Annotated in this window: 112 protein-coding genes and 1 other RNA gene (2 of these 113 only partly in view); 62 read left to right on the top strand and 51 right to left on the bottom strand. The window is 68.6% G+C overall.

Going from position 1 to position 111,971, the window contains the following annotated elements:
* Positions 1-243, top strand: partial view of a GNAT family N-acetyltransferase gene (locus tag EV647_RS05970; RefSeq protein ID WP_133999570.1) — the 3' portion only. It extends 243 nt beyond the left edge of the window; the window shows 243 of its 486 coding nt (coding positions 244-486); its start codon lies beyond the left edge, outside the window; it ends in the stop codon at positions 241-243.
* Here the strand turns inward: EV647_RS05970 and EV647_RS05965 are convergent.
* Positions 240-1,301, bottom strand: coding sequence for an alpha/beta hydrolase (locus EV647_RS05965; protein ID WP_166680227.1), 1,062 nt, complete (start codon positions 1,299-1,301; stop codon positions 240-242). The two genes, EV647_RS05970 and EV647_RS05965, sit on opposite strands and share 4 nt — an antisense overlap.
* Positions 1,302-1,472: 171 nt before the next feature.
* Between EV647_RS05965 and EV647_RS05960 the strand changes: the two genes are divergently transcribed.
* Positions 1,473-2,204 carry a DUF899 domain-containing protein gene (locus tag EV647_RS05960; protein WP_133999564.1) on the top strand — a complete coding sequence of 244 codons (732 nt, stop codon included), beginning with the start codon at positions 1,473-1,475 and terminating at the stop codon, positions 2,202-2,204.
* Here EV647_RS05960 and EV647_RS05955 read toward each other — a convergent pair.
* From EV647_RS05955 to EV647_RS05945, 3 genes are all read right to left on the bottom strand, one after another.
* Entirely contained in the window at positions 2,201-5,380 is a 3,180-nt protein-coding gene (locus EV647_RS05955) for a S8 family serine peptidase (protein ID WP_133999561.1), read from the bottom strand. The genes EV647_RS05960 and EV647_RS05955 overlap by 4 nt on opposite strands.
* Before the next feature lie 143 nt (positions 5,381-5,523).
* Positions 5,524-5,922: RNase P RNA component class A (gene rnpB / locus EV647_RS05950), an RNA gene on the bottom strand.
* A 10-nt stretch (positions 5,923-5,932) separates the two neighbouring features.
* Positions 5,933-6,301, bottom strand: coding sequence for a DUF952 domain-containing protein (locus tag EV647_RS05945; protein ID WP_133999558.1), 369 nt, complete (start codon positions 6,299-6,301; stop codon positions 5,933-5,935).
* A gap of 44 nt (positions 6,302-6,345) precedes the next feature.
* On the opposite strand from EV647_RS05945, the gene EV647_RS05940 reads away from it, so the two are divergent.
* Positions 6,346-7,821 carry a S10 family peptidase gene (locus EV647_RS05940; RefSeq protein WP_133999555.1) on the top strand — a complete coding sequence of 492 codons (1,476 nt, stop codon included), beginning with the start codon at positions 6,346-6,348 and terminating at the stop codon, positions 7,819-7,821.
* Positions 7,818-8,273, top strand: coding sequence for a GNAT family N-acetyltransferase (locus tag EV647_RS05935; protein WP_133999552.1), 456 nt, complete (start codon positions 7,818-7,820; stop codon positions 8,271-8,273). Before EV647_RS05940 ends, EV647_RS05935 begins: the two co-directional genes overlap by 4 nt.
* Here EV647_RS05935 and EV647_RS05930 read toward each other — a convergent pair.
* Both EV647_RS05930 and map read right to left on the bottom strand, forming a co-directional pair.
* Complete coding sequence (locus EV647_RS05930) at positions 8,261-8,644, bottom strand: GNAT family N-acetyltransferase (RefSeq protein WP_133999549.1); 384 nt, start codon at positions 8,642-8,644, stop codon at positions 8,261-8,263. The genes EV647_RS05935 and EV647_RS05930 overlap by 13 nt on opposite strands.
* Positions 8,641-9,489, bottom strand: a complete 849-nt coding sequence (gene map, locus EV647_RS05925; protein WP_133999546.1) for a type I methionyl aminopeptidase — start codon at positions 9,487-9,489, stop codon at positions 8,641-8,643. The genes EV647_RS05930 and map overlap by 4 nt, the downstream gene beginning before the upstream one ends.
* Positions 9,490-9,542: 53 nt before the next feature.
* On the opposite strand from map, the gene EV647_RS05920 reads away from it, so the two are divergent.
* Entirely contained in the window at positions 9,543-9,731 is a 189-nt protein-coding gene (locus EV647_RS05920) for a hypothetical protein (protein WP_133999543.1), read from the top strand.
* Positions 9,732-9,806: 75 nt separating this feature from the next.
* Here EV647_RS05920 and EV647_RS05915 read toward each other — a convergent pair whose 3' ends face one another.
* Positions 9,807-10,382 (bottom strand): histone H1-like repetitive region-containing protein, encoded by a 576-nt coding sequence (locus tag EV647_RS05915; protein ID WP_133999540.1) that lies wholly within the window; start codon positions 10,380-10,382, stop codon positions 9,807-9,809.
* A 295-nt stretch (positions 10,383-10,677) separates the two neighbouring features.
* Between EV647_RS05915 and EV647_RS05910 the strand changes: the two genes are divergently transcribed.
* Both EV647_RS05910 and EV647_RS41885 read left to right on the top strand, forming a co-directional pair.
* Positions 10,678-11,424, top strand: a complete 747-nt coding sequence (locus EV647_RS05910) for a helical backbone metal receptor (RefSeq protein ID WP_133999537.1) — start codon at positions 10,678-10,680, stop codon at positions 11,422-11,424.
* A 63-nt stretch (positions 11,425-11,487) separates the two neighbouring features.
* On the top strand, positions 11,488-11,664 hold the full coding sequence (locus EV647_RS41885; RefSeq protein ID WP_166658443.1) for a hypothetical protein: 177 nt from the start codon (positions 11,488-11,490) through the stop codon (positions 11,662-11,664).
* 1 nt (position 11,665) lies between these two features.
* Here EV647_RS41885 and EV647_RS05905 read toward each other — a convergent pair whose 3' ends face one another.
* Positions 11,666-12,175, bottom strand: a complete 510-nt coding sequence (locus EV647_RS05905) for an NUDIX hydrolase (RefSeq protein ID WP_133999534.1) — start codon at positions 12,173-12,175, stop codon at positions 11,666-11,668.
* 89 nt (positions 12,176-12,264) lie between these two features.
* On the opposite strand from EV647_RS05905, the gene EV647_RS05900 reads away from it, so the two are divergent.
* Positions 12,265-13,164, top strand: a complete 900-nt coding sequence (locus tag EV647_RS05900) for an aldo/keto reductase (RefSeq protein WP_133999531.1) — start codon at positions 12,265-12,267, stop codon at positions 13,162-13,164.
* Here the strand turns inward: EV647_RS05900 and EV647_RS05895 are convergent.
* The 4 genes from EV647_RS05895 to EV647_RS05880 all read right to left on the bottom strand — a co-directional run bounded on the left by EV647_RS05895 (position 13,144) and on the right by EV647_RS05880 (position 19,728).
* On the bottom strand, positions 13,144-14,742 hold the full coding sequence (locus EV647_RS05895; RefSeq protein ID WP_202876049.1) for an alpha/beta hydrolase: 1,599 nt from the start codon (positions 14,740-14,742) through the stop codon (positions 13,144-13,146). The two genes, EV647_RS05900 and EV647_RS05895, sit on opposite strands and share 21 nt — an antisense overlap.
* Positions 14,743-14,847: 105 nt before the next feature.
* On the bottom strand, positions 14,848-17,211 hold the full coding sequence (gene panB, locus EV647_RS43635) for a 3-methyl-2-oxobutanoate hydroxymethyltransferase (RefSeq protein WP_370342411.1): 2,364 nt from the start codon (positions 17,209-17,211) through the stop codon (positions 14,848-14,850).
* A gap of 170 nt (positions 17,212-17,381) precedes the next feature.
* On the bottom strand, positions 17,382-19,112 hold the full coding sequence (locus tag EV647_RS05885; protein WP_238177048.1) for an NAD+ synthase: 1,731 nt from the start codon (positions 19,110-19,112) through the stop codon (positions 17,382-17,384).
* A gap of 94 nt (positions 19,113-19,206) precedes the next feature.
* Positions 19,207-19,728, bottom strand: a complete 522-nt coding sequence (locus EV647_RS05880; protein WP_166680226.1) for an AAA family ATPase — start codon at positions 19,726-19,728, stop codon at positions 19,207-19,209.
* A 103-nt stretch (positions 19,729-19,831) separates the two neighbouring features.
* Between EV647_RS05880 and EV647_RS05875 the strand changes: the two genes are divergently transcribed.
* A complete protein-coding gene (locus EV647_RS05875; RefSeq protein ID WP_133999522.1) occupies positions 19,832-21,016 on the top strand; it encodes a DUF418 domain-containing protein in 1,185 nt (394 codons plus the stop codon).
* On the opposite strand, the gene EV647_RS05870 is transcribed toward EV647_RS05875, so the two are convergent.
* Positions 20,962-21,594, bottom strand: a complete 633-nt coding sequence (locus tag EV647_RS05870) for a peptidoglycan recognition family protein (RefSeq protein ID WP_202870840.1) — start codon at positions 21,592-21,594, stop codon at positions 20,962-20,964. The genes EV647_RS05875 and EV647_RS05870 overlap by 55 nt on opposite strands.
* Before the next feature lie 89 nt (positions 21,595-21,683).
* On the opposite strand from EV647_RS05870, the gene EV647_RS05865 reads away from it, so the two are divergent.
* Together EV647_RS05865 and EV647_RS05860 are read left to right on the top strand one after the other, a co-directional pair.
* Positions 21,684-22,154, top strand: a complete 471-nt coding sequence (locus EV647_RS05865; RefSeq protein ID WP_133999516.1) for a hypothetical protein — start codon at positions 21,684-21,686, stop codon at positions 22,152-22,154.
* A 76-nt stretch (positions 22,155-22,230) separates the two neighbouring features.
* Positions 22,231-23,139: an HTTM domain-containing protein gene (locus EV647_RS05860; protein ID WP_133999512.1), complete on the top strand. Its 909-nt coding sequence runs from the start codon at positions 22,231-22,233 to the stop codon at positions 23,137-23,139.
* Here the strand turns inward: EV647_RS05860 and EV647_RS05855 are convergent.
* Positions 23,065-23,472: a hypothetical protein gene (locus EV647_RS05855; RefSeq protein ID WP_133999509.1), complete on the bottom strand. Its 408-nt coding sequence runs from the start codon at positions 23,470-23,472 to the stop codon at positions 23,065-23,067. The genes EV647_RS05860 and EV647_RS05855 overlap by 75 nt on opposite strands.
* A 155-nt stretch (positions 23,473-23,627) precedes the next feature.
* Between EV647_RS05855 and glnA (EV647_RS05850) the strand changes: the two genes are divergently transcribed.
* Complete coding sequence (gene glnA / locus EV647_RS05850) at positions 23,628-24,968, top strand: type I glutamate--ammonia ligase (protein ID WP_131342556.1); 1,341 nt, start codon at positions 23,628-23,630, stop codon at positions 24,966-24,968.
* 9 nt (positions 24,969-24,977) lie between these two features.
* Here glnA (EV647_RS05850) and EV647_RS05845 read toward each other — a convergent pair whose 3' ends face one another.
* The 3 genes from EV647_RS05845 to EV647_RS05835 form a co-directional block, all read right to left on the bottom strand.
* The gene (locus tag EV647_RS05845) at positions 24,978-25,526 is read right to left on the bottom strand and encodes a hypothetical protein (RefSeq protein WP_133999506.1); all 549 of its coding nucleotides are present in this window, start codon (positions 25,524-25,526) and stop codon (positions 24,978-24,980) included.
* Complete coding sequence (locus EV647_RS05840) at positions 25,523-26,020, bottom strand: SigE family RNA polymerase sigma factor (RefSeq protein WP_133999503.1); 498 nt, start codon at positions 26,018-26,020, stop codon at positions 25,523-25,525. Before EV647_RS05840 ends, EV647_RS05845 begins: the two co-directional genes overlap by 4 nt.
* Positions 26,021-26,105: 85 nt before the next feature.
* Positions 26,106-26,600: a hypothetical protein gene (locus tag EV647_RS05835; protein ID WP_133999500.1), complete on the bottom strand. Its 495-nt coding sequence runs from the start codon at positions 26,598-26,600 to the stop codon at positions 26,106-26,108.
* A 250-nt stretch (positions 26,601-26,850) separates the two neighbouring features.
* On the opposite strand from EV647_RS05835, the gene EV647_RS05830 reads away from it, so the two are divergent.
* From EV647_RS05830 to trmB, 4 genes are read left to right on the top strand one after another with little or no spacing between them, the layout of a single operon-like run.
* Entirely contained in the window at positions 26,851-29,757 is a 2,907-nt protein-coding gene (locus EV647_RS05830) for a bifunctional [glutamine synthetase] adenylyltransferase/[glutamine synthetase]-adenylyl-L-tyrosine phosphorylase (protein ID WP_238175330.1), read from the top strand.
* Positions 29,758-29,796: 39 nt separating this feature from the next.
* Positions 29,797-30,111 (top strand): helix-turn-helix transcriptional regulator, encoded by a 315-nt coding sequence (locus tag EV647_RS42835; protein WP_133781651.1) that lies wholly within the window; start codon positions 29,797-29,799, stop codon positions 30,109-30,111.
* Positions 30,108-30,554, top strand: coding sequence for an SRPBCC family protein (locus EV647_RS42830; RefSeq protein WP_133999494.1), 447 nt, complete (start codon positions 30,108-30,110; stop codon positions 30,552-30,554). The genes EV647_RS42835 and EV647_RS42830 overlap by 4 nt, the downstream gene beginning before the upstream one ends.
* Positions 30,555-30,564: 10 nt before the next feature.
* The gene (trmB, locus tag EV647_RS05815; protein WP_202876048.1) at positions 30,565-31,260 is read left to right on the top strand and encodes a tRNA (guanosine(46)-N7)-methyltransferase TrmB; all 696 of its coding nucleotides are present in this window, start codon (positions 30,565-30,567) and stop codon (positions 31,258-31,260) included.
* Here the strand turns inward: trmB and EV647_RS05810 are convergent.
* A complete protein-coding gene (locus EV647_RS05810) occupies positions 31,245-33,845 on the bottom strand; it encodes a family 78 glycoside hydrolase catalytic domain (RefSeq protein ID WP_238177047.1) in 2,601 nt (866 codons plus the stop codon). The genes trmB and EV647_RS05810 overlap by 16 nt on opposite strands.
* A 154-nt stretch (positions 33,846-33,999) precedes the next feature.
* On the opposite strand from EV647_RS05810, the gene EV647_RS43630 reads away from it, so the two are divergent.
* Genes EV647_RS43630 through EV647_RS05785 form a run of 6 tightly spaced genes read left to right on the top strand, consistent with a single transcriptional unit; the run spans position 34,000 to position 38,251 of the window.
* Complete coding sequence (locus tag EV647_RS43630; protein ID WP_370342797.1) at positions 34,000-34,086, top strand: putative leader peptide; 87 nt, start codon at positions 34,000-34,002, stop codon at positions 34,084-34,086.
* Positions 34,087-34,140: 54 nt separating this feature from the next.
* Complete coding sequence (locus EV647_RS05805) at positions 34,141-35,049, top strand: sulfite exporter TauE/SafE family protein (protein WP_133999484.1); 909 nt, start codon at positions 34,141-34,143, stop codon at positions 35,047-35,049.
* A gap of 30 nt (positions 35,050-35,079) precedes the next feature.
* Positions 35,080-36,153, top strand: coding sequence for an ABC transporter substrate-binding protein (locus EV647_RS05800; RefSeq protein WP_133999481.1), 1,074 nt, complete (start codon positions 35,080-35,082; stop codon positions 36,151-36,153).
* 16 nt (positions 36,154-36,169) lie between these two features.
* Positions 36,170-36,949, top strand: coding sequence for an ABC transporter ATP-binding protein (locus EV647_RS05795; RefSeq protein ID WP_133999478.1), 780 nt, complete (start codon positions 36,170-36,172; stop codon positions 36,947-36,949).
* Entirely contained in the window at positions 36,939-37,811 is an 873-nt protein-coding gene (locus EV647_RS05790) for an ABC transporter permease (protein ID WP_133999475.1), read from the top strand. Before EV647_RS05795 ends, EV647_RS05790 begins: the two co-directional genes overlap by 11 nt.
* 26 nt (positions 37,812-37,837) lie before the next feature.
* Positions 37,838-38,251 (top strand): PLD nuclease N-terminal domain-containing protein, encoded by a 414-nt coding sequence (locus tag EV647_RS05785; protein ID WP_133999472.1) that lies wholly within the window; start codon positions 37,838-37,840, stop codon positions 38,249-38,251.
* A 51-nt stretch (positions 38,252-38,302) separates the two neighbouring features.
* On the opposite strand, the gene EV647_RS05780 is transcribed toward EV647_RS05785, so the two are convergent.
* The 4 genes from EV647_RS05780 to EV647_RS05765 form a co-directional block, all read right to left on the bottom strand.
* Positions 38,303-38,596: a WhiB family transcriptional regulator gene (locus tag EV647_RS05780; protein WP_130380423.1), complete on the bottom strand. Its 294-nt coding sequence runs from the start codon at positions 38,594-38,596 to the stop codon at positions 38,303-38,305.
* 228 nt (positions 38,597-38,824) lie between these two features.
* Positions 38,825-39,379, bottom strand: a complete 555-nt coding sequence (locus EV647_RS05775; protein WP_238175166.1) for a histidine phosphatase family protein — start codon at positions 39,377-39,379, stop codon at positions 38,825-38,827.
* A 38-nt stretch (positions 39,380-39,417) separates the two neighbouring features.
* Positions 39,418-39,774: a hypothetical protein gene (locus tag EV647_RS05770; RefSeq protein WP_311136371.1), complete on the bottom strand. Its 357-nt coding sequence runs from the start codon at positions 39,772-39,774 to the stop codon at positions 39,418-39,420.
* Positions 39,775-39,838: 64 nt separating this feature from the next.
* Positions 39,839-40,354, bottom strand: a complete 516-nt coding sequence (locus EV647_RS05765; protein ID WP_133999469.1) for a GNAT family N-acetyltransferase — start codon at positions 40,352-40,354, stop codon at positions 39,839-39,841.
* A gap of 205 nt (positions 40,355-40,559) precedes the next feature.
* On the opposite strand from EV647_RS05765, the gene EV647_RS05760 reads away from it, so the two are divergent.
* Both EV647_RS05760 and EV647_RS05755 read left to right on the top strand, forming a co-directional pair.
* Entirely contained in the window at positions 40,560-41,642 is a 1,083-nt protein-coding gene (locus tag EV647_RS05760; protein ID WP_133999466.1) for a 3-deoxy-7-phosphoheptulonate synthase, read from the top strand.
* Between the two features lie 172 nt (positions 41,643-41,814).
* Positions 41,815-43,920, top strand: a complete 2,106-nt coding sequence (locus EV647_RS05755) for a phosphocholine-specific phospholipase C (RefSeq protein ID WP_133999463.1) — start codon at positions 41,815-41,817, stop codon at positions 43,918-43,920.
* On the opposite strand, the gene EV647_RS05750 is transcribed toward EV647_RS05755, so the two are convergent.
* Together EV647_RS05750 and EV647_RS05745 are read right to left on the bottom strand one after the other, a co-directional pair.
* A complete protein-coding gene (locus tag EV647_RS05750; RefSeq protein WP_238177046.1) occupies positions 43,917-44,579 on the bottom strand; it encodes a nucleoside/nucleotide kinase family protein in 663 nt (220 codons plus the stop codon). The two genes, EV647_RS05755 and EV647_RS05750, sit on opposite strands and share 4 nt — an antisense overlap.
* The gene (locus EV647_RS05745; protein ID WP_133999459.1) at positions 44,576-45,622 is read right to left on the bottom strand and encodes a LacI family DNA-binding transcriptional regulator; all 1,047 of its coding nucleotides are present in this window, start codon (positions 45,620-45,622) and stop codon (positions 44,576-44,578) included. Before EV647_RS05745 ends, EV647_RS05750 begins: the two co-directional genes overlap by 4 nt.
* Before the next feature lie 141 nt (positions 45,623-45,763).
* Here EV647_RS05745 and EV647_RS05740 point away from each other — a divergent pair, with 141 nt between their 5' ends.
* Genes EV647_RS05740 through EV647_RS05730 form a run of 3 tightly spaced genes read left to right on the top strand, consistent with a single transcriptional unit; the run spans position 45,764 to position 48,602 of the window.
* On the top strand, positions 45,764-46,795 hold the full coding sequence (locus tag EV647_RS05740) for a substrate-binding domain-containing protein (protein ID WP_133999456.1): 1,032 nt from the start codon (positions 45,764-45,766) through the stop codon (positions 46,793-46,795).
* 5 nt (positions 46,796-46,800) lie between these two features.
* Positions 46,801-47,811 carry an ABC transporter permease gene (locus EV647_RS05735; RefSeq protein WP_133999453.1) on the top strand — a complete coding sequence of 337 codons (1,011 nt, stop codon included), beginning with the start codon at positions 46,801-46,803 and terminating at the stop codon, positions 47,809-47,811.
* A complete protein-coding gene (locus EV647_RS05730) occupies positions 47,808-48,602 on the top strand; it encodes an ATP-binding cassette domain-containing protein (RefSeq protein WP_133999450.1) in 795 nt (264 codons plus the stop codon). Before EV647_RS05735 ends, EV647_RS05730 begins: the two co-directional genes overlap by 4 nt.
* On the opposite strand, the gene ybaK is transcribed toward EV647_RS05730, so the two are convergent.
* Positions 48,603-49,088 (bottom strand): Cys-tRNA(Pro) deacylase, encoded by a 486-nt coding sequence (gene ybaK, locus EV647_RS05725; protein ID WP_133999447.1) that lies wholly within the window; start codon positions 49,086-49,088, stop codon positions 48,603-48,605.
* Between the two features lie 9 nt (positions 49,089-49,097).
* Positions 49,098-49,775 (bottom strand): metalloregulator ArsR/SmtB family transcription factor, encoded by a 678-nt coding sequence (locus EV647_RS05720; protein WP_133999444.1) that lies wholly within the window; start codon positions 49,773-49,775, stop codon positions 49,098-49,100.
* A 75-nt stretch (positions 49,776-49,850) separates the two neighbouring features.
* On the opposite strand from EV647_RS05720, the gene folE reads away from it, so the two are divergent.
* The gene (gene folE / locus EV647_RS05715) at positions 49,851-50,462 is read left to right on the top strand and encodes a GTP cyclohydrolase I FolE (protein ID WP_133999441.1); all 612 of its coding nucleotides are present in this window, start codon (positions 49,851-49,853) and stop codon (positions 50,460-50,462) included.
* 36 nt (positions 50,463-50,498) lie between these two features.
* Here the strand turns inward: folE and EV647_RS05710 are convergent, their stop codons facing one another.
* On the bottom strand, positions 50,499-50,822 hold the full coding sequence (locus tag EV647_RS05710; protein WP_130380407.1) for a hypothetical protein: 324 nt from the start codon (positions 50,820-50,822) through the stop codon (positions 50,499-50,501).
* A 217-nt stretch (positions 50,823-51,039) separates the two neighbouring features.
* On the opposite strand from EV647_RS05710, the gene EV647_RS05705 reads away from it, so the two are divergent.
* A complete protein-coding gene (locus EV647_RS05705) occupies positions 51,040-52,452 on the top strand; it encodes a 3' terminal RNA ribose 2'-O-methyltransferase Hen1 (protein WP_133999438.1) in 1,413 nt (470 codons plus the stop codon).
* Positions 52,449-54,971 (top strand): polynucleotide kinase-phosphatase, encoded by a 2,523-nt coding sequence (locus EV647_RS05700; protein ID WP_133999435.1) that lies wholly within the window; start codon positions 52,449-52,451, stop codon positions 54,969-54,971. The genes EV647_RS05705 and EV647_RS05700 overlap by 4 nt, the downstream gene beginning before the upstream one ends.
* 15 nt (positions 54,972-54,986) lie before the next feature.
* Here the strand turns inward: EV647_RS05700 and EV647_RS05695 are convergent, their stop codons facing one another.
* The 3 genes from EV647_RS05695 to EV647_RS05685 are packed head-to-tail and all read right to left on the bottom strand — an operon-like array spanning position 54,987 to position 56,335.
* Positions 54,987-55,652 (bottom strand): hypothetical protein, encoded by a 666-nt coding sequence (locus tag EV647_RS05695; protein ID WP_133999432.1) that lies wholly within the window; start codon positions 55,650-55,652, stop codon positions 54,987-54,989.
* A 48-nt stretch (positions 55,653-55,700) separates the two neighbouring features.
* On the bottom strand, positions 55,701-55,964 hold the full coding sequence (locus EV647_RS05690; RefSeq protein WP_133999429.1) for a hypothetical protein: 264 nt from the start codon (positions 55,962-55,964) through the stop codon (positions 55,701-55,703).
* Entirely contained in the window at positions 55,961-56,335 is a 375-nt protein-coding gene (locus tag EV647_RS05685) for a hypothetical protein (RefSeq protein WP_133999426.1), read from the bottom strand. Before EV647_RS05685 ends, EV647_RS05690 begins: the two co-directional genes overlap by 4 nt.
* Positions 56,336-56,453: 118 nt before the next feature.
* Here EV647_RS05685 and EV647_RS05680 point away from each other — a divergent pair, with 118 nt between their 5' ends.
* From EV647_RS05680 to EV647_RS05635, 10 genes are all read left to right on the top strand, one after another.
* Entirely contained in the window at positions 56,454-58,394 is a 1,941-nt protein-coding gene (locus tag EV647_RS05680; protein WP_133999422.1) for a glycoside hydrolase family 127 protein, read from the top strand.
* Positions 58,391-60,085 (top strand): ABC transporter substrate-binding protein, encoded by a 1,695-nt coding sequence (locus EV647_RS05675; protein WP_238175164.1) that lies wholly within the window; start codon positions 58,391-58,393, stop codon positions 60,083-60,085. Before EV647_RS05680 ends, EV647_RS05675 begins: the two co-directional genes overlap by 4 nt.
* Positions 60,082-61,029, top strand: coding sequence for an ABC transporter permease (locus EV647_RS05670; RefSeq protein ID WP_133999419.1), 948 nt, complete (start codon positions 60,082-60,084; stop codon positions 61,027-61,029). Before EV647_RS05675 ends, EV647_RS05670 begins: the two co-directional genes overlap by 4 nt.
* Entirely contained in the window at positions 61,026-62,009 is a 984-nt protein-coding gene (locus EV647_RS05665; RefSeq protein ID WP_133999416.1) for an ABC transporter permease, read from the top strand. Before EV647_RS05670 ends, EV647_RS05665 begins: the two co-directional genes overlap by 4 nt.
* Complete coding sequence (locus EV647_RS05660) at positions 62,006-62,809, top strand: ABC transporter ATP-binding protein (protein WP_133999413.1); 804 nt, start codon at positions 62,006-62,008, stop codon at positions 62,807-62,809. The genes EV647_RS05665 and EV647_RS05660 overlap by 4 nt, the downstream gene beginning before the upstream one ends.
* Positions 62,806-63,630, top strand: coding sequence for an ATP-binding cassette domain-containing protein (locus EV647_RS05655; protein WP_133999410.1), 825 nt, complete (start codon positions 62,806-62,808; stop codon positions 63,628-63,630). The genes EV647_RS05660 and EV647_RS05655 overlap by 4 nt, the downstream gene beginning before the upstream one ends.
* Before the next feature lie 20 nt (positions 63,631-63,650).
* Complete coding sequence (locus EV647_RS05650) at positions 63,651-64,907, top strand: alpha/beta fold hydrolase (RefSeq protein ID WP_238177045.1); 1,257 nt, start codon at positions 63,651-63,653, stop codon at positions 64,905-64,907.
* A gap of 39 nt (positions 64,908-64,946) precedes the next feature.
* Positions 64,947-65,636 carry a GntR family transcriptional regulator gene (locus EV647_RS05645; RefSeq protein WP_133999404.1) on the top strand — a complete coding sequence of 230 codons (690 nt, stop codon included), beginning with the start codon at positions 64,947-64,949 and terminating at the stop codon, positions 65,634-65,636.
* A 151-nt stretch (positions 65,637-65,787) separates the two neighbouring features.
* Complete coding sequence (locus tag EV647_RS43490) at positions 65,788-68,124, top strand: HNH endonuclease signature motif containing protein (RefSeq protein WP_133999401.1); 2,337 nt, start codon at positions 65,788-65,790, stop codon at positions 68,122-68,124.
* A 200-nt stretch (positions 68,125-68,324) separates the two neighbouring features.
* Complete coding sequence (locus EV647_RS05635) at positions 68,325-69,425, top strand: CapA family protein (protein WP_133999398.1); 1,101 nt, start codon at positions 68,325-68,327, stop codon at positions 69,423-69,425.
* Positions 69,426-69,503: 78 nt separating this feature from the next.
* On the opposite strand, the gene EV647_RS05630 is transcribed toward EV647_RS05635, so the two are convergent.
* Positions 69,504-70,097: a TetR/AcrR family transcriptional regulator gene (locus EV647_RS05630; RefSeq protein ID WP_133999395.1), complete on the bottom strand. Its 594-nt coding sequence runs from the start codon at positions 70,095-70,097 to the stop codon at positions 69,504-69,506.
* Positions 70,098-70,173: 76 nt separating this feature from the next.
* Between EV647_RS05630 and EV647_RS05625 the strand changes: the two genes are divergently transcribed.
* Positions 70,174-70,593 carry an ester cyclase gene (locus EV647_RS05625; RefSeq protein ID WP_133999392.1) on the top strand — a complete coding sequence of 140 codons (420 nt, stop codon included), beginning with the start codon at positions 70,174-70,176 and terminating at the stop codon, positions 70,591-70,593.
* 53 nt (positions 70,594-70,646) lie between these two features.
* Entirely contained in the window at positions 70,647-71,120 is a 474-nt protein-coding gene (locus tag EV647_RS42480) for a hypothetical protein (protein WP_202876047.1), read from the top strand.
* On the opposite strand, the gene EV647_RS05615 is transcribed toward EV647_RS42480, so the two are convergent.
* Positions 71,117-72,100, bottom strand: coding sequence for a carbohydrate kinase family protein (locus tag EV647_RS05615; RefSeq protein WP_133999389.1), 984 nt, complete (start codon positions 72,098-72,100; stop codon positions 71,117-71,119). The two genes, EV647_RS42480 and EV647_RS05615, sit on opposite strands and share 4 nt — an antisense overlap.
* A 94-nt stretch (positions 72,101-72,194) precedes the next feature.
* Here EV647_RS05615 and EV647_RS05610 point away from each other — a divergent pair, with 94 nt between their 5' ends.
* The 5 genes from EV647_RS05610 to EV647_RS05590 all read left to right on the top strand — a co-directional run bounded on the left by EV647_RS05610 (position 72,195) and on the right by EV647_RS05590 (position 76,055).
* Entirely contained in the window at positions 72,195-72,830 is a 636-nt protein-coding gene (locus EV647_RS05610; RefSeq protein ID WP_133999386.1) for an O-methyltransferase, read from the top strand.
* Positions 72,827-73,471 (top strand): ABC transporter ATP-binding protein, encoded by a 645-nt coding sequence (locus EV647_RS05605; RefSeq protein ID WP_133999382.1) that lies wholly within the window; start codon positions 72,827-72,829, stop codon positions 73,469-73,471. Before EV647_RS05610 ends, EV647_RS05605 begins: the two co-directional genes overlap by 4 nt.
* A complete protein-coding gene (locus EV647_RS05600; RefSeq protein WP_133999379.1) occupies positions 73,468-75,075 on the top strand; it encodes a DUF6297 family protein in 1,608 nt (535 codons plus the stop codon). Before EV647_RS05605 ends, EV647_RS05600 begins: the two co-directional genes overlap by 4 nt.
* Positions 75,076-75,144: 69 nt before the next feature.
* Positions 75,145-75,486 (top strand): PadR family transcriptional regulator, encoded by a 342-nt coding sequence (locus EV647_RS05595; protein WP_133781728.1) that lies wholly within the window; start codon positions 75,145-75,147, stop codon positions 75,484-75,486.
* Entirely contained in the window at positions 75,483-76,055 is a 573-nt protein-coding gene (locus tag EV647_RS05590) for a hypothetical protein (RefSeq protein WP_133999376.1), read from the top strand. Before EV647_RS05595 ends, EV647_RS05590 begins: the two co-directional genes overlap by 4 nt.
* Here the strand turns inward: EV647_RS05590 and EV647_RS05585 are convergent.
* From EV647_RS05585 to EV647_RS05565, 5 genes are all read right to left on the bottom strand, one after another.
* Positions 76,043-76,348: a pyrophosphatase gene (locus tag EV647_RS05585; RefSeq protein ID WP_133999373.1), complete on the bottom strand. Its 306-nt coding sequence runs from the start codon at positions 76,346-76,348 to the stop codon at positions 76,043-76,045. The two genes, EV647_RS05590 and EV647_RS05585, sit on opposite strands and share 13 nt — an antisense overlap.
* A gap of 58 nt (positions 76,349-76,406) precedes the next feature.
* Positions 76,407-77,279: a peptidoglycan recognition family protein gene (locus EV647_RS05580; RefSeq protein WP_133999370.1), complete on the bottom strand. Its 873-nt coding sequence runs from the start codon at positions 77,277-77,279 to the stop codon at positions 76,407-76,409.
* 103 nt (positions 77,280-77,382) lie between these two features.
* Entirely contained in the window at positions 77,383-77,805 is a 423-nt protein-coding gene (locus EV647_RS05575; RefSeq protein WP_133999367.1) for a MarR family winged helix-turn-helix transcriptional regulator, read from the bottom strand.
* On the bottom strand, positions 77,802-78,176 hold the full coding sequence (locus EV647_RS05570; protein WP_133999364.1) for a hypothetical protein: 375 nt from the start codon (positions 78,174-78,176) through the stop codon (positions 77,802-77,804). The genes EV647_RS05575 and EV647_RS05570 overlap by 4 nt, the downstream gene beginning before the upstream one ends.
* Positions 78,177-78,206: 30 nt before the next feature.
* The gene (locus EV647_RS05565; RefSeq protein ID WP_133999361.1) at positions 78,207-79,268 is read right to left on the bottom strand and encodes an LLM class flavin-dependent oxidoreductase; all 1,062 of its coding nucleotides are present in this window, start codon (positions 79,266-79,268) and stop codon (positions 78,207-78,209) included.
* 175 nt (positions 79,269-79,443) lie between these two features.
* Between EV647_RS05565 and EV647_RS05560 the strand changes: the two genes are divergently transcribed.
* A complete protein-coding gene (locus tag EV647_RS05560; RefSeq protein ID WP_133999358.1) occupies positions 79,444-81,324 on the top strand; it encodes a glycoside hydrolase family 76 protein in 1,881 nt (626 codons plus the stop codon).
* Here EV647_RS05560 and EV647_RS05555 read toward each other — a convergent pair.
* Entirely contained in the window at positions 81,321-82,334 is a 1,014-nt protein-coding gene (locus EV647_RS05555; protein WP_133999355.1) for an aldo/keto reductase, read from the bottom strand. The two genes, EV647_RS05560 and EV647_RS05555, sit on opposite strands and share 4 nt — an antisense overlap.
* Positions 82,335-82,455: 121 nt before the next feature.
* On the opposite strand from EV647_RS05555, the gene EV647_RS05550 reads away from it, so the two are divergent.
* Positions 82,456-83,304, top strand: a complete 849-nt coding sequence (locus tag EV647_RS05550; protein WP_133999351.1) for a helix-turn-helix transcriptional regulator — start codon at positions 82,456-82,458, stop codon at positions 83,302-83,304.
* 10 nt (positions 83,305-83,314) lie between these two features.
* Here EV647_RS05550 and EV647_RS05545 read toward each other — a convergent pair whose 3' ends face one another.
* The gene (locus EV647_RS05545) at positions 83,315-84,133 is read right to left on the bottom strand and encodes an oxidoreductase (protein WP_133999347.1); all 819 of its coding nucleotides are present in this window, start codon (positions 84,131-84,133) and stop codon (positions 83,315-83,317) included.
* Between the two features lie 100 nt (positions 84,134-84,233).
* Between EV647_RS05545 and EV647_RS05540 the strand changes: the two genes are divergently transcribed.
* Positions 84,234-85,061, top strand: coding sequence for a helix-turn-helix transcriptional regulator (locus EV647_RS05540; protein ID WP_133999344.1), 828 nt, complete (start codon positions 84,234-84,236; stop codon positions 85,059-85,061).
* 18 nt (positions 85,062-85,079) lie between these two features.
* On the opposite strand, the gene EV647_RS05535 is transcribed toward EV647_RS05540, so the two are convergent.
* Positions 85,080-85,649 carry a TetR/AcrR family transcriptional regulator gene (locus EV647_RS05535; protein ID WP_133999340.1) on the bottom strand — a complete coding sequence of 190 codons (570 nt, stop codon included), beginning with the start codon at positions 85,647-85,649 and terminating at the stop codon, positions 85,080-85,082.
* An 85-nt stretch (positions 85,650-85,734) separates the two neighbouring features.
* Between EV647_RS05535 and EV647_RS05530 the strand changes: the two genes are divergently transcribed.
* A complete protein-coding gene (locus EV647_RS05530) occupies positions 85,735-86,616 on the top strand; it encodes an aldo/keto reductase (protein WP_133999337.1) in 882 nt (293 codons plus the stop codon).
* A 52-nt stretch (positions 86,617-86,668) separates the two neighbouring features.
* Here the strand turns inward: EV647_RS05530 and glnA (EV647_RS05525) are convergent, their stop codons facing one another.
* On the bottom strand, positions 86,669-88,093 hold the full coding sequence (glnA, locus tag EV647_RS05525; RefSeq protein WP_131342456.1) for a type I glutamate--ammonia ligase: 1,425 nt from the start codon (positions 88,091-88,093) through the stop codon (positions 86,669-86,671).
* 190 nt (positions 88,094-88,283) lie between these two features.
* Between glnA (EV647_RS05525) and EV647_RS05520 the strand changes: the two genes are divergently transcribed.
* Entirely contained in the window at positions 88,284-88,745 is a 462-nt protein-coding gene (locus tag EV647_RS05520; protein WP_133999334.1) for an RDD family protein, read from the top strand.
* A 7-nt stretch (positions 88,746-88,752) separates the two neighbouring features.
* Here EV647_RS05520 and EV647_RS05515 read toward each other — a convergent pair whose 3' ends face one another.
* The 3 genes from EV647_RS05515 to lipA form a co-directional block, all read right to left on the bottom strand.
* Positions 88,753-90,045, bottom strand: a complete 1,293-nt coding sequence (locus tag EV647_RS05515; protein WP_133999331.1) for a cyclopropane-fatty-acyl-phospholipid synthase family protein — start codon at positions 90,043-90,045, stop codon at positions 88,753-88,755.
* A gap of 159 nt (positions 90,046-90,204) precedes the next feature.
* Positions 90,205-90,900 carry a DUF4191 domain-containing protein gene (locus EV647_RS05510; protein ID WP_133781760.1) on the bottom strand — a complete coding sequence of 232 codons (696 nt, stop codon included), beginning with the start codon at positions 90,898-90,900 and terminating at the stop codon, positions 90,205-90,207.
* A gap of 15 nt (positions 90,901-90,915) precedes the next feature.
* On the bottom strand, positions 90,916-91,854 hold the full coding sequence (lipA, locus tag EV647_RS05505) for a lipoyl synthase (protein ID WP_133999328.1): 939 nt from the start codon (positions 91,852-91,854) through the stop codon (positions 90,916-90,918).
* Between the two features lie 56 nt (positions 91,855-91,910).
* On the opposite strand from lipA, the gene EV647_RS05500 reads away from it, so the two are divergent.
* The 5 genes from EV647_RS05500 (at position 91,911) to EV647_RS05480 (ending at position 97,187) form a co-directional block, all read left to right on the top strand.
* A complete protein-coding gene (locus EV647_RS05500; protein WP_133999326.1) occupies positions 91,911-93,272 on the top strand; it encodes a sensor histidine kinase in 1,362 nt (453 codons plus the stop codon).
* Positions 93,273-93,276: 4 nt separating this feature from the next.
* Positions 93,277-93,936, top strand: coding sequence for a response regulator transcription factor (locus EV647_RS05495; protein ID WP_134001785.1), 660 nt, complete (start codon positions 93,277-93,279; stop codon positions 93,934-93,936).
* 131 nt (positions 93,937-94,067) lie between these two features.
* The gene (locus tag EV647_RS05490) at positions 94,068-94,949 is read left to right on the top strand and encodes an ABC transporter ATP-binding protein (protein ID WP_133999323.1); all 882 of its coding nucleotides are present in this window, start codon (positions 94,068-94,070) and stop codon (positions 94,947-94,949) included.
* Positions 94,946-96,109, top strand: a complete 1,164-nt coding sequence (locus EV647_RS05485) for an ABC transporter permease (protein WP_133999320.1) — start codon at positions 94,946-94,948, stop codon at positions 96,107-96,109. The genes EV647_RS05490 and EV647_RS05485 overlap by 4 nt, the downstream gene beginning before the upstream one ends.
* 109 nt (positions 96,110-96,218) lie before the next feature.
* A complete protein-coding gene (locus tag EV647_RS05480) occupies positions 96,219-97,187 on the top strand; it encodes a LysR family transcriptional regulator (RefSeq protein WP_133999317.1) in 969 nt (322 codons plus the stop codon).
* A 3-nt stretch (positions 97,188-97,190) separates the two neighbouring features.
* Here the strand turns inward: EV647_RS05480 and EV647_RS05475 are convergent, their stop codons facing one another.
* Positions 97,191-98,318 carry a hypothetical protein gene (locus EV647_RS05475; RefSeq protein ID WP_133999314.1) on the bottom strand — a complete coding sequence of 376 codons (1,128 nt, stop codon included), beginning with the start codon at positions 98,316-98,318 and terminating at the stop codon, positions 97,191-97,193.
* Between the two features lie 151 nt (positions 98,319-98,469).
* Here EV647_RS05475 and EV647_RS05470 point away from each other — a divergent pair, with 151 nt between their 5' ends.
* Positions 98,470-99,849, top strand: coding sequence for a sulfatase (locus EV647_RS05470; protein ID WP_133999310.1), 1,380 nt, complete (start codon positions 98,470-98,472; stop codon positions 99,847-99,849).
* On the opposite strand, the gene lipB is transcribed toward EV647_RS05470, so the two are convergent.
* Positions 99,831-100,547 (bottom strand): lipoyl(octanoyl) transferase LipB, encoded by a 717-nt coding sequence (gene lipB / locus EV647_RS05465; protein ID WP_238175161.1) that lies wholly within the window; start codon positions 100,545-100,547, stop codon positions 99,831-99,833. The two genes, EV647_RS05470 and lipB, sit on opposite strands and share 19 nt — an antisense overlap.
* 94 nt (positions 100,548-100,641) lie before the next feature.
* Between lipB and EV647_RS05460 the strand changes: the two genes are divergently transcribed.
* On the top strand, positions 100,642-102,270 hold the full coding sequence (locus EV647_RS05460) for a protein kinase (RefSeq protein ID WP_133999304.1): 1,629 nt from the start codon (positions 100,642-100,644) through the stop codon (positions 102,268-102,270).
* A gap of 77 nt (positions 102,271-102,347) precedes the next feature.
* Here EV647_RS05460 and EV647_RS05455 read toward each other — a convergent pair whose 3' ends face one another.
* The 4 genes from EV647_RS05455 to lpdA all read right to left on the bottom strand — a co-directional run bounded on the left by EV647_RS05455 (position 102,348) and on the right by lpdA (position 107,512).
* Positions 102,348-103,031, bottom strand: a complete 684-nt coding sequence (locus EV647_RS05455; RefSeq protein ID WP_133999301.1) for a class I SAM-dependent methyltransferase — start codon at positions 103,029-103,031, stop codon at positions 102,348-102,350.
* An 18-nt stretch (positions 103,032-103,049) separates the two neighbouring features.
* Positions 103,050-103,937 (bottom strand): TIGR01777 family oxidoreductase, encoded by an 888-nt coding sequence (locus EV647_RS05450; RefSeq protein WP_133999298.1) that lies wholly within the window; start codon positions 103,935-103,937, stop codon positions 103,050-103,052.
* 108 nt (positions 103,938-104,045) lie between these two features.
* Positions 104,046-105,992, bottom strand: coding sequence for a 2-oxoglutarate dehydrogenase, E2 component, dihydrolipoamide succinyltransferase (sucB, locus tag EV647_RS05445; RefSeq protein ID WP_133999294.1), 1,947 nt, complete (start codon positions 105,990-105,992; stop codon positions 104,046-104,048).
* A 128-nt stretch (positions 105,993-106,120) separates the two neighbouring features.
* Positions 106,121-107,512, bottom strand: a complete 1,392-nt coding sequence (lpdA, locus tag EV647_RS05440; protein ID WP_133999291.1) for a dihydrolipoyl dehydrogenase — start codon at positions 107,510-107,512, stop codon at positions 106,121-106,123.
* A 184-nt stretch (positions 107,513-107,696) separates the two neighbouring features.
* Here lpdA and EV647_RS05435 point away from each other — a divergent pair, with 184 nt between their 5' ends.
* The gene (locus EV647_RS05435) at positions 107,697-108,014 is read left to right on the top strand and encodes a hypothetical protein (protein WP_130380319.1); all 318 of its coding nucleotides are present in this window, start codon (positions 107,697-107,699) and stop codon (positions 108,012-108,014) included.
* 104 nt (positions 108,015-108,118) lie between these two features.
* On the opposite strand, the gene EV647_RS05430 is transcribed toward EV647_RS05435, so the two are convergent.
* On the bottom strand, positions 108,119-109,624 hold the full coding sequence (locus tag EV647_RS05430; RefSeq protein WP_133999288.1) for a leucyl aminopeptidase: 1,506 nt from the start codon (positions 109,622-109,624) through the stop codon (positions 108,119-108,121).
* A gap of 97 nt (positions 109,625-109,721) precedes the next feature.
* Between EV647_RS05430 and gcvT the strand changes: the two genes are divergently transcribed.
* Positions 109,722-110,834 (top strand): glycine cleavage system aminomethyltransferase GcvT, encoded by a 1,113-nt coding sequence (gene gcvT / locus EV647_RS05425; RefSeq protein ID WP_133999285.1) that lies wholly within the window; start codon positions 109,722-109,724, stop codon positions 110,832-110,834.
* 351 nt (positions 110,835-111,185) lie between these two features.
* Positions 111,186-111,971, top strand: the 5' portion of a protein-coding gene (locus tag EV647_RS05420) for an ABC transporter permease (RefSeq protein ID WP_133999282.1). The gene runs 222 nt beyond the window's last position; 786 of the gene's 1,008 nt are visible here — the first part of the coding sequence; the start codon lies at positions 111,186-111,188; its stop codon lies off the right edge, out of view.

Raw genomic sequence — 111,971 nt, 5'->3', positions numbered from 1 at the left:
CAGTTGCGGCTGCTGCTCGTGACGCCGGCTGCTCGCGGACTCCGGCTCGGCGCCGAGCTGGTCGACACGTGTCTGGCGTTCGCCCGTTCGGCCCGCTACAAGCGGATGGTGCTGTGGACGAACGATCCGCTGGTCGCGGCGCGGCACATCTATCTGTCGCGCGGGTTCCGCCTCACCGGTTCCGAGGTGCACGAGATGTGGGGCGACAGCCTCGTCGGTCAGACGTACGAGCTGGATCTCTAGCTTTTGCAGGCTGGTGCGCCGGGGGCGGCGGTCTTGTAGATCGCGTGGGAGAGGAACGTGTTGACGTAACCGTTCGTGATGGTCAGCGCGTGGCGCGGGCCGGCCTTGCCGAGCGGGAGGAATCTGCGCAGCGGGTACGCCAGGTAGTAGACGCCGTAGTCGGTGAAGTTGAAGTGCCGCGTGCCCGGGACCGTGGCGCACCACGACGTACCGGTGCTTGCCTTGAGCAACGAGAGGGCGCGGTCCCGGTCGTGGTCGTTCTTCGCGTCCGGGCCGCAGACGCTGGTGATACAGGAGTCGTCGGCGCCGAGCAGCATGATCGGCGCCTTCACTCCCTTCGTCACGACGTCACCGAACTGGATCCCGTCGAGGTCGACCGCGGCTGCGCAGCGTGCATCCAGCCGGCAGGCTTCGAGTGAGGCCGCGCCGCCGAACGAGTGACCGACGTACGACGCCCCGACCGACGGCTCGACCGAGTTCGGGAGTTCCTTGGCGACCATGCCGGCCGCGAACCGCGCGTCGGCGGCCCAGACGCCGACCAGGTGATCGCCGACCTGCTTCGCGCCCTCGGTGCTCTCGCCGAGGTTCGGCGGGTTCGCGTCCGGTTTGCTCTCGACGGTCTGCCCGCCGAGCACGGTGAGGTTCGCGCTGTACGTCGGGGTGACGCCGGCGACCAGGTACCCGTGACTGGCGAGATCCTCCGCGAGCGCGGCGTACATCGGAGCCGAGAGGCCCATACCGGGCATCAGTACGACGACCGGGAACCGACCGGGTGCGACGGCGACGCGATCGAGCGCACGGTCCTGGAGAGTGTCGAACGGACCTTGGAACAAGGAGATCGGTGCCTTGAGGTGGAGCCCGCTCCAGTCACCCGGCGCGTACTGCACGCGGCGGCCGGTGGTGTCCTTGGCGACCGGGTACCAGAGCCAGACGGCGAGGCGGCGAGGGCCGTTCGAGTACGGGTCACGGCGGGGCGTGTCGGTCCACTCGTACGTCCGCCGCCCGACCTGAAAACTCCCGGTCGTCTCCGGCAACGCCACCGGCTCCGACCGCTGCACCAGCACCCACCCCACATACCCAGCCCCACCAACAAGCACCACCAGGAGCAAAAACACAACCCCAGTCCGCACTCGTCGCCTCATATGCCAAGCTTCTCATCCTCCCGGTGTCGAACCTGGACCATCGGCTCCGACGTTTCGGGTGTTCTGTTGGTTGGGGAAGGAGCCGGGATGAGTTTGCCGGATGTGGTGTCGCGGGATGTGTGGGTGGAGGCTCGGCGGGAGCTGTTGGCTGCGGAGAAGGCGTTCACGAAGGAGCGGGATGCGCTGAACACGCGGCGCCGTGAGCTGCCGATGGTGCTGGTTGAGAAGGAGTACACGTTCATCGGGGCCGACGGCTCGGCGGGTCTGCTGGAGCTGTTCGAGGGGCGCGACCAGTTGGTGGTGTACCACTTCATGTTCCAGCCGGAGTGGGACGCCGGGTGCCCGAACTGCACCGGGTTCGTCGACGACATCGGGTCGACGCGGCTGCTCAACGCGGCGAACACAACGCTCGCGTTGGTCTCGCGGGCGCCGTACGAGAAGCTCGCCGCGTACCGGGCGGCGCGTGGCTGGGAGCACCCGTGGTACTCGTCGTACGGGAGCGACTTCAACTACGACTACCACGTGACGCTCGACGAGTCCGTCGTACCGTTCGAGTACAACTACCGCACCAAAGCCGAGTGGGACGTGCTGCCGAACAACGAGCACACCCAGACGCAACAGCCCTTCGACCTCCACGGCCTGAGCTGCTTCCTCCGCGTCGACGAGCAGGTCTATCACACCTACTCGACGTACGGCCGAGGTCCAGACGCGATGACCTTCACCGCCACCGCTCTGGACCTCACCGCGTTGGGTCGCCAGGAGCCCTGGGAGAAGCCCGAAGGCCGCAGCCTGGAGTCACCTGGCGACCACTGCCACTAGCTCACGGATTGGATGATCACGTCTCCTTGGCCGATGAGGACGTTCGCGTCGGTTCGGGCCTCCACGCTGCCGAGGAGCACCCGTCCCGCGGCGGGTGCCGCGGTGGCGGTCACCGCAGCCGAGACGGTCCACTGTGCGCCTGTCGCTCTCAGCGCGTTGGCGTCCGCCACCGCGATCGAGCCGTAGGCGGGGTTGACGAGTACGTCGCGGTAGTTGTACGTCGTCGTTCCCGAAGGCACGGCGTACCCGTCGACGAGCGCGACCCACACGCCGACCGCGGGGTTGTTCACGGTGACCGACTCCGTGGCGGTACTGCCCGCGCTCTGCGCCGTCAGGACGCAGCTTCCGGACGAACAGTTGTACAAGAACAGGTCGAGGTCCGCGTTGATGTCACTCGCGCCCCCGGTCGACGCCCGGAGTTGCGTCGTACCTGGTGTGACGTTGACCTGGAACTGCTGCTGCGCGCCGTCCGCGATCGAGGGCGTCGCCAGTTTCGCGCTGCCCAGTGCGGTCCCCACAGCCCTGCCAGTGAACGGCCCCTGCTGGTTCGTCAGGGTGTACGAACGGTTCACAGGCGTCCCGAGCGTGGCCGAGGGAATGATGTCCGGATTCGGCGATATCGATACGCCGAGCAACGATGCCGTCAGCGTGAAGGGAGTGTTCAGGACATCCGACGTACGCCGGGCCTCGACGGTGATCTCCCAGACCCCGGGCAGTGGGTTGATGACGGTCCGGCTGAGCGGATCGCCCCCACAGGTCCCGCCGGCGACCGGCGGGCTGTAGCAGTACAGGCTGTTGGTGTCGGCGGACTCGCTCGGCAAGCCGTACGGGCTGAACCGAAGGAATCGTGCCTGACCGGTACCGGCAGTGCCGTTCGGGCCGGACAGGTCCACCTTCAACGCGGCGACACCCGCGGGTACCCGGAAGAAGTAGCTCGTCGTCTGGTTGCGGCCGATGGTACCGCTGACCGTCCGCGACGGCGCGGCCTGTGCCAGGGTGTACGGCACCACGATCGTGTTCAGGGTCTGGAACTCGATCCCCGGTGTACCGGTGTCGTCGAACTGCAGCAGCGCCGCATGCGCGCCGACGGACTTGGCCTTGACCAGGACCGGCAGCGGGACGTCCGTGTTCAGCGGCAGCATCACGTTGCCGGCGGTGACGAAGGTGCCGTCGCCGCCGAGCCAGGACAGCTTGTACTTCACGCTGCCGGCCGGGCCGGAGGTACGACGCAGCGTGTACGTGCGGGTGTACTCCGTACCCAGGACGACGCCCTCGCGGTCGTTGATGCCGATGCCGACGCCAGGCGTCGCGAGGAAGCCGGACAGCGCGGTGCTGACCGGAACCTTGGCGCTGACGGTGTCGGTCCGCAGGTTCTGCTTCAGCAGGTTCCACGCGTCGCCGACGCTCGCGAGACCGTTGCCTTGCTCGTACGCGCTGTAGTTCGTCAGGAACCGTGCCGACGAGAACAGCGACTTGCGCAGCTGCGCGGGTGTGACCGCCTGCCCGTTGGCCTTCGCGGCGCTGAGCAGCAACGCGCCCGCGCCGGCCAGCTGTGGCGAGGCCATCGACGTGCCGTTGAACATGCCGTAGCCCGGTGGCAGCGCGTACGTGCCAGTGACCGGCTGACCTGCTTGCCAGGTCGGCACGGCCGAGACCGCGGCGCCCGGTGCGACGATCTCCGGTTTGAGTGCGCCGTCCTCTGCGGGACCGCGCGACGAGAACGGGTGCAGGTTCTCGGCGGGGCCGGTCGTCGATCCGTAGTTCGACAGCCAGGTGGCGCGAGTGATGTACGAACCGGCGCTGACGACCTGGGACGCCACCGACGGGTCGCCGACTGTGTTCATCCCCGGACCGCTGTTGCCGGCCGACAGGAACAGCTGTACGCCGTTCTCGTTGATCAGCCGGTTGTAGATCACCGCGCGGGCGTTGTTGCCGTCGTTGAGTGCGGGCAGGCCGCCGATCGACATGTTGACCACGTCGACGTGCGCGACGGTCACCGCGTAGATCATGCCCTCGATCAGCGCGTGGTTCGTGCAGCCGGCGATGAACAGGCACACGCGGACCGACACCAGCTTCGCGCCGGGCGCCGCGCCGCTCATGGTCCCGCCGAAGAGCTTGTTACCGGCGACGATGCCGGCGACGTGCGAACCGTGCGCGCCGGAGACGATGCCGATGTTCACGGCCTGGTTCGCCGGGTCGGTCTGGACGACGAACGGCATCGACTCGCTGATCGGCGTGGCCGGGTTGTCCGTACCGAACTGGTTGACGTCGTAGTGGACCTTGTAGTCGGTCATCGGCTGGTCGTCGGCGAACGTGCCGTTCTGGTTGGTGTCCACCCAGACGGTGTTGGCTGCCGTGTCCCAGAGGACACCGAACAGCCCTGACGATCCCGCCGGGTTGCCGTCGCGGTTGACGTCGTTGCCGACCTCGCCGCCCAGGCGTGGATCGCGCTCGTTGAACGTGCCCTGACGGAACTGCGCGGGGTAGCCGGCGGCTTGCGCGGTCATGTGGATCCACGTCGGGTCGTTGTCGGCGTTCGTGCTGCCGGCGAACGTCGGGTCGGTGTACGTGACCCAGTCGGTGATCTTCCGCTCACCGGTCGAGGTCGTGTTCAGGGACGGGTGCCCGAGGTCGACACCGGTGTCGAGGATGCCGACCGTGACGCCGCGGCCGTCCCACGCCGGATTGGCGTTGACGAACTGCGCGGCACCGGTGTCACCCGTCGGCATGTACGGGTTGACCCGAGGGGTCGACGCGTTCGGCGCCGGCTGTGGACTCGGGTCCGTGCTGCCGTGTGGTCGCGGATCCTCGAGCGGGATCACGTCGTCGACGTCCGCGGCGGTCACGCCTGCGATGCTCGCGACGTCCTGAGCTTTGTCGATGTTGATCCTCACGCGCAGGTACCCGACCGAGTCGGTGCGCTTCTCGACCTTGCCGCCGAGCTTGGCGAGCCGCTGCGCCACCTTGCCGCTCTGCCCCTTGTCGGCGGCAACGAGCAGCGTGACCGACGTCTGACCCTTCGACCGTGCCTTCTGCAACAGCGCCTTGGCGGCGTACCCAAGATCCTTCTTGTGCTGTGGTGGCGGGTCGGCGGCGGCCGGACCCACCCCGACCATCGCGACCGCAACCGCCCCCGCGGTCCCGATCACACCCAGCTTCCTGATCCAAGACAGCATTGTTCGATCCCCCATCCCGTGTACCCCACACAAGCGTTTCCCGTGACCTGCTCGTGACCCCTGGGAAGCACAGTCGCACCAAACCCCGGCCGTCGCCAGGCCTCAACCCCACTCAAAAGTCGCGGGGGAGGAATTGCCGGGAGGGAACGGGTCGGTCTGTAAGCCGGATTCTGTGGTGGCGATCATCCATCTACGGTGGCCGTTGCCGGGCACCTCTAGCGGCCTACCCGCGAGCTCGGGCGGGCCGCCCTCGGACGCTCGCGCGGGTGGTGGTTTCCCACCGCCCTTCTTGGCCTTGCTCCACGTGGGGTTTACCTAGCCTCCGCAGTCACCTGCGGAGCTGGTGGTCTCTTACACCACCGTTTCACCCTCACCCGCACTCCGGCGAACCACGGGGTTCGTCGGAGCCGCTGGCGGTCTGTTCTCTGTGGCACTGTCCCGCGGGTTACCCCGGGTGGGCGTTACCCACCACGCTGCCCTGTGGAGTCCGGACTTTCCTCGGCGTCCTCTGCAAAGGACGACGCGATCGCCCGACCGACCCGTTCCGTACGATCAGGATACGGCCTCGGCGGTCACGTCGGGCCACAGGCCGTCCGGACCTCGGTGGTACGGGCGTACGTCGACCACCGCGTCCAGGTTCAACGGCCCGTAGATGTGCGGGAAACTCATCCCGGTCCCGTCCAGGTCCTCGTCGCAGAGCGCGGACACCAGCCGGGCGGTGTCGATCACCAGCAGGCACAGTGGCTCGTCCACGTCGTCGTACGCGAAGTTCGCGACCATCGCGACCTGGTGGGGACGGGATGCGTGGATGAACGTCGCTCCGTCGTCGAGGCTCTTGCCGCGCGTCGACCACCGGTAGCTCCCGGCCTCGCGCGCGGCCTCCCACTGCTCCACGAAAGCGATGTGCAGAATCGTCGCCATAAACCCAACGCTAGTGGTTGCAGCCGTGGATTAAGGTGCTCGACATGGCCAACGACGACCAGAGCGAGACCGAGACCGAGACGAAGCCCGCGAAGCCGGTCGACGACCTGGTGACGACGCAGCACACGCTGACCGTCGACGGGCAGGAGTTGCGGTACACGGCGACCACCGGACGGATCGTGCTCCGCGAGGAGGTGGTCACCGACGGCAAGTTCGACGGGCTGAAGCCGAAGGCCGAGGTGTTCATCACGGCGTACACGCTGGACGACGCGGATGCCCAGGACCGTCCGGTGACGTTCGCGTTCAACGGCGGGCCGGGGTCGTCGAGCATCTGGTTGCACCTCGGTCTGCTCGGTCCGCGCCGCGTGGTCTCGGGTGACGTGGGTGAGCTCGCGCCCCCGCCGTACTCGATCGTCGACAACGCGGAGACGTTGCTGAAGTACAGCGACGTGGTGTTCATCGACCCGGTGTCGACCGGGTTCTCGCGGGCCGCGGAGGGGGAGAAGCCCGGGGACTACCACGGGTTCACGCGCGACCTGGAGTCGGTCGGTGAAGTGATCCGGCTGTGGACGTCGCGGAACGGGCGCTGGATGTCGCCGAAATTCCTGGCCGGCGAGTCCTACGGTACGACGCGCGCCGCCGGGCTGGCCGCGCATCTGCAGCAGCGGTACGGGATGTACCTCAACGGCGTCATGCTGATCTCGATGGTGCTGGAGTTCGGGACGCTCGACTTCACGCCGGGCAACGACCTGGCGTACACGTTGTTCCTTCCGTCGTACGCCGCGATTGCGCACTATCACGGTCTCGTTCCGGATCAGTCGCTGGAGGAGGTGCTTGCGGACGCGGAACGGTTCGCGGCCGGCCGGTACCCGAACGCACTTGCCCAGGGCAACCGAATTCCCGCGGACTACCGCGCCGAGGTGGTCACCCGGCTGGCCTCGCTGACCGGGTTGAGCGAGGACTACATCGATCGGGTGAATCTGCGGATCGAGCACACGCGGTTCTTCGGTGAGCTGTTGCGCTCCCGCCGCCAAACGGTCGGACGTCTCGACGGTCGCTTCACCGGATGGAACCCCGACTACGGCTTGGAGGCTCCGGACCGCGACCCGTCGATGAACGCGATCACCGGGCCGTACTCCGCGGCGCTCAACCACTACATCCGCGTCGAGCTCGGCTATGAGAATGATCTGCCGTACGAGGTCATCAACATGGATGCCGCGAAGAACTGGTCGTTCAAGGAGTTCGAGGGCCAGCAGATCTCGGTCGCGGAGAAGCTCGCCGAGGCGATGCGCGTCAACCCGCACCTGAAGGTGCACGTCGCCTCCGGGCACTACGACGGCGCGACGCCGTACTTCGCCACCGAGCACACGCTCGCCCGCCTCCAGATCCCGGCCGAACTGACCGCCAACATCGAAACGAAGTACTACCCAGCCGGCCACATGATGTACATCCACGAACAATCCCGCATCCAACAGTCCACGGACCTCGGCACGTTCATCACCGCATCCTCCAACCGATGATCCTGATCCGCCGCGCAGACGCAGTACAGACGCCGGCAGTCCCAGGCGTCGTACTGCGTCCACCGGCGGTCGAGGACGCACTCCCACTCGGCAAGCTGTACTTCGAGGCGTACGACACGGGCGTCGCCGCAGCAACGGAACGCGAAGCGCTCGAGGACATCGAGCTCACGTTCGCGGGGGAGTACGGCGTCCTCGCGCCGAACCTGAGCCGCCTGGCCTGGAACGGCGATCAACTGGTCGGCGCGTTGCTCGTCGTGGAGCGCGCACCGCGGCCGGACACCCCGGACTGCCCGTTCATCATCGAGCTGTTCACGGCCCGATCCCATCGCCGTCGAGGGATCGCCAAGCTCCTACTGAGCGAGTGCGCAGACGTCAGCGTCGCACTACGCGCCGACGAGAACAACACGCCCGCGGTGACGCTCTACAAGTCGCTCGGCTTTCAGGAAGGGTAGATGCGGAAGCCGTTGAACGGCTTGTGTTCGAAGGACTGGTAGAAGGGTTCGGCGGTGTCGGTGACCAGGTCTATGCGTTGGGCGCCGGTCAGGGGTGCGGCGTACTCCAGCAACGCCCGCCCGATGCCCTTGCGGCGGTAGGCGCGGTGGACGGCCATCTGGGAGAGGTGGGCCTGGATGTGGCCGTCGCTCTGTAGGTACGCGAAGCCGATGACCCGCTCGCCGTCGAGTGCGACGACGGTCGTCACGCCTGGAGCGGTGAAGACCGCGTGCGCGCGGGCCGGGTCGGCGGGAAGGCTTGGCCAGTTCTCGGCTTCGCAGATTGCGAGGATGCCCGGTAGGTGGGTCTCCTGGTACTGCGTGACGGTCATGGCAGGGTGAGTACTTCGGCGCCGGTGTCGGTGACCAGCAAGGTGTGCTCGAACTGCGCCGTACGCGACTTGTCCTTCGTAGTGGCGGTCCAGCCGTCGTCCCACAGGTCGTACTCGTACGTGCCGAGCGTCAGCATCGGCTCGATCGTGAACGTCATCCCGGGCTCGATCACGTCGTCGAAACGTTCGTCGTCGTAGTGCGGGATGATCAGGCCGGAGTGGAACGACGTCGAGATGCCGTGGCCGGTGAAGTCGCGTACGACGCCGTACCCGAACCGCTTCGCGTACGACTCGATCACGCGGCCGATGATGCTCACCTGACGACCGGGCTTGACTGCCTTGATGCCGCGGTTGAGCGCCTCGAGAGTGCGCTCGACGAGCAGCCTGCTCTCTTCGTCGACGTCACCGACCAGGAAGGTCGCGTTGGTGTCGCCGTGGACGCCGTCCAGGTACGCCGTGATGTCGACGTTGACGATGTCGCCGTTCTCGAGCGGACGGTCGTCGGGGATGCCGTGGCAGATCACCTCGTTCACCGACGTGCACAGCGACTTCGGGTAGCCGCGGTAGCCGAGCGTCGACGGGTACGCGCCGCGCTCCACCAGGTACTCGTGGCCGACCCTGTCGAGCTCGTCCGTCGTCACGCCCGGCTTCGCCGCAGCACCGACGGCCTGCAATGCCTGCGCGGCCAGCTTGCCCGCGACGCGCATCTTCTCGACCAGCTCGGGCGACGTCACATACGACCCGTCGTACGGCGTCGGCGCCGGCTTGCCGACGTACTCCGGACGCGGAATGGAAGCGGGTACGTCGCGGCGCGGCGAAATGACGCCAGGGGTAAGGATCGACATGGTGAGATCATTCTAGAGAGCTGCGACAAGACTCCCAGGAGGTGGTCATCCAGATGAGTGACGATCACAGCAACGAGTGGTACTACAACACCAAGACCGGCAAGGTCGAGCCGTACCAGGGCGCGAAGTCGGGCGACCGGCTCGGTCCGTACAGCTCGCCCGAAGAGGCCGCCCGCGCCCTGGAGAAGGCCCAGGAACGCAACGAGGCCTGGGACAACGACCCGAAGTGGGACGACGACTGACGTCCGGCTCCGACGACGTGCCGAGGGGCACCACTTCACGATGAAGTGGTGCCCCTCGGCTGTCACGACGTCGGGTCAGCGGGCGACCCGCTTGGCCGCGGTCTTCCGGGCCGGAGCCTTGCGCGCCGGCGCCTTCTTCGCAGCGGTCTTCTTCACCGCGGACTTCTTCGCCGCGGTCCGAGCCGGCGCCTTCTTGGCGGCGACGCGCTTCGCGGGTGCCTTCTTGGCGGCGACCTTGCGGGCCGGCGCCTTCTTGGCGACGGTCTTCTTCGCGGCCGTCGTCTTCTTGGCCGTCGTCTTCTTCGCCGCCGCCGTCGTCTTCTTCGCGGCGGTCGTCGTGCGCTTCGCCGGCGCCTTCTTCGCGACGGTCTTCTTGGCCGTGACCTTCTTCGCCGGAGCCTTCTTGGCCGCGACCTTCTTCGCGGGGGCCTTCTTGGCGGTGGTCTTCTTGGCCGGCGCCTTCTTCGCCACCGTCTTCTTGGCGGCGGTCTTCTTGGCCGCACTCACCTTCTTCGTCGCTGTCTTCTTTGCTGCGCTGACCTTGCGCGCGGTGGTCGTCTTCGCGGCGCTGGCCTTCTTCGCGACAGTCTTCTTGGCGGGAGAAGCCTTTTTGGCTGTCGCCTTCCCTGCGGCTGCCTTCTTGGCTGGCACTCTGCCTCCTTGGTGCGGCTGAGGAAAACCACGGTGGATTCCTCGTCGTCATGATGATGACAACACTTGTGCGCTACGTAAAGCACCGGAAACGTCCGCAGGTTAAGGAGAAGTGGCGGCGTACCGGCAGGCAATTGCCGAGAATCCTTGTGCAGAAGGGATTCCGCCGCGCCCCGAGCATGCCGGATAGGCTGAATAAATTCTTGGCGACACGCGCACAATCTGGGCCCCAAACGCCCCGATCGACGAGTGTTGTCCTCGGCAACGTCCTGCGAACGTGAGGTGCAACGAGCAGATGAAGAGTGCGTACGACGACCTGCGCAACGTCGTCGAACTACCCGGCGAGGTGCGTCGTGTGGTGAGCATCGTGCCGTCGTTGACGGAGTCGATCGCGGTCACGCATCCGGCCGAAATCGTTGGTGCGACCGACTGGTGCACGCATCCCGCGGACCTCGACGTCGTACGTCTTCGCGGGACCAAGAATCCCGACCTCGATCGCATCCGTGAACTCGCACCGGACGTGGTCGTCGCGAACGCCGAGGAGAATCGCGCAGCCGATCTCGACGCGTTGCGAACGAGTGGAATCGCGGTCTGGGTGACCGCTCCGACGACGGTGCCCGAATCACTCGACTCGCTCGGCCGCCTGCTGTCCGCGATCATCGGCAGCGAACCGCAGTGGTTGCACGATGCGCGCGAGGTGTGGAGTACGCCGTACGCCGGAATGCGCCGGCGGGCCGTGATACCGATCTGGCGACGGCCGTGGATGGCGCTCGGCCGGGACACCTTCGCGGGCGATCTGTTGTCGAGGATCGGCATCGACAACGTGCTCGGAGAATCGAGTGAACGTTATCCGCGGATCGACCCGGATGCGTTGCCGGACCACGACGTCGTCGTACTGCCGGACGAGCCCTATCCGTTTTCACCCGGCGACGGCCCGGAAGCGTTCACGAAACCCGCGCACTGCGTATCCGGGCGGCACCTGACCTGGTACGGACCGTCACTCGTCGAAGCGCGCGATCTGCTCAGCGAACAGCTGGCGTGACGTCCGCCACGATCACCGCACGAGCTCTGGACGGGTTAGGCATGCCTCACCTACGCTCCCTGCGTGCCGTCGATGACCGCGAAGAAGAAGTGCTGCAAGGACAAGCCGAGGTGCAAGAAGTGCCCGGTCGTCCTGCTGCGCCTGTCCAAGGCAGGCTGCGCCGAGCGGCTCGATCGCGTGCACTACGAGGTGGACAAGAAGATCCCGAAGAAGGTCCTCAAACAGGCCCGCAAGCGCTGATTCAGGAGGCGCGGCGCAGTGTGATCACGTCCGCCGCTCGCCGGAGCATTCCGGGGATCGTGGCGTGCGCGGCCTGACCGGTCGCCTCGAGGTCGTCGCCGTACCACCAGCCGTGGGCGCTGATGGTCTGCAGCTCCAGCTCCTCCTGGTTCGCGAACGTCACGTCGACGCGGTCCACCGCGACCGCGAAGAACGTCTGGTGCTGGACGATCCGGCACCCGCCCCACTCGAACTCGATCGTGTTCGTCGCGACCGGTGTGCCGAGTGCGTCGATCGGCAGCACGATGCCGACTTCTTCGCGCAGTTCGCGGCCGGCCGCTTCCGCGACCGTCTCACCGGATTCGACGCCGCCGCCGATCGTGAACCAGTACGGCGTCTGCGGCTTCAGCGGATCCCAGCCGTGCAGCAGCAGCACCTTGCCGTCCGGACGCACCGGCAGCACGCGGGCCGTCGTACGGTGTCGTACAGAGGGCCGGACCGTTCCTGGTGGTGGCAACTGGGATTCGCTCACACCACAAAACGCTAGAGGACAGTGCATGTTCCGTGTCGGGTGCTGCGGCGCGTCTCACATGGTTGCTGTGGACACCTACGATCGGAGGCATGGCAAGCATCGGTCTCGGACTCGCAGCGCTCGGGCGTCCCGGGTACATCAATCTCGGGCACGACGAGGACCTGCCGCCGCGACGTGCGGTCGAGGACCTGCGGGTGCGGACGCACGAACTCCTGGAGCAGGCCTGGCAGGCAGGAGTTCGGTACTTCGACGCCGCGCGTTCGTACGGTCTTGCCGAGCAGTTCCTCGGGGAGTGGATCACACCAGAACGCCGTACCGCGATGACCGTCGGATCGAAGTGGGGATACACGTACGTCGCCGACTGGCGGCATGACGTGGAAACGCACGAGGTGAAGGACCACAGCCTCGCGACCTTCGAACGCCAATGGCCGGAGACCCTGCAAGCGCTTGGCGGACTGCCGGACTTCTACCTCGTGCACAGCCTGACGTCCGACAGCCCCGCGCTCGAGGACAAGCGCTTGCTGGATCGGCTGCGCGAACTAGCGGACTCCGGCGTCCGCGTCGGGCTCTCCACCAGCGGTCCACGACAGGCCGAGACACTGCGCAAGGCGTTGTGCTCCGGTACGCCGTTCTCCGCCGTACAAGCCACCTGGAACGTCCTGGAGACGTCAGTCGGCCCCGCACTCGCGGAGGCACACGACGCCGGCTGGTTCGTCGTCGTCAAGGAGGCTGTCGCCAACGGCCGCCTCACGTCCCGCGCCGGCGAGACGCCGTTCAACGAGTTCGCCCACCAGCACGGCGTCGCACCTGACGCGTTGGCTATCGGCGCGGCCGTCGCTCAGCCGTGGGCCGACGTGGTCCTCAGCGGAGCAACCACGACGGCCCAACTGGCCAGCAACCTCGCTTACCGCAACGACGGCCCGCTCACCGAGTTCGCGCAACAACCCGAGGAGTACTGGACCGAACGGTCAGCGCTCCCATGGATTTGACGGCCTGAGGGCCTGACGCATCGCGCCAGATTTTGCCGTCGCAGCTGCCATCGCTGCCTCGGGCTGCGGCGCCGGAACCGGCGGGCACCGCACATCGGAACGATTGCCCGACACCCGTGGCGGTAACGCGCCCGTCTGCAGATACGCGACGATGCGGTCGTCGGTGCACGTCACACCGGACAACGAGCCCGCGTGCGTGGTTCCGCCGACACCTTCGATCAGGACCGAGTTCGGGAACGTCTTGCGGGTCTGCAGCGCGCCCGAGTACGGCGTTGCCGCGTCGAGCGTCTCGTTGATCATCAAGACGCTCTGGACCCGGCTGCCGTCGACCTTCACCGGGTGACCGGCCTTCGCGGGCCAGAACGCGCATGGTGCGTTGAACCAGGCGTTGTTCCACGTGAGGAACGGCGCCTTCGCATAGATGCTCCAGTTGTCACGTCGCCACGTCTGCCAGTTTGTCGGCCACTTGGCGTCGGTGCAGGACACCCCGAGGTAGACGGCGTACCCGTTGTCGTCGAACGGCGGACCGCCGTACAGGTCGACCAGCGGCGCGGCGTTGTGGTCGTGGACCCATGCGGCGAAGGCACTCGCTACGTCCACCCAGCCGTACACGTAGTACGCGGCCTGGGTGAAGATGTCGTTCCACTCGTCCGGCCCGATCTTGCCGTCGGCGGGATGGCCGATGAGTTTGCGCAGTTCGGCGTAGTACCGCAGTTCGACTGCGCGCTCCGTGGTGCCGAGATGCCAGACGGAGTTGTGCGCTGCGACGTACGCGAAGAACACCTTGACGCTCTTGTTGAACGCGAAGTCCTGGTCGAGGTTGGCGTCGTACCAGACGCGGGTCGCGTTCACGACGCCGTCGAAGATGACGCGGCGGAAGCGGTTCGGGTACAGCGTTCCGTACACCTGGCCGAGGTACGTGCCGTAGGAGAACCCGTAGTAGTTGATCTGCGGAGCTCCGAGCGCCATCCGGATGCTCTCCATGTCGCGGACCGAGTCGAGCGTGGTGAGGTGACTGAGCAGCGCGTGCTGCGCGTTGTCACATGCGGCGGCGTATGCCTTGGAGCGCTGCAGCCACACCTGCTCGATCTGTCGCGTCACCGGGACGTAGAGCGGGCGGTTGTAGCCGGCGTAGTCCGGGATGCAGCTCAGCGCCGGCTTGCTCGAGCCGACACCGCGCGGGTCGAACCCGATCCAGTCGTACGCGTCGCCGGCGCCGTTCGGGACGAACTCACCGAACACCGCGTAGATCAGACCCGAGCCGCCCGGTCCGCCCGGGTTCACCAGCATCGGGCCCTGCGCCTGCGCGTCCGGTGTCTTGTGCTTGATGCGCGACACGGCCAGCTGGATCTTCGTCCCGTTCGGACGGGTGTAGTCGAGCGGTACGACGACGTACCCGCACTCCGCTTTGCGCGCGGCCAGTCGCGGATCGGTACACGTACCCCACTGCACCGGCGGCGGTGTGTAGCTCGCCGGTTTCGGGCGAGCTTGTACGGCGCTCGCAGCCGGAATCGATGCCAGCGCGCCGGCGACCAGCGCGAACGAAATCCCTACGGCAACAACGAATCGACGGATCATCAACAGCCTCCCCTTTGCCGCAAACATCGTGAACCGACGGAATCGGCCCGACAAGGGTTCGCCGTCCGTTTCCGGACAGCTACCAGGCAGGTACGGAGAGTTGCGTCAGAAGGTGTGTTCGTCTCCCGGGAATGCGCCGGAGGCGACCTCGGAGGCGTACGTCGTGGCGGCGTTGGTGAGGATGCCGCGCAGGTCGGCGTACTGCTTGACGAAGCGGGGCATGGTGCCGGAGCGGAGGCCGGCCATGTCCTGCCACACCAGCACCTGGGCGTCGGTGTCGCGGCCGGCGCCGATGCCGATCGTCGGGATCGGGATGCGCTTGGTGATCTCCGCGGCGACGTCGCCCGGCACCATCTCCAGCACCACCGAGAACGCACCGGCCTCGGCGAGCGCCACGGCGTCGTCGATCAGACCGGCTGCCTGATCGCCCCGGCCCTGGACGCGGTACCCGCCGATACTGTGCTCGCTCTGCGGGGTGAAACCGATATGCGCCATCACCGGGATGCCGGACTGCGTGAGCTTCTCGACCATCGGTACCACGGTCCGCCCGCCCTCGAGCTTCACCGCGTGGACGCCGGCTTCCTTCATGAACCGCACTGCCGTGTGGAACGCCTGCTCCGGCGACGCCTGGTAGGACCCGAACGGCAGGTCCGCGACGACCAGCGAATGCTCGACCGCACCGGCGACCGCACGCGCCAACGGGATGAGCTCGTCGACCGTCACCCGCAGCGTCGTGTCGTAGCCGAACACGTTGTTCGCGGCGGAGTCACCGACGAGCAGGACCGGGATACCGGCCTGGTCGAAGATCTCGGCGGTGTACTGGTCGTACGCCGTCAGCATCGCCCACTTCTCACCACGGCTCTTGAAGTCCCGCAGATGATGAATCCGGTACCGCCGCGGTCGCTTCACCCCGTTGCCGGCCGCCGCGCCTTCAGCGGACTGCTTGCCTGCACCTCCGCCGTACGGCGAAACCTCCGCCTCACCACCCGGCGCAACACTCGCCACCACAGGCGAACCGGCTGCCGACGCACCACTCGCTGAAGCACCTGCTCCGCTGCCCGCGGACACTTTGCCGGCGGCTGCACCTGCCGAGACCGCACTGTCCTGGATGGGTTGGGCGCGGCGGCCGGCTCGGTGTGAGGTGGCTTGTTCCGGGGAGACCTGGCTGGGGGCGTCCTGCTGGACGTCCGCACGCCGGCGGGCGCCTAGCGGGCGTGCTGCGCCAGGTACGTGCGGTTGCTCGCCGGCCGGCGTACCAGCAGGTTCGTCGGTGCTCTCGTACTCGGCACTCGGGTCCGAGAGATACCCGCTGCGTACACCAGGAGCCGCTTCCTGCGACTGCCCACCCGACCGAAGCCGAATCTCCTGAGGCCGCGTCTCTTCACCACCCTGTCGACGCTCAGCCTCCGCGCGCTGCCGGGCCTCTTCGCGTCGCCGAGCTGCTTCGCGTTGCTCAGCGTCCTGACGCCGCAAAGCTTCCAGGCGGCGTTCAGCGTCCTCACGTCGCTGGGTGTCTTCCAGCTGACGGGGCGGCTCCTGCCGGACTGCTTCTTCTTGGCGGCGAGCCTCGTCGGGCTCGGGTGAGCGGAGCGGCTCAGCTGGGCGGGTCGTCTCAGGTGCTCGGGTCGGCTCGGGGATGCGGTCGTGGCCCCATACCGGTTCGGGGCCGGGGCCTGGCTCGTAACGGCGGGGTGGTTCCTGGCCGCGGCCGGGCTCCTGGGCCCGGGGCGCGTCCGGTGGCTGGAGGCGCTGCGGAGGCCGCGGCGGCTGCTGCGAACCCAACCCATTGCTCAAACCGTTGCTCGACCCATGGCTACTGAGCCCGTTGCTCAGCCCGTTGCTGGTGCCGTTGTTCGCGGCCGGTGGCTGTGGGACGAACGGGCTGGGTTGTGGTGCGGGGCTGCTCCAGTTCGTGCTGCCGTTGGACGCCTGCGGCGGACGTTGCGGCGTACCGCTTCCACCCTGAGCCTGAGGCGTCGGAGACGGAGGCACCGGCGGCTGAGCCGGCCGCGGCTGTGCCGCACCTGACCCACCGCTACTCCCAGATCCGGGCCCGAACGGACTAGGCCGCCCCTGCGGCGATGCCTGCGGAGGCTGCTGCGGCCGGAACGGGTTCTGCTCCTGGTGCTCCCGCCCGTACGAGTCCTCCCGCGACTCCCCGTAGTACTCCCGCCGGTCCACGCGCTCCGACTGCTCCACCCGCGGTGGCTGCTGCGACGGAGGTGGCGCACTGGGCAGGTACGGCGGTTTCGGGACATACGGCTGCTGCGGGACCGGCCCGCGCTCGTACGTCCGCGGCGCGTTCGGCAGTGACGGTGCCGGGTCGAGACCGCGGTCCCGCCAGGTGTCGTTGTCGTAGTCCGAGCGGCGGTGTTCCTCGGTTGCCCGGTTCGCCGGTCCGGTCCCGTACGGCGAGGGCGACTCCTCGTCGTCACCCTGGGTACCGGCCGACAGGAAATTGTCAACCATGCCGTCATCGTCCCATCGATACGGAGGGTGAGCGCCACCGCCTGTGGGTGAGCGATCGCTCACATCGTCCTTGGGCAGACCGGAGCGGTCGTGGGTCTCCTCGGTGGAGTCCCACGACCTCTCCTGGGTCCAGGGGTCGGGCTGGGATGGGCGGTACCGCCAGGAGTCGCTCAGTGCTCGGCCGCCTTTCGTGCGTCCTCACGCCATGCATTGGTGATCGGCAGCCGGCGGTCCCGCCCGAAGGCCTTGTGCGTGATCTTCGGGCCCGGCGGGTACTGCCGGCGCTTGTACTCGGCTCGGTCGACGAGCTGGATCACCTTGGTGACCAGTCCGGTGTCGAACCCGGCGGCGACCAGTTCCGCACTGCCACGGTCCTGCTCGACGTAATCGTCCAGCATGTCGTCGAGCAGGTCGTAGGCCGGCAGGGAGTCGCTGTCCATCTGGCCGGGACTGAGTTCGGCCGACGGCGGCTTGGCGATCGAGTTCGCCGGGATGGGCGGCTGCTGGCCGCGAGCCTTCGCGTCCGCGTTCCGCCATTTCGCCAGCCGCCAGACGACCGTCTTCGGGACGTCCTTCAGCGGCGCGTACCCGCCGACCGCGTCGCCGTAGATCGTCGAGTAGCCGACGGACAGTTCCGACTTGTTGCCGCAGGCAAGCACCAGGTGGCCGTCGGCGTTCGACAGCCCCATCCAGATCACCGCGCGGACCCGCGCCTGCAGGTTCTCCTCGGCAAGCCCGGTCAGGCCGAGTGTGTCCAGGAACGGCTGCACCATCGGCTGGATCGGTACGACGCGGTAGTTCAGGCCCGTCCGCGCGGCGAGGTCGGCGGCGTCGTCCTTGGAATGGTCACTGGAGTACACGCTCGGGTTCGAGATCCCGAACACGTGCTCGGCGCCGATCGCGTCGCAGGCGATCGCGGCGACCAGCGAGGAGTCGATACCGCCGGACAGCCCGAGCAGCACGGACTTGAAGCCGTTCTTCTGCACGTAGTCGCGCAGGCCGGTGACGATCGCGCCGTACATCTCGGCCTCGTCGGACAGCCGCGGCGCGATGTTCGCCGGGATCGCCTCGTACGGCGCGAGCTCGTCCTCGTGGAGGACGGTGTGCACGATCTCGATGCCTTCGTGGGTGCCGGACGGCGTACCCGAGGCGGCCGGGAGGTCGAGGTCGACGACCATGCTGCCCTGCTCGAACTGGGGTGCGCGGGCGAAGATCTCGCCGTCCGCGTCGGCGATCAGCGAGTCGCCGTCGAACACGAGTTCGTCCTGTCCGCCGACGAGGTTCACGTACGCGAGTGCGCAGCCGGCTTCGCGGGCACGGCGCCGTACGAGATCACCGCGGACGTCGTCCTTGTTGGCCTCGTACGGCGAACTGTTGACGACGAGCAGGAGACCGGCACCGGCCTCGCGGGTGACCGCGACGGGTCCGCCGTCCTGCCAGAGGTCCTCGCAGATCACGAGGGCGACGTCGACGCCGTGGATGCGGACGACCTGCAACGTGTTGCCGGGGACGAAGTGCCGGAACTCGTCGAAGACGCCGTAGTTCGGCAGGTGGTGCTTCACGGCGCTCGTGACGACGCGGCCCTGGTGGATGACGGCGGCGGCGTTGGTGGGGGAGCCCTTCGGGCGGCCCAGGCGGTCGACGCCCATCGCCGTACCGCCGGCCCGGTCGAGGTAGCCGCAGATCACCACGATGTCGCCGAGTCCTTCGTCGGCGAGCCGCTTCGCGAGCGAGTGGATCCGGTGCTGCGAGGCGTCCACGAACGACGCGCGCAGCGCGAGGTCCTCCACCGGGTAACCGGTCAGCCCGAGCTCCGGGAACGCGACCACGTGCGCACCTCGCTCGACCGCGTTCCGGGTCCACGCGACGATCTTGTCGGTGTTCCCGTCGATGTCACCCACGGTCACATTGAGTTGAGCAAGCGCTACCCGAAGCTGAGGCACGAGAGCACATTACTGGTTCCCCCGGGCCGACCCCACGCCCATCGCCAACCTCTTACCAATGCCGAAGGAAACTCCGCACCCGATCGAGGTTCCCGTCCACCGTCTCCATGGCGTCCACGGTCAGCCGCTCACCCTCCAACTGGGGGTACTCACTCCGCATCCGCAGCACGTGATCCCACCCCACCTCGTGCCATCCGGGGATGCCCCGCCGTCGTCCCTCCAGGCGCCGGCGGTGCTCACCTTGATCGCTGCAGACACACTCCACGATCCGCAACCGCCCGTCGTACCTCGCGGCCAGTTCGCCCCACCGCTCCGCGATTTCGGAGTTGACCAAGCAGTCCACGATCGCGGACTGCCCGAGCATCAACTGCCGTTCGACGAGGGTCCCCAGGAGGTCGTAGTACATCGCCAGGAAGGCCGCACGGTCGAGGCCGGCGAGGACGCCGTGCGGTCTGAGAGCTCCGAGCAACCAGTCGCCGGCGAAAGCCGGGACTCCGGTTTCGGTGGCCAGCTGTTCGGCCGGCGTCGACTTCCCGGTTCCCGGCAGGCCGGTGAACGCGATGATCTGCTTCACCGTGATGACGGTAGCCGTGCAACCATCGAACAGCGACGAAGGTTCACTCGGCAGGGACTTTCGTCGGATGTACCGCCGGCGCCGCATGGATTGACTGGGAACCATGACCCAAGGCGGACCGACCGGACTCAGCGAACGCGCCTTGGGCCCGGACCTCGCCCGCGGCTTCATGCTGCTCTTCATCGCGTTGGCGAACTCGCACTACTTCATCGGCGGCCGCGAGTACTTCGGCGGATTCCCGACCGCCGGATCGCCCGTCGACCACGGGCTCGGCCTACTGATCGCGACCTTCGTCGACGGTCGCGCCTTCCCGATGTTCGGCGTGCTCTTCGGGTACGGCGTCGCGCAGATCGTCCGCCGGCAACGCGAATCCGGCAACGAGTGGTGGCCGATCCGCAAGTTGCTGTGGCGGCGCAGCCTCGTCCTGATCGTGCTCGGATTCCTGCACGCGATGCTGCTCTACATCGGCGACATCCTCGCGGCGTACGGCGTACTCCTGTTCCTCGGCGTCTGGGCTCTGCGCTGGAAGGACCGTTGGCTGTTCCTCGTCGCCACTGCTGTCCTCGTCCTCACCGCCCTGCCCAGCGGCGATTCCCTCGCAGGCTCCACCGAAGGCCCGGATCCTTCGATGCTCCCGGCATCCTTTCTCGGCCAGTTCCCCGACCGGTTGGTCGTGCAGCCGTTCATCGCCGGCCTCGGCTGGATCGGCTTCGTCACGCCGTTCCTGATCGGCCTGTGGGCAGGGCGCCGCCGGATCCTCGAACGCCCGGCCGAGCACCTCACCCTGCTCCGTACGACGGCCCTGCTCGGTCTCACGATCGCGATCCTCGGCGCGCTCCCGGTCTCGCTCGTCGTCGGCAGCGTACTCACCCGGCCGAGCGACCACGCGGTGACGATCCTCGGACCGTTGCACGACGCAACCGGCGTCTTCGGCGGATTCGGGTACGCAGCTCTCATCGTCCTGATCGCACACCGGATGGGCGATCGCCAGGGTCCTGTGACCGTGGCGATCGCCGCTGTCGGACAACGATCGTTGACGTGCTACCTGGCCCAGTCCGTCGTCTGGGCCGTCGTGTTCACGCCGTACCTGCTCGGTCTGTCGGACACACTCACCACGACCACGACAGCTCTGCTCGCGGTCGCGACCTGGCTGGCGACCGTACTGCTCGCCGACCGGATGCGACGCGCCGACTACCGCGGACCGCTCGAGCTCCTGATCCGACGGATCACGTATCAGCCCAGGACGATCTCGGACACGCGATCGCGTAACTCCGGGAGGCGCGCGTAGAACACGTCGCCCGGACACTGCGTCGTGTTGTAGTCGCGGTGCCCGACGATCGCGACCTGCGGGTCCAGGCCGTACTTCGTGCACAACCACGCGCACGTCAGCGCCGACATGTCGAACAGCGCGACCGGCACGTTCTCGCTCACGTAGATGCCTTCGTGCTCGATGCCGATCGTGTGGCTGTTGTTGTTCGCGGTCTGCGCGCCGAGCACGTTCTGCCCGTTGTTGATCGACGACAGCGACTTGCTGCGGCCCTCCATCAGGAACCCGCCGCGGCTGATCGTGAGCTGGTTGCCGATGTCGATCCAGCCGTTGGTGTCCATGTGCAGGTCCTGGATCCAGTGCTGGACCTTGTACGCCGCGGCGAGCGAGTAGTCGGTGACGTTCGGGCTCGCGGTGTGGTGGATGACGATGTGATCGGGCTTGCCGATCACCTGCGTCGCGGACCTGGGCGGGCGCGCCGACCATTCGGTGCGCGTGTAGCAGCGCGGCGCGGGGGCGGCGTGCGCTGCTGTCGGGAGGGTGATGCCGCCGAGCAGTACGCCGCCGGCGGTAGCGCCGAGGACGGTACGCCGGGACACCCGGGCACGTTGGAAATTTTCTGGGGCGGTCATGTTATAGAAAATCCCCTACGAACGAGACCGCCAAACCGGAATGATCTAATGACGTGGTGACACAGAGTCAGGCGCCGGAAGTGGTGCGGGTCGGGCGGGTCGGCAAGGGACTGCGGGTCCTCGTCGCGGTCGCCGGGATCGGCCTGCTGATCAACGGGTCGGTGCGCGCCAGCGACGACGCCTGGCCGTTCGGTCCGATGTCGCAGTACGCGATGTCGGTCCCGGACGACGCCAAGATCGACTACACCCGGGTCAGCGCGGTGACGGACGCCGGCACGACGGTCGACGTACCGCTGAACATCGAAGGCGCCGGGGTGGCGCGCGCCGAGATCGAGGCGCGGTCCGGGCAGATCGTGAAGGACCCGTCGTTGTTGCAGCAGGTCGCGGACGGGTGGGCGCGGAAGCATCCTGACCAGCCGAAGTACGTGAAGCTCGAGCTGATCCGCGACACGACCCAGCTGGTGAAGGGCCGGGTCGAAGGACCGCCGACGTCCCAGGTGCTCGCGACCTGGGAGGTACGCCCATGAACGAGCGACGCGAGTTCATCATCAAGCACAGCGGGCCTCGTGTCTCAGCCGCGCCCGGAGCCAAGCGAGGACGTGGATGAGCATCGCGAACTGGTTCACGCCGACGATCGCGCTGGCGCGGATCGCCTGGTTGCGGACGATCCTGTACCTGTTCGTCATCCTCGACATGCACGCGTTCGTCCGCGACACCCGCGACAAGGGCGAGCACCCCGGGCTGTACCAGCCGTTGCTCCTCGCTCGCCTCTTCGACCTGCCCAAACCGTCGGTCGCGAACACCACAGTCCTGTACGTCGTCCTCATCGTCGCGTGCCTGATCGGGGCGACGAACTACTTCCCCCGGGTCACCGGCTGGATCGTCGCGCCGGCGTTCACCTGGTGGGTGCTGATCGGGATGAGTGACGGCAAAGTCGACCACGATCACCTCGCGCTGGTGATCGCGCTCTGGGTGCTGCCGACCGTGAAGGCGGGCAGCCGGGGCATCACGTCGTACAGCGACCAAACTCGGTCGGAAGCGGCCGGCTGGGCGATCCGGTGCATCCAGATCTGCGTGATCGCGACGTACTTCCTGTCCGCGGTCGCGAAACTGCGCAGTGCCGGATGGGCGCTGAGCTGGCCCGGCAGCGCCGTACTGACCTGGGCGATCGTGCGGCGGCCGCACCCGGTCGGGGAGTGGCTGCTGCACTACCCGTGGGTGCTGCACGTGATGCAGTGGGTCGGCATCATCGGGGAGTTCTGTTCGCCGGTGATCCTGTGGCTCAAGGGGCGCTGGCAGCTGTTCGGGGCGCTGTTCTTTCTCGGGTTCCATGCGGCGAACACCGCGATCCTGCTGATCCACTTCCTGCCGACCGTCGTCTGCTGGCTCGCGTTCGCGCCACTCGAGCGCATCGCGCCGTGGTTCCAGGCGCGCCGTTCAGACCGCGATACCGGAGAGGCCGAAGACCAGGCCGAACACGGCCGGCAGGCCGAGCAGCAGGCCGGCGCGTAGCTTGAACCGGCGGCCGCCGGGGCCCGGGGTACGGACGACCCGGGACAGCACGGCGCCGGCGTACCCGAAGACCAGGGCGGCGAGCAGGATCTGGAGGGTCGGCAGGTTGTCGGCGTTGTGATGCGTCAGCCCGAGCGTGACCAGGCCCGGGCAGCAGAACGCGCACATCCCGAACCCGAGCTCCGGGATCGGCAGCCAGCGGCGCCCGAGCACGTCCCGCTCGGCATGTCGCTTACGCCGCAGCGACTGCGCGAAGCGAGCGGTACTGACGATCAGGTCGCTGAGGCAGAGGATCGCGGCCACGATCAGGGCGGCGTGGAAGATCGTCTGCACAAACAGACACGCTAGGCCCTGAATGCGGTCAAGTCCGCCCAGCCACGTAACGTCTGCTTAACAAGGGCGGGGCACACTGTGAGAGACCCAGAGATGTGCCTGACAGATGTGCCCAAGAGATGTGCCTGACAGATGTTCCGGTGAGAGGTGGACTGATGGACAAGCAGCAGGAGTTCGTACTGCGCGCGCTGGAGGAGCGCGACGTACGTTTCGTGCGGCTCTGGTTCACCGACGTGCTCGGGTTCCTGAAGTCGGTCGCGGTCGCGCCGGCGGAGCTGGAGAGCGCGTTCGCGGAGGGACTCGGGTTCGACGGGTCGGCGATCGAGGGCTTCGCCCGGGTGACCGAGGCCGACATGCTGGCCAAGCCGGACCCGTCGACGTTCCAGATCCTGCCGTGGCGGGGCGAGACGATGGGCACCGCGCGGATGTTCTGTGACATCAACATGCCCGACGGCTCGGCGTCGTTCGCCGACCCGCGGCACGTGCTGAAGCGCACCCTGTCGAAGGCCGCCGATCTCGGGTTCACGTTCTACACGCACCCGGAGATCGAGTTCTACCTGTTCAAGTCGCTCACCGGCGCACCCGGTACGACGCCGGAGCCGGTCGACTCGTCCGGGTACTTCGACCACACGCCGCAGGGCATCGGCAACGACTTCCGCCGCGAGGCGATCACGATGCTGGAGTCGATGGGGATCTCGGTCGAGTTCAGCCACCACGAGGGCGGCCCGGGGCAGCAGGAGATCGACCTGCGGTACGCCGACGCGCTCTCGACCGCCGACAACATCATGACGTTCCGCGTCGTGGTGAAGGAGGTGGCGCTCTCGCAGGGGATCTACGCGTCGTTCATGCCGAAGCCGTTGTCGGACCAGCCCGGGTCAGGCATGCACACCCACATGTCGCTGTTCGAGGGTGACCGCAACGCCTTCTTCGAGGGCGGCGCGCAGTACCAGCTGTCGAAGACCGGGCGGGCGTTCATCGCCGGCCTGTTGCAGCACGCAGCCGAGATCACCGCGGTGACGAACCAGTGGGTGAACTCGTACAAGCGGCTCGCGGTCGGGGACGAGGCGCCGTCGTTCGTCTCGTGGGGTCACAACAACCGGTCCGCGCTCGTGCGGGTGCCGATGTACAAGCCGCACAAGGGCCAGTCGAGCCGGGTCGAGTTCCGGTCGCTCGACTCGGCCGCGAACCCGTACCTCGCCTTCGCGCTGATGCTCGCCGCCGGCCTGAAGGGCATCGAGGAAGGCTACGAGCTGCCCGTCGAGGTCGAGGAAGACATCTGGTCCCTGACGCCGCGCGAACGCAAGGCGCTCGGCATCAAGCCGCTGCCGGGCAGCCTCGCCGAAGCCATCAGCGCGATGGAGGACAGCGAACTGGTCGCCGAGACCCTCGGCGAGCACGTCTTCGACTTCTTCCTCCGCAACAAGCGCGCCGAATGGCAGGACTACCGCCGCCAGGTCACCCCCTTCGAGCTGAACAAGCTGCTCCCGGTCCTCTAGTACGACGGCTTATCGCGTGGGTCCGATGTGACCGACCATCCACACCGCGCGGCCGTTCCTACAGTCCCGTCCCGTCCAGGTGTCCTTGAAGCTGTCGGCGCCGCCACCGCCGATATCGAGGGGTACGCCCGACCGCGCGACGACGTTGTTCGCTGGGTCGAGGATCTCGAAGGACTTCGCATCACCGCGCACGGTGTACCCGCGGGGCCACACGAGGGTCACCGCGGGACGGTCCAGGCCGGCCTGGACGCACCCGTTCGCGTCGACGGTCAAGGTGGTGCGGAAGAGTGCCTCCATTCCACTGGGATTGTCAAGGTCGGACCTGACGATTCGAGGGGCCGGCCCACTTGCTGCCGGCGGTTGTCCGTCGCCGGGCCGGACGATCCACGCGGTCCCGGCGATCACCGCGGCGGCGCCGAGCGCCGTACCCGCGACCGCGAGTCGCCTGTTGCGGATCCGGCGGTGCCGGATGCGCTCGGCCACCAGGTCCTCGGCAAGGTCAACGGCCTCGCTGCCTTCGGCGGCGGTGGCCAGGAGCAGTTCTCGAAGGTCGGTCATGGGGCACTCTCCTCGGTGACGCCGAGCTGCGGGGCGAGCTTCGCCCGGGCGTCGGCCAGGTGACGTTTCACGGTGCCCTCGGCACAGCCGAGCTCGGCCGCGACCTCGGCAACGGTCAGGTCTTCGTAGTACCGCAGGACAACGCACGCCCGCTGCCTCGGCGACAGGGTGCCCAGCGCCCTGCGGACCTCGTCTGCCACGGCAACGCGGTCGTCGTCGTGGTGTGGCACGTCGACCAGTAGATGGCGGGTCGCGTTCCACCGCGCGAGTCGCCGGCGGCCGTCGACGTACTGGTTCAGCATCGCTCGCCGGACGTACGCCTCGAGTTGATCGATGTCCTCGCCGATGCGGCGGCGGCCGAACACCCGCGTAAGCGCTTCCTGCACGAGGTCGCCGGCTGCTGCCGGGTCACCGGTCAGCAGATAGGCATAGCTACGCAGTGCACTGCCGCGCGTAGCCAGTAACGCCCGGAACGCATGTTCCCAGTCAGCCACCACACCACCGTCCGTCCTCTTACCGGTATAGACGAACAACCGGACGGCGACGTTGGGGGTCCGTCAGCACAAACCGAGGGCGTGCTCAGACTCCCGCGGGCTGGGTAGGGGAGTCGTCGGACGCGTGCTGGGAGGCCCAGCGGGCGGCTGCGGTGGAGTGCCGGTACGGCGGGTCGGTGCTGACCGGGGTGGCTTCGACGGCAGCCTCGAGTGACGGGGCCCTCGTGGGGACCGGAGTGCCGTCGGGGGCCAGGGCGTTGACCTCTTCGACGGTCAGCAGTCCCACGGGGCGGACGCCTTCGGTGATGATCACGATGCAGCCGGGGATCACCTGCTGGGCCCGATTTCCCTTGGCAGGAACGAGAATTCCGTCGGCCGGCGTCCGCCAGGCGCCCGGCGAGAAGTGCCGCAGCGCGATGCCGGCCTGGCCGTCCTCGGGCGTGCGGGGCGGGAGGTACGCGGTCGCCGTGTAGTCGTAGTCGTAGTCCGGCTCCGGCGGGCCGGAGACTCGTCCGCCCTGCTGGGGTGTCAACCACACCACCGTGCCGCGCACGGCGAGCGTCCCCGTCATCATCACCATGGACAGCCATCATGCCGACTACTGAGCGAATTCGCTACACGACACCGTGTATTCCCTGCAATCCCTCCGCGATCCAGCCGAGACTTTGAGAAGCCACCGATCATTTCGAGCCTGGAAATGTGGTTGGTGGGTTCTCAAAGTGCGGCCGGAGTGGGTTGGGTAGCCTGCGGGAGTGGCTGATGGGCGTAGGGGGTCTTGGGAGGGGCGGCTGGTTCGGCTGGGGTTCGAGGACCCGCGGCGGGCGGCCGGCATGCTCGAGGACCTGGACGCGCTGGACTCGCACAGTCCGCTGGCGACCGAGCAGCTGATCACGACGCTCTCGGAATCGGCTGATCCCGATCTCGCGCTGCAGAGTCTCTGTGCGATGGCCGAGGCGCTGCACCGCAACCGGCACGACCTCGCCGCGTTCGCCCGCACCCTCGAGATGGACGACGGTTTCCGCCGCCGGCTCGTGTACGTCCTCGGCGCGAGCGAGGCGCTCGGGCGGCATCTCGGCGTACATCCGCGTCACTGGTACGACCTGGCCGACCCCGCGCTCGCGGGTGCGCGGCCGTCGGTGGAGGACGTCGCGGCCAAGCTCGCGACCGCCGTCGACGCGGAGAACCCGATCGACGCGTTGCGGGTCGAGTACCGCCGCCTGCTGCTCCGGCTCGCGGCCCGGGATCTCGCCGAGGGGCTGCTCGTCGACGAGGTCGCCGCCGTACTCGCGGATCTCGCCGCGGGCGCGCTCGAGACGGCCCTGCACATCGCCCGCAACGACTACTTCGCCGCTCATCCCGGCGCCGCCGACTGCCGGCTCGCGATCATTGCCATGGGCAAGTGCGGTGGCCGGGAACTCAACTACGTCAGCGATGTCGACGTACTGTTCGTCGCCGAGCCGCTCGAGGGAGAACCAGAGCTGCCGGCGATCAAGACCGCGACCCAACTCGCTGCGGCCGCGATGCGGATCTGTTCGGCGCACACCGGTGAGGGCACGCTCTGGCCGGTCGACGCCGCGCTCCGGCCGGAAGGCAAGTCGGGTCCGCTCGTCCGCACGCTCGACAGCCATTTCGCGTACTACCAGCGCTGGGCGAAGACCTGGGAGTTCCAGGCCCTCCTCAAGGCCCGCCCGGTCGCAGGCGACGCCGAGCTCGGTCGTGCGTACTCCGAGAAGGTCGGTCAGCTCACATGGTCCGCCGCCGATCGGGAAGGGTTCGTCTCCGACGTCCAGGCGATGCGCCGGCGCGTCATCGACCACATCCCGGCGGCGGACGTGGACCGCCAGCTGAAACTCGGTCCCGGTGGATTGCGCGATGTGGAGTTCGCCGTACAGCTCCTGCAGCTCGTGCACGGTCGCAGCGACGAGTCGGTCCGCAGCGGTACGACGCTGGTCGCACTGGAAGCCCTGACGAGCAGCGGGTACGTCGGCCGCACGGACGGCGCCGTACTCGCGGACGCGTACCGCTTCCTGCGGTCGATGGAGCACCGCATCCAGCTGTTCCGCCTGCGCCGTACACATCAGGTCCCGGACAACGAGGCCGATCTGCGACGGCTCGGCCGCTCGCTCGGCTTCACGAAGAACCCGGTCGCCGATCTCACCGCGGCCTGGAAGAAGCACGCGCTCGAGGTACGGCGACTGCACGAGAAACTGTTCTACCGCCCGCTGCTCGCGGCGGTCGCGCGGATCCCGGGCGAGGAAGTACGCCTGACACCCGAGGCGGCCAAGCAGCGGCTGACCGCCCTCGGGTACGCCGATCCGGGGTCGGCGCTGCGCCACATCGAAGCCCTGTCCGAAGGGGTCTCGCGGCGTTCGTCGATCCAGAAGGCGTTGCTGCCCGCGATGCTCGGCTGGTTCGCCGAATCGCCCGATCCGGACGCCGGTCTGCTCGCATTCCGCACGATCTCCGACGCCCTCGGCTCGACGCCCTGGTACCTGCGCCAGCTGCGCGACGAGGGCGCGTCGGCCGAGCGGCTGGCGCACCTGCTCGCCAGCGGCCGGTACGCCGTCGACCTGTTGCAGCGCGCCCCGGAAGCCACGGCGATGTTCGCGGACGAGCGAGAGCTGACGCCGCGCAGCCAGGAGTCCCTGCTCACCGAGATGTCCGCCGCCGCCCGGCGGCAGGATTCGCCGGAGGCCGCGGTCGCGGCGATCCGCGCCGTCCGACGCCGTGAACTGTTCCGGACCGCCGCGGCCGACCTGTCCGGCCTGCTGGACGTCGAGACCGTCGGCGACGGGCTGACCGACATCTCCGTCGGAACGCTGACGGCCGCGCTGGAAGTCGCGCGGAAGGCGGTCGCCAAGGGGGAGCCGGAGCCGACCCGGATGTCGATCGTCGCGATGGGCCGGTTCGGCGGTCACGAGCTCGGGTACGGCAGTGACGCGGACGTGATGTTCGTGCACGACCCGCTTCCGGGCGCGGACGAGAAGAAGGCGACGGACTTCGCGACCCAGGCGGCGACCGAGCTGCGCCGGATGCTGTCGTTGCCCGGAGCCGATCCGGCCGTCGCGATCGACGCGGACCTGCGCCCCGAGGGCCGGCAAGGACCGTTGGTACGGACGCTGGCGTCGTACGCCTCCTACTACGCGCGCTGGTCGGCCGTGTGGGAAGCGCAGGCGCTGCTCCGCGCCGACCCGTTGTGCGGCGACGCCGACCTGTGCCAGTCGTTCCGCGAACTGATCGACCCGCTGCGCTACCCGGTGAACGGTGTGAGCGAACGCGACGTGATGGAGATCCGCCGGATCAAGGCGCGCGTCGACGCCGAGCGGCTGCCGCGCGGCGCCGACCGGAGCACCCACACCAAGCTGGGTCGCGGCGGTCTCGCCGACATCGAGTGGACCGTTCAGCTCCTGCAACTGCGCGAGGCGCACCGCGTTCCCAGTCTCCGTACGACGCGCACGCTGACCGCGCTCCGGGCAGGGGTGGAGGCCGGCCTCGTCGACCCCTCCGAGGCCGAGACGCTGCAAGCGGCCTGGGTGCTGGCCACCCGGATCCGGAACGCGATCATGCTCGTCCGCGCCCGCCCCGGCGACTCGCTCCCACGCGATCCGCGCGACCTGGCGGCCGTGGCGCAGATCTGCGGTTACCCACCCGGCGAGTCCGGCCGCTTCTCCGACGACTACCTGCGCACCACCCGCCGAGCCCACAACACCGTCGCCCGCCTCTTCTGGGACGACTGATATTGACAGGCAACCTTTTGGTTGCCTATTGTCGGAGGTGTGGAGTTGGTGTTCAAGGCGTTGGCCGACGAGGGCCGGCGGCGGTTGCTGGACGCCCTTCGGGAGCGCAACGGGCAGAGTCTGCAGGAGCTGTGCGAGCTGCTGCCGGACCTGACCCGGCAGGGCGTGACCAAACACCTGCGGATCCTCGAGGACGCGAACCTCGTGGTCACGGTCAAACGCGGACGCCACAAGCTCCACTACCTGAACCCGGTGCCGATCAACGAGATCGCCGAACGGTGGCTGAGCAACTACGAACGCGACAAGTTGCGTGCGCTCAGTGCACTGAAGGCGGCTCTGGAGGAGGACAGATGAGCAAGCCGGCAATGATCCACGTGACCTACATCGAGACCACCCCGGAGAAGCTGTGGGAGGCGCTCACCTCGGGCGCGTTCACCCAGCTGTACTGGTTCGGCCGCCGCATCGAGTCCGACTGGACGGTCGGCTCGCCCGTGCGCTTCTTCGACAGTGCGGACGACAGCCTGACCGACAGCGGCGAGGTCCTGCTGTACGACGAGCCGAAGACGTTGGCCTACACGTTCAAGAACGAGTTCCTCGAGGACCGCGCCGGTGATGCGCCGGGCCGGGTGACCTTCACGATCGAGCCGGCCGGGAAGAACGTGGTGAAGCTGCAGGTCGTGCACGACCAGATCGCCGAGGACACCGTCGAGGGCTGGCGGAACGGCTGGGCCCCGATCCTCGCCAACCTGAAGACCTACCTGGAGACCAACCGAACCCTGGAGATCACCTTCTCCTAGAATTCACCTGGTGGGAGCGACAGATCAGGTCCGGCAAGTCGGTGTCTTCAGCACCGTCCGCCGCAGCGTGCGGATGACGGTCGGGCAGAAGCGCGTCTGGGAGACACGGTGGCCCGAGCTCGGCCGGACCCAAGAAGATCTGCCGACCGGCGAGCTGGACCTGGGCGATTGGTTCGGCCGTACGGCGCCGACCGTGCTGGAGATCGGCTCCGGGATGGGGGAGGCGACCGCACAGCTCGCCGTCGCCGCGCCCGAGGTCAACCATGTGGCCGCGGAGGTCTACCCGGCCGGCCTCGGTCAGCTGATGCTGTGGGTGGAGAAGTACGACCTCGGCAACGTCCGCCTGCTGCAAGGCGACGCCCTGGACTTCCTGCGTGATCACATCGCTCCCGGCGCGCTGGCCGGCGTACGGATCTACTTCCCGGACCCGTGGCCGAAGAAGCGGCACCACAAACGCCGGCTCGTCACGTCGCCGTTCGTCGCGCTGATCGCCGACCGCCTGCAGCCGGGCGGAACGTTGCACCTGGCAACGGACTGGGCGGACTACGCCGACCGCATGCTCGAGGTCTGCGCGGCCGAACCCGCACTGCGCAACGAGTACGGCGGCTGGGCCCCGCGGCCCGAATGGCGCCCGGTCACGAAGTTCGAGTCCCGCGCTCGGGTCGAGGGCCGCGAGGTCCGCGACCTCATCTACACCAAGCTCTGAGCCGACCGGCTCGTGAACGACCACAGCCCGGCGCCGACGGTGTAGACGGTGTAGCCCTCGGTATACGTCGCTGACCCGGCGAAGGCCTGCGGTACGGCGTCGACATCCGCGGCCCGCGCTGACGGCACGTGCACCTCGGCCGTCGTACCGACCGGAACCTGTACGTCGAGCGACAGGACGCGTCCCGTCTTCTTCCACGAGACCGCCACCCGGCCGCGGATCGTCTCGGTGCGGATGCTCGCCGAGTCCACCTCGTCACGGGCATCCGGCCGTACGACGATTCGCTCCGCGCCCGCGTCGACGACGCGCAGCCCGGCGACGTTCTCGAAGATCCACTGCACGACCGTGCCCTGGAAGTAGTGGTTGCGCGACCGCGAGTCGTCCTCCCACTTCTCCCACATGGTGTCCGCGCCGAGGTCGAACCAGTAGCCCCAGCTTGGATAGCTCCGCTGCAGCGCGACCTTCGTTGCCACGTCGCCGTACCCGTGGGCGGTCAGCACCGGCAGCAGTACGCCGACGCCCAGGCAGCCCGTGTTGAGATGGAACCCACGCCCCTCGACATCGGCGGCCAACCCGGCCGCGACCCGCTCGACGAACTCGTCCGGCACGATCCCGAACGCCAGCGGCACGGCGTTCGACGTCTGCCGGTAGTCCGGGTCGTCAGCCGACCGGTACCGGCCTTCAGTGCGATCCAGGAACGTCCGGTTCAGCCCGTCGGCGAGTTCGGCTGCCGCCTTCCGGTACTCGTTGGCCTGCCCAATCAGCTCGCCGATCTCCGCAGCGACCACGAGCGCCCGGTAGAGGTACGCCGTACCAGTCAGCCGCCGGTCCTCCGGCGCCGGACCGCTCCCGAATCCGGGCGGCAGCCAGTCGCCGAGCACACTCACCGACAACCCGTCCTCGACCCGGTCGAGCTCCCACGCGAGGTAGCGCGTCAGCGAGTCCCAGTGCTCGCGGAGCAGCCGCTCGTCGCCGTACCAGCGGTACATCTCGCGCAACAGGAACGGATAGACGGTCGGCCATTCGGTCGCGGGGGAGAGGTCCGTGAAGCCCCAGCCGCTGGTCGGCACGATCACCGGGAGCTGCCCGGAGTCCGCCTGGCTGTCCCGGATGTCGCCGAGCCACTTGGTGAAGAACCGCGCCAGGTCGAGCGTCGCGAGCATCGTCGGCGCGCCGACCTGCGCGTCGCCGGTCCACCCGTTCTTCTCGAAGTACGGCGTGTCCGTCGGGATCCCGTGCAGGTTGCTCAGGATCGTCCGCCGCATCGCCCGTTCGAACTGCTCGTACGGCGCCTGCGTCGAAGCGAACCGCGTCACCGATTGAACGTCCGAGTTCACCACCCGCAGTTGCAGGTCGGCGGCCGCGCCCTCGACCTGCACGTACCGGAAGCCCTTGTAGGAGAACCGTGGCTCCCAGGTCTCCAGTCCGGTGCCGGCCGCGATGTACTCGTCGCGCTGGATCCGGTCGCCGTCGACATGCACGTTCCACGCCGCCACGTTGCCATCGGCAACCGTCTCGCCGTGCGTGAGTCTGATCGTCGTCCCGGCCGGCGCACTGGTCGACAGCCTGGTCCAGCCCGCCACGGTCCGTCCGAAGTCCACGATCCACACCCCTGGCCGGACCTCGGTGACCTCGACCGGATCGACGGTTTCGACCACTCGGATCGGCTCGTGGGCCTGCGCGGTCAGCTTCCCCTTGGGCGCCTCGACGACCGATGCGGGGGACCAGGAGGAGTCGTCGAACCCGGCGACGTCCCAGCCGGGCAGCGCGCGGCGCGCGTCGTACGTCTCACCGGTGTAGAGCGAGTCCGACAGCGTCGGACCGCCCGTGATGCGCCACGTCTCGTCCGTGACCACCTCGTCGACCCGGCCGTCGTCGTACTCGACGACCAGCCGGGCGATCAGCCGCGGGTCGGCGGTCCACGGGGCGTCGTCCCAGCGCCAGACGTTGACCGAGGTCAGTCCGAAGAAGCCACGCCCGAGTTCGGCGCCGAGCACGTTGTCGCCGGCCTGCAGGAGCTCGGTCACGTCGTGCGTGACGTAGAGAACCGTGCGGTCGTAGGCGGTGAAGCCAGGATCGAGTACGGCGTCACTCACCACGTGCCCGTTGAGTCGCAGGTCGGCGTACCCGAGACCGCTCGCGTAGAGCCGGGCGCGCCGGACGATGCCGTCCACGGCGAACGCGCGCCGGAGGAGCGGTGCACTGTCGGTCACACCACCGATCCACTGTGCGGCTCCGAATCCCTCGTCGAGCAGCCCGGTCTCGAACCATTCCGGCGCGGACCAGTCACCGGCCTGATCGGAGCCGTCCCACAGCCGGACGGTCCAGTGGTACCGCGTCCGCGCCGCCGTCGGGCCGTCGTACTCGATCCCGAAGGTCCGTGCCGACTCGACCTTGCCCGAGTCCCACACGTCGGCGCGCTCCGGCGTCAGCAGCTCCGGCGCGGAGGCGACCAGGATCTGGTACGCCGTCTGCGTCGCGCCGTACCCGGGTGCGACGGCGACCCAGCTGAAGCGTGGCCGAGGAACGTCGACGCCGAGCGGCTGGACGGCGTACTCGGTCTTGAGAGATCGGGGGATCAGCACGCTCAGGACCGTAGGCAGTCGCCCGTCCGGCTTTCAACCGTCTGACCAGATCCGGTCGATGATCACCTTTGATCGGTCGTCTCGGTTAGTGATTGACCGGTCCAAATGCTGAAACCTGAGCATCTTGCTCGACTTTGTCCGCTTTCATAGTCCTATGCAGCTCATCGCGAACGCGCCCGGAGACGCCCTCACCCGGCGCCGGCACGTCGATCTGCTGCGCGTGAACTCCTCGGGTTGTTGAACGACGGCGTACTTCTTCCCGCCCGTCTCCTTCCCGATCCGTAGGAGTACCCCCATGCGTCGCCTCGTCCTGATCGCGCTGCTCGGCTCGATCGCCCAGCTCGTCGACGGCACCCTCGGCATGGCGTACGGCGTCACCGCCAGTACCGCCCTGCTCATCACCGGGATCACCCCGGCGGTCGCCTCCGCCTCGGTGCACCTGGCCGAGGTCGGCACCACGCTTGCCTCCGGCCTGTCGCACTGGCGGTTCGGCAACGTCGACTGGCGCGTCGTCGCGCTGATCGGTGCACCCGGCGCCGTCGGGGCGTTCGCCGGTGCGACGTTCCTGTCCAGCCTCTCGACCGAGTCGGCGTCGCTGTGGGTCGCCGGCCTGCTGCTCCTGCTCGGCGTGTACATCCTGGTCCGGTTCGGCACCGGGAAGGTCCGGGCGGTGATCGAGGGCCGTCCGGCCGGGAAGTTCCTGGGCCCGCTCGGTCTGGTGGCCGGTTTCATCGACGCCACCGGCGGTGGCGGCTGGGGCCCGGTCGCGAACTCCGCGCTGCTGTCCAGCGGCAAGCTGACGCCGCGCCGGACCGTGGGTTCGGTGAATGCCGCCGAGTTCCTGGTCTCGATCGCCGCCAGCATCGGATTCCTGTTCGGGCTGGGTGGGAAGCATCTGCCGTTCGACCTCGTCGCCGCGCTGCTGATCGGCGGCGTGATCGCGGCGCCGATCGCCGCCTGGCTGGTGTCCCGGCTGGCCACCCGCTGGCTCGGCGTCGGGGTCGGCCTGGTGCTGATCCTGACCAACGCCCGCACCGTGCTGAACGGCCTCGAAGTGACCACCGGCCCGCGGTACGCCGTCTACGCGGCCCTTGTCCTCGGCTGGGCCGCGATCGTCACGTACGGCGTCCGCACCGCGGCCCGCCGTACCGTCCGCGAGGCCGAACGGCTGCTCGACGAAACCGAGCTCGAGCCCGCTTCCTGAGCTTCACCTTCCCAAGACAAAGGTCTTCCTGTGAGCATCTCCGCCACCCGTCCGTTCCGCCTGCTCGCTGCCGCCCTGTCCCTCACCGTCGCTGTCACCGCCGCGGGCTGCTCGCGCGCCGACAGCAACGAGACGGCCGCCGCGTCGAGCGACAAAGGTCCCGCCACCGAGCTGCGGCTCGGCTACTTCCCGAACGTCACCCACGCGGCCGCGCTGGTCGGTCTCGGCAAGGGCCTGTTCACCAAGGAGCTCGGCAGCACGAAGCTGGTGCCGACCAAGTTCAACGCCGGCCCGGAGGCCGTCGGCGCGCTGCTCGGCGGCTCGCTGGACGCGTCCTTCATCGGCTCCGGTCCGGCGATCAACGCCTACGCGAAGTCGAACGGAGACGCGGTCCGGCTGATCGCCGGCGCCACGTCCGGCGGCGCGCAGCTCGTGGTCAAGCCGACGATCACCAAGGCAGCCGACCTGGTCGGCAAGACCGTCGTCACGCCGCAGCTCGGCAACACGCAGGACGTGTCGCTGAAGAAGTGGCTCGCCGAGAACCAGCTGACCGGCAAGGTCAAGGTGACCAACCTGGAGAACGCCCAGACGCTGGACGCGTTCAAGAAGGGCGACGTGGACGCGGCCTGGCTGCCCGAGCCCTGGTCGTCCCGGCTGGTCCTGGACGCGGGCGCGAAGGTACTGCTCGACGAGGCGTCGTTGTGGCCCGACGGGCAGTTCCCGACGACTGTGCTGATCGTCCGGACGCAGTTCCTGAAGGAGCACCCGGCGACGGTGACGGCACTGCTGAAGGGGCTGAACGCGGCCATCGACTTCAGCACGTCGGACGCCGCGCAGGCGAAGACCGTGGTGAACGACCAGCTCAAGGCAGCGACCGGCAAGGCGCTGAAGCCGGCGGTCATCGACCGGGCGTGGCAGCACATCAAGATCACAGCGGACCCGGTCGCCGCCACCTTCCCGCAGCTGGCCAAGGACCAGGTCACGGCGGGGATCGCCAAGCAGGCGCCGAACGTGGCCGGCTTCGCGGACCTCGGCCCGCTGAACGAGGTCCTCACCCAGGCAGGCAAGCCGGCAGTAGACGCCGCCGGCCTGGACGCCAAGTAGCAGTAAGGAGAGCCCGATGACCGCCACAGTCGACGCGCCGCCCGATCAGCTCACTCCGGTGCGGTTTCATCAAGTAGGGAAGGTGTTCGGCAGCGGCCGGCGGTCGGTGGTCGCGTTGGACGGCGTCGACCTCGAGGTCGGTGCCGGCGAGTTCGTCTGCCTGCTCGGCGCCTCCGGGTGCGGCAAGACCACGCTGCTCAACCTGGTCGCCGGTCTGGACCGGCCGACGAGCGGGCGGATCGAGCTGAACTCGTCCCGGCCGGCGGTCGTCTTCCAGGAGGCCGCGCTGATGCCGTGGCTGACGGCGGCCGGGAACGTCGAGCTTCCACTGCGGATGGCCGGCGTACCGAAGGCGCAGCGGCGGGCCAGGGCTGCGGAGCTGCTGGAGCTGGTGCGGCTCGCCGGGCTCGGCGACAAGCGGCCGCACGAGTTGTCCGGTGGCATGCGGCAACGGGTCGCGCTCGCCCGCGCATTGGCCTCGACGACCGACAGTGCTGATGCGGGGAAGCCGTCGTTGCTGCTGATGGACGAGCCGTTCTCCGCGCTCGACGCGATCACTCGCGACGTTCTGCAGGGTGAGTTGCTGCGGATCTGGCGTGCGACCGGTACGGCGATCCTGTTCGTCACGCACGACGTCCGCGAAGCGGTGCGGCTCGGGCAACGCGTCGTACTGCTGTCGTCGCGTCCCGGGCGCGTCGTACAGGAGTGGGATGTGGAGGACGCGCCCAACGTCAACAGCACGGCCGACGAGATCAACACCGCGCTGCGCAAGGTGATCAGCAGTCATGCCGCTTGACGTCCAGGAAGGATCCGTCGAGGCCGGCCTGGACGCCCTCGACACACCCGTCAACGCGCCCGAGGGTTCGCGGGTACGGCAGATCGCCGCGCGCGTTCTGCCGCCGGTCGGGGCGATCGTCGTCCTGGTGGCGATCTGGCAGGCGTTGTGGGCCGCGGCGTTCTGGCCCGAGTTCAAACTGCCCGCGCCCGCGGCGGTCTGGGGTCAGATCTGGCAGCTGGTGACGAGCGGCGACATCGTCGAGCTGTTCTGGGTGTCCGTGCACCGGGCCGTCATCGGGTTCGCGATCTCGCTGCTGATCGCCGTACCGCTGGGACTCGCGATCGCGAACCTCCGGGTCGTACGGCGGGGGATCGGGCCGCTCGTGTCGGGGCTGCAGAGCCTGCCCTCGGTGGCGTGGGTGCCGGCGGCGATCCTGTGGTTCGGGCTGAACGACCGCGCGATCTACTGGGTGGTGCTGCTCGGCGCGGTGCCGTCGATCGCGAACGGGCTGGTGTCCGGCCTCGACCAGGTACCGCCGATCCTGCCGCGGGTCGGCAAGGCGCTCGGAGCCGGCCGCTTCGGCGGGATCCGGTACATCCTGCTGCCGGCCGCGCTGCCCGGGTTCCTCGGCGGACTCAAGCAGGGCTGGGCGTTCTCGTGGCGGTCGCTGATGGCGGCCGAGCTGATCGCGACCTCACCGGAGCTCGGCGAGGGTCTCGGGCAGTTCCTGCACAACGGCATGTCGTTGTCGGACATCTCGATGGTGTTCGCCGGCATCGTGCTGATCTTCGCGGTCGGCGTCGGCATCGAACTGCTGGTGTTCCGCCCGCTCGAGAACTCGGTGCTCCGCGCCCGTGGACTCACCACCTCCGCCCGCTGAAACGGTTCGCGCCGTACTGTTGGAGCGTGGTCCGATTTCTGCCGTTCCTGATCAGCCTGGCGCTCACTGTCTACGCGCTGTTCTCCTGCATCCAGACACCCGACGAAGACGTGCCGCAGCTGCCGAAGCTGCTGTGGATCGTCCTGATCGTGTTCGTCCCGTTCGCGGGGCCGATCGTCTGGTTGCTGATGTCGCGGGCGCACGCCAACCGCCAGGAGAGCGTCGTACGGCGGGAACCGTCGAAGCCGCCTGCGCGGCCGATGGCGCCTGACGACGATCCGGACTTCCTCAAGTCACTGGACCGCTACCGGGACCCGCGCACGACCGTGAAACCGCCTGAGCCCGAAGGTCCGGCCGACGAGCCGAAGCCGCCGAAGGAACCGAAGGACACGAAGGGGACCGGGGACACGCCGTCCGAGACCGACGACGGTAAGGCCTGAGTTTTCACACAGGCCTTACGACGCGCTTCGCCGGCTGCGAGCAGCTAGGTCCTAGGCGGACTTCCGGTGTTCGGGCAGGAGGGTGTTGTCGCGCTCGGACTCCGTGGTGCCGCCCCAGACGCCGTACGGCTCGCCGACGGCGAGGGCGTGCTGGCGGCACTCGGGCTGGACCGGGCAGGTGCCGCAGAGCGACTTGGCCACCATCTCGCGGGCGCGTTTGCGAACGCCACGCTCCGATTCGGGTGAGAAGAAGAGTTCCGGGTTGACGTCCCGGCATGCGGCTTGCGACTGCCAGTCCCACAGATCCATGAGCGGGCGGGGCAGACGAGGCATCCCTCTCGACATGGCAACCTCCTATGACTCACCGTGAGCGCGGACGGGCGCTCGGTGAAAACTATGCTCATCTCAGAGCGAGTTCAACCCTTGTTGTCTCGAAGTTCGAGCCATTCGTTATCGCCGCGTGCCGTAGCGGCCCGTGATCGGCGCTTTTCAGGCGGCGGGCGTGTTCACGTCACCACCTGATGTGACATGAGTCACTTCAACGGTGCAAGTTCGTCTGCACGTGCAGATGCCTCAGGCACCGATCTCGGGCTCGAATCGGTAGTACTCGTGGGCCCCGTGGGGTGTGTGCCGTTCGCCGGTCAGTGCCCGGATCACCGTCGCGTGCGTGATCGCCAGCACCGGTCCGTCGGTGCTGGCGGTGTGCCGGGCGAGGGCGGCGCGGGCGCGTTCGCGGACCCGGGAGAGTGGCTCCCAGGGTCGCTGGATGCCGTCCGGCCATTCCCCGTCGTACGCCTCGAACTCGGCCTGTGCCGCGCGGACGTCGGCGGCGCTGCGCCACAGGCCGGTGTGGTCCGGCAACCAGTCGCGGAGGTCGTAGTCGACCTTGACGCCGAGCGCGAGCCGGTGACCGATGATCGCGGCGCTGTGCAGGGCCCGGGTGAACGGGGAGCTGACCAGGTACGTCGCGCGGATGCCGCCGAGCAGATCGGCGAGCTCCTCGGCCTGTTTCATCCCGAGCGCGGTGAGTGGGGCGGAGTCGGCGGCCATTCCCGGCCAGCCGCGGGAATCGATCGGCTCGTAGTCCGGCTCACCGTGCCGGACGAGGTAGATCTGCGTCACGGGCATGGGCGTTGCCTGAAGTGGAGCTGCGTCACGGGCATGTTCTACCTGAGATGTCTGGCCCCGGCCCATCCACGGGGGTGGCCGGGCGGCGGCGAGTCGGTCAGGGACGCCGGCGGCCGCACCTGGTGCAGCTCGTCGAACAGGTTGTCGAGGCCGGCCCGGGGCGCCATCGGCGAGGTCTGCGCCTCGATCCAGCGGATCTCGGTCGCGCCCTGGTGGCCGTGCACGGCCAGGATTGCGTCGACGTTCGGCCAGACGGCCGTCGCGGGGTTGTCACCGCGCCAGCGCAGGGCCACCGAGCCGTCGGTGAACTCACACCCTTCCGCCACCACGCCGGTCCCGGACACGCCACTGGGATCTCGGTACCGAACCAACTCGAAGGTTCGCGGCCTCACCACCTGCTGCACTCCCCGATGTCTCGATCCGGTCTTGCAGCGATCAACGAAGCCACCTATGAGGTGGTTACTGGCGAGCAACCGTCCGCCGCATGAAAACGCGCTCCGCGGGGTCGAGCCCGAACGCCGTTTCAGCGGCCAGGATCTCGATCAGCCCGGGTGTGAGTTCCGCGGCCGGCAGCTCCGTGAACCCGAGCCGCGCGTAGTACGGCGCATTCCACGGCACGCTCCGGAACGTGCTCAGCGTGAGCACCGAAAACCCTTGCTCGGCGGCCCACAAAGCGACGTACTCGATCAGCTGCCGGCCGATCCCGTGTCCCTGCTGATCCGGGTGCACGCTCACCTGCTCGATGTGTACGCCGCCGTCGACGAGCTTCACGAACACGAAGCCCGTCGGCTTGTCCGCGTCGTCGACCGACACCCACAGCTGCCCGGCCTCCCAGGACTGCTCGAAGATCTCCAAGGCGGGCGGCGGATGCTCCGCGACGTCTGTCATGCCGATATTGCGAAAGAGCACGCCGGCAGCAACCTCGAGCTCCTGGAGTGCGAGGAGCTCGTCTCGATGAGCGGTACGGATGTTCATGGGTGCTATTGTCGTTCTCGTGAAGCGTAGCTATTGGCGATTTTTTGAGTGGCCGGCCCTGGTGCCGGGCGACTCAGCCGATTGCTGACGCCCACCCGCAGACACCAGAGCCGGCACGAAGGCAAGGACCACCGTCCTTGCCTTTTCTCGTTCCCAGCCGGCTGACTGCGTCGCACGCATGCGGACCGGCGGAAAGGTCCCCAGAATGAACACCCTCCCGAAACCGAGCGAACAGCAGTCTCGAGTCGTCGACCGACGTATCGAGAAGACCGTCCCGCTGGTCACCCCGCTCGCCCTGCACGACGAGTTCCCGTTGAGCGACGACATCGCCCGGACCGTGGCCGACGGACGGCAGGCAGTGGCCGACGTACTGAACGGCGTCGACGACCGTCTGCTGGTCGTCGTCGGCCCGTGCTCGGTCCATGACGCCGACGCGGCGCTCGAGTATGCCGAACGCCTCCGCCCGGTCGCCGAGCGGCTGTCCGACGGCCTCCTCGTCGTGATGCGGGTGTACTTCGAGAAGCCGCGCTCGACCCTCGGCTGGAAGGGCCTGATCAACGACCCGGGCCTGGACGGCTCCGGTGACGTGAACCGCGGCTTGCGGATCGCCCGGCGACTGCTCGTGCGGGTCAGCGAGCTCGGGCTCCCGGTCGGCTGCGAGTTCCTCGACCCGATCACCCCGCAGTACATCGCGGACACCGTCGGCTGGGGTGCGATCGGTGCCCGGACCGTGGAGAGCCAGGTCCACCGGCAGTTGTCGTCCGGTCTGTCGATGCCGATCGGGATGAAGAACCGTCCGGACGGATCGATCGCCACCGCGGTCGACGCGATCAAGGCAGCCGCCGTACCGCATGTCTTCACCGGTATCGACCACGACGGTGCGCCAGCGATCCTGCACACCCGCGGAAACCCGGACTGCCACCTGGTACTTCGTGGCTCGGACAGCGGCCCGAACTACGACGCGGAGTCCGTCGCGGGCGCGCAGGAGCTGCTGCGCAAGGCGGGTCTGGCCGAGCGGGTCGTCATCGACGCCAGCCACGGCAACAGCCGCAAGGACCACCGCCGGCAGCCGGTGGTGGCCGAGGAGATCGGTGCGCAGGTCGCGGCCGGCAACCAGGCGATCGTCGGCGTGATGCTGGAGTCGTTCCTGCAGGAGGGTCGCCAGGACCTCGACCCGACCCGGGAGCTGGTCTACGGCCAGTCGATCACCGACGCCTGCATGAGCTGGGACACAACTGAGCAGACCCTCCAGAAGCTGCGCGACGCAGCAATCGCCCGACGCGGATAGCTGTTCATCTGAAGGTCTCGCCTTGGCTACAGGATGACCCTAGGGTCCCGACCATGACTGTGTTCATGCCACGCCTCCGGCGCGGCGGGTCCTGGGGCTGTTGCTCCCGGTCTTCCCTCGTCGCTCCGGTCGCTTCGCTCCCTCCACTCCTCAGTCCAGACCGGGAGGCCCCATGACCGGGATCTCCCGGCGTCTGGTGCTCGGTTCGGTGGCGGGTGGGGCAGCGGTGTCGCTGCTCCCACCGTCACTGCACACCGCGATGGCGCAACCTGTGAGGCGTGGCGGTCTGCGCGCGATCGAGCACGTGATCGTGCTGATGCAGGAGAACCGCTCGTTCGACCACTACTACGGAGCGCTGCGCGGAATCCGCGGGTACGGCGACCGGCAGCCGCTGCGGCTGCGCAACGGTAAGAGCATCTTCCACCAGCCGAAGACGGGTGGCGGCGAGGTGCTCCCGTTCTCGCTCCGGAAGGCCGCCGCCGACGCGGGCCGCAACCCTGACGACATCCAGTACCTCGGCGCCCTGGCCCACGGGTTCGGCGACGCCACGCAGGCCTGGGCGGGCGGCTGGAACGACGACTGGGTGCAGGCCAAGACGGCCGCCACCATGACCCATTACGACCGCCGCGACATCCCGCTGCAGTACGAGCTCGCCGAGACGTTCACGATCTGCGACGCGTACCACTGCTCGGTCAACGGTTCGACCAACCCGAACCGCAACTACTTGTGGTCCGGCACCGTCGGCTACGAGCCCGGTACGACGCAGCGCGCGGTGACGAACGCGGCGTACGACTACGACCACAAGGGCTACGACTGGACGACGTACCCGGAACGGCTGGAGCAGGCCGGTGTCTCCTGGCAGATCTACCAGGAGTGGGACAACTTCACGGACAACGCGGTCGAGTACTTCAAGACGTTCAAGGAGATCGGGCACCGGATCCTCGAGAACGTGCCGGGCGGCTACCGGACGACCGAGGAGTTCTACGACAAGCTGTTCGCGAAGACGGAGGCCGAGCGGACCGTCGCGCTGCAGCAGCTGGACGCGGCGGTCGGGAAGCTCCCGGTCGACGAGCAGGACCTGTTCCGCAAGGCGATGTACCGGTCCGAGCCGGAGTCGCTGGTGCCGCGGCTGCGCGCCGACATCAAGGCCGGCACGCTGCCGAAGGTGAGCTGGCTCGTCCCGTCCGCGGTCGACTCCGAGCACCCCGGTTCGTCGACGCCGGTCGGCAGCGCGAACCTGATCTACGACGTGCTCGACGCGATCGCGTCCGACCCGGAGACCTGGTCGAAGACTGTGCTGCTGATCAACTTTGACGAGAACGACGGCTACTTCGACCACGTGCCGCCGCCGGTCGCGCCGCAGCCTCCGTCGGGCGAGGGCGACGACTGGTATGCCGGGAAGCCGATCGGGCTCGGCCCGCGCGTCCCGATGACCGTGGTGTCACCGTGGACGGTCGGCGGTCACGTGAACTCGCAGGTCTTCGACCACACCTCGGTACTGCGGTTCCTCGAGCTCTGGACCGGTGTCCGCGAGCCGAACATCAGCTCCTGGCGGCGGACGGTCTGCGGTGACCTGACCTCGACGTTCGACTTCGACCGCAGCTACCGGCAGCCGTCCGTCGACCGGCCCGGCCCGGTCCCGGCGCCCATCAATCGCTGGCACCCGGCCCCGCCCACCGACCAGGCTGTCCCGCCGCAGGAGCCCGGTCGACGTCCCGCGCGCGCACTCCCTTACGGGCCTGCGGTTTCGGCGTCAGTGGCCGACGGCAAGATAATGCTTGCCCTCAGCAACCACGGCTCGCAGTCGGCGCATTTCGCGGTCTATCCGTACGGCGGTGAACTCCCGGCGCCGGCGCACTTCGACGTCCACCACACGCACGCGGACAAGACTCCGGGGGACACTCCGACCGTGGTCGCGATCCCTGTCGACGGTCCGTTCGAACTCGCGGTCCAGGGCCCGAACCGGTTCTGGGCGGAGATCGCCGGTTCGTCTGCCGGTCCTGCGGCGGGCCTCGACGTACGCATCGAGAACCGCGCCGGTGCCCTGCAGTTGCACCTGGTCAACGCCTCGAGGAAACCGCTGACCGTGAAGCTGAAGGCTCGTGGTTACGGCAGCAAGACCACGACGATCGAGCTCCGCGGCAAGCAGTCCCACCCGATGTTCTGGCCGGCCGACAGCGGCTGGTACGACGTCGAGGTCACGACCCCCGACGACCCGACGTACCGCCGTCGCCTGTCCGGCCACCTGGAAACCGGCAAACCGAGCATCACCGGCTAAGGCGATCCGGTCGGTGACAGCCGGAGGACGGCATCGGCGTGGTGCCGGGTGGTACCGACGAGGCGTGCGTTCGCCTCGTCGCTGCCGGTGGTCCGCGCCAGCGCCTCCTCCGGATCGCGGCCGTGCCGGACATGCCGGGCGGCGAGTCGTTCCCGGCGGACGGCCGGATCCAGCTCGACGAACCAGCATTCGTCCAGCAGCGGGCGAATCATTGCCCATGGCCCCTGATCGAGCAGCAGGTAGTTTCCTTCGGTCACGACCAGCCGGACGTCGTCCGCGATCGGAAGCGCGGCGGCGATCGGCTCCTCGAGGTCCCGGTCGAACCGCGGCGCCCAAACGGTCCGCCCGGAGGGTGCCCGCAGCCGGTCGAGAAGTGCGACGTACCCGTCGACGTCAAAGGTCTGCGGTGCTCCCTTGACCGGGACCAGGCCCAGCGCGTCCACCGCGGCGTGGGCCAGGTGGAATCCGTCCATCGGTACGAGTGCCACCGGATGACCTTCGGCCCGGAGGCCGCCGACCAGCTGTTCGGCGTACGTCGACTTGCCGGCGCCGGGGGGTCCCGCGAGACCGAGCAACGTCCGTCGTTCGCGCCGGACCAGCTCGACGGCCCGGGAGTGGGCGGCCGACTCATCCAGCTGTGGGATGCACGGTGTTCTCACGCGGGTGTGCTCCGATCCGGGCGGCTGTCGGCTGTCCGGCAGCCGCAGCTCTCGCGGTGCTCGATCTCGGCCGGCAGCCGTTCGATCCGCCGCGGCGCGAACGGGTCGGCCAGCCGGCGCAGCAGGAGCTGCACCGCTCGGGCTCCCATCGCGTGGAACGGCTGCGCCGCGGCGGTGAGTGCCGGGGACATCGCACTCGCCCACTCGAAATCGTCGAACGTCACCAGTGCCATGTCCTCCGGGATCCGGTGCCGGGTCTCCTTCAGCGCCAGCAACGCACCGATCGTCATCGCATTGTTCCCGCAGAACATCGCCGTTGGCGGGTCCGGCAGGTGCAGCAGCGAGATGACCCCGGCGCGCCCGCCGGCCACCGTCGAATGTGCGTCGACGATCAGGTCGTCGTCGACCGGGATCCCGGCGACGTCGTGCGCGCGCCGGTAGCCCTGCCGTCGCTCGTCCGTGGTGGACAGACCCGCGAGGCCGGCCAGCATCCCGATGCGGCGATGGCCGATCTCGATCAGATGCTCGACCAGAGCCGCGGCCACCGACTCGTTCTCGGTGCCGACCTGGTCGGTACGGACGTCACTCATCCGGTCGACCAGCACGAACGGCGTCTCGTGCTTGCGCAAGACCGGCAGGGTCGTTTCCTTCCAGCCCGGTGTCGGCGCGATGATCACCGCCTCGACGTTGTGGGCGAGCAGCGTGGCGACCGCGCTCGCCTCCAGCTGGGCGTCGTCGTGGGTGTCGCAGAGCAGCAGCGCGAAACCGGCCCGGCTCGCCTCCGACTCCACACCGGCGATGAGATCGCCGAAGTACGGGTTCGAGGCGCCGGTGATCGCCAGCCCGAGCGCACGTCCGGAGCGCTTCGACACGATCGGCGCCGGTGGGGCGTAGTCGAGGGCGTCGAGGGCGTGCCGGACCCGCTCGCGGGTGTCCGGAGCGACGTACCGCGTGCCGTTCAGGACATGGGAGACGGTGCTGATCGACACCTCGGCCAGCTTGGCCACGTCGACCAGCCGTGCACCTCGACGCGGGCCGGCCATGCGGGCATCGTCTCCGGGCGGAAACTTCCGCGCAATCTTTTGCGCAAATCGTTCCGTGCTCATCTGAGCAGTCCTAGGTTGTGCAGCACCGCAGGCCACCCGGCCGCGGGAGCGGGACGATCAGCACAGCAGGAGGCTCCGATGAAGTCCACCGGAATCCGGCGGTCGACCGCCGCCTTGTCCGCACTCGCGTGCGTCGGCGCACTGGTGCTCAGCGCCTGTACGACGACGAAGAAGTCAGGGCCCGGATCCGATGCGGGCGACAGTTCGGGGCCGGTCAAGGTCGGACTCGTCACCAAGACCGAGACCAACCCGTACTTCGTCAAACTGCGGGAGTCCGCCAAGGCCGCCGCCGAGGCGAAGGGCGGCAGCCTGATCGCACTGGCCGGCAAGTTCGACGGTGACAACGAGGGCCAGGTCACCGCGATCGAGAACCTCGTCCAGCAAGGTGTCAAAGGCATCCTGATCACCCCGAGCAACTCGGCCGGGGTACTGGGCGCGATCAAGCAGGCGCAGGACAAGGGCGTCGTGGTGATCGCGCTGGACACTCAGACCGAGCCCGCAGATGCCGTCGCGGCGACGTACGCGACCAACAACGAGAACGCCGGCAAGCTGATCGGGCAGTACGTCAAGGCGCGGCTCGGCGACACCAAACCGCAGCTGGTGATGATGGACCTCGACCCGAGCGCCAGCGTCGGCAAGCAGCGGCACAACGGCTTCCTCGAAGGTATGGGGCTGCCGCTGAACACCCCCGACATCATCGGCAGCGCGCTCACCCAGGGCGACCAGACCAAGGCACAGCAGGCGATGGAGAACCTGCTCCAGCGGGTCGGCGGCCAGGTGAACGCGGTCTACAACATCAACGAGCCGGCCGCCCGCGGTGCGTACCAGGCGCTGAAGGAGAAGGGCCTGACCGACAAGGTGCTCGTCGGCGCCATCGACGGCGGTTGCCAGGGTGTCCAGAACGTGAAGGACGGCCTGTTCGTCGGCACCGTGATGCAGTTCCCGAAGAAGATGGCCGAAGACGGCGTGAACGCGATCTTCGACTACGCCCAGTCCGGCAAGAAGCCGTCCGGCTTCATCGACACCGGCGCGACCCTGATCACCGACAAGCCCGTCCCGGGGCTGGAGTCCAAGGACACCGCCTGGGGCGCGCAGAACTGCTGGGGCTGATGTCGATGTCCACCACGAAGTCCGGGACAACTGCCACCGTCGATACCGGCCGCCGGAGCGACTCGGTGCGCGCGCTGTTCGCCCGCAACCCGGTGCTCGGTCCGACCGCCGCGCTGCTCGTCGCGATCGTCTTCTTCTCGTTCGCCACGAGCACCTTCGCGAACGTCGACAACTTCTCCTTCATCGTCCAGCAGTCGATCGTCGTCGGCACCTTGGCACTCGGCCAGACCCTGGTGATCCTGACCAGCGGTATCGACCTGGCGAATGCCTCGATCGCCGTTTTCGGCACGTTGCTGATGACCCGGCTCGCCACCGGGCACCTGCCCGGCCCGGTGGCGATGATCGTGGCGATCGTCGCCTGCGCCGCGGTGGCGACGCTGTCCGGCCTCCTGGTGAGCCGGATCAAGCTGCCGCCGTTCATCGTCACCCTCGGCATGCTCGCGGTGATGACCGCGGTGACGAACCTCTACAGCAAAGGCACCACGTGGCCGGTGCCGGACGGTCTGCTGACCTGGCTCGGTACGTCGCTCTACTTGTTCGGCCGGGTCCAGTTCACGATGGGCATGGTGCTCGCCGCCGTGCTGTTCGCGGTGACCTGGTTCGTGCTGGCCAAGACAGGCTGGGGCCGGCATGTCTATGCCGTCGGCAACGAACCGGAAGCCGCCCGGCTGACCGGCATCCACATCGACCGCACCCTGGTGAGTGTGTACTTGGTCGCCGGTGTCATCTACGGTTTCGCGGCCTGGATGGCGCTCGGCCGCACCCCGACCGCCGACCCGAACGCCTACCAGACCGGCAACCTGGACAGCATCACCGCTGTCGTCATCGGCGGCACCAGCCTGTTCGGCGGCCGCGGCGGTGTTCTCGGCACGATCGTCGGCGCGCTGATCGTCGCGGTACTGCGCAGCGGTCTGACCCAGATGGGCATCGACTCGAACTACCAGAACCTCGCGACCGGCGTCCTGGTGATCGGGGCGGTCGCGTTCGACCAGGCGACCCGGAGGAGGAGCGCATGAGCGCCACAACAGTTGAGCGTACGGCGATGCTGACCGGTCGTGGACTGGTCAAGCGGTACGGACACGTCACCGCGATCAACGGCGCCGACTTCGATCTGTACCCGGGGGAAGTGCTGGCGATCGTCGGTGACAACGGCGCCGGCAAGTCCAGCCTGATCAAGGCACTCACCGGTGCGCTGCAGCCGGACGCCGGAACCATCGAACTCGACGGCCGGCCGGTGCACTTCCACTCGCCCCTGGACGCGCGCCGAAGCGGTATCGAAACGGTGTACCAGACGCTGGCGGTGGCGCCCGCTCTGGACATCACGACCAATCTGTTCCTCGGCCGGGAGATCCGCAGGGACGGCCTGCTCGGCAAGCTCCGGATACTCGACCGCAAGGCGATGCGCACCGAGGCCCGCAACCAGCTGGATGCCCTGGGCATCGCGACGATCCAGGACATCACCCAGCCGGTGGAGAGCCTGTCCGGCGGTCAGCGGCAGGCGGTCGCGGTGGCCCGGGCGGCGATGTTCGGCAGCAAGGTCGTGATCATGGACGAGCCGACCGCCGCCCTCGGTGTCCGCGAGACCGCTCACGTCCTCGAGCTGATCAAGCGGATCAGCAATCGTGGCCTGCCGGTCGTGCTGATCTCGCACGACATGCCGGCGGTCTTCGAGGTGTCCGACCGGATCCACGTCCACCGGCTCGGTCGGCGGACCGGGGTGGTCGATCCGAAGAAGGTCTCGATGAGCGACGTGGTGTCGTTCATCACCGGCGCCGAGGAGATCCCGGACGAGGCGATCGCCTGGTGATCAGCGAGCGATGGCCGCTGTAGTCGCCTTGGTCACGGTGATCAGGTCGGCGGGGGACAGGCCGATGTCGAGGCCGCGCCGGCCGCCCGACACGTAGACCGTCGGGTGGTCGGTGGCGGTGCTGTCGACGACTGTGGGCAGGGCGCGTTTCTGGCCGATCGGGCTGATGCCGCCCACGACGTACCCGGTGGTGCGCTCGGCGGCGGCCGGGTCGGCCATCACCGCCTTCTTCCCGCCGGCCGCGGCCGCGATCGCCTTCAGGTCGAGCTGCTTGTCGACCGGTACGACGCCGACCGTGAGCTTCCCGTCGACCTCGACGAGCAGCGTCTTGAACACCTGCTCCGGCGCCAGTCCCAGCACCTCGGCGGCCTCCAGCCCGAACGACTTCGCCGCCGGGTCGTGCTCGTAGGCATGCGTCGTGAACTCGACCTTCGCCTTCGTCAGCGCAACGGTCGCCGGCGTCCCTTGACTCTGCTTCTTCGCCACAGGGCGAGCTTAGTGAGAACGGTTGACGAGCCGGACGCAGCAGTGGCCTGGGGCAGGGGCGAGCTCAGCGTTGAACGCTGATTCGAGGCTGGTGAGGAGGCCGGCGACCAGGTGCAGGTTCATGCTGCAGACCAGTTGCGGGTGGTCCTTGGCGAGTCGCCGGAACGGGCAGTTGGCCAGCGCGATCCCGTCGTCCTCCGGCCGCGGCTCGAACCCGTGTGCCTCGAGCACCTGCACCAACACGTCCCCCTCGCCGCGCTCCCGAGCAGCTTGGCCCAGGGCCTCGCCGTACTCGTGGGCTCTTCGGTTGACTGCCTCGCGGGGGGTGAGGTCGGTGATTTCGGCGTCCTGGATGGCGGTGGCGAGGAGGTGGCCGGCGACGGCGTACTGGCGTTCGGGGAGGCTGATCTCGATCTCACGGTCGGAGCGGTGGTACAGCTTCGCGGGCCGTCCCGCGCCCGGGCCGGTGCGGCCGGTGCGGCGCTCGTAGCACGTGGCGAGCAGACCCTCTTCGGTCAGCTTGTCGAGATGGAACGCGACCGTGGTCCGCGGGAGCCCGAGCGCACTGGCGGCGTCGTCCCGGCTCACAGGCTCGGGCCGGCCGACGACGTACTCGTACAGCCGACGCCGGGTCGGCTCCTCGAGTACGGAGACCGCCTGAACGGCGGCGTCCCAGGACGTGTCCACGGAATGATTCTATCGACAACATCGGTTGGTAAAACAGTATGATGTCAGTTCGTTGATACCTCAGGGAGTGTGTAGATGGCGATCTCGGCCGACCTCGAGTCCGTCCCCCTCCATATCGTCGCGCGCCGGGAGGAGATCGACCTGCCCGCCGCGCAGCGAGCGGTCGCGGACCTGCTGACCGCGCTCGGGCGGGACCCGCAGAGCGCGCACCTGGCAGACACCCCGCGCCGGGTCGCGAACGCGTACGCCGAGATGCTGACGCCGCGGGAGTTCGAGCTGACCACCTTCCCGAACGACGAGGGGTACGACGAGCTCGTCCTGGCCAAGGACATCCCGGTGCAGTCGCTGTGCGAGCACCACCTGCTGCCGTTCCAGGGTGTCGCCCACGTCGGGTACCTGCCTGGCGACCGGATCCTCGGGCTCTCGAAGCTGGCCCGGGTGGTGGAGCTGTTCGCGCGCGACTTCCAGGTGCAGGAGCGGCTCACCAAGCAGGTCGCCGACTGGCTCAAGGACCACCTCGACCCGAAGGGCGTCGGCGTGGTGATCGAGGCCGAGCACCAGTGCATGTCGTTGCGCGGCGTACGCGCGGCAGGCTCGCGGACGGTCACGTCCTCGCTGCACGGGGTCCTTCGCGACAGCCCCAGTTCGCGGCAGGAGTTCTTCGCGCTGACCGGCCTCACCCCGTAAGGGCAGCCAGGCGAAGCTTTGAGTAGGTCGACTTGGTCAGGCCGACGCGGCGGCCGACGGGTGGTGGTGGGTGCGGCGACCGGTGGCCAGGATGTGCGTGAGCTCGCCGGGCAGGAGGTCGGTGCCCGGGACCGGTTCCATCTCGGAGACGTCCAGCCAGCGCACGACGGTGGCGCCGCAGTGGCCGTGAACGGCGAGGATGGAGTCCAGGTCCGGCCAGACGGCCGTCGACGGGTTCGCGCCGTGCCAGCGCAGGGCGACCGAGCCGTCGGTGAACACACAGCCTTCGGCGACGACGCCGGTTCCGGAAACCCCACTGATGTCGGTGTAGCGAACGAGTTCGAACGTCTGGGGTTTCACCGGTGACACCCCGTGTGGAGTGAGAGAGCTGCCATGATCCTTTCCCCGTAGCGGCGTGGTTGGGCTCTCGCCACAAACCGGGGACATTTACCGACTGTCAGCGGGGAAGGACGGTCTGTAGCGACTCATCTTCTCAAAACAAGCTAGAACCAAACCCCCGAACACGCCAGACCTGAATCCGCGTGTCTCAATCCTCGACCCGTGATCGAATACCACGGTGTTCCTGACGATTGGCACCGATCTGGCCGGAGTGGACGCGCCCGCAAGCGATTTCGGGTTCCTGTTGCACAAGAACCCGGCCCGTCCGCAGGCGATCGACGTCACCGGGGGATCGGCCCATGTCTTCTACCCGGAGGCGACCGGCGAGCGCTGTACGGCGGCGGTGCTGCTCGACATCGACCCGATCGGCCTGGTGAAGGCCGGCCGCGGCAAGGCGGCCGAAGGCTTCACCCTCGGGCAGTACGTCAACGACCGCCCGTACGCCGCCGCCAGCCTGCTCGCCGTCGCGCTCGGAAAACTCTTCCGTACGGCGATGAACGGCCGCTGCGACGCCCGCCCGGATCTCGCCGCGCGCCCGATCCCGCTCGAGATCCACGTCCCGACGCTCCCGTGCAACGGCGGCGCCGACCTCGCCGAGCGGTTCTTCGCGCCCCTCGGCTGGACCGTCGACGCCCGTCCGGTGCCGCTCGATCCGCAGATCCCGGCGTGGGGTGATTCGCGGTACGTCGACCTGCGGCTGACCGGCGTACTGCGGCTGGCCGACGCACTCAAGCACTTGTACGTGATGCTCCCGGTCCTCGATGACGCCAAGCACTACTGGGTCGGGTCGGACGAGGTGGACAAACTCGTCCGCGCCGGCGAGGGCTGGCTGGCCGCGCATCCCGAGAAGGATCTGATCTCGCGCCGCTACCTCGCGCACCGGCGCTACCTGGCGGACGCTGTCCTCGAACGGCTGGCTGAGGTGGACGGGGTCGAACTGCCGGAGGAGAGCGCAGAGGACGGTCCAGGCGAGGGCTCGGTGTCGTTGGCCGTTGAGCGGCGTACGACGGTGGCCGGCGTACTGCGGGAGCTCGGTGCTCGCCGGATCGCGGACATCGGCTGTGGTGAGGGTGCGCTCGTCGGCGAGCTGCTGAAGGACCCGATGATCGGCGAGCTGATCGCGACCGACGTGTCGGCGCGGGCGCTGATCGCGGCCAAGCGGCGGTTGCACTACGACGACCTGCCGGATCGCCAGCGGGACCGGCTGAAGTTCCTGCAGTCGTCGGTCACGTACGCCGACGAACGGCTGGCCGGGCTCGACGCCGTCGTACTGATGGAGGTCGTCGAGCACGTCGACCCGCCACGACTGCCGGCCTTGGCGGACTCGGTCTTCCGCGCGGCACGCCCTGCCGCGGTGGTCGTCACCACCCCGAACAGCGAGTACAACGTGCGCTTCCCGTCCCTCCCGGCCGGCAATTTCCGCCATCCCGACCACCGCTTCGAGTGGACCCGCGCGGAGTTCCGGACCTGGTCCCAGCAGGTCGCGGACCGCTTCGGCTACACCGTGCAGTTCCGGCCTGTCGGCGCCGAGGACCCCGAGGTCGGGCCGCCGACCCAGCTCGCACTGTTCCACCGGGAGGAGGTCCGATGACGATCGACGTACCAGCTCTGTGTCTGATCGTGCTGGTCGGTGCCAGCGGCTCCGGCAAGTCGACGTTCGCGCGCAAGCACTTCCTGGCCACCGAGGTGATCTCGAGCGACTTCTGCCGCGGACTCGTCTCGGACGACGAGAACGACCAGGCCGCGACGAAGGACGCCTTCGAGGTGCTCAACTTCATCGCCGGGAAGCGACTGGCCGCCGGGCGGTTGACGGTCATCGACGCCACCAACGTGCAGCCGGAGGCCCGCAAGGAGCTCGTGAACCTGGCCCGCGAGTACGACGTACTTCCGGTCGCGATCGTGCTCGACCCGCCGGAGCGCGTGTGTGTCGAGCGGAACGAGCAGCGGTCCGACCGGCAGTTCGGGTCCAAGGTGATCGCCCGGCAACGCTCGCAGCTGAAGCGGGGCCTGCGCAGCCTCAAGCGTGAAGGCTTCCGGACGGTTCACGTGCTGGACAGCGTCGAGGAGATCGATGCCGTCAGCATCGAACGGACGCGGCTGTACAACGACCTCACCGACCAGAACGGCCCGTTCGACATCATCGGCGACGTGCACGGGTGCCGTCCCGAACTGGAGCGGCTGCTCACCGATCTCGGGTACACCCTGACCCGCGACGACGCCGGACGGCCGGTCGACGCGGTGCACCCTGACCGGCGGGCGATCTTCGTCGGTGACCTCGTCGACCGCGGTCCCGACTCTCCCGGTGTACTCCGGCTCGTGATGGGAATGGTTGCGGCCGGCAACGCTTATTGCGTCCCCGGCAATCACGAGGACAAGTTGCTGCGTGCGCTGCGGGGCAAGAACGTGAAGATCAGCCACGGCCTCGAGACCACGCTGGAGCAGCTGGCCACTGAGCCTCCGGAGTTCCGCGACGAGGTCATGGCCTTCATCGACGGACTGATCTCGCACTACGTGTTCGACGGCGGCAAGCTCGTCGTGTCGCACGCCGGCCTCGTCGAACGGATGCACGGTCGTACGTCGGGCCGCGTCCGCTCGTTCTGCCTGTACGGCGAGACGACGGGGGAGACCGACGAGTTCGGGCTGCCGGTGCGGTACCCGTGGGCGAACGACTACCGCGGTCGCGCGACGGTCGTCTACGGCCACACGCCGACGCCCGAGCCGGAGTGGATCAACAACACGATCTGCCTCGACACGGGCTGCGTCTTCGGCGGATCGCTGACCGCCCTGCGCTATCCCGAGCGGGAGCTGGTGGCGGTGAAAGCGGCCGAGGAGTACTACGCGCCGGCGAAACCGTTGCATGTGGCAACGGCACCGGCGCGCGAGCCCGACGTACTCGAGCTGACCGACGTGACCGGTCGCCGCGTGATCGAGACCGCTTCCCACGGACGGCTGAGCATCCGGGCCGAGCAGGCCGGCGCGGCGCTGGAGGTGATGAGCCGGTTCGCGATCGATCCGCGGTTCCTGCTGTACCTGCCGCCGACGATGAGCCCGGTCGCGACCTCGCCGGAGCCGGGGCTGCTGGAGCACCCGCGGCAGGCGTTCGAGACGTTCCGGGGCCAGGGCGTCACCGAGCTGGTGTGCGAGGAGAAGCACATGGGTTCGCGGGCGGTCGTGCTGCTGACGCGGGACGACGACGTGGCCGAGAAGCGGTTCGGTCTGGCCGGCCGCGGCGCGATCCACACTCGCACCGGGCGGTCGTTCTTCGACGCGGGGCTGACCGACGAGCTGCTGCTCCGGCTGCGTGCTGTCGCGTCTGCTGCTGGTGTCTTCGACGAACTCGACACCTCCTGGCTGCTCCTCGACGCCGAGCTGCTGCCGTGGAGCGCCAAGGCCGGGGACCTCCTCCGGAATCAGTACGCCGCCGTCGGAGCGGCCGCCCGTACGTCGTTGCCCGCAGCGACCGCTGCGCTCCGTGCCGCCCAGGCCACCGGCCTCGACGTCGGCGATCTGCTGGCGTCGGCCGAGCGCCGTACGGCGAATGCGGAGCGGTTCACCGCGGCGTACCGACGGTACTGCTGGCCGACCGATGGGCTCGACGGGGTGCGTATCGCGCCGTTCCAGGTGCTTGCGTCCGAAGGGGCGACGTACCAGGAACGGCCGCACGCATGGCACCTGGGCGTTGCGGACCGGATGGTTGCCGCGGGCCCGGAGTTGATCACGCAGACCCGGCGGCTGTTCGTGGACGCGGACAACTGGGACGCCGGGATCGCGTGGTGGGAGGAGCTGACCGGGGCAGGCGGAGAGGGCATGGTGGTGAAGCCGGCCGCGAACCTGACCCGCACGGCGAAGGGCCTGGCCCAGCCGGGGCTGAAGGTGCGCGGGCAGGAGTACCTGCGGCTCATCTACGGCCCCGACTACACCGAGCCCGAGAACTTCACCCGCCTCCGCGACCGCAACCTCGGCCACAAACGCTCCCTGGCGCTCCGCGAGTACGCCCTCGGCCTGGAGTCCCTGGACCGCGCCGCCCGCGGAGAACCCCTGTGGCGCATCCATGAATGCGTCTTCGCCGTACTGGCCCTCGAATCCGAACCGATCGACCCCCGCCTCTGAATCACCAGGCTGGATTCATCGGCGTCGACGCACGACCAGGACGGTGATCACACCGACCACGAGCATCGTCGCGGGCAGCGCCATGGGCACGACGAGCGGGTCGTTGTTGATCAGGAGCGCGTTGCCGAAGGCGGTCGGGGCGAGGCCGATCACGACAGGGATCACCGCGCGCCGGTCGCCACGATGCACGACGTGCAGGACCAGCGGCGTGAGCAACCATGAGCCGAGCAGGAGCAAGAAGGTGAGTTCGGCGGCGTCGAAGCTGAGCCCGGCACCGTTGTCCATCAGCCAGCCGAAACTGCCGACGGCGAGCGCCACGACGGCGACCGCCGCAGGTGACCATCGCAGACCGGTACGTAGGTCGAGTGTCCCTCGCGCGACGGCCAGAGCGAGGTAACAAGCGATCACGACAAGCTCGGCGCTCGCGGCCGCGAGGACGACCTCCCACGGCTCTGGTGCGCGTCCGACCCCGACCTCGTCCGCCGACGGCGGGCAGGCGTGGTCCTGACACGGAATCCTCTCCGGCGGAACCACGAGGTAAGCAACGTAGAGCAGCGGAATGCTGAGAAAGCTCACCGCCGCCGTCACGTGGAACAAGTTGCCGGGGCGCCTCGGCGGCGGGCGGCGGAGATCGAGTTGCTGGGCGGACACAAGGAACACGATCTCGCCGCGGAGGGCCATCGGGCGCGGTCGAGAAGGTCACTCGTTCCGCCGGCCGAGGACTTGAGCTCATTCGCGGCGGCGGACGATGACGACGACCACCGTGGACACGACGAGCATCACGCCCGGCAGCGCGCCTGCTGGGTAGTCCTGGACCAACATCGCATTGCATACCGCTGTCGGTGCCAGACCGATCACGACCAGGATCACCGCACCGCGGTCGCCGCGATGAACGCCGTACAAGACCAGCGGAGTGAGCAGCCACCCGGCGAACAGCAGCAGGAACCCGGGCGCCACGGAGTCGAGACCGTTCAGATCGCCGCCGTCCATCATCCAGCCGAAGCCTCCGACGCGAGGGCGACGACCACGACCGCGGCCGGTGACCAGCGGAGGCCGGTGCGCAGGTCGAGCGTCCGGCGGGCCGCTGCGAGTGCGAGGTAGCCGCCGATCGCCACGAGCTCCACGAGTGCCGTCACGAGGATGAGGTACGGCGGATCGAGCGCGCTCCCGACAGAGTCGACGCTCGGGGGACAGGCCTCGCCGCCCGCTGTTCGGTGGCAGGACTCGAACTCGGGCGAGGGCCACCACTCGTAGACCGCCCAGAGCACGAGCAGGGTCAGGAAGCTCACAGCGGCGGTGACGCGGAACAGGCTGCCGGCGGGCTTGGCGGGTCGACGGCGGAGATCGGTGAGTGTGGCGGTCACGGAGACACGATGCCGCTGCAGAGGGCCACCGGATCGTGACGGGGCGGATCGTTTCCGGGGTGTAAACGTCGTGGGTTGGGGGTTGGCAAGGTGTGACATTGCACTTAGGGTCTGTGCAATGTCACACGGTACAGAGAACCTTGGGCTGAGCGTGGAGCTGACCGGAGGGTTGCTGCACGACTGGCAGCGGCGGAACCGGCAGGCGACGATCCCGCACGCGATCACGGAGCTGCGCAAGGCGGGGAACCTGGAGAATCTCCTGCGACTGGCCGATCCGTCGGTCGGGCCGTACCGCGGGCGGTACCCGTTCCTGGACACCGATCTCTACAAGACGCTGGAGGGCCTCGCCTACGAGGTCGATCGCGACGGTGCAGTAGACGGGGCGCCGGCCGGAGCGCGGGAGTTCTTCGACGAGGTCGTCGAACTGCTCGAGCAGGCGCAGGCCGACGACGGGTACCTGAACTCGTACTTCCAGGACCCGGACCAGCGCAAACAGCCCTGGTCGGACCTCGGCTGGGGCCACGAGCTCTACAACCTCGGCCACCTCATCCAGGCGGCCGTCGCGGCGCAGCGTCGATTGTCCGATGGAAGATTGCTTACAATCGCCCGGCGCTTCGCGGATCTCGTCGTCGACAAGTACGGCGAACACGGCGAGGAGATCGTCGACGGGCATCCCGAGGTCGAGATGGCGCTCGTCGAGCTTTATCGTGAAACCGGCGACGAGGACTACCTCACCCAGGCGCGGCTGTTCGTCGACCGGCGTGGTCGGGGGAAGCTCAAGCACACGATCTTCCCGGGCGAGTACTTCCAGGACCACGTGCCGTTCCGCGAGCTGCCGTCCGTCACCGGTCACGCCGTACGGATGGCTTACCTCGCGGCGGGCGCGGCCGACGTCCACCTGGAGACCGGCGACCCGACGCTGCTGGCAGCGCTGGAGCGGCTGTGGGACGACATGGTCGCGACCAAGCTGTACCTCACCGGCGGGCTCGGCAGCCGGCACTCCGACGAGGCGATCGGCGACCGGTACGAGCTGCCGTCCGAGCGTGCGTACGCCGAGACGTGTGCGGCGATCGCGACGATGCAGTGGGCGTGGCGGATGTTCCGCGCCACCGGCAAGGCGTCGTACCTCGACGTGTACGAGACCGTGCTCTACAACGCTTATGCCGTAGGGCTTTCGGCCGACGGTACGGCGTTCTTCTACGACAATCCGCTGCAGCGCCGGCCGGACCACGAGCAGCGCTCCGGCATGGAGGATGGCGGCGAACTGCTCCGGCGCGCGTGGTTCGGCTGCCCCTGCTGCCCGCCGAACATCATCCGCTGGATGTCCGAACTCCAGGACCACGTCGCAATCCACCGCGACAACACGTTGTACGTCGGCATCTACGCCGACGCCCGCATCACCGCGGGTGATCTCAGCGTCAAGGTCACCACCGACTACCCGTGGGACGGCGAGATCACGCTGACGGTCGAGGACGCACCGGCGGAGGAGCGGGCGATCGCCCTACGCATCCCGTGGTGGGCAGCAGGCGCCGAACTGATTGCGCCCGCTGCGGCCGGCGTCGCTGAAGCAGGCGAGGTCGGCGAGGAGCGGATCGCTGCGGTGGAAGGCTGGGCCGTGGTCCGGCGGACGTTCGCTGCCGGCGACGTCCTGCGGCTGACGTTGCCGATGGCACCGAGAGCGCACGGATCGCACCCGTACCTCGACGCGACCCGAGGCGCGATCGCCGTCGCCCGCGGACCACTCGTCTATTGCGTCGAGCAACAAGATGCCGCCGTACCGGTCGACGACCTGCTGCTCACGCCGGCCGCCGTGACCAAGGCGATCGCGCGGCAGCAGGACGACCATGTCGTCCTCGAACTGACCGCCGGTGTCGCGCCGGCGCCGCCTCCCGAGCTCTATCCCGTGCTCCCTCCCGTGCTCCCTCCCGTGCTCACAGAACAGACCCCAGGATCCGCCATCGACGAGGTACCGGTGACGTTCGTGCCGTACTTCCTCTGGGGAAACCGTCAGGCCCTGGCCATGCGTGTGTGGCTGCGAACCGAAAGAGACGACCGATGAAGAGAACTTCCATGCTGGTGGGGCTCGTGGCATCCGCCGCGCTCGCACTGACCGCGTGCGGCGGCGGTGCCTCCGGCGCCAAAGGTGAATCCGCCGGGCCCGGCGCCAAGGCCGCGCAGGGCGGCACACTCCAGGTGCTGGCGAACGCGGCCTTCTCGCACCTCGACCCGGCCCGCGGTTTCGACGGCGGCGTCAACAACTTCTACCGGCTGATCTACCGCACGCTCACCACCCAGGGGGCCGCACCGGGAGCCGACGGCACCAAGATCGTGCCGGACCTCGCCACCGACACGGGCAAGCCGTCCGACGGCGGCAAGACCTGGACGTTCACGCTGAAGGACGGCCTGTTCTTCGAGACCGGTGCGCCGATCACGAGTGCCGACGTGAAGTGGGGTGTCTCGCGTGCGTGGGACCCGGAGATCGGCATCGGCTCGCCGTACGCGAAGCAGCTGATCGAGGCGCCCGCGTCGTACCAAGGCCCCTACAAGTCGGGTGACCTGGCGACGATCGCGACGCCGGACGCGAAGACGATCGTGTTCCACCTGAAGAAGCCGTACGCCGACTTCGGCAGCGTGGTCGCGCAGAACACGTTCACGCCGGTCCCGAAGGGCCAGGGCGCGGGCAACGCGCTGGACAGCAAGCCGATCGCCTCGGGTCCGTACAAGGTGTCCGAGTACAAGCCGGGCGCGTCGCTCAAGGTGGTCCGCAACGACAAGTGGGACAAGAAGACCGACGACGTGCGGTCGGCCAACCCGGACGCGTTCCAGTGGACGTTCGGGCTCGACCCGGCGACGATCGACGAGCGGATGATCGCCGGCCAGGGCACGGACGCCGACGCGATCGCCGGCACCATCCAGGCCGCTTCGGTCGCGCGCATCCAGACGCCGCAGCTCAAGGAGCGCACGATGAGCGGTCTCGGCGGCTGCACGACGTACATGGGGCTGAACACCACGAAGAAGCCGCTGGACAACGTCAAGGTGCGGCAGGCGATCAACCTCGCGGTGAACAAGCAGACCGTCCGCGACGCGGTCGGCGGGTCGACCCTCGCCGAGATCGCCACCAGCATCCAGCCACCGACGATCGCCGGCCGGGTGGACTACGACCCGTACCCGAGCCCGGACCACAAGGGTGACGTCGACGGCGCCCGCAAGCTGCTCACCGAGGCCGGTTTCGCCAATGGCTTCACGATGACGCTCGACACCCGCGCGCAACCCAAGATGCAGGCGATGGCGGTCGCGATCCAGCAGGCGCTCGAGCCGCTGAAGATCACCGTGAAGATCAACACCATCGACACCGCGACGTACTACGAGGTCATCGGTACGACGTCGCAGCAGCACGATGCGGCCATCACCGGCTGGTGCCCGGACTGGCCGTCCGGCGCGACCTTCCTGCCGCCGCTGTTCGACGGCCGCAACATCACCCCGAAGGGCAACAGCAACCTGGCGCAGCTGAACGACCCGGGCGTGAACGCGAAGATCGACGAGATCGCCAAGCTGACCGATGTCCAGGCGGCGAACAAGGCGTACGGCGAACTGGACAAGCAGATCATGGCGCTGGCGCCGGTCGTCCCGCTGCTGTACGAGAAGGTCCTGATGCTTGTCGGCAGCAACATCGGCGGCGCCTACCTGCACGACGGGTTCTCGGGCGGCATCGACCTGGTGTCGGTCGGATTGAAGGACGCCGGGAAGTGACAACCAGTCCGGCTCTCGTCGAGGTCGAGGAGGCGGTGCCGTCGTCGGCACCGCCTACCTCGGGCCGGCGGATCCTCACCGCGGTCACGCGGGACAAGGGCGCGCTGGCGTGCCTGGTGTTCCTCGCGATCGTGGTTCTGATGGCAGTGGCCGCGCCGCTGATCACCAAGCTCAGCGGCTGGGGGCCGTACCAGTTCGACTCGGCGGCGATCAACTCCGACCTCGGCGGCGTACCGCACGGTTCGCTCGGCGGGATCAGCGGCTCGCACTGGTTCGGCGTCGAGCCGCAGAACGGCCGCGACCTGTTCGCGCGGATCGTGTACGGCGCGCGCGTGTCGATCACGATCTCGCTGTCGGCGACGCTGCTGACCGGGATCCTCGGCGTCGTGCTCGGCATGCTCGCCGGGTTCTACCGCGGCTGGGTCGACCAGGTGATCTCCCGGCTGATGGACTTCCTGATGGCGTTCCCGGCGCTGATCTTCATGATCGCGATCCTGTCGTCGCTCCCGTCCGGGAACCGGCCGGTGCTGCTGGTCGTGGTGATCAGCGCGTTCGGCTGGCCGTATCTGGCGCGGGTGATCCGCGGCCAGACGATGACGCTCGCGAACCGTGAGTTCGTCGAGGCGTCGCGAGCGTCCGGGGCGAAGGACTCCCAGGTAGTGTTCCGGGAGATCCTGCCGAACCTGCGCGGCTCGATCGTCGTGATGACGACGCTCGCGATCCCCGGCTACATCGGCACCGAGGCAGGCCTGTCCTTCCTCGGCGTCGGCGTCTCGCCGCCGACCGCGTCCTGGGGCCAGATGATCTCGAGCTCGGTCAGCTGGTACTCGGTGGACCCGATGTTCTTCGCGATCCCCGGCCTGTTCCTGTTCCTCACGGTGCTGTCGCTGACCGTCCTCGGCGACAAGATCCGCACCCTGATCGACCAAGGAGAAGCAGCATGATGCGCTACGTCCTGGGCCGGCTCGGGGGCGTCGTACTGATCCTGCTGGCCGTGTGTCTGTTCACGTACTTGATCTTCTTCAAGCTCTCGCCGGATCCCGCGGTGATGATCTGCGGGAAGACGTGTACGCCGGAGCGCATCGACTCGATCCGCGACGTGCTCGGGCTCAACCAGCCACTCCTGACGCAGTTCTGGGACTTCCTGAGCGGGATCTTCGTGGGTCGCGACTACGGCTCGGTGCACTGCTCGGCGCCGTGCCTCGGGTACAGCTTCCAGACCAACGAATCGGTGTGGAGCATGATCACCGCGCGGCTTCCGGTGAGCATCACGGTCGCGGTCGGTGCCGCCGTACTGTGGCTGCTCGTCGGTGTGATCGGTGGTCTGGTCAGCGCGGTCAAGCAGGGCACGTGGTGGGACCGGTCCGCGATGGGCCTCGCACTCGGTGGCGTGAGCGTCCCGAACTACGTGCTCGCGCTGGTGCTGCAGTACGTGCTCGTCGTGAAGCTGCAGTTGCTGCCGTTCCCGTCGGCGGTGCCGTTCGCGGACGACCCGCTGCTGTGGCTCGAGTCGTACCTGATGCCGTGGGTCGTGCTCGCTGTCGGCTACGCCTGTCTGTACGCACGGCTGACCCGAAGCAATGTCATCGACACGCTGGCTGAGAACTACTACCGGACCGCGCGCGCCAAGGGATTGAGCGGCGGGCTCATCATGCGCCGGCATGCGTTGCGACCCGCGCTGACGCCGATCACCACGATCTTCGGGATGGACTTCGCCGGACTGCTCGGCGGCGCGCTGATCACCGAGACCGTGTTCGGGCTGAACGGGATCGGAAAGATGGCCGCCGACTCGATCGCGAAGAACGACCAGCCGGTGATCATGGCGGTCACCCTGCTCGCCGCCTTCTTCGTTGTCATCGGCAACGTTGTGGTCGACCTGCTGTACACGGCACTGGATCCACGGGTACGGGTGGTGTCCTCGTGAGTGGCGAATTGTTCGTTGTCGACAATCTGACTGTCACTTTGCCGACCAGCCGTGGGCCGGTGGACGTGGTGAAGAACGTGTCGTTCACGGTCGGCCGGGACGAGACGGTCGGGATCGTCGGCGAGTCCGGGTCGGGCAAGTCGATGACTGCCCTCGCCGTACTCGGGCTGTTGCCGCGCGGCGCCCGTACGTCGGGCAGCGTCCGGCTGGACGGCGCCGAGTTGCTCGGGCGCTCGGACCGTGACCTCAGATCCGTGCGTGGCAACGCGATCTCGATGGTCTTCCAGGACCCGCTGTCGTCGCTGAATCCGTACTACACCGTGGGTCTGCAGATCTCCGAGATGTACCGGACGCACCGCGGTGGGTCGCGGACCGCAGCCCGGAAGGTCGCGATCGAGGCGCTGGAGCGGGTGCACATCCCGGATGCGGCGCGCCGGGTCGACCACTACCCGCACCAGTTCTCCGGCGGTATGCGGCAGCGTGTGATGATCGCGATGGCGCTGTGCTGTTCGCCGTCGTTGCTGATCGCGGACGAGCCGACGACCGCGCTCGACGTGACCGTCCAGGCGCAGATCCTGGAGCTGCTCGGCGAACTGCAGTCGACGACCGGGACCGGGATGATGTTCATCACCCACGATCTCGCGGTGATCAGCTCGATCGCTCAGCGGGTGCTGGTGATGCAGTCGGGTGATCCGGTGGAGTACGGGACCGCGGAGCAGGTGTTCTCGGATCCGCGGCACGAGTACACGCGGATGCTCCTGGACGCCGTACCGCGGATCGATGACGAGGTGCTCTCATGACGCTGTTGCAGGTGTGCGGGGTGACGAAGGAGTTCGTCACCCGGGGCGAAGGGACGATGGCTCGCAAGTCGGTGTTCACGGCGGTCGACGACGTGAGCTTCGAGGTCGAGCTCGGCGAGACGCTCGCGATCGTGGGGGAGTCGGGCAGCGGCAAGTCCACGACCGCGCGGATCGCGGCCCGGTTGCTCGAGCCGACCGCCGGTACGGTCGTGTTCGACGGGCAGGACGTGACGAGGGCCACGGGCAAGGAGCTGGCCTCGTTCCGGAACAACGTGCAGGTGGTGTTCCAGGATCCGTTCTCGTCGCTGAACCCGCGGTACACGGTCGAGCGGATCATCACCGCGCCGCTGACGTACCAGGGGATCACGCCGAAGGGCGGGCGGCGGGCGTTCACGCAGGAGCTGATGGAGCGGGTCGGTCTGAACCCGGACCACTGCCGGCGGTACCCGGCGCAGTTCTCCGGCGGCCAGGCGCAGCGGATCGGGATCGCCCGGGCGCTCGCGGTGAACCCGAAGCTGGTGATCTGCGACGAGGCGGTGTCGGCGCTCGACGTGTCGATCCAGGCGCAGGTGCTGGAGCTGCTCATGCGGCTGCAGCGGGAGAGCGGGTTCAGCTACGTCTTCATCGCGCACGACCTGGCCGTCGTACGGCAGATCTCGCAGCGGGTCGCCGTGATGAACCGGGGCAGAATCGTCGAGGTAGGGACACGGGACCAGGTGTTCGGGGATCCTCAGGACGAGTACACGAAGACGCTGCTGGCCGCCGTACCGCGGATCAACCCGGAATGGGACGCCAGACGCAGGGGGAAGAGAGCTTCATGATCAGCTACACGATTCCTGGCATGCACGTTCGTGAGCACGAGCTTTCCGTGCCGCTCGACTGGTCGGACCCGGGGGAGTCGATCACCGTGTTCGCGCGGGAGTTGGTCGACCCGACGCGGCAGGACGAGGACCTGCCGTGCCTGCTGCACCTGCAGGGCGGTCCCGGCGGGAAGGGGCCGCGCCCGACCGGGGTGTCAGGGTGGATCGAGCATGCGCTGAAGAACTACCGGATCGTGCTGATGGACCAGCGGGGCACGGGCCGGAGTACGCCGGTCAGCGGGCGGCGGATGGCGTCGATGTCGGCCGAGGAAGGCGCCGACTACCTGGCGTGTTTCCGGGCGGATTCGATCATCTCGGACGCCGAGGAACTGCGGAACAAGGTCTTCGGCGGCCACCGCTGGTCGACGCTCGGCCAGAGCTACGGCGGTTTCCTCACGCTCACCTACTTGTCCAAGGCGCCGGATGCCTTGACCGCGTGCTACGTGACCGGTGGGCTCGCATCGATCGACCCGTCGGCGGCCGAGGTGTACCGGCGGACCTATCCGCGGGTGGCGGCCAAGAACCGGGAGTTCTACCGGCGGTACCCGCACAACGTGGAGCGGGTCGGCCGGATCGCGGACCGGCTGGCGGAGTCCGACGTACGGCTCCCGGACGGCGATCGGCTGACGGTACGCCGTTTGCAGTCGCTCGGGATCGACTTCGGGATGAAACCCGGGTACGAGCGCATCCACTGGCTGATCGACGAGGCCTTCGACGGCGACGAGCTGTCCGACGGCTTCCTCGGCCAGGTGCTGGGATTGTCGTCGTACCTCGCGGAACCGCTGTTCGCCGCGCTGCAGGAGAGCATCTACGGATCCGGTGACGGGGCGACCGGGTGGGCGGCCGAGGCGGAGCGGGCGCGGCATCCGGAGTTCGCCGAGGAGGCGCGGCCGCTGCTGTTCACCGGCGAGATGATGTACCCCTGGATGTTCGAGGAGATCCGCGGGCTGCGGCCGTTCCAGGGCGCGGTCGAGGTGCTGGCACAGCGACCCCGTTGGCCGGAGCTGTACGACCTGGAGCGGCTCGCCGCGAACGACGTACCGGTGGCGGCCGCGGTGTATTTCGACGACATGTACGTCGACTCGGGGCTGCAGTTGGACACCGCGCGCCGGGTCGGCAACGTGCAGGCGTGGGTGACGAACGAGTACGAGCACGACGGGTTGAGCACGAAGCGGGTCTTCGAGCGGCTCACCGAGCTGGTCGCCTCCATCGGGGGTGGCATCCCGAATCCCGCCTGACCGGTGCTTCACAATAGGCGGCGACCCAGGAGGTGAACCATGGCTGCCGATTCGATCGGGCCGCTGCCGAGCGTACGGCGGCTGGCGCAACGCGAGAACCTGCGCGACAGCGTCGCCAACGCACTGCGGGCGGCGGTGATCTCCGGCGAGCTGAAGCCGGGGGAGGTGTACTCGGCGCCGACGCTCGGCGCGCGGTTCGGTGTCTCCGCGACACCGGTCCGTGAGGCGATGCTGGACCTGGTCCGCGAGGGTCTGGTGATCTCGCTGCGCAACAAGGGCTTCCGGGTCACCGACGTGTCCGACGAGGACCTCGACAACCTGGCGGCGCTACGCCAGCTGATCGAGCCGCCGACGATCCGGGACGTCGTACCGACGATCCCCGCGAAGGACTACCCGCGGCTGCGGCGGCTGGCCGAGGACATCGTGGTGGCGGCTCAGGCGGGCGACCTGATCGCGTATATCGAGGCCGACCGGGTCTTCCACGTGACGCTGCTCGCGTACTCCGGCAATCAGAAGCTCGTCGACGTCGTGTCGGACCTGCGCTCGCAAACGCGCCTGCTGGGCCTGACCCCGCTGGTCGAGAGCGGCCGCCTGGTCCCGTCGGCTGCCGAACACCACGAACTGCTGGACCTCGTAGAGGCCGGCGACGGCGAGGGCGCCGAGCAACTGATGCGCCGCCACATCGGCCACGTCCGAGGCCTGTGGGCCCGCAACTCCACCGCCGAGTAGGCGCGCAAAGCCGCAGCCCAAGCAGCCAGTGCCCCGAGATTCGTTGCTGCCAGCAACGATTCGATCGGCGGCCCTGACCTGCAATGTTCCAGGGCGTCCGCGGAGCCAGATTCGATTTGGTCTGATCGAACAGATGTTCTAATATAGGCGCATGAGAGGGATGCCGATCACCCAACTCGGCGGCGACCACCAGGTCCCCGCCGAACCGGCCGCGCCCTCTGCGGCAGGGATCCTCTCCACGTCGAGTCCGTCCGGGCCGGCTCCTGGCCAGGCGGCCACGATCGCCTCCACTCCTGGCGGGGTGGTTGCGCGCTCTGCGTGGAGCGGTTGGGATGACGAGCCGCTCGACGCCGGTTACGTGCCGGATGACCTTGTCTACCCGACCGATCCCGAGCTCCCCGGCGGCCCGGTGGTGGTCAGCGAGCAGGACCAGTTCGATGCCGAGCTGGACGAGCTGCTGGGCCGGAACCGCTACTCCCGTGTCGATGAGTTCGAGTGGCAGGAGTGGGACGGGGTCGAGCAGGACGCCGCCGAGCGGGAGATGCTGCGCCGGGAGGCGCCGGCCTGGGCGTTCCTGCCACCGGGCGGTGCGCTGGCTGCCGCGTTGGAGGTGACCCGGCCGGAGGCGATGTCGCCGATGGCGTTGATCGAGTTGATGAAGGCCGCGGACCGGCTGATCAGCTGGGGCGAGGCGATCAAGACCAGTGCGACGGCGTCGTTCGTCCGGCAGCGCCGCGCCGAACACCGCGAAGCGCCCCGCCCGACCCAGATCGATTCCAAGGGCCGCCCGATCGACCCGGAGCGGTCCTGGTACGGCGAGATCGCGCTGGCCCTCGGCCTGTCGCCGAGCACGGTGGGGCGGCGGGTCGAGACCGCGCTGCGGCTGACGTCGTCCCTGTCGGCCACCTATTCGGGCCTGCGCTGCGGCGCGCTGACCTGGGGCAAGGCGCTTGCGATCTGCGAGGCCACCAGCGCTCTGCCCGATGACGCGGCCCGGGCGGTGGAGGCGCATGTGCTGAAGCGTGCCGCGAAGCAGACCCATCGCAACCTGTTGGAGTCGCTGCGCCGTCAGGTCGCCAAACACACCACCGCGCAAGCGGCCGACGATCACCGCGCCGCGGTGGCCGAGCGGACCTGCAAGATCGTCCCGCTGGCCGACGGCATGGCCGGGTTGTGGATCGTGCACACCGCCGACAAGATCCAGCAGATGTGGGTCACCCTCCAAGCCATGAGCACCCTCGCCAAACGCAGCACCCCTACCACCAACCCCACCACCGACGAAGCCGCGCCTGCAGCCGGCCCCATCCCCGACACCACCACCGACGTAGCCGCGCCCGCAGCCGGCCCCACCACCAACCCCACCGCCGCCCCTGACGCCGCTGCGCTCGTGGATCCCGGACCGCCTACGCCGGCGGCCGCGAGCCCAGGACCCCAGGGCGCCAGACCCGATCCCGATCCGGCCACCCCCGACGACAACACCACCGGCACCGCCAGTGCAGGTTTGAATGCGCGTGCTGACGCGGGTGCCGGTGCTGGCCCGGATATTGGCGCGGGCGCGGGCGCTGATGCGAGCGCGGGTGTTGACGTGGGTGCCGGTGCTGGCCGGGATATTGGTGCGGGCGCGGGCGCTGATGCGAGCGCGGGTGTTGACGTGGGTGCCGGTGCTGGCGCGGATATTGGTGCTGGCGCGGATAGTGCTGATGCTGGTGCCGGTGCGGGTATCGGCGTGGATGCTGATGCAGGTGCCGGCGCTGATGCGGGCGCTGGTGCGGGTGCTGATTCCGGTGCGGGGAAGGACGTCCGTACCGTCGAGCAGCGGCGTGCGGATGTGGCTGCGGATCTGTTTGAGCACATCTTGCGCAATGGGCTGGACTGGCTCGGCCGGCGGCTGCCCGACCAGCATCGCCGCCGCCCCCACATCGAGGTCGTTGTCCCCGCCTCGACCCTGCTCGGCCTCGACGACGACCCCGCCGAACTCACCGGCTACGGACCCATCCCCGCCGAAATGGCCCGCCGCATCGCCACCGACGGCACCTGGCGACGACTCCTCACCGACCCCACCAACGGCACCGTCCTCGAGGCCTCCACCACCCGCCACGACCCCGGTGCGTTGGTGACCGAAACTTTGCTCGCCCGCCACCCGGTCTGTGCCTGGCCCGGCTGCAACCGCACCTCCCGCGACTGCGACCGCGACCACCTCACCCCCTTCACCCAGTCCGGGCGCACGAGTCTGTCCGGGATGGCGCCGTACTGCGAATATCACCACGTCATCAAAGACACCCCCGCCTGGGGCTGGACCACCACCAGCCACCCCGACGGGTCGATCACCCTCACCACGCCCACCGGTCACCGCTACACCACCGTTCCACCCGCCCGCAGCCCCATCACCCAACAACCCGACGCAAACCCCACCACCGGCCCTGTCACCCAACAGCCCGACGCAACCACCGGCCTCCGGCAGACAGCTCACGACCCGCCACCCTTCTGACCAGCACCGCCAGCCAGTAGGGCGGTGGTGGCACCAGGTCGGGCAGCGAACCGTGGCGCTGCCCGGGCAGGATCGCGCACCTCCGCGTCTGCTCTGTTGCTCGTGGCGGTGGAGGGTCGGCGCATTCAGGCGTACCGCGAGCCGTTCCTCAGTGGAGCGCTAGCCTGAGGTTGGGTTCCGCGCACGCTGGTGGAGGAACTGTGGCCGACGATGTTCTGACGGTGTTCCTCGGTGGCGATGTGATGCTCGGTCGAGGGGTCGACCAGATCCTTCCGCACCCGGGCGATCCGGCCCTGTGGGAAGCGTGGGTCCGTGACGCCCGAACCTATGTCCAGCTGGCCGAGGCGATGAACGGGCCGATCCCGGCGCCGGTTGCGTTCGACTGGCCATGGGGTGACGCGCTCGCCCTGTTCGATCGGTTCGCGCCGGACGTGCGGCTGGTGAACCTGGAGACCAGTGTGACGGCGCGCGGCCACGCGGTCCCCGGCAAAGCCGTGCACTACCGGATGAATCCGGCGAACCATCCAGCGTTGATCGCCGGCGAGCCCGATGTCTGCAGTCTCGCCAACAACCACATCCTCGACTTCGGCGTCGAGGGACTGTCCGAAACACTCGAGGTGCTCGGCCGCGTCGGCGTACGAGCCGTCGGTGCAGGTCGTACGACGACGGAAGCTGTCCGGCCGGCGGTCGTGCCGACCACGCACGGACGAGTCCTGGTTTTCGCGTTCGGCACGACGACGAGCGGCGTACCCATCGATTGGGCTGCCACCGACAGCCGACCCGGAATCGCTCTGCTGCCCGATCTGTCCCGCGACACGGTCAGCGCCGTCGTCGATCGGATTCAGGCTCTCAAGCGCCCCGGGGACATCGTCGTGCTGTCGGTGCACTGGGGGTCGAACTGGGGGTACGACGTCCCGTCGAGCCAGCGGCGTTTCGCGCATCGGGTGATCGACGGCGGCGTCGACCTGGTCCACGGACACTCCTCCCATCACCTGCGGCCCATCGAGGTGTATCGCGATCGGCTCGTTCTGTACGGGTGCGGCGGCCTGATCGACGACTACGAGGGCATTGCCGGCTACGAGCACTACCGCGACGACCTCCGCCTGCTCTACTTCGCCGGCCTGGAGCCGACAGGCAGGCTTGCAGACCTTCGCATGGGCGTCATGCAGGCCCATCGGATCCGACTGCGCCCCGCCGGTCCCAGGGACCGCGAGTGGTCGTGCCGGACGCTCGATGAGGTGAGCCGCGGATATGGCACCCGGGTCCGCGTCGATGACGACGGACTGCTCCGGCTCACGTGAGCTCGAAGGGCTGGAGGGCTCGTCTCTGTCGGTCGACGTCCAGCTCGTCCAGCTCCGCGGCGGTCGACCGATCCGAGCTCAGAGCAGCTGTCGTTCGAGAGAGTCGGCGACGAAGCGCTCGAACTCTGCCGGCGTCCAGCCGGACTCGTCCACGAGTTCCTGATAGACACCGGGCGCCGCCAGCGCGCGGTAGACAGCCTGCGCCTGCTTGAGCGGGATGCGCAGCTCGCTCTCCAGTGATGCGATCATCGCGTCCATTACCTCGTTGCGGCCGGCAAGTTTCGAACGCAGCAGGGCCTTGGTCTCGGGGCTCTCGTCGGTGGCCGCCTCGAAGATCAGGACGACGTCGAAGCCGGCGGCGTACAGGTTCGTCAGCCAGCCCGCGGCGCCGCGGAGTCGCTCGGCCGGGCCCTCGATCGCGAACACCTGCCCGGCCCGCTCGATCGCACCGGCCTCGCTCAGCCACTGGTCGCAGATCAGCGACAGGATCTCCCGCTTGGTGCCGAACGCGGAGTACACGGTCCGGGTCGCCACCCCGGCCTCCTTGGCGATCGCGTCGATGCTGGTGGCGCCGTACCCCTGCGCGGCGAACAGCCGGCGCGCCGCCTGCGCGATCCGGATCCGCGTCTCCTCCGCCTGCACTTGGCGGTAGGTCTTGACAGGTTCGGCCATGTCGGCACACTATCACTGTGTTGAGTGCAGTAACACTGCATCGAGTGCACTGTTAGTGCAATCCAAAGGGGGAGTCATGGGAACACCGCTGGACGTTCTGGAGCGGATCCTGCACGAAGGATTCGCGACCGGGAACGACGGGATCGTCGACGAGCTCTGCGCGCCGGACCTGATCGAGCACCAGTTCGGCCTGGCCGGACGGGGCGAGGAGGCCCGCGCGCAGGTCAAGGCCGCGATCCGGCAGGTGCACGAGCTGGTGCCGGACATCGTCTACACGCTGGAGGATTCCGTCGTCGTCGGTGACTTGGTCTGGGCACGAGGCCGCGCACGGGGCACGGCGACCGGATCGTTCTTCGGGCCGCCGAGCAATGCCCCGATCGACATCGTGCTGTTCGAGCAGGCGCGAGTCGTCGACGGCCGGATCGTCGAACACTGGGGCTCCCCGGACCGCTTCGCCCTACTGGCCCAAACGGGTGCCCTCGCGCGTCTGGCATGACAGGTTGCGGACATCCGGACGCCTGACCGTTGGGGTGTTGGGACGCTGGCGGTATGGGTGAGCTGCGGTGGGTTGGCGTGGTGGGTGCGGTGTTGGTGCTGGCGGGGTGCAGTGGCGGGTCAGGGACCTGGTCGGCGGGTGGGTCTACGCCGGTCAGCAGTACGCCGACGCCCATCGTCACGCCGACCCCGCGGCCCACACCGAAGCCCACACCGACGCCGACGCCGAAGCCGACGGTGAAGCCCAAGCCGGTTGTGCCGGAGGCGGACTGCACCGGGTCGTTCAGGGACGGCAGGTTCGACTTCTCGGGCAGCAACATCTTCATCTCCGACCAGGGCTTCACCTGCAACGGCGGGCAAATGGTCGGGTACGAGGTGCACAAGACCGCCATCACGTTCTACGTCGGCAACAAGCACGTCACGCTCGGGCCGAAGAAGTCCGCGGCGATCGGCGGCTATCGCATCCGGGTCGGCATCGCGAACAGCAAGCAGGCCACGTTCACGATCGACCGGATCACCTCGACCTAAGCGATGACCCGCAGCGCCTGCTTCGCGGTGGCCGCAGCGTCGGCGCCGTACGTGCTGGTGAGCCGGTCGAGGAAGGTTGAGTGGTCCAGGCTGTACTCCTGCGTGCCGACCGTCTCCAGCACCGTGGTCGCCAGCGTGCAGCCGAGGTGGGCGGATGCTTCGTGGTCGAGGCCGGCGGCGCGGCCGGTGAGGTAGCCGGCCCGGAAGGCGTCGCCGCCGCCGGTCGGATCGACCAGGTTCGGCGCGGGGACCGCGGGGACCTTCGCGAGGATCCCGCTGGAGTCCTCGATCACGACGCCGTCGCCGCCGTGGGTCGTGACGCGTACGCCGACCCGCTCGAGGATCTCGTCGTGGCTCCAGCCGGTCTTCTGCACCATCAGGCCGGCCTCGTACTCGTTGCTGAACAGGTACGCCGCGCCGTCGACGAGCGTCCGGATGTCCTCGCCGTCCATCCGCGCCATCTGCTGCGACGGGTCGGCCGCGACCGCGATCCCGTGCTGCTTGGCCAGCTCGGTGTGCTTGAGCATCGCCGCCGGGTCGTCGGCGCCGATCAGGACCAGGTCGACACCGCCCGCGGCCTGATGGATCGCGCCAAGGTCGAGCTCGCGCGCCTCGGCCATCGCGCCGGTGTAGAACGAGGCGATCTGGTTCGCGTCGAGGTCCGTCGTACAGGTGAACCGCGCGGTGTGTACGTTCTCGCAGACGCGGACGTGGGAGATGTCGACGCCGGCCTCCGTCAGCGCCGCGCCGTACTCGGCGAAGTCGGCGCCGACCGAGCCGACGAGCAGCGACGGGAACCCGAGCTGGGCCATGCCGTAGCAGATGTTGGCGCCGACGCCGCCGCGGTGGACGACCAGCTCGTCCACCAGGAACGAGAGGGAGACCTTGTGCATCTGCTCCTCGAGGAACTGGTCCTTGAACCGGCCCGGGAACGTCATCAGGATGTCGGTCGCGATCGAGCCGGCGACGGCGATGCGCATGCGGGGTGCTCCTCAGGTGGGGTGGTTGCGCGGCGTTCGAGCAACCCATAGAGACTATAGGCGACCGATCTAATACACGGAGGGGTGGATTTCCATGGGCCATCAGGTACCGGTGACCGAGGAACTGCACGACTACATGCTCGCCCACGGCATGCCGCTGGACGAGATCGCGACCGAGTTGCGCGCCGAGACCGAGAAGCTCGGCAACCCCGCCGGGATGCTGACCACCGCGGACCAGGCCGGTCTGCTGACCACGCTGACCCGCCTGATCGGCGCCCGCCGAGCGGTCGAGATCGGCACCTTCACCGGTTTCTCCGCGCTGGCGATCTCCCGCGGGCTGCCCGACGACGGCGAGCTGATCTGCCTGGACGTGAGCGACGAGTGGACCTCGATCGGCCGCAAGTACTGGGAGCGGGCCGGTGTCGCGGGCAAGATCGACCTGCGGATCGGCGACGCGCACGAGTCGGTGACGAAGCTCGACGGCGAGTTCGACCTGGCCTTCGTCGACGCCGACAAGGGCTGGTACATCCAGTACTACGAAGCCGTGCTGCCGCTGATCCGGCCGAACGGGCTGCTGCTGTTCGACAACACGCTGGCCGGCGGCCGGGTGGTGGACGCGGACGGTCCGGCGGACCGCAAGGAGTTCAACGCGCACGTCGCCAAGGACGACCGCGTCGACGTGATCATGCTCGGGATCGGCGACGGGCTGACGCTGGTCCGGAAGAAATGAGCAAGAAGGCGGCGCCCCGGCTGGCCGTGACGGATCTGCAGCACAAGTACGGCGACCGTCCGGTGATCGAGGGCCTCACGTTCACGGTGCGGGCCGGTCAGGCGATCGCCCTGGTCGGCCCGAACGGCGCGGGCAAGACGACCGTGCTGAAGTGCATCGTCGGCGCGGCCGAACCGGCGGCCGGAAAGATCCTGCTCGACGGTCTGCCGATCGACGAGCGCGCCGAAGCGGTACGCCGGGACGTCGCCACCCTGCTGGACGACCTGGACTTCTTCCCGGACCTCACCGCGGCCGAGCATCTCGACCTGCTCGCCCGCGCGCACGGCAACTCGTCGCCGGAAGACCTGGTGGACACGACGCTGCACGACATCGGTCTGCTGCCGGCCGCCGACCAGCTGCCGGGCTCGCTGTCGTCCGGCCAGCGCCGCCGGCTCGCGCTGGCCACGGCGCTGGTCCGGCCGCGCAAGCTGATGGTCCTCGACGAGCCTGAGGCCCGCCTGGACACCGGCGGCGTGCAATGGCTGTCCGACCGGCTCGTCGAGGAGAAGAAGTCCGGTACGGCGATCCTCTTCGCGAGCCACGACCCGGCCCTGGTCGAGACGGTCGCGGACGCCGTCGTCACCCTCACGCCGCTTCCATGAGCGCTGCCGACGAGCCGGTGCGGTTCGATCCTTCGGACTTCGGGGCGATCCCGTCGTCGCGGGCGCTGCGATCGTGGATGCGCAGGACGCGGCGGCAGCACGCGGACCGGTCGTTCTGGGAGATCTTCGAAGACGCGTACCTGGTCCTGTTCACCTTGGCGATGGTCGGGGCGACGGGCGGGAACGTCGTACGGCATCTGAACTCCAACGCGGCGACCTGTACGTCGTGGACGTGCGGACAGCTGACCTCGTGGTTGCCGTGGATCGTCATACCGTTGCTGCTGGCAACCACGATCCGCGTGCTGCTCGCGGTCGGTCCGGTGTCGGCTTCGCGGGCGACCGGGTTCTGGCTGCTGGCGACTCCGGTGAACCGGGCTTCCTTGCTGCGACCTGCGTACCGCTTGGTGATCGCCTCGGTCACGGTGATCGGGGTGGTCACGGGCGCGGTCATCTGGGCGCTGCTCGGCGAGCCGTGGTTCGACGTCATCGAAGCAGCCGTACTGATCGGTGCGGTGCTCGTCTGCGCCGCCGCCGCGACCGTCTGGGCGCAGCAGACCACACGTCGTTCCAAGTGGGCCTTGAGGGTTTCGGACGTGCTGCTGCTGGCCGCCGTGATTCCGGCGGTGATCCTGGCGTTCCGCCCAGGCGAGGACCGCTTCGGCAACCAAGTGCTCGGCTCGACGTTCATCGGTCTGGACGCGCGTCATGAACTCGTCGACACCTACGGGTATCCGACGCTGCAGTTCGGCGAGGTTCGCGACGCGGGCGGGCTGACTTCCGGTCAGTTGTACCTGCTGGTGCTGTGCGCCGCGGCGGTCGTGGTGGGTGCTGTGTTGACCTTCGTCGCCTCGCGGACGCTTGATCGGTTGGGGCGGGTCAGTGTGATTGCCGGGGGTGAGTTGCTGGCGGGGCTGGCGGGGGCGGCGAGCAGTCTTGACATCAGCATGCTCGGTGACGTGATCGCCGGGCGGCACTGGCGGTTGAAGGGGCGGGTGCGTTCCCGCCGCGGCCGGGGTGCGGACGGGGCCGCGATCGTGCACCGCGAGTTCCGTCGGATCCTGCGCTGGCCGCGCCGGATCGCGGTCGCGTTCGGGCTGCTCGTCGTCCCGTACGCCGTCCATGGCGCCGGCTTCCACGTCCTCGTACCGATTGCGGCCGCGATCGCCGGCTTCATCGCCGTACGGCCGATGCTCGACGGACTCCGCACCGCCTGCCGCTCGACCGGCCTGGTCCGTGCACTCGGCTGGGACCTCCGCGAGTTGCGCGTGGTGATGGCTGTCGTCCCGGGCCTGTTCACGATCGTCTGGGCGGCCTGCGCCTTTCCGGCGATCGGCAGCGCGGCCTCCAGTTTCGCCGTGGCCGCCGCCGTCATCTCCGGTACCGTCCGGCACGCGTCCGCTCGGCCGCCGTCGTACGCCGGACCGCTGGTCACGTCCCCGATGGGCGCGATCCCGCCCGGTCTGTTCTCCCAGCCGGCCCGCGGCTTCGATCTCCTGGTCCTGTGTCTGGCCCCGGTCCTGTTCAACCTCAGCAGCCTCTGGGTCGTGGTGATCCCGTCCGTCGTGCTGATGCTGATGTTCGCGGTCCGCCCCAAGACCGCCTGAACCGACTGAACTGCCTGACCGGTCAGTGGTGGTTGCAGGTTCTTGGTGCGGGCAGGTACCTTGTGTCGCATGGTAGCGGAGAAGGTCTTCACCCAGCTGCGCCGCGGGACGTTGGAGTTCTGCGTCCTCGCGCTGTTGCAGGGAGAGCCCCGTTACGGTTTCGAGTTGGTGAAGGCGCTGGGCGAAGTCGACGGTCTGGTCACCACCGAGGGGACGATTTACCCGCTGCTGGCCCGGCTGCGACGGGAAGGCCTGGTGGAGACGAGCTGGCGCGAGTCCGAGTCCGGGCCGCCCCGGCGGTATTACACATCGACGGCCGAGGGCAGCCAGGCGCTGGCTGCGTTCACCGCGGACTGGCAACGGTTCTGCGCCTCGGTCGACGCGATCCTGGAAAGTGGGAGACGGGGATGAACGTGGAGCAGGACAACGACCGGCTGGTGGCCGCGTACCTGAAACAGCTGGCGAAGGCAGCCGAGCCGTTGCCGGCGGCGCGACGGACCGAGCTGATCGACGACGTGAAAGCCCATATCGCCGAGGAGCGCGCAGCCGGCGCCACGGCGGAGAGCGAGATTCGGCAGATCCTGCAGCGCCTCGGCGACCCGCAGGAGATCGTTGCCGCGGCCACCGACGGCCTGGTCCTGGTGGACGTCCCACCGAAGCTCCGCCCGAGCGACATGGTCGCCCTCGCGCTGGTGTTCCTCGGTCCCTACCTGCCGAGCTTCTGGGTGCCGGTGATCGCCTACCTGATCGGCATCGGGATGCTGTGGTCGTCGAACCGCTGGACCGTCGCGTGGAAGCTCCTCGGCACGCTCAACTGGCCGCTCGCGTACGCCGTCCTGCTCGGGATGGAGGCCACCGTCCAGCCGTCGTGGGCGCTGAGCATGACAGTTGACATCCTGATCACGGTCGCCCTGCTGGTCGGCATGGTGCTGGCGGCAAAGGCGCCCGCCAAGGTGCAGCCGGCCGGTCAGGCCTCGTAGACCAGCCACTTGCGTTCGATCTCCTGCGGGAGATCGACGTCGTGCTGGTGTGCGAACAGAAGGAGTTGGCACAGTACGTCGGCGAACTCCTGGTGGAAGGTGGTGCGGATGTCGTCCGGTGTCGCGCCCTTCGCACGCGCGCGGCCGGTGTGCTGGAGGTAGGCCTGCGTGAGTTCGCCGACTTCTTCCTGGAGTTTGAGCAGGAACCAGTCCGGGTCGCGGTCGAAGCCCAGGCGCTCGCCGTACCCGACCGAGATCTTCTCCAACCGCGCTGTCAGCTCTTCGAGATCCACCGGCACAGCCAACCAGGCCCCACCGACAAACCGTGTGGGACCTGGCCGGAGGGGCGACCTACTTGCCTGCGTCGGCCTCAGCTTCGGCGGCGGGCGCGTCCGGGAACGGGTCGAGGTCCGGGAGGCTTAGGTCCGGATCGATGTTCGGGTCCGGGGCGGCCGGCGGCTCCGCGGGTTGAGCGCCGTCGACCTGAAGGCTCCTCGGGGCGGTGGCCCAGACCGCGGCGGCGGCGCGGGCGGCGTCGGCGGCGTCGGTCTGCCGCTCGTAGTTCTTGATGTCGAGCGCGTACGCCTTCACCACCGCGGACAGGTCCTTGCGCAACTGCCGGTGGGTCCAGAGCGCGTAGGCCTGCGTCCGGGCCTCGATGAAGTTCTTCAGTTCCTGCATCTGGGCCGGGGTCATGTCGTCCTCCGAGTGGCCGGGGGTGAATTCGCCGCGGGCGATCGCGGCGCGGGCGGGGTCGCCGGGGCAGTCGGTCGGCTCCGGGCGGACCGCGGAGTGCGGCCGGATCGCCGTACCGCGGGGATAGATTCTGCGGAAGTCGGCGATCACTCCGCGAGTGGTCGCCTTCATCGCGGCCGACGGCTGCTCCCCGGTGACCAGGATCAGCAGAATCGCGCCGTACCGTTCGTTGACGTCGGTGTCGCCGTTGGCGCCGGACTGGGTCCGCAGGCCGCGCAGCGTCCAGGCGCGGCCGGCCTGGTCGACCGCGACCTGGTACGCGATGTCGGACCAGCCGCGGGTGTCCATGTGGTAGTCCTGCCAGCCACGCAACGCGGACGCGACGGCCGCCTTGGAGTGGATGACACTCGTCGATCCGGTCCCCGGCCAGTGGATGACCGCGCCTTCGACCCGCGACACGGTCAGGTTGCCCGGTCCACCGTTCGGCGGGCGCGCGTTCCACGCGGACCGGGGCAGATATTCGACCATCAGTGCTCCTCACATGCCTCACAGCGCCACATACCCACCGTTGGCGCTCGGTAATCAACCGATCACACGCGGCATGCACCCGTCAAGCGATGAGCACATCCAATCAGCCCGAGGGGTTCGACCGTTCGACCAAGCTCACCATCGCTTTGTGGAACTCGGTCCGGCGGCGTTCGCTCCAGCCCTCGGTGAGCCGGGCGAACACCTCCTCCTGCCAGGCATGCGCCTGCTCGATCAGCTCGACCCCGGCATCCGTCACGCCCACCTGTCGCCGGCGTGCGTCGCCGTCGGCAGATCGCAGCTCCAGATAGCCGGCGGCGGCCGCGTCCTTCACCAATCGGGACGCTCCGCTCTGGTCGATCCCGATCTCGTGCGCGACGGCGTTGATCGTCGCGGGCCCTCGCCGGCTCACGGCGTACGCGGCCTCGGTGACCAGCACCAAGCGCCCCTGCTCGCCAACGTCAGGCGTCGTACGCCGTGACCAGTGGCGCACGAACTCGAACAGTGCCTGCCCCGGGCCGGCACTCATTCGGTGGCAGCCATCTCGCGACAGATGTACGCCAACTCGAGCGCCGGCCTGAGATCCGGCAACCGCAGTGCTGCGGACACCTTGTCCCCGGTCACCCGGAACACCGTCGCCACCCGCGTCGGCGCCGAGCTCCCCGGCCAGCTCGCGTCCTCCTCGACCACCATCAGCCGCTCGCCGATCGGATGCCACGACCGCGGCACCAATCTGATCCCTGAACGGTCCACCCACTCCGCGAACCCGGTCGGCGTGATCGGCCCCGCGCCCTTCGGCCCCAGCACCACCACCGGATCAGTGACCACCCCGGCAACTGCCTCCAGGTCGCCGGAGTTCACTCGCTCGTGCCATCGATCGATCGCGCCCTCGAGATCCATACCGGTGATTATATGCGATTCGCATACATCTCAACCAAGCAGCGGGAGCAGCTGGTCGCCGATGCGGATGAGCTCTTCGCGGTACGGGGTGTCGGAGAGGATGAAGTGGGTGATGCCCAGGTCGCGGTACTTGTTGAGGGATTTGGCCACGTCGCCGGGGGAGCCGACGAGCCACGTGGTGCCGGCGCCGCCACCGCCGTACTTGCCGGGGGCGGTGTAGAGGTTGTCGTCGAGGACCTCGCCGCGTTCGGCCAGGTCGAGGAGGCGTTGCTGGCCGACCGCATTGAACCAGCGGGCGTCCCGGGAGCCGTGCGTCTCCGCCATCTTCGCGACCTTCGCCTCGGCGTCGGCCCAGGCCTCCTCGGTGGTGTCGCGGACGAGCGTGGTGATCCGCAGCCCGAACTCGAGCGGCGGATGCTCGCGACCGAGTTCGCTCTCGAGTTCGCGCAGTCGAGCGATCCGCGCGGCGACCCCGTCGAGGGGCTCACCCCAGAACAGTTGTACGTCGGCATCCGTCGCAGCGACCCGTTGCGCGGCATCCGACGCGCCACCGAAGTACAACCGGGGATGCGGGCGTGGATTCAAAGGGTCTTCCCGTACGACGGGACGCGTCGCGACCGTGGAGCCGGTGACGGAGAAGTACTCGCCGGCGAACGTCACATCCTCCTCGGTCCACAAGCGCCGTACCAGCTGGAGGAACTCCTTGGTACGGGCGTACCGCTGCGGCTGGTCGCCCTCGCTGTCGCCGTACGCCGCGAGGTTGTCCTGGCCGGAGACGATGTTGATCAGGAGCCGCCCGCCGGTGAGCTGGTCGAGCGTGCTCGCCGCGGACGCGAAATGGGCGGGATGCCAGTACCCGGGCCGGATCGCGGCGAGCGGCTGGAACGTCGTGGTCCGCGCCGCCAGTGCGGTCGCGACCGTGAACGTGTCGGGCCGGCCCCACCCGGTGCCGATCAGCGCGCCGCCCCACCCGTGGTCCTCGGTGAGCCGGGCCAGCTCGGTCAGCCGCTCGATGCCGTTGTGTCCCTGGATGGCGTCGTCCCCGCGGTGCCCGGGGTCGACCTGGTTCGGGATGTACCAGAGAAAAGTCATGAGAAGCAGACTAAATCCACTCGATTAGTGGACTTTCAGGTGTCTCGCGGGCTGGTCGTCCGAGGCATTGACATCGTTGTCGGGGGCGGCGACGATACCTTCTCGAAACGTTTCCAACCTCGGTGAGCCCAACCTCGAACAGCCGAGCCGCCATGAAGCATCTCGAGGAGATCGTGTGAATCGTCGTGTGCAGATTCTGAAGGTTCTGACGGCCGGGGCGATCCTGCTCGCCGCGGCCCTCGCACCCCAGCCCGCGGGCGCCGCGGGTGCGGCCGGTGCCGCCGCCGGGCCGACCGCAGTCGCCCGCGCCCGGGTCGCCGCGGACCAGCTGATGAGCTCGTACGAGCCGAACAAGGCCTGGTTCCCGTCCAGCTGGTGGAACTCCGCTGTCGCATTGCAGACAATCGGCGACTACATGCAGCGCACCGGGGACCGGCGCTACCTGGGGCAGCTGGACAACACGTTCGAGAAGGACAAGGGCGTGTTCCCGGCCGGCTACCTGTCCGGCGACCCGCTGCTCGGCAACTTCACCAGCCGCGCCATCGACGACTCCGAGTGGTGGGGCCTGACCTGGATCCAGGCGTACGACCTGACCAAGAACCGCAAGTACCTCGGCATGGCGATCACGATCGCGGAGTACGTCGAGGGCTACTGGGACCCGAGCTCGTGCGGCGGGGGAGTGTGGTGGGACGGCGAACGCACCTACAAGAACGCTGTCACCAACGGCCTCTGGATCCGCCTCACCGCCGAACTGCACAACCGCCTGCCGCGTGACACCCGCTGGCTCGGCCGTGCGCAGGAGGGCTGGAACTGGTTCACCGGCAGCGGCATGATCAACTCCGCCGGCCTCGTCAACGACGGCCTGAGGAGCAACTGCGAGAGCAACGGCGACACGGTCTGGAGCTACAACCAGGGTCTCGCGATCGGCGCCGGTCTCGAGCTGTGGCGAGCGACCCGCGACCCGAAACTGCTGACGACGGTACGGCGGCTGGCGGACGCCGCGATCGCCCCGGGCGGGCTCGTCACCGACGGCGTCCTGACCGAGGCCTGCGACGCTCCCGGCCGGACGTGTGACGACAACGGCAAGCAGTTCAAGGGCATCTTCATGCGCTACTGGATGGATCTCGCCGACACCACGCACGACCGCCGCTACACCGACTTCGTCGCGCAGCAGGCCGCAACGATCTGGAACAACGACCGCGACGCGTCCGATCGGCTCGGAGAGCGCTGGTCGGGGGCGTCCCCGAACGTCTTCGACTGGCGCACCCAGGCCAGCGCGTTGAGCGCCCTGATCGCCGCCGTACCGCAGACGCCGCCGGTGCGATCGTTGTCCGCGACAACCGATCCGGCGCTGCCCGTGGTGATGCCCGCGACCGGCAGTGGCACCCACGTCAAGGTGAAGGTCGACGTACAGGCGACCGGTCCGGTCGATGACCGGATCCAGGCCGTCGTCCAGGCAACCGCCCCGTCCGGCTGGACGGTCACACCGAGCCGGTCGACTGTCACGCTGACGACCCGCGGCAACGCTGTACCGGTGGCCACGTCCGTCGACCTCGACGTGACGATTCCCGCGGGTACGCCGGACGGCCTGCACTCGGTGACCGCGTCGGTCACGTCCGGATCGCAACTGTCGTTCACGACCCGGTCCGACATCCTCATCGCGCACACGGCCGACTTCGACACCGGTACGGCGGCCGAGACCCCGTGGCTGTGGGATGCGGACGGGTCGCAGAGCAACGGCGTACAGAACCGGTTCGCCGACGGGCACTCGTACTTCGTCTACCGCTTCCCGTTCCCGTCCGACACGACGTCGGCATCAGTATCGTTGACAATCGACAATGAGTTTGTCGTCCAGGTCAGCGGCGACGGGCAGAACTGGACCACGGTCGCGACCGAGACGAACCCGTACCACGACGGCGAGAACAAGGCGGTCCGGACGTTCGACCTGACGCCGCACCTGGGGTCGGCCAAGACCGGGTACGTCCGGATCTCCGACTCGTTCCCGGACGACGGCTGGGGCGGCCGGGTCTACCACGTGAGCGCTACGTACAGCTAAGCAGCTGAGCGATTGTCCACCGGGCGGCGGCGCAGGCCGGGGTTGAGGATGGCGGGCGTGTCGTAGTCCATGTCGAGGCGGCCGACGTCGGTGCCCGGTGGGACGATCTTGTCGATCTGATCGAGAACGTCGTCACCGAGTACGACGTCGACGCCGGCCAGCGCGTCGTCCAGGTGCTCCATCGTGCGCGGGCCGATGATCGCGGACGTGACCGCCGGGTGCGCGATCGCGAACGCCATCGCCAGATGGGTCAGCTTGAGCCCCGCCGCGTCGGCGACCGGAACCAGCTGTTCGACGACGTCGAGCCGGCGCTGGTCGGACATGTGCCGGAACATCGCCGTACGCCGGAGGTCCGAGGGCGCGCGGCCGGTCAGCTGACCACCCGCAAGCGGGCTCCAGACGAGCGCGCCCATCCCGTACTTCTGCACGACGGGAAGCACCTCGCGCTCGATCCCGCGGTTGAGGATCGAGTACGGCGGTTGCTCGGTGCGGAACCGCTCCAGACCACGCCGCTCCGCGACCCAGTGCGACTCGACGAGCTCGCTGGCCGGCATCGTCGACGTACCGATCGCGCGGACCTTCCCGCTGCGGATCAGGTCGGTCAGCGCCGACAGCGTCTCCTCGATATCGGTCTCCGGATCCGGGCGGTGCATCTGGAAGAGGTCGATGTAGTCGGTCTGCAACCGGCGCAGAGAGTTCTCGACCGCCGTCATGATCCAGCGCCGCGAGTTGCCGCGCTCGTTCGGGTCGTCGCCCATCGGCAGGTGCGACTTGGTGGCCAGCACGACATGTTCCCGGCGGCCCTTCAGCGCCTCGCCGACGATCTCCTCGGAGCCGCCGTAGGAGTACATGTCCGCGGTGTCGACGAAGTTGATCCCGGCGTCGAGCGCCTTGTGGATGATCCGGATCGACTCCCCGCGGTCGTCGTTGCCGACGGCACCGAACATCATCGCGCCGAGGGCGTACGGGCTGACCTTGATACCGGTCCGGCCGAGCGTGCGGTAGTGCATGGTGTTTCCTCCTTGGTGTTGTCTCCACCTTGGAGGGGCCGACGGCGGTGGAGAAGGCCCACCTCATCCACGGACAGGTTGTCCCTGGATAGCGCGCAGCACGTCACGCATCATGGAACGTGTGATCGATCGTGATGGCCTGGCCGACTTCCTCCGCCGTCGCCGCGAGGTGCTCCGGCCGGCGGACGTCGGCCTTCCGGAGGGCGTACGACGCCGTACGCCGGGACTCCGCCGGGAAGAGGTCGCGCAGCTGGCCGGCATGTCGACGGACTACTACTCGCGGCTGGAGCAGTCCCGCGGCGCGAACCCGTCGGAGCCGATCGTCGCGAGCCTCGCCCGCGCGCTGCGCTGCGACCTGGACGAGCGCGACCACCTGTACCACCTGGCCGGGCTCACGCCACCGCTGCGCCGGGCCGGGCGGCACATCAACCCCGGCTTGCTCGCACTGGTCAGTCGTCTCACCGATCTCCCGGTCGTCATCTGCACGGACCTCGACGAGGTGCTCTGGCAGAACGACCTGGCCGACGTCGTCATCGGCCCGCTCCTCGGCGAGGGCCGCGCCCGGAACCTGACCTGGCTGTGGTTCACCGATCCGGCGATCCGGCGGATCTTCCCCGAGGAGGACTGGGACGTCCACTCGGCCTCGCACGTCGCCGACCTGCGTGCGACGTACTCCCGCCGGATGGGCGACCGCGACATCACCGAGCTGGTCGAGGACCTCGTCGCGCACAGCGAGGAGTTCCGCACGTTGTGGGACCTGCACGAGGTCGCCGTACGTCGTCTGCCGCGCAAGCGGTTCCTGAACTCGGAGGTCGGCGACCTCGACCTCACCTGCGAAACCCTCCTGACGCCGGCGGCCGACGTGCGGGTCCGGGCCTTCCTTCCGATCGAAGGCACCGACGCCCGCGAAAAACTCGACCTCCTCCGCGTCATCGGCACCCAGTCCTTCGAACCGAGCCCCTCCGACTAGCGCGGAAGTCTCAGTGCGGGCCGTGAGCTCGGCGCGCCAACTCTCCGGTCCTGTCCCATTCGGCGAGGCGGCGTTCGTAGATGGTGCGGACGATGCCGGGCGCCTGGGCTCCGAAGAGCACTCGCAGCGGCGGCGCGGGAGAGTCCACGATCTCGAGCAACGCCTGCGCTGCCGCCGCGGGATCACCCGGCGCCTGACCGCTGCGACGGGCCGCGGCTTCCGCGCGCATCGGGTCGTATGCCGACAGCGGCGTACTGCGTCGCGCCGAGGATCCCGCCCAATCGGTGTCGTAACCGCCGGGCTCGACGATCGTCACGTGAATGCCGAATCGTGCGACCTCGACCGCGAGCGACTCGCTGAGCGCCTCGAGCGCCCATTTCGAGGCGTGATAGGCGCCGAGGTTCGCGAAGGCGCCGATGCCGCCGATGGACGAGACCTGCACCAGGTGTCCACGTCCGCGTTGCCGCAGGCCGGGAAGCACCGCCTGGCTGACGTGCAATGCGCCGAAGACATTCGTCTCCAGTTGGTCGCGCAGCTCGGTCTCGGTGAGCTCCTCGACGGCTCCGAAGTGTCCGTAGCCGGCATTGTTCACGACCACGTCGAGGCCTCCGAGCCGTGACTCGGCCTCGTGTACCACCGCGCGCACGGCCTCGCGATCGGTGACGTCGAGGGCGAGTGGAAGTAGCTCGCCGGCGAGTCCGTGAAGTGCAGCCGCGTCGCGAGCGGTGGCGGCCACCCGGTCGCCGCGCTCGAGGGCGGCCCGGGCGAACTCCCGACCGAAACCGCGGGAGGCGCCGGTGATGAACCAGTTCTTGGGTGTTTCAGTCATGACTCGACCATCGCGAACGCCGCCGCGCACAACCAGGCCGCCGTGTGCCTGGGAGTAGCACACCCACGCTGTGCGCTGATGATCCGCCTACCATCGGAACATGGCTGTCACGGCACTGGGCGAGTACTTGCGCGCGCGGCGTGCGCAGGTAAGGCCGGAGGAGGTTGGCGTCCCGAAGTACGGCGTACGGCGCGTTCCGGGTCTACGCCGCGAAGAGGTTGCGACGTTGGCGGGCGTCAGCGTCGACTACTACGTCCGCCTCGAGCAGGGCCGGGAGAACAGCCCGTCGCCCCAGGTGCTCGACGCCCTGAGCGACGTGCTGCGGCTGGACGACGACGCCCGCGAGCACCTGTACCGCGTCGCCGGACTCACGCCCGGGACCTCCCGGGCGACCGCGCCGGAACGTGTGGACCCCGAGCTGCTGCGGCTGATGGACATGTGGCCGGACAACCCGGCGATCGTGCTCGGCCGGGCGTACGACGTACTTGCCGGCAACCAGCTCGCCTACGCACTGTTCGACGGCTTCCAGCACGGCCCGAACCTGCTGATGAAGATCTTCCTCGACCCCGGCGCGCGGAGCTTCTACCCCGACTGGGAGCGGGTCGCGCGCTACACCGTGGCCGGGTTCCGCCTGCTCGAGGGCCGTACGCCGAACGACCCCCGCATCCGGGCAGTCGTCGACGAGCTCAGCCGCCGGAGCGCGGACTTCGCCGAAATGTGGAACCGTCACGAGGCCCGCGGCGCCCGCCTCGCCAGCAAGCGCTTCCGCCACCGCGACGTCGGCGAGCTCACCCTCCGCATCAACGCCTTCGACGTCAAATCAGCTCCCGGCCAGGAACTCATCGTGTACCACGCCGAGCCCGGCAGCCGCAGCGCCGAGGCCCTGGCCCTGCTGGGTACCCTCGCCGTGACCGAAGCTCTCGGCTGAGCAACTGCACAGCGTTGCCTAGCGTCGGCGAAGGCCGTCTACCAGCAGGGCGTGCAGGCGTTCGGTCTGCGTACGTTGCTGCTCAGGGGCCGCGGCGATCACGGCGCCGGCCATGGCCGCGACGACGTCGTCCGCCGGGACATCGGTACGGAAGATGCCGGCGGCCGCGCCCGCCGTCAGGAAATGTTCGACCGCGGCGGCGAGACGCGCTCGGGTGTCGGTCTGGGTCACGGTGCCGGAGGCAATCAGGTTGCGCAGATCGAGGCCCATGGCCCGTTTGGAGTCGACGAAGTCGAGATAGCGGTGCATCCAGGTGAGCAGGGCCTCGTCGGCAGGGGAGTCGGCGGCGAGCTCGGGCGCGGCGTCGCACAGCCGGGTGAGCTCCTGACGATAGACCGCCTCGAGGAGGGCCTCGCGGGTCGGGAAGTGCCGGTACAGCGTGGCCACGCCGACTCGCGCCCGGGCCGCCACCCGATCCAGGGACAGGCGCACAGGCTCGCCGTCGCGCGCGGCCACGGCGAGATCGACCAGCTCGTCGCCGGCCGCCGCGACCACCTGCGCACGCTTCCGCTCAGCGTCCGCCCGCATAAGTGGAGAAACCTCCAGTTAGTGCTATCGTCGAAAGAAGTGGAGAAACCTCCATTTCCACCGACTCTACCTGAGGACACAGCTGATGACATCGGAACGACCCGGGGGCACAGTCAAGCTCGGGCAGTACGAGATCGCGCGGATCGGGTACGGCGCGATGCAACTCGAACACGTCGACACCGCCGCGGCCGGCGCGGCCGGCGCGCTCCTGCGTCGCGTTGTGGAGCTCGGTGTCAACCACCTCGACACGGCGTCGTTCTACGGGCACACCACGGTGAACGAGCACATCCGGGCTGCGCTGCACCCGTATCCGGACGACCTCGTGATCGTGAGCAAGGTCGGCGCACGCCGCGTGGACGCGCCGGTGCCGCTGGCCCTGGCGCAACGGCCGGAGCAACTCCGTGAGCAGGTCCACCTCGACCTCACGTCGCTCGGTCTGGAGCAGGTACCCGTGGTCAACCTCCGCCGGGCGGATCAGGGACCGGGCCTCATCGCCGAAGGCGACCAGGTCGTCCCGCTCGACGACCAGCTGGCCGAGTTGATTGCTCTACGCAACGAAGGGCTGATCGGCGCGATCGGCCTCAGCAACATCAGCACCGAACAGCTCGAGCAGGCACTGCCCGCGGGGATCGTCTGCGTCCAGAACGCGTACAGCGTCCTGGACCGCTCGTCCGAGCCCCAACTCCAACTCTGCGCGGCCAACGGCATCGCCTGGATCCCGTACTTCCCGCTGGGCTCGGCATTCGACCAGATCCCGTCCCCGACCGAGCATCCCGCCGTACAGGAGGTCGCCGCACACCTCGGGGCCACCCCCGCCGCGGTCTGCCTAGCCTGGATCCTCGCCCACAACGACCACACCGCCCTGATCCCGGGCACCCGCAGCATCCCCCACCTGGAAGACAACCTCCGCGCCGCGAACATCCACCTCGATACCGAGGCCCTCGCACTGCTCAACACCCTGTCCTGAAACGAAGAAGCCCACCCGCGACCGGCGGGTGGGCTTCTTCCGGGCTACGAACTCAGACGTCGTAGTAGAGCTCGAACTCGTGGGGGTGGGGGCGGAGCTGGATCGGGGCGATTTCGTTGTCGCGCTTGAGGTCGATCCAGGTCTCGATCAGGTCCTCGGTGAAGACGTCGCCCTCGAGCAGGAAGGCGTGGTCGGCCTCGAGGGCGTCGATCACGGCCGGCAGCGAGGTCGGGACCTGCGCGATACCCGCGTGCTCCTCCGGCGGCAGCTCGTAGAGGTCCTTGTCGACCGGGTCGGCCGGCTCGATCTTGTTGCGGATACCGTCCAGGCCGGCCAGCAGCTGCGCCGCGAAGGCCAGGTACGGGTTCGCCGACGGGTCGGGGCAGCGGAACTCGATCCGCTTCGCCTTCGGGTTCGAGCCGGTGATCGGGATCCGGATGCAGGCCGAGCGGTTCCGGGACGAGTAGACCAGGTTGACCGGCGCCTCGAAGCCCGGCACCAGGCGGTGGTACGAGTTCACGGTCGGGTTCGTGAAGGCCAGGAGCGACGGGGCGTGCTTGAGCAGGCCGCCGATGTACCAGCGGGCGGTGTCGGACAGGCCGCCGTACCCGGACTCGTCGTAGAACAGCGGGTCGCCGTTGCTCCACAGCGACTGGTGGCAGTGCATGCCGGAGCCGTTGTCACCGAAGATCGGCTTCGGCATGAAGGTCGCGGTCTTGCCGGCCTTCCACGCGGTGTTCTTGACGATGTACTTGAACTTCATCACGTCGTCGGCGGCCTTGAGCAGCTCGTCGAAGCGGAAGTTGATCTCCGCCTGACCCGCCGTACCGACCTCGTGGTGGGCGCGCTCGACGATCAGGCCGGACCGCTCCAGTGCCAGCGTGATGTCGTCGCGCAGCTCGCCGAAGTGGTCGGTCGGCGCGACCGGGAAGTAGCCACCCTTGTAGCGGACCTTGTAGCCGCGGTTGCCGCCGTCCTCGACCCGGCCGGTGTTCCAGGCGCCGGCGATCGAGTCGATCGAGTAGTGCGAGGAGTTCGCCTTGGTCTCGAACCGGACGTCGTCGAAGACGTAGAACTCGGCCTCCGGCGCGAAGAACGCGGTGTCCGCGATGCCGGTCGACTTCAGGTACTCCTGCGCCTTGCGGGCGATGTTGCGCGGGTCACGCGAGTACGCCTCGCCGGTCAGCGGGTCGTGCACGAAGAAGTTGACCACCAGCGTCTTGGCGCTGCGGAACTCGTCGACGTACGCGCTGGTCGGGTCCGGCAGCAGCTTCATGTCGGACTCGTGGATCTGCTGGAAACCGCGGACCGACGAACCGTCGAAGGCGAGGCCGTCCTCGAAGACCTCAGGACCGAACGACGACACCGGGACGGTGAAGTGCTGCATGATGCCCGGCAGGTCACAGAACCGGACATCGACGATCTCGACGCCTTCGTTCTTGACGTAGGCGAGCAGCTCCTCAGCGCTGGAAAACATACGTACTCCTAGGGTGGCTCAGAGATTGCATCTGAACGTAGGGCCCGCCGGTTTCTCCGTCGTGACCCTGATGTTTCGCGGATGTTACGCCCAGCGTGTCCGCGCTGACCCACTGGTGTACGGCGGTTACGCCCTGAGATCTCGCGGTCCGCGTGGGACCGCCCCGGGGTGTGTCCGTAGGCTAGACATCATGGCATCATCCGCGGCGGCCGCAACCGGACCCTCCGAAGAATTCCGTTACCCGGGCAATCGGCTGGGCCTTCCCGAGGACGGCCCGGGCTCGGCCGCGACCTGGGGCGGCCGCCTGCTGGCGCTGCTGGTCGACTGGCTGATCGCGGGCCTGATCGCGTCTGTGGTGATGGGTCAACCGATGTGGGCAGGCGGCACCGACTACAGCCTGATGCACTCGACGGTCTTCTTCGCGACGACCGCGATCCTGACCGGCCTGGCCGGCGGCACCATCGGCCACCGGATCTGCGGTCTGCGGGTCGTCCCGGTCCGCGACCGGAAGACGTACACGGCTCCGCCCGGTCTGCTGGCCGGCATCATTCGCGCGCTGCTGATCAGCTTTCTGATCCCCGCGGTGATCTTCGACCGCGACCGCCGCGGGCTGCACGACCTCGCCGCCAGGACGGTCGTCGTACTGCGTTAGCCGCCAGTTAGCGCCGCGTGAGCAGCAGCTGTACGTCGTCGAGGTACCCGGTCCGGAAGCCCGCCTCGGAGTACGCGAGGTAGAACTCCCACATCCGCCGGAACGTGTCGTCGAACCCGAGCGCCGCGATCGCCGGCCAGTGCTCGATGAACCGGTTCCGCCAGACCCGCAGCGTCCGCGCGTAGTCCCCACCGAGGTGGCGGATCACCTCCGCCCGCAGGCCGGTGTGCTGTGCGGTGACGTCCTCGATCACCTTGATCGACGGGATCAGCCCGCCGGGGAAGATGTACTTCTGCACCCAGGTGAACGTGTTCCGGGTCGCGAGCATCCGCTCGTGCGGCATCACGATCGCCTGCACGACGCCGACCCCGCCGGGTGCGAGCCGTCGCTCGATCGCTTCGAAGTACACGGGCCAGTACTTCTCGCCGACCGCCTCGATCATTTCCACACTCAGTACGGCGTCGAACTCGCCGATCTGGTCGCGGTAGTCGCGCAGCGCGACCTGTACGCGGTCGCCGACACCGGCCTCGGCGATCTTTCGCTGGGCCAGCAACGCCTGCTGCGACGCGATCGTGATCGCCGTCACCCACGCGCCACGCTGTGCGGCGCGGATCGCCAGGCTCGCCCAGCCGCAGCCGATGTCGAGCACCCGTGAGCCGGACCGCACCCCCGCCGCGTCGAGGATCGAGTCCAGCTTGCGCAGCTGGGCGGCGGACAGTTCGTCGTACGACGCCGTCGCGAGATCGGCCGTCGGGTCGCCGCCGAAGTACGCCGCGGAGTACGTGAGGGTCGGATCGAGGAACTCCGAGAACATCGAATTGCTCAGGTCGTAGTGCCGGCTGATGTTCTCCCGGGCGCCGGCCCGGTCGTTCTCCTGCTCGCCCGGCTGCGACCGGGTGACCAGCCAGCGCAGCGACTGCGCCCACTTCGGCAGCAGGTGCCGGGTCTCCTCGTTGCTGAACCGCTCCGCGAACGGGACCAGCAGGTCGGCCAGGTCGGTGCCCGGCTCCGGGTCCCAGTCGCCGGCCAGGTACGCCTCGCCGAACCCGGACCCGGCGTCCTGCCCGAGCCGGTCCAGGAACGCCGACGTACGGTGCACCCGCATGGCGGGGCCGCCGAAGCCGAACGAGCGGTTGCGGTCCAGGTGGATCGTGGCCGGGAGATCCTTGGCGATCAGCCGGATCGCGGTCGCAGCGCCGTACCGACGGACCGGGTTCGACCGTGGCCGGGCCAGTGTCGGCCAGGTCCCGGTGTCCGGCGCGTGTACAGGATGCTGCACGCGCGGCATCACATCCGTCATCTCTACCCCTGTATCGATCCGTCCTGGTCGCACCTTAAGGCCAACCAGCCACCCCACAGCGCGACACGGAGGCACACACGTGCCACGTCACGACAGATCAACTGCCCGAGCGACCACCAGGTTACCGGTGTCTCACTCAGAGACACCCCAACAGCTGTTTCAGCGGCCGCGCATCGCCTGGCGAGCACCCTTGAGGCTCGTCGGCACCGGGCCCTTCGGCATCGGCACCTGCGGCCGGACCGCGTCCAGCGCCTTCAGCCGCTGCAGCAGATCGGTGATCTCGGACGGCTGCAGGACGGCCGGCAGCTTCATCACGTACTTGGTCAGCTTGCGGATGTCGATCTCGCCCTCGCCCTTGCCGGCCACGATCTGCGTCACCGGCGCTCCGCCCGCGACCCGGTTGTGCTTCTTGGCCTCGGCCGCGAGCAGGTTCTTCACCCGGCTCGGCTGACCCTCGCCGACCAGGATGATGCCGGGCTTGCCGACCACCCGGTGGACGATGTCGGAGTTCTTGGTGACCGCAACCGCAGGGTCAACGCTCCAGCCGCGGCGCAGCGTCTGCAGCGCGGACGCGGCCGCACCGGCCTGACCCTCGATCTGGCTGTACGCCGCCTTCTCGACCTTGCGGCCGAAGACGATCGTGGCGGCCAGGAAGCCCAACGCGACGCCGAGCGGGATCCACACCAGCAGCGGCCCGACCAGGAAACCGCCGAGCACGGCCAGTGCGACGATGCCGAGGAAGATCCCGGCGAGCACCAGGCCGACCAGCGGCTCGGACTTCTGGGTCAGCTTGTACGCCGAAACGATCTGCTTGAGCCTGCTGGTCTTCTCTTCGGGCGCGTCGTTCTTGGCCATCTCTACCTTGTCCTCTTATGCCTGAGCGGCGTTCATACGTGACTCAACGGCCTGACGGTACAGCCGACCGGCCCGGTACGACGAACGTACGAGCGGACCGGACATGACTCCGGCGAAACCGATCTCCTGCGCCTCGGCGTCCAGTTCGACGAACTCCTCGGGCTTCACCCAGCGCTCGACCGGGTGGTGCCGCACCGAGGGCCGCAGGTACTGCGTGATCGTGATGATCTCGCAGCCCGCCGCGTGCAGGTCCTTCAGCGCCTGGCTGACCTCGTCGCGGGTCTCGCCCATGCCGAGGATCAGGTTCGACTTGGTGACGAGTCCGTAGTCGCGGGCCTGGGTGATGACGTCCAGCGAGCGCTCGTAGCGGAATCCGGGCCGGATCCGGCGGAAGATCCGCGGCACGGTCTCGACGTTGTGCGCGAACACCTCCGGCCGCGACGAGAACACCTCGGCGAGCTGCTCGGGTACGGCGTTGAAGTCCGGCGCGAGCATCTCCACACCGGTGCCCGGGTTCAGCTCGTGGATCTGGCGGATCGTCTCGGCGTACAGCCAGGCGCCGCCGTCGTCCAGGTCGTCGCGGGCGACACCGGTCACGGTCGCGTAGCGCAGACCCATGGTGCGGACCGACTCGGCGACACGGCGCGGCTCGTCGCGGTCCAGCGCCTCCGGTTTGCCGGTGTCGATCTGGCAGAAGTCACAGCGCCGGGTGCACTGGTCCCCGCCGATCAGGAAGGTCGCCTCGCGGTCCTCCCAGCACTCGAAGATGTTGGGGCAGCCGGCTTCCTGGCACACCGTGTGCAGTCCCTCGGACTTCACGAGTTTCTGCAGCGCCTGGTACTCCGGGCCCATCTTGGCGCGGGTCTTGATCCACTCGGGTTTGCGCTCGATCGGGGTCTCCGCGTTGCGCACCTCGAGCCTGAGCAGTTTCCGTCCTTCTGGGGCGATGGTCACGCCTCCAAGGGTACGCGCCGGGGTTCAGGGGCGTTCCACCCGTAGGGTGATGAGCTATGTCCACCGTTGAGCTGCGTACGGATGCCGAACCGGGCACACCACCGGCGTCCGGTACGGCGGTGCGTGGCTGGACCCGTCCAGCGCCGACGGCCCGCGAGCAACGGTACGACGTACTGCTCGGTCTCGGGATGGCGGTCGCGGGCCTGTTCGGGACCGAGCTCGCACGCGGCGGCTCGCCGACGCATGTGGACCTGGGGATCGGCGGCGTCGAGCCGTACGTGCTGAGTGCGGCCGCCGCGCTGCCACTGTGTTTCCGGCGCCGCTGGCCGGTTCCGGTGCTGCTGGCCGTCGCGGTGCTGTTCGTGGTGAACGGCGAGCGGGCGGCGTTCGCGTTCGCCGGCAATCTGGTCACCCAGTCGACGATGTTCATGGCGATCTACGCGGCCGTCGCCTGGGCGCGGGACCGGCGGCTGATGAAGGCCGCGATCACGGTCGTCTTCGTCGGGATGTTCGGCTGGCTGGCGCTCAACTTCGTCACCGCGCTGCGCAACAACGCGATCGACGGGCCGAACCACGCGCTGTTCTCGCCGTACGTGTCGAACGTGATCATCACCGTCGCGCTGAACGTCCTCTACTTCTTCGGTGCGTACTTCTGGGGACGGACCGCGTGGGCGACCGCGCGGCAGCGGTTCGAGCTCGAGCAGCAGGCGACCGAGCTGGCGGCGCAGCAGGAGGCGAACTCGCGACGCGCGGTGATCGACGAGCGGCTGCGGATCTCCCGTGAGCTGCACGACGTCGTCGCCCACCACATCAGCAGCATCGGCATCCAGGCAGGCGGTGCCCGGCGGGTGATGGACGCCGACCCGGACGCGGCGAAGAACGCGCTGAACGTGATCGAGGAGTCCAGCCGGAGCGCGGTCAACGAAATGCGCCAGCTGCTGGGCATGCTCCGCTCGGCGGATCCCGACCTCGACGTCGGTACGCCGGATCCCAAGGAGCCGCAGGCCGGCGCGGACCGGCTGCCCGCGCTGATCGCGGAGGCGAACAGCCTCGGTCTGGAGGTCGGCTTCCACCAGATCGGATCGCCGGCCGAACTGCCCACGACCGTCTCGGTGTCGGTGTACCGGATCGCGCAGGAAGCGCTCGCGAACGTCCGCAAGCACTCGACGGCCCGCAGCGCCCACGTCACACTGCGTTATCTCGATGACGCGGTCGAGCTCGAGGTGCTCGACGACGGCCGCCCGAAGCACGCCCCGGTAGGCAGCCGGCTCGGCCATGTCGGGATCCGCGAACGGGTCGGTCTGCTCGGCGGCGAGAGTGAGATCGGTCCGCGTCCCGTGGGAGGATTCCGCGTCCGGGTCCGGATCCCGCTGGATCCGCAGAACCGTCCGTTGGCTGGGGGAGAAGTACGTGACTGACCCGATGCGGGTGCTGCTGGTCGACGATCAGGACCTGGTGCGCGCCGGGTTCCGGATGATCCTGTCGGTCGAGCCGGAGATCGAGGTGGTCGGCGAGGCCGCGGACGGTGAGAAGGCGATCGAGCTGGCGCTGGCGTTGCGGCCGGACGTCGTACTGATGGATGTCCAGATGCCCGGCATGGACGGGATCAGCGCGACCCAGCGGATCGTGGCGGAGGACGCCGGGAAGGTCGTCATCCTCACCACGTTCGACCGTGACGACTACCTCTTCGAGTCGCTCGGGGCGGGCGCGAGCGGCTTCCTGCTCAAGAACACCGCGCCCGAGGACCTGGTGGAGGCGATCCAGGTGGTGCACTCCGGGCACGCGCTGCTCGCGCCCGAGGTCACCCGGCGGGTGATCAAGCGATTCACGGGCAAGGGAGAGCGGGTGTACCGCCCGGACCTCCTCGCGGAGCTCACCGAGCGCGAACGCGAGGTGCTCGGGCTGATCGCCCGCGGCCTGACCAACACCGAGATCGCCAACCAGTTGTACGTCGGCGAGGCGACGGTCAAGACCCACGTCTCCCGCGTACTGCTCAAACTAGGTCTCCGCGACCGCGTCCAAGCCGTCGTCTTCGCCTACGAATGCGGCCTCGTCACCCCGGGCGACGACCCGACAGGCTGATCCATCCGTCCTACGGATGACACCGGCGATCACCCTCGCGGGCGACGTGCGAGCACGCCTCGGCTGACTAGTTTTGGGAGGGTCGGGCGAGCGCCCGGCCGGGGGCTGGAAGCTGATGGGAACGGTGACACATGCTGAGGGTGGCTGGGCTCACCCGGCGGTTCGGTGATCATCTGGCGCTGGACGACGTGACCTTCGACGTCGTACCGGGACGGATGACCGGATTCGTCGGGGCCAACGGGGCCGGGAAGACGACGACGATGCGGATCATCCTCGGGGTCCTGGCCGCGACGGCCGGCGAGGTGCGGTGGCAGGACCAGCCGCTGACCCAGGACGTACGCCGGGACTTCGGCTACATGCCGGAGGAACGCGGGCTGTACCCGAAGATGAAGATCCGCGACCAGCTGGTGTTCTTCGGCCGGCTGCACGGGCTCGACGCGGAGCGCGCCGCCGCGCGGACCGACAAGATCCTCGGGCGCCTCGGGCTGGCCGAGCGTGCTTCCGACGTCCTCGAGACGCTGTCGCTGGGCAACCAGCAGCGGGTGCAGATCGCGGCCGCGCTGGTCCACGAGCCGATCGCACTGGTGCTGGACGAGCCGTTCAGCGGCCTCGACCCGCTCGCTGTCGACGCGATGGCCGACCTGCTCCGCGAGGAGGTGACGTCGGACGTGCCGGTGCTGTTCTCCAGCCACCAGCTCGACCTGGTCGAGCGGCTGTGCGACGACCTCGTCGTACTGTCCCGCGGCAAGGTCGTCGCGGCGGGCGCCGTGTCCGAGTTGGCGGCCGGCCCTACGTCGACGTACCGCCTGGTGGTGGACGGCGACGCCGGATGGCTGCGAGACGTGCGGGGGATCCAGGTGCGCGACGTGGCCGGCGGTACGGCGTTGTTCGACGTACTGGACGGTGCGGTGGAGCAGAAGATCTTGCAGGAGGCGATCAGCCGCGGACCGGTGCTCGAGTTCGGGCCGGAGCGGGTGGCGCTGAGCGACGTCTTCCGGGAGGCGACCCGATGAAGACACTGGACAAGCCGTGGGTGCTGATCGCGGAGCGCGAGATCACCACGAAGCTGCGGGACAAGACGTTCATCGGCTCGACAGTGGTGATGCTGCTGATCGTGATGGCGGCGGTGATCATCCCCGCGCTGATCGCGGGCAAGGGCGGACCGGACAAGATCGCGGTCATCGACGATGCGGGCGTCAAGGTCGTCCAGCAGGCCTCGACCACGACGGGCGACGGTTACGAGGTGACTCGCGTCGCCGACCGGCCGGCCGCTGAGAAGGCTGTCACCGACGGCAAGGTCGAGGCTGCGCTGCTGCCGGACGCGGACGGGTACGTCGTCCTCGGCAAGGACCGCGTCGACTCGGGAGTCGAAGGCGCCCTGCGCGAGGCGGCCGCGGCCGTCGGGATGGAAACGAACGCCGGGAAGGCGGGACTGAGCCCGGCCGAGTTGCACGCCGGAACGAAGGTCTCGTTGCAGTTGCTGAAGCCGGGACCGTTGCCGGACATCGTCTCCGACTTCGTGAACATCGGGCTGGCGCTGGTGTTCTACATGACCGCGCTCGGTTTCGGGATGATGATCGCGCAGAGCGTCGTACAGGAGAAGGAGAGCCGGGTCGTCGAGATCCTGGCCGCCGCCGTGCCGATCCGGTCGCTGCTGTGGGGGAAGGTGCTGGGCAACACGGTGCTGGCGCTGACCCAGATCGTGGTGATCGCGGGTGCGTCGCTGATCGGGCTGCTCGCCACCGACCAGGCCGACATCCTCGAAGTGGTCGCTCCGGTCGCCGGGTGGTTCGTGGTGTTCTTCGTGCTCGGGTTCGTCGCGCTGGCCGGGCTCTGGGCGGTCGCCGGTTCGCTCGCGACGCGGCAGGAGGATCTCGGGTCGACCACGTTGCCGGGGCAAATGATCCTGATGATCCCGTTCTTCTTCTCGGTGTTCGCGGGGTCGTCGGCCAAGACCGTGGCGTCGTTCGTCCCGATCGCGTCGTCGATGTCGATGCCGGGCCGGATGCTGACCGAGGACGTTCCGGTCTGGCAGCCGCTGGTGGCGATCGCGCTGCTGCTGGCCGCCACCGTGCTGATCGTCCGGATGGGCGCGCGGCTGTACGAGCGCACGCTGCTGCAGACCGGCCGTCGTCTCGGTTACCGCGAGGCCCTGGCGCTCGAAGCGAAGTAGCTCATCGTCACGACCGGGCCCGGCGTTACAGCACTGGGCCCGGCTGTGACGAAACCGCAATGTAGGGTCGCTGTGTGCTGTGTGTGGACCTCGACTACGGTCTCAACGCATGAACGTTGAGCTGCGCCACCTGCGGGTGGTGGTCCTGGTGGCAGAAGCGGGTTCCGTCGGACGGGCCGCCCGTTGGCTCAAGGTCAGCCAGCCGAGCTTGACCGCGCAGCTGAAACGGATCGAGGCCGCGTTCGGCGGTGAGTTGTTCGAACGCTCCCGCACCGGCGTGAAGCCGACGCCGCTCGGCCGGTACGCCGTTGATCGCGCGCGGGCCATCCTGGTCGACGTCGACCACCTGTCGGCGACCGTGTCCGCGATGACCGCGGTCGAGTCGTCGGCGGTCCGGCTCGGCGGGTTCCCGACCGCGCCGATGTCCGGGATCGCGTCCCGGCTCCGCGCGCACGGCGAGATCGAGCAGGTCAGCATCGAGGTCGAGTGGTCCACCAGCGTGCTGCTGCAGCAACTGGAGAGCGGGCGGCTGGACTTCGCGCTGTTGCGGGAGTTCCCCGGGTTCGAGCTGCGGCTGCCGGCCGGGGTCGAATCCACCACGGTCGTCGAGTCCGAGTCGGCGTACGTCGCTCTGTCCGCGGACCATCCTGTGGCGGAAGCGTCGCGGGCGCGGGGTGAGATCGAGCTGGCGTCGCTGGCGGGCGAGGAGTGGATCGGGGAGCCGCCGGACGACAGCGGGTTCCACGTGTTGTTCCGGGCGGCGTGTGAGGCGGCTGGGTTCCAGCCTCGGGTGGAGCACCATTCCGTCGATACGTCGGTGCTCATGGGGTTCGTGACCAGTGGCCAGGGCGTGGCGCTCATCTCGCCCACGTCGTACCGGATGCTGTCGGCCGACGTCACAACCCGCACTCTGGTGGGCGATCCGATTCACCGGAAGCTGGTGCTCGCGTGGAGCACCGACTCACCGCGGGCCCAGATGGCGGGCGACGTGCTGCAGATGGCGAGTGCGGCGTACGACGAGGCCATCACCGAGCATGCGCGCCGGGATCAGCACCAGCAGCGCATGCACGTCGCCTGACTTCTAGGCGGGTTTGACCACCGGGTTCTCGAACGCGAGGTGGAACTCCCCGGTGTCCTCCGGGTTCTCCATCCGCTCCCGATACTGAGACCCCACCTGCTCCCGAGGCGAAACACTCCGCTCAGCCTTCTTCTCCTCCGCCGGCCGAGTCTCTTCCGCCGGTCGAGTCTCCTCAACCGGCTGAGTTTCCTCAACGGGCGCGACGGCCTCGGGCTTCGCCTCCACCGGCTGAGCCTCTTCCACCGGCGCAGCGGGCCCGGGCGTCGCGTCCATCGGCTGGGTCTCCTCGATGGGCGCGGCGGCCTGCGGCTTGGCCTCGACCGGCTGAGTTTCCTCCACCGGCGCGGCGGCCTGCGGCTCCGCCTTCACCGGCTGGGTTTCCTCGACCGGTTGCTTGGTTTCCACCGGCTGGGTTTCCTCGGCTGCCGGGGGCGGGGCGATGACCGTGTCCTCGCCGGGGTAGTTGCTTTCGGCATCTGCCTCGGGGAACTGGCGGGTGTGCTCGAACTCCTCCGCCTCGCCGGCCGGGAACTGCCGGGTCTGGTCGTCGCCCTGGTTCCGCGGCTGTGCCGCCTCCGGCTCGTCGAACAGATCGTCGTACCGCGTGTGACTCTCGTACGCCGCCGGCGCCTGATAGGTGCCTCCGGCAACCGGGTAGACGGCCGCGACGTCCGCCTCCTGCTGCGCCTGCGCGGCTTCCTGCTCGCGCTGCCGCCGCTCGGCGTCGGCCCGCTCCCGCCGCCGGCGCTGGACGCCGTGGACGATCAGCTGGATCGCGTACACCAGCGAGATCACCCCGAGGATCGGCACGACGCCGTTCAGCGTGTACTGCTTCGACCCGTCGATCATCCCGTTGGTGACGCCGGGGACGTCGTTCAGGAAGTTCGTGGTCCGGTTCGGGATCCAGAGCCAGCAGTAGAGCAGGACACCGAAGGCGACGAACGCCCCCAGCGCACCGGCGCCGGAGAAGTACGACACCACGGCCCAGAAGATCAGCGCGCCGATGCCGAAGGCAAGCGCCATCCCCTTCGCGTTCAGCTCGATACCACCCGGCGCCGAGAGGACTCCGAACACGGCCGGACCGGCCAGAGCAACAGCTACGCCGAGCAAGAACCCAAGAAATTTGGACACCCCCCCAAGGTAGCGACGAACTGCGGCTACACCCCGCAGACACTTCGGCACAGCCCCGATCGTGGGTCGACGGCCGACACCAGGCGGGGCTGGCCGCTGTACTAGATGTCTGGTGAGATGGCCCCTGCGCGCCTTTCGAGAGGATGAGCTGGTGCCCGCTCCGAACATTCTGCTGATCGTTTCCGACGACCACGGGTACGCCGACCGCGGTGGACTCGGGGTGCACTCCGACGTACGCACTCCGGCCCTCGACCGGCTCGCCGCGGAGGGAGTGAGCTGCACCGACGCCTACGTGACCGCGCCGATCTGCAGCCCGTCACGGGCCTCGATCATCTCCGGGCGGTACCAGCAGCGGTGGGGCGGCCAATGGTTCGACTCGGCCGCGTTCCCGCCGGACGACGTACCGACGCTTACGGAGATCCTGCGCGACCAGGGGTACCGGACGGGGTACTTCGGCAAGGTGCACTACGGGAAAGAGGACGTGGGGGACAGGGCGTGTCCGCCGCACCACGGATTCGAGGAGACGCTGTACGGGCTGGCAGGCCAGTCCTTCGGGCGGCTGAACTACCTGCATCACTCTGACGAGTCGGTCGAGTCGTACGGTCAGCCGGCCGCGCACCACATGGCTGTGCAGCCTCTGCTGTCGGGGGACGAGCCAGTTGAGCACGAGGGCTTCCTGACCGCGGAGTTCGGTCGCCGCGCGGCGGAGTTCATGGACGCGGAGGACGAGCGACCGTACTTCTGCATGGTGGCGTTCAACGCCGTACACAACTTCTGCTGGCAGCTCCCGGACTCAGAGCTGGAGGCGCGGGGGCTCCCGGCGTTCCGCGACTGGTCGCCGGACGCGGACGGTCCGTTCATGGAGTGGTACGACGACGTGATCGTTCCGAATCTTCCGTACGGGCGCGAGTACTACCTCGCTCAGTTGGAGCTGATGGACGCCGAGATCGGGCGACTGCTCGACGTGGCCGGCGACGACACGATCGTCGTGTACGTGACGGACAACGGCGGATCGACCTGCAACTTCGGCGACAACGCGCCGCTGCGTGGGACGAAGTACACGCTGTGGGACGGCGGCATCCGCATCCCGATGCTCTGGCGCTGGCCGGACCGATTGCCTGCGGGACGTCGTACGGACGCGCTTGTCAGCACGATGGATCTGGTTCCCACGCTGGCCGCGGCGGCGGGCGCGAGAGTGGAGGGTGCCGACGGCGTCGACATCCTCCCCGTGCTGGCAGGGACCGCAGAGGTGGCACACGAGAAGCTGCACTGGGACTGCGGGTTCCAGTGGGCGGTGCGGTCGGGGGAGTGGAAGCTCAGCTGGGTGGCTGACGACGCCAACACGAGGCATCTGCGTGACTACGAGCACGCGCCGATGGGAGAGGGCTGGTTCCTCGCGAACCTGGCCGACGACATCGGTGAGCAGACCAACCAGCTGTCAGCTCAGCCGGAGATCGCCGACCAGTTGCGCTCATTGCACGCCGATTGGCGCGCGGAGGTGGGGCTCGAGGCTCAGACGGTCAACCCGTAGGTGATCGCGGTCGGCTGCTCTTCGTGGTGGTCGATGTCCGGGCTGCGCTCGTACTCGTTCCAGGCGAGGAGCTCGTCGAGGTGCCGGCGTACCGAGTCGAGGACCTCGGTGGTCGTCACCTCGCGGCCGAGCTCCTTGGAGAGCGTGGTCACGTCGGCGTCCGAGATGCCGCACGGGACGATCCGGTCGAACCAGGCCAGGTCGTTGTTGCAGTTCAGCGCGAAGCCGTGCATGGTCACGCCCTGCGCGACCCGGATGCCGATCGCGGCGATCTTCCGCTCCCGGCCGCGGTCGTCGGCCCCGACCCAGACGCCGCTGCGGCCCTTGACCCGGCCGGTCTTCACGCCGAGCTCGGCGCAGACGCCGATCAGCGCCTCCTCGAGCCGCCGGACGTAGTCGACGACGTACACGTGTGAGGCGAGTTTGACGATCGGGTACCCGACCAGTTGCCCGGGGCCGTGCCAGGTGATCTTGCCGCCGCGGTCCACGTCGACCACCGGCGTACCGTCCATCGGCCGCTCGTGCGGCTCGGTGCGCTTGCCCGCGGTGTAGACCGGCGGGTGCTCGAGCAGGATCACCGTGTCCGAGCCGGTGCCCTCGGCAACCTCCGCGTGCAGTCGTCGCTGCTCGGCCCACGCGGTCTCGTAGTCCACCGCGCCGGCGCCGAATCCGGCCTCCACGTACCTGATAGCCCTCACGCCTTCGAGTGTAGGCGGCGGCTGATCGGGGCCGGCGCCCTGGGCTGTGGATAACTTCGACGGGCGCGGTCGCGATCGGTGCATCCTCTTGGACATGGACCTCGCAGATCTCACCGGCTACAGCCTGCGCCGCGAGCTCGGGTCCGGGCCCGCCGGCACCGTCTGGCAGGTCCGGGACCGCGCCTCGGGCCGCAACGCCGTGCTCAAACACGTCCCGCACAGCGCATACCCCGACCGGGGACGGCTCCGCGAGGACCTGAGCCTGCTGTCCCGCTTCCGGCACGCGCACGTCGCCCAGCTCCACGAGTTCCGCGAGACCGACACCGGCTGGGTCCTGATCACGCAGCACCTGGCAGCCGGCAGCCTCGCCGCGCTCCTCACTCGCCGCGGCCCACTGTCCCGCGGCGAACTCGTCACCCTCCTCGCTCCGCTGGCCGACGCCCTGGCCTACCTTCACGCCTCGAACCTCACCCACGGCTCGATCAGCCCCGAAAACGTCCTCTTCGACGCCGACGGCCGCCCAATCCTCACCGACGCCGCGCTCCGCCCCGCCGACCCCGCCACCGACCACCAAGCCCTCGCCATCCTCGCCGACCGGGTCAGTGCAGACCCCACCGCCTTCCCACCCACCCTCATCACCAAGACGCCCCTCGGAGCCCTCCCACACCGCCTCCTGACCCACACCCCTGCCACCCCCATAGACCTCGCGCCCCTCACCAGCACTGCACCCACAGCACCCGCGAGCACCCCACCACCCCACCTGCCGGCACCCGCACCACCCCACGCCCCGGCACCCCCACGGCCCCACCTCGCCACGCCAACTCCGAGCGCTCCACGCCACCCTCCGACGTCCGCGGGAGGATCTGCAGACGACGACGATGCTCCCGCCGCCTCCCGTGCACCGCTTGCTCCGCCTCCAGCCGACCCACCGGCCACACCGCTGACGAAACCAAAGCGGCCTCACCCCACCGCACCATCCGCGAAGGCCCGCTCGAAGCGCATCCGCCCCAACCGCCGCAACAAGTCCCGCCGTACACGATTCGTGGCAGCCCTCGCACTCCATCGACTCCCACACCCCGCGTACGGCGTGCTCGCCGCGGCCGCGCTGGCCGCGATCATCGTGCTCGCGATCGCTATCGCCACACTCCGCACCATCGACACCCCAGCGACCGCCCAACCAAACCCCAGCGCTGCCCAGTCCACAGCCCAACTACCCTCTGTATCCCCGCCCACTCAGTCGCCCACCGCCCACCCGACAACTGCCCACCCAACGGCTGCCCACCCGACCGCGTCCTCAGCAGAGCTGGCCACTTGGATCCAGAGGCTCGAAGCCCTCGATGCCCAACGCGCCGAAGCCTTCTGGACCCTCGACCTGGACGCCCTCGACCGCATCTACGTCCCCGGCAGCGCCCCCTGGCGCGCCGACCGAGCCCTCCTGTCCGCCTACCGCAACCAGAACGTCCGCGTCCAAGGACTCCGAATCACGATCGAAAGCACCGCAGTCACCCGACGCACCGCGACCACCGTCACCCTCAAAACCACGGACCACCTCACAGCCGGCCAGGCAGTCGACCACACCGGCGCCAAGACCCCACTCCCACCCGGCACCCCGGCCACCAGACTGATCACCCTGACAACCACCCCTCGCACCGCGGCCCCCTCACGCAGCGCCACCCGTCAACCCACCCACACCTGGCGCATCACCACAATCACCCAGCTGTGACCGCCGAACGGACTTCAGCTCGGTCGGTTCAGTGCGTCGAACTGGCAATCCAACCAAGCGGCTCGTGGTCCGGCGAGTCAGCGCCTTTCGGCGCGCAGGGCGAGGACCCAGGGCACCGGGTCAGTGCGCGGCTCCACGGTTCGGGTGATCGTCAAGCCTGCGGCGGTAAACGCGTTGAGAAGGTCGGCCAGCGGCAGGTGTCGCATGCCGAGGCGTTCGCGGATACCGCCCTCGCCCCACCAGGGCGCCGGGGGATGCCAGCCAACAGTGCGGTACGTCGGATGCACGATGCGCCCGTCATTGGGACGGCTCTCGGTGTGCGGGCCGTTGAAGCACGGATGGGCCCCGTAGAACACAAGCACCCCGCTCGGATGCAGGACGCGGGCCGCCTCGCGCAGGACTGCAGCGAAGTCCTCGACGTCGGTGGACAGCCACAGGATGGCGATAGTAGAGAAGACTTCGTCGGCGAACGGCAGATCGGCTGCGTCGCCCTGGACCAGCGCCTCGCCATCGGTCGCGCGTTGCCGGGCGAGTCCCAACTGATCCGCGGAGTACTCAAGGCCAACGACTGTGCGTCCCGTGCTGCGCAGCGTCTGCAGGTTCTGTCCGGTCCCACACCCGAGGTCCAGGCACAGTCCGTCTCCCGGGCCCAGCAGATCCAGCAGCGGCTCACGGTTGGAGTCGGCAGCGGCGGCGTTGTGCTCGTCGTACCACTCGGCGAGACCGTCGTACCGCGCGCTGGTCTTCGGCGTCTGTGTCACGGCGTCTGTGTCACGGCGTCAGGCGAGGGCGGCGGAGATCGCGGCGGTGACGGTGGGGTGGTGGAAGGTGAAGCCGGTGGATTGGAGTCGGGTGGGGAGGGCCCGTTTGCTGCCGAGGAGTTCCCAGGCGAACTCGCCGAGCGCGGCCTTCATGAGGAAGGCGGGCACTGGGACGAGGGACGGGCGGTGCAGGGCGGTTGCCAGGGCTTCGGTGAGTTCGCGGTTGGTTGCCGGTGTCGGCAGGGTGATGTTCACCGGGCCGCTGACGCTGTCGTTCTCGCCGACGTGCCGGACGGCGCGGATCCAGTCGGTCAGCGAGACCACTGGGAAGTACTGGGTTCCCGGCCCGAGGCGGCCGCCGAGACCGATGCGGAAGGGAAGGGACAGGAGCCGGAACGCCGGGGCCTTGCTGTCGAGTACGACGCCGGTTCGCAGCGCGGCCACCCGGCTGCCTGCTTCACGGGCGGGTTCGAGCGCGCCCTCCCACAACCGGACGACGTCGGACAGGAAGCCCTCGCCGAGTTCGGAGTCCTCGGTCAGGACGCGATCGCCGAGGTCGGTGCCGTAGCCGCCGATCCCGCTCTGCGTGAGCAGCACCGGCCGGCGGTCGAGTCGCGTCGCCGCCGCAGCCAGGGTCGCGGTGGTCGAGACCCGGCTCTCCCGGATCGTCATGCGGTACGTCGGTGTCCACGGGCGACCGATGTTCGCACCGGCCAGGTTGACGAGGACGTCGGGATCGTCCAGAGCAGCCGGGTCCAGATCGCCCCGGGCCGGGTCCCAGCGCACCTCGTCCGGTCCCGACGGCGGCCGGCGTACCAGCCGGAGCACCTGGTGGCCGTTGGCAACCAAGTCGAGGGTGAGGGCCTTGCCGAGGAAGCCGGAGGCGCCGGCCAGTACGTACTTCATCCCGTTGTGCTCCTTGTCGGGTTCGCCGCCCGGTCAGCCGGATCGAAAGCGAACGGCGCCGGTGTCCGCCTCCGGGGAGACAGGCACCGGCGCCGGTGTCCGATCGGATCAGACGTCGAACTGGGCCTCTTCGAGCCGCTGCTTGACCGCCGTCAGGTAGCGGGCCGCGTCGGCGCCGTCGACCAGGCGGTGGTCGTAGGTCAGCGCCAGGTACACCATCTGCCGGATCGCGATCGTCTCGCCGAGCTCCGGGTGGGTGATGACCACCGGGCGCTTCACGACGGCGCCGGTCCCGAGCATGCCGACCTGCGGCTGGTTCAGGATCGGGGTGTCGAACAGCGCGCCCCGGCTACCGGTGTTGGTGATGGTGAACGTGCCGCCCGCCATCTCGTCCGGCAGCACCTTGTTGTTGCGGGTGCGGTCGGCGAGGTCGGCGATCTTCTTCGCCAGGCCGGCGATGTTCAGGTCGCCGGCGTTGTGCACGACGGGAACCATCAGGCCGCGCTCCACGTCCACCGCGATGCCGAGGTGCTCGGCGGCGTGGTAGGTGATCTCGCCCTTCTCCTCGTCGATCGACGCGTTCAGCTTCGGGTACTGCTTGAGCGCGTCCACCGCGGCGAGCGCGAAGAACGGGAGGAAGGACAGCTTGACACCCTCGCGGGCCTCGAACTCCGCCTTCTTCTTGTTGCGCAGCTTGGCGATCTCGGTGACGTCGACCTCGACCACCGTGGTCAGCTGGGCCGAGACCTTCAGGCTGTTGACCATGTGGGCAGCGATCGCCTTGCGGATCCGGCTCATCTTCTCGGTGGTGCCGCGCAGCGGGCTGACCACCGGCGCCTTCGACTCGGCGGCAGGGGCGGCGGCCTGGGCTGCCGGAGCGGGTGCGGCCGCGGCAGCCTTCTTCGCCTCGGCGGCGGCGATCACGTCCTGCTTGCGGATACGACCGCCGACCCCGGTGCCCTGTACGGCGTTCAGGTCGACCTCGTGCTCCGCGGCGAGCTTGCGCACCAGCGGGGTGACGTAGTTCGGGCCGTCGGAGGCGGCGCCGTTCGGCGAGGCGGCCGGAGCGGAGACGGCCGGCGCCTGGGTAGCCGCGGGTGCCTGAGCGGACTGCGGTGCGGGTGCAGCCTGCCGGACCGGGGCCTGGGCAGCAGCGGGGGCTTGCGCCGGAGCCTGGGCCGGTGCGGCAGCAGGAGCCGGTGCCGGTGCCGAGGCCTGCGGGGCCGGGGCAGCCTGCGGGGCCGGAGCGGATTCGGCCGGGGCAGCCTGGGGAGCCGGAGCCGACTGGGCCGGAGCGGCCTCGGGAGCCGCAGCAGCCGGGGCGGAGGAGGAAGCAGGAGCGGCGTCGCCGGAGCCGACGATGGCAAGTTCGGCGCCGACCTCGACGGTTTCGTCCTCGGCGACCTTGATCTCCAGGAGCTTGCCGGCGATCGGGCTCGGGATCTCGGTGTCGACCTTGTCGGTTGAGACCTCGAGGAGCGGCTCGTCGACGGCCACGTCGTCGCCGACCTGCTTCAGCCAGCGGGTGACCGTTCCCTCGGTCACGCTCTCGCCCAGCGCGGGCAGCGTCACCGAGGTACCGGACGCGGCGCCGCCGGAGCCGCCATCGGACGAGGCGCCGCTGGACGGGGCCGACGAGGCCTCAGCGGCCTGGGCTTCAGCCGGAGTGGACTCGGCGGCCGGAGCAGTCTGCGGAGCCGGCGCGGACTCAGCGGGGGCGGACTCAGCCGGAGCAGCCTCGGCCGGAGCGGACTCGGCGGCCGGCGCGGGGTCTGCCGCTGGCTCGGCCGGAGCCGCAGGAGCGGAGCCGGCCTCGCCGGCGTCGCCGATCACGGCCAGTTCGGCGCCGACCTCGACGGTCTCGTCCTCGGCGGCCTTGATCTCGAGAAGGGTGCCGGCGACGGGGCTCGGGATTTCGGTGTCGACCTTGTCGGTCGAGACCTCCAGCAGGGGTTCGTCCACGGCAACCGTGTCGCCGACCTGCTTGAGCCAGCGGGTGACGGTTCCTTCGGTGACGCTCTCCCCGAGGGCCGGCAGGGATACAGAGGTCGGCATGACGGTCGTTGCTCCTTCGTCTGATCGGTCGAGTGTCAGCCTACGGTGCCGCCGGAGCGCTCGGGATCCGGGTCACGGCCATCCCTCACGCTCCTGCAGCTCAAACTTACTGGGAGGTCCCAGCAGGGTCAGTCATGGAAGTGCAAAGGTTTCCCGGCGAGGGCGAGGTGGGCCTCGCCGAGGGCTTCGTTCTGGGTCGGGTGCGCGTGCACCAGCGGCGCCACGTCCGCGGGGTACGCCTCCCAGTTGTAGATCAGCTGTGCCTCGCCGATCAGCTCTCCGACACGCGAACCGACCATGTGCAGCCCCACCACGGCGCCGTCCTTGGCGCGGACCAGCTTCACGAAGCCCGCCGTCTTCAGGATCTGCGACTTGCCGTTGCCGCCGAGGTTGTAGTTGAGGATCTCCACGTCGCCGTACTTCTCCCGGGCCTGCTCCTCGGTCAGCCCGACCGACGCGACCTCCGGCTCGGAGTACGTCACGCGCGGGATGCCGGCCTCGTCGATCGGCGTCGGCGCGAGACCCGCGAGGTGCTCGGCGACGAAGATGCCCTGCTGGAACCCGCGGTGCGCGAGCTGCAGCCCCGGCACGATGTCGCCGACCGCGTACACACCCGGCACGCTGGTCTGCAGCGTCGAGTCGACGGTCACGAACCCGCGGTCGAGCGCGACCCCGACCTCTTCGTACCCGAGCCCGGCGGTGTTCGGTCCCCGGCCGACAGCGACCAGCAGGAGCTCGGCCTCGATCACCTCGCCGCCCGCGACGGTCACCTGTACGCCGGAGTCGGTCACCGCGACCGACTCGAACGGCGTACCGGTCTTGAACGCGATCTTCCGCTTCCGGAACGCGCGCTCCAACGTCTTGGAACAGTCGGCGTCCTCGGCCGGGACCAGCCGCGGCAGCGCCTCGACGATCGTCACCTTGGTGCCGAACGACGTCCACGCGGACGCGAACTCGACGCCGATCACGCCGCCGCCGAGGATCACCGCGGACTCCGGGACCCGGTCGAGCGTCAGCGCGTGCTCACTCGCGATCACCCGGTGCCCGTCGAGCTCCAGGCCGGGAAGGGAACGCGAGTAGGAGCCGGAGGCAAGCAGAACGTTGCGGCCGGTGTACGTCGTGCCGCCGACCTGGACCGTGGTCGGCGAGGTCAGCCGCCCCTCGCCCTCGATCACCGTGATGCCGCGGGCCTTCAACTGGCCCTGCAGACCCTTGAACAGCCGGTCGACGACGCCGTCCTTGTACTTGTTCACGCCGCCCATGTCGACGCCCTCGAGCGTCGTCCGGACTCCGAACTGCTCACCCTCGCGCGCCGAGTCCGCGACCTCGGCCGCGTGCAGCAGCGCCTTGGTCGGGATGCACCCACGGTGCAGACAGGTCCCGCCGACCTTGTCCTTCTCTACCAGGGCTACGGACAGCCCGAGCGTCGCGGCGCGCAGTCCGGCGGCGTAGCCACCGCTGCCGCCGCCGAGAATCACCAGGTCGTACGTCGTACCGGCGTCAGTACCACTGTCAGTCACAGGTTCCTCCGTGGGTGTGGTCCGAGTCGGGCGGCCCGGGTCGCGGTACCGGCCCGGCGTCATCTTTCCACCGATCGCGCGCGGATCCACCCCCGGGCCGGTCACGACGCGCCCATCCGGACCGGCCGCAACCGTTATCCAGGATTTCGGCCCGGACTTGCACAGATAGTGGACACTTACTCCCATGAAGTGGTTCGGTCGCCGGCAGAAGGCCGGAACGATGCGACGGTCGGACACTCCCGACCAGGCGCACCTGCGCGAGTTCGCCCAGACCCGTCAGGGCGTCGAGGGATTCGTCGAGCCGCGGACGGCGGTGACGGAGTACACCTTGCTGCTGGTCGCGGTCGACGGTGAGTGGACCCGCCGCCGGGTCCCGTCGGTGAAGTGGGCCCACGACTTCGCGAACCGTCTCGGCATTCCGTCGTACGACGCGGCCGTCGTCGGCTACCCGCCGCGGATGCGCGAGTACAACGCCCGGATGAAGAAGAACGGCCTCGCCTGAGTGGTCGTGTGGGGAGCTCTACGCGCCGTCGCAGCTAGGTAGAACTCCCCGAACCGTCACCGCGCCCGGGAACAGCACCGCGCCCGGGAACAGCTGAACTGAGCTCAGCTCGCTGAGGCGGCGAGTTCGACCAGGGTGCGAACGGCGTAACCGGTGCCGCCGGTGGGCGTGTAGCCTGAGGCGCCGCCGTCGTTGAAGGCAGGACCGGCCACGTCCAGGTGGACCCAGTCGATGCCGTCAGCAACGAAGTCGCCGAGGAAGGCGGCCGCCGCGAGGGCGCCGCCCCACGGCTCGCCGGTGATGTTGGCCAGGTCGGCGACCTTCGAGTGCGACTTCAGCTTGTCCAGCATCTCGGCCGGGATCGGCAGCGGCCACATCGACTCACCGGCCGCGACCGCCGCGTCCAGCACCCGGTCGCGAGCCGCGTCGGTGTTCCCGAACGCGCCGGCCACCTTGGTGCCGAGGGCAACGACACACGCCCCGGTCAGCGTGGCCACGTCGATGATCAGGTCGGGCTGGTCCGCGCTGGCCCGGACCAGCGCGTCGCCGAGCACCAGACGGCCTTCGGCGTCGGTGTTCAGCACCTCGACGGTCTTGCCGCCGTACATCGTCAGGACGTCGGAGGGCCGGGCCGCGGAACCCGACGGCATGTTCTCGGCCATCGCGGCGTACGTCGTCACCTGGACCGGGAGACCGAGCCGCGCGATGGCGAACGTCGCGCCGATCACTGCGGCGGCGCCGGCCATGTCGGACTTCATGCTCACCATGCCGGTCGACGTCTTCAGCGACAGGCCGCCGGAGTCGAACGTGATGCCCTTGCCGACGAAAGCCAGGTGGGTGACGGGCTTCTTCGGCGTGTAGGTCAGCCGGACCAGCCGCGGCGGGTTGCTCGAGCCCTGGCCGACGCCGAGGATGCCGCCGTACCCGCCCTTGGCGAGCGCCTTCTCGTCGAGCACCTCGACCTTGACGCCGTACTCCTTGCCGAGCTTGACCGCGTCGTCCGCGAACTCGGCCGGATGCAGGTCCGACGGCGGGGTGTTCACCCAGTCCCGCACCTGCGCGACGGCCTCCGCGGTCACCTGGGCGCGTTCGAGCGCGGCCTTGGCGTCCTTGTTCCGGGCCAGGTCGGTCAGCACGGTCAGGTTGCCGGGCGCTTCGTTCGCGCCGTCCGACGACTTGTACGCCGTGAACGCGTAGCGACCCATCAACGCGCCCTCGGCGACCGCGCGGACGCACTCGGCGTCCGGGGCCGGCAGCGCGAACGCGACCGACTGCGAGATCTTCGCCGCCCGCACACCGGTGCCCGCCGCGGCCCGCAGATCCTCGGTCTTCAGCACGCCGTCCGGGGCCGTCCCGAGACCGACCGCGATCAGCGTCGGGGACTTGCCCGGCTTGCCGAGCAGCGGCCCGGGTACCTTCGTCACCTCGCCGGTCTTGCCGGTGGCGCCGAGACCGGACAGCACCTCCACCAGCTTCCCGCCGTACGCGGCGTTCAGCGACTCGGTGCCGGCCGGCAGGGTGACGCCGCCGCCGAGTTTGACCACGCCGATGACCACGGCGTCGCTCTTGACGCCGGCGGCATCTGACTTGCTCAGGGTGATGGTGGTCACGAAATCCTCAGTCCTCCTTGACCGGCGGGCAGACGGCCGGTCGTCACGGTACGTGCGTGCTGCCTGAGCATGCTACGCGTCGGGTAAGTTCCGCTCCATGACCCCATCACCGACGCCGTCGACCGAGTTGAAGAAGTCCCCGCTGCACGAGCGCCACGTCGCGCTCGGCGCCAAGTTCGCCGAGTTCGGCGGCTGGGAGATGCCCCTGGAGTACTCCGGCGTCGTCGCCGAGCACACCGCGGTCCGTACGTCGGTCGGCGTCTTCGACGTCAGCCATCTCGGCAAGGCGACGGTCAAGGGCCCGGGCGCCGCGGCGTACGTGAACGCGTGCCTGACCAACGATCTCGGCAAGATCGCGCCGGGTCAGGCGCAGTACACGCTGTGCTGCAACGAGAACGGGGGAGTGGTCGACGACCTGATCGCCTACCTGCACGCCGACGACGACGTGTTCCTGATCCCGAACGCCGCCAACACCGCCGAGGTGGTCCGGCTGCTCCAGGCCGACGCCCCGGACGGTGTCGAGGTGACCAACGTCCACGACGACTACGCGATCCTCGCGGTACAGGGCGCGAAGAGCGACGAGGTGGTGTCCGCGATCGGCCTGCCGACCGGTCACGACTACATGTCCTTCGCCACGGCCGACTTCGGCGGTACGCCGGTGGTCGTGTGCCGCACCGGCTACACGGGCGAGCGCGGCTTCGAGCTCGTCGTACCGAACGCTGCCGCCGTGGCCGTGTTCGACGCGCTGCTGACGGCCGGCGAGCAGTACGGCATCGTCCCGGCCGGACTGGGCGCGCGGGACACGCTGCGGACCGAGATGGGATACCCGCTGCACGGCCAGGACATCGCGCCCGGCATCACGCCCGTCCAGGCGCGGTCCGGATGGGCCGTCGGCTGGAAGAAGGAGCACTTCTGGGGCGACGCGGCCCTGCGCGCCGAGAAGGAGCGCGGACCGGCCCGGATCCTGCGCGGTCTGCGGGCCGCCGGACGGGGTATTCCGCGGCCGCACATGTCGGTCCTGGATCAATCCGGAACGGCCCTCGGTGAAGTGACGTCCGGAACGTTCTCGCCGACGCTGAAGAAAGGTATTGCGTTGGCACTCCTGGACGCGTCGGTGAAAGAAGGCGATCAGGTAACCGTCGACATCCGGGGCCGCGGGGAAACCTTCGACGTCGTCAAACCGCCCTTCGTGACCGTCCATGTGCGCTAGCGGCCCGCCGCGACCGAATGTGTCTTTTCGTTACATTGCGTGAGATCTTGGCACAAATTGGCCACTGTCGGTACTGTGCCGACGCGTTTTGCGCAGGATTGACTGCGAACGGTGACGAAATGGGGCAAATGTTCCGTTCGACTACCGGTTCCGGTAACGATTTGTGCACTGCTGCCGGGCACTGCTGGTTTGGTGTCACGGTGTCGGGCAGGCTAGCGCGCGGCTACGGCGGAATCCCGTGTCAAGGGGATTTGACGCCAGCCAGCAAGCGAGCAAAGGTCGGCACGCCATCCACCGATTAGTGCCGGATCCGCGGACCGAAATCCGGCCGACTGAACTGACGGAGTGCGAATGAGTATTGGGTCGCCAGACTCGACTGTTGGGATCGAGGAGCACCCGGCATCGGCGGAACCCGTTCGGGGCTCTGCCGTCCCGCACGGAAAGTCCCCCACCCGGGTCGCGGTGGACCGGCTCCGCAAGGACCGGGTGGCTGTGATCTGCGCGTTCGTGGTGCTCTTCTTCATCCTGATCGCGATCTTCGCTCCGGTGCTGACCAAGATCGAGGGCGGCGACATCGGTACCTTCCACCCCGACCTCGTCGACGAGTACGGCTTCCCGACCTTCGCCTCCAACGCTCAGCACTGGTTCGGCGTCGAGCCGAAGACCGGGCGGGACAACTTCGCCCGCTGGGTGTACGGCGCGCGCCCGTCGCTGATCATCGCGTTCGTCGCGACCCTGTCCGGGACCGTCGTCGGCGTCGTGATGGGTCTGCTGGCCGGCTTCCTCGGCGGCTGGGTGGACCGGATCATCTCCTGGTTCGTCGACTTCGTGCTGAGCCTGCCGTACCTGCTGTTCGCGATCGCGATGGTGCCGATCGTCGAGAGCATGCGCGGCGGGTCCTTCAACCTCTCGCCGGAGGAACAGGCCTCGACGCGGTTCTTCGTACTGATCTTCGTCCTGTCGTTCTTCGGCTGGGCCGGACTGGCCCGGATCATCCGCGGCGAGGTGCTGTCCCTTCGCGAGCGTGAGTTCGTGCTGGCCGCGAAGGCGATCGGCGTCCCCACCCGGCAGGTCCTGTTCAAGGAACTGCTGCCCAACCTGGTCGCGCCGATCGTGATCTCGGCGTCGCTGTCGCTG

This window comes from Kribbella sp. VKM Ac-2566, assembly GCF_004366005.1.
GTDB classification, from domain to species: Bacteria; Actinomycetota; Actinomycetes; order Propionibacteriales; family Kribbellaceae; genus Kribbella; species Kribbella pratensis.
Note: the sequence above shows the minus strand (reverse complement) of the source record. Positions and strands in the feature narration are given on the sequence as shown.

Excerpts from the sequence above, each read along its gene's own strand:
- EV647_RS05960 (WP_133999564.1), top strand. The coding sequence starts at position 1,473 with ATGAGTTTGCCGGATGTGGTGTCGCGGGATGTGTGGGTGGAGGCTCGG.
- EV647_RS05955 (WP_133999561.1), bottom strand. The coding sequence starts at position 5,380 with ATGCTGTCTTGGATCAGGAAGCTGGGTGTGATCGGGACCGCGGGGGCG.
- EV647_RS05945 (WP_133999558.1), bottom strand. The coding sequence starts at position 6,301 with ATGGCGACGATTCTGCACATCGCTTTCGTGGAGCAGTGGGAGGCCGCG.
- EV647_RS05940 (WP_133999555.1), top strand. The coding sequence starts at position 6,346 with ATGGCCAACGACGACCAGAGCGAGACCGAGACCGAGACGAAGCCCGCG.
- EV647_RS05935 (WP_133999552.1), top strand. The coding sequence starts at position 7,818 with ATGATCCTGATCCGCCGCGCAGACGCAGTACAGACGCCGGCAGTCCCA.
- EV647_RS05930 (WP_133999549.1), bottom strand. The coding sequence starts at position 8,644 with ATGACCGTCACGCAGTACCAGGAGACCCACCTACCGGGCATCCTCGCA.
- map (WP_133999546.1), bottom strand. The coding sequence starts at position 9,489 with ATGTCGATCCTTACCCCTGGCGTCATTTCGCCGCGCCGCGACGTACCC.
- EV647_RS05920 (WP_133999543.1), top strand. The coding sequence starts at position 9,543 with ATGAGTGACGATCACAGCAACGAGTGGTACTACAACACCAAGACCGGC.
- EV647_RS05910 (WP_133999537.1), top strand. The coding sequence starts at position 10,678 with ATGAAGAGTGCGTACGACGACCTGCGCAACGTCGTCGAACTACCCGGC.
- EV647_RS05900 (WP_133999531.1), top strand. The coding sequence starts at position 12,265 with ATGGCAAGCATCGGTCTCGGACTCGCAGCGCTCGGGCGTCCCGGGTAC.
- EV647_RS05895 (WP_202876049.1), bottom strand. The coding sequence starts at position 14,742 with ATGATCCGTCGATTCGTTGTTGCCGTAGGGATTTCGTTCGCGCTGGTC.
- panB (WP_370342411.1), bottom strand. The coding sequence starts at position 17,211 with ATGGTTGACAATTTCCTGTCGGCCGGTACCCAGGGTGACGACGAGGAG.
- EV647_RS05875 (WP_133999522.1), top strand. The coding sequence starts at position 19,832 with ATGACCCAAGGCGGACCGACCGGACTCAGCGAACGCGCCTTGGGCCCG.
- EV647_RS05860 (WP_133999512.1), top strand. The coding sequence starts at position 22,231 with ATGAGCATCGCGAACTGGTTCACGCCGACGATCGCGCTGGCGCGGATC.
- glnA (WP_131342556.1), top strand. The coding sequence starts at position 23,628 with ATGGACAAGCAGCAGGAGTTCGTACTGCGCGCGCTGGAGGAGCGCGAC.
- EV647_RS05845 (WP_133999506.1), bottom strand. The coding sequence starts at position 25,526 with ATGACCGACCTTCGAGAACTGCTCCTGGCCACCGCCGCCGAAGGCAGC.
- EV647_RS05835 (WP_133999500.1), bottom strand. The coding sequence starts at position 26,600 with ATGGTGATGATGACGGGGACGCTCGCCGTGCGCGGCACGGTGGTGTGG.
- EV647_RS05830 (WP_238175330.1), top strand. The coding sequence starts at position 26,851 with ATGCTCGAGGACCTGGACGCGCTGGACTCGCACAGTCCGCTGGCGACC.
- EV647_RS42830 (WP_133999494.1), top strand. The coding sequence starts at position 30,108 with ATGAGCAAGCCGGCAATGATCCACGTGACCTACATCGAGACCACCCCG.
- EV647_RS43630 (WP_370342797.1), top strand. The coding sequence starts at position 34,000 with ATGCAGCTCATCGCGAACGCGCCCGGAGACGCCCTCACCCGGCGCCGG.
- EV647_RS05805 (WP_133999484.1), top strand. The coding sequence starts at position 34,141 with ATGCGTCGCCTCGTCCTGATCGCGCTGCTCGGCTCGATCGCCCAGCTC.
- EV647_RS05795 (WP_133999478.1), top strand. The coding sequence starts at position 36,170 with ATGACCGCCACAGTCGACGCGCCGCCCGATCAGCTCACTCCGGTGCGG.
- EV647_RS05790 (WP_133999475.1), top strand. The coding sequence starts at position 36,939 with ATGCCGCTTGACGTCCAGGAAGGATCCGTCGAGGCCGGCCTGGACGCC.
- EV647_RS05780 (WP_130380423.1), bottom strand. The coding sequence starts at position 38,596 with ATGTCGAGAGGGATGCCTCGTCTGCCCCGCCCGCTCATGGATCTGTGG.
- EV647_RS05775 (WP_238175166.1), bottom strand. The coding sequence starts at position 39,379 with ATGCCCGTGACGCAGATCTACCTCGTCCGGCACGGTGAGCCGGACTAC.
- EV647_RS05765 (WP_133999469.1), bottom strand. The coding sequence starts at position 40,354 with ATGAACATCCGTACCGCTCATCGAGACGAGCTCCTCGCACTCCAGGAG.
- EV647_RS05760 (WP_133999466.1), top strand. The coding sequence starts at position 40,560 with ATGAACACCCTCCCGAAACCGAGCGAACAGCAGTCTCGAGTCGTCGAC.
- EV647_RS05755 (WP_133999463.1), top strand. The coding sequence starts at position 41,815 with ATGACCGGGATCTCCCGGCGTCTGGTGCTCGGTTCGGTGGCGGGTGGG.
- EV647_RS05745 (WP_133999459.1), bottom strand. The coding sequence starts at position 45,622 with ATGGCCGGCCCGCGTCGAGGTGCACGGCTGGTCGACGTGGCCAAGCTG.
- EV647_RS05740 (WP_133999456.1), top strand. The coding sequence starts at position 45,764 with ATGAAGTCCACCGGAATCCGGCGGTCGACCGCCGCCTTGTCCGCACTC.
- EV647_RS05735 (WP_133999453.1), top strand. The coding sequence starts at position 46,801 with ATGTCCACCACGAAGTCCGGGACAACTGCCACCGTCGATACCGGCCGC.
- EV647_RS05730 (WP_133999450.1), top strand. The coding sequence starts at position 47,808 with ATGAGCGCCACAACAGTTGAGCGTACGGCGATGCTGACCGGTCGTGGA.
- folE (WP_133999441.1), top strand. The coding sequence starts at position 49,851 with ATGGCGATCTCGGCCGACCTCGAGTCCGTCCCCCTCCATATCGTCGCG.
- EV647_RS05700 (WP_133999435.1), top strand. The coding sequence starts at position 52,449 with ATGACGATCGACGTACCAGCTCTGTGTCTGATCGTGCTGGTCGGTGCC.
- EV647_RS05695 (WP_133999432.1), bottom strand. The coding sequence starts at position 55,652 with ATGGCCCTCCGCGGCGAGATCGTGTTCCTTGTGTCCGCCCAGCAACTC.
- EV647_RS05690 (WP_133999429.1), bottom strand. The coding sequence starts at position 55,964 with ATGATGGACGGCGGCGATCTGAACGGTCTCGACTCCGTGGCGCCCGGG.
- EV647_RS05680 (WP_133999422.1), top strand. The coding sequence starts at position 56,454 with ATGTCACACGGTACAGAGAACCTTGGGCTGAGCGTGGAGCTGACCGGA.
- EV647_RS05675 (WP_238175164.1), top strand. The coding sequence starts at position 58,391 with ATGAAGAGAACTTCCATGCTGGTGGGGCTCGTGGCATCCGCCGCGCTC.
- EV647_RS05665 (WP_133999416.1), top strand. The coding sequence starts at position 61,026 with ATGATGCGCTACGTCCTGGGCCGGCTCGGGGGCGTCGTACTGATCCTG.
- EV647_RS05655 (WP_133999410.1), top strand. The coding sequence starts at position 62,806 with ATGACGCTGTTGCAGGTGTGCGGGGTGACGAAGGAGTTCGTCACCCGG.
- EV647_RS05650 (WP_238177045.1), top strand. The coding sequence starts at position 63,651 with ATGCACGTTCGTGAGCACGAGCTTTCCGTGCCGCTCGACTGGTCGGAC.
- EV647_RS05645 (WP_133999404.1), top strand. The coding sequence starts at position 64,947 with ATGGCTGCCGATTCGATCGGGCCGCTGCCGAGCGTACGGCGGCTGGCG.
- EV647_RS43490 (WP_133999401.1), top strand. The coding sequence starts at position 65,788 with ATGAGAGGGATGCCGATCACCCAACTCGGCGGCGACCACCAGGTCCCC.
- EV647_RS05630 (WP_133999395.1), bottom strand. The coding sequence starts at position 70,097 with ATGGCCGAACCTGTCAAGACCTACCGCCAAGTGCAGGCGGAGGAGACG.
- EV647_RS05625 (WP_133999392.1), top strand. The coding sequence starts at position 70,174 with ATGGGAACACCGCTGGACGTTCTGGAGCGGATCCTGCACGAAGGATTC.
- EV647_RS42480 (WP_202876047.1), top strand. The coding sequence starts at position 70,647 with ATGGGTGAGCTGCGGTGGGTTGGCGTGGTGGGTGCGGTGTTGGTGCTG.
- EV647_RS05615 (WP_133999389.1), bottom strand. The coding sequence starts at position 72,100 with ATGCGCATCGCCGTCGCCGGCTCGATCGCGACCGACATCCTGATGACG.
- EV647_RS05610 (WP_133999386.1), top strand. The coding sequence starts at position 72,195 with ATGGGCCATCAGGTACCGGTGACCGAGGAACTGCACGACTACATGCTC.
- EV647_RS05605 (WP_133999382.1), top strand. The coding sequence starts at position 72,827 with ATGAGCAAGAAGGCGGCGCCCCGGCTGGCCGTGACGGATCTGCAGCAC.
- EV647_RS05600 (WP_133999379.1), top strand. The coding sequence starts at position 73,468 with ATGAGCGCTGCCGACGAGCCGGTGCGGTTCGATCCTTCGGACTTCGGG.
- EV647_RS05595 (WP_133781728.1), top strand. The coding sequence starts at position 75,145 with ATGGTAGCGGAGAAGGTCTTCACCCAGCTGCGCCGCGGGACGTTGGAG.
- EV647_RS05590 (WP_133999376.1), top strand. The coding sequence starts at position 75,483 with ATGAACGTGGAGCAGGACAACGACCGGCTGGTGGCCGCGTACCTGAAA.
- EV647_RS05580 (WP_133999370.1), bottom strand. The coding sequence starts at position 77,279 with ATGGTCGAATATCTGCCCCGGTCCGCGTGGAACGCGCGCCCGCCGAAC.
- EV647_RS05575 (WP_133999367.1), bottom strand. The coding sequence starts at position 77,805 with ATGAGTGCCGGCCCGGGGCAGGCACTGTTCGAGTTCGTGCGCCACTGG.
- EV647_RS05570 (WP_133999364.1), bottom strand. The coding sequence starts at position 78,176 with ATGGATCTCGAGGGCGCGATCGATCGATGGCACGAGCGAGTGAACTCC.
- EV647_RS05565 (WP_133999361.1), bottom strand. The coding sequence starts at position 79,268 with ATGACTTTTCTCTGGTACATCCCGAACCAGGTCGACCCCGGGCACCGC.
- EV647_RS05555 (WP_133999355.1), bottom strand. The coding sequence starts at position 82,334 with ATGCACTACCGCACGCTCGGCCGGACCGGTATCAAGGTCAGCCCGTAC.
- EV647_RS05545 (WP_133999347.1), bottom strand. The coding sequence starts at position 84,133 with ATGACTGAAACACCCAAGAACTGGTTCATCACCGGCGCCTCCCGCGGT.
- EV647_RS05540 (WP_133999344.1), top strand. The coding sequence starts at position 84,234 with ATGGCTGTCACGGCACTGGGCGAGTACTTGCGCGCGCGGCGTGCGCAG.
- EV647_RS05535 (WP_133999340.1), bottom strand. The coding sequence starts at position 85,649 with ATGCGGGCGGACGCTGAGCGGAAGCGTGCGCAGGTGGTCGCGGCGGCC.
- EV647_RS05530 (WP_133999337.1), top strand. The coding sequence starts at position 85,735 with ATGACATCGGAACGACCCGGGGGCACAGTCAAGCTCGGGCAGTACGAG.
- glnA (WP_131342456.1), bottom strand. The coding sequence starts at position 88,093 with ATGTTTTCCAGCGCTGAGGAGCTGCTCGCCTACGTCAAGAACGAAGGC.
- EV647_RS05520 (WP_133999334.1), top strand. The coding sequence starts at position 88,284 with ATGGCATCATCCGCGGCGGCCGCAACCGGACCCTCCGAAGAATTCCGT.
- EV647_RS05515 (WP_133999331.1), bottom strand. The coding sequence starts at position 90,045 with ATGACGGATGTGATGCCGCGCGTGCAGCATCCTGTACACGCGCCGGAC.
- EV647_RS05510 (WP_133781760.1), bottom strand. The coding sequence starts at position 90,900 with ATGGCCAAGAACGACGCGCCCGAAGAGAAGACCAGCAGGCTCAAGCAG.
- EV647_RS05500 (WP_133999326.1), top strand. The coding sequence starts at position 91,911 with ATGTCCACCGTTGAGCTGCGTACGGATGCCGAACCGGGCACACCACCG.
- EV647_RS05495 (WP_134001785.1), top strand. The coding sequence starts at position 93,277 with ATGCGGGTGCTGCTGGTCGACGATCAGGACCTGGTGCGCGCCGGGTTC.
- EV647_RS05490 (WP_133999323.1), top strand. The coding sequence starts at position 94,068 with ATGCTGAGGGTGGCTGGGCTCACCCGGCGGTTCGGTGATCATCTGGCG.
- EV647_RS05485 (WP_133999320.1), top strand. The coding sequence starts at position 94,946 with ATGAAGACACTGGACAAGCCGTGGGTGCTGATCGCGGAGCGCGAGATC.
- EV647_RS05480 (WP_133999317.1), top strand. The coding sequence starts at position 96,219 with ATGAACGTTGAGCTGCGCCACCTGCGGGTGGTGGTCCTGGTGGCAGAA.
- EV647_RS05460 (WP_133999304.1), top strand. The coding sequence starts at position 100,642 with ATGGACCTCGCAGATCTCACCGGCTACAGCCTGCGCCGCGAGCTCGGG.
- EV647_RS05450 (WP_133999298.1), bottom strand. The coding sequence starts at position 103,937 with ATGAAGTACGTACTGGCCGGCGCCTCCGGCTTCCTCGGCAAGGCCCTC.
- sucB (WP_133999294.1), bottom strand. The coding sequence starts at position 105,992 with ATGCCGACCTCTGTATCCCTGCCGGCCCTCGGGGAGAGCGTCACCGAA.
- EV647_RS05435 (WP_130380319.1), top strand. The coding sequence starts at position 107,697 with ATGAAGTGGTTCGGTCGCCGGCAGAAGGCCGGAACGATGCGACGGTCG.
- gcvT (WP_133999285.1), top strand. The coding sequence starts at position 109,722 with ATGACCCCATCACCGACGCCGTCGACCGAGTTGAAGAAGTCCCCGCTG.